The organism is Georgenia deserti (genome assembly GCF_042680605.1).
GTDB classification, from domain to species: Bacteria; Actinomycetota; Actinomycetes; order Actinomycetales; family Actinomycetaceae; genus Allobogoriella; species Allobogoriella deserti.
Genome location: NZ_JBHUEE010000002.1, coordinates 1 through 114467, shown reverse-complemented (window position 1 = coordinate 114467; position 114467 = coordinate 1). Strand labels below are relative to the sequence as shown.

The window sequence follows — 114467 nt, the reverse complement described above, 5'->3', positions numbered from 1 at the left end:
CAGCTGGGACGAGAGCGACATCGGCCGCGCCTACGCCGATCTGGCGACCCGCCGGCGCTCCGCCGAGGAGCTCGCGGTGTTCGTCCACCTCCCGTTCTCCGGCGGCACGTCCATGATCGTGTCCCTGAAGCAGACCGTCCCGCGGGCCGCGGTCGCCGAGGTCAACCGGCGCTACGGTCTGCACCAGCTCGAGCGGATCCTCGCGATGCCGGAGGAGGAGACGGCACGACTGCGGCTGGTGCACCTCCACCATCCCTTCGCGCTCCGGATTCGTGGACGCACGCTGCGCCACTTCACGGTGCTGCGAGACCCGGTCTCCCAGCTCTCGTCCGGCTATCACAAGCGGCTGTCCACCCAGGGCATCGTGCCCACCGGCGACACCGAGCAGTCGACGACGTTCGCCGAGCACGCGGAGTACACCGTGCGGCACGGACTGACGAACATGCTCGCCCGGCAGCTCGTGGTCACCCATCCGGAGATGGTCGAGCGGTACGCGCGCCGGTACGACAGACCCGCAGCCTTCCGCGGCATCGGCTCCGAGGAGGAGATGTTCTGGTTCGACGCCACGGCCGAGCTGTCGGACGAGCGACTGTTGCAGATGTGCCGCGAGACCCTCGAGGAGCAGTTCTCGGTCGTCGGGAGCATGGCGCATCTCGCCGCGAGCCACCTCGCGGGCGCCGCCACTGTGGGGATCCCGGTCGCCCGGCGCATCGTCCACCGCGGCAGGTCGGGACAACCGAGCAGCGCGCTGGACGAGGCACAGGAGCGACGGCTCAGGGAGGCCAACGGCGTGGACCAGACGCTGTACGAGGAGTGCACGGCCCGCTTCGAACGGGACTTCGCGCCGCTGATCGCCGCGGTGGAGGCACCGGAGAAGTCCGCCGACGGCTAGGACGACGATGACGCGCACCTTGGCAGAGCTCGCGGAGAAGAGCAGCTTGTCCACCGTGGCGGTGCAGCGTCACCATCTGCCGCTCATCGAAGCCGAGCTCGCCGGTCTCGAACCGACGCACCTCGTGTTGGTCTGTGACCGGCTTCCGGTGCCGAGCGGCCGCCTCTTCGCCGACCGGTGGCCCGACGCGAGTGTGACCGTGCTGACCACGGTGGCGCCGCTGCGGCGGCCGGCGCGGCTCGACCTCGCCGACGTCGACGATGACGACGACGTCGTGCGGGAACTCGCACTCCGGCCCCCGGCCGAGGTGATCATCGACCTGCGGCGGCTCGCCGGCACCAGGAAGTCGGCCACGTTCTCCCGTGCGTTCCTCTCCCTAACCGGCGGTGGGCGCTACCTCGTCGCCGGTACACCGTCCGAGCAGGGCGGGAAGCGCCGGGCGGCGAACGTGGCCGAGTTCGTGCTCTCGCTCGCCGCCCGGAAGGCGCGCTCGCCCCGGGGACGGTGGCCCGGGATGAGCGCCGTCGAGCGGGGCCTGGGCAAGGCACTGGCCGCAGTGCGCGTCGAGCAGGATTTCCTCGCCGCCACCAAGGGCGGGGATCACGTCCTCAAGGTCGACCCCGCGACCGCCGCCCGTGCCGTGCCGGCACGCGGTGGCGCCCGCGAGGTCCTGGCGCGGCGAGCAGCGGTGACCGTCCGCTCGGCCTCGACCATCCGATCCAACGACGCCGAACTCGAGCGTCAGCGGCTGCCGGGCACGGACGTGGCCGAGGAGTTGGTGTGCACGGCCTACGGCGACGCACTCTGCGCCCCCCGGCAGATCGCCTCCGTCAGCGGGATCCTGCTGCCGGCGTCGTACTTCCTGCCCTGGAACCCGCGACGGCGCACCTTCGGTGTCCACGACTTCGGGCCGGACTACTCGCGTGTACCGGCGTTCGAGGGCGAACCGGGAGAGCTTGCCGGTGCCTACTTCCATCTCGACAACCAGGTGCCCGGTCACTACGGCCACGTCATCACCCACGACCTGTCGCGGCTGTGGGCATGGGACGAGGCCGCCGCTCGCTTCCCCGACCTCAAGGTGCTCCTCAGCCCGGCGCTGCACCACGAGGACGAGGTGCCGCCGTACACCCGGCAACTGCTCGAGGCCTTCGGCATCGGCCCGGACCGGATCACCGTTCTGCGCGAGGCGGCGCGGGTGGAGACACTGGTGACCGCGACCCAGGCGTTCCAGCAACCGAAGTTCCTCCATCCTGCGGCGCGCGAGGTGTGGGAGCGTGTGGCCCGCGCGCTCCTGCCCCACGCCCGCCAGGAGCCGGTCGCAGACCGTGTGTTCATCTCCCGGCGCAGTGCCTCCAGGCGCCGATGCCTCAACGGCGCCGACCTCGAACGGCGGTTCGCCGAGGCGGGCTTCGCCGTGCTCCACCCCGAGGAGATGTCCCTCCCGGACCAGATCAAGGTGATGACCCACGCCTCGGTCGTCGCCGGGTACGCCGGATCAGGCATGATCAACACCGTCTTCTCCGGGCGACCCGCCACCCGGATCGTCATCGCCTCCACGAGCTACTGGGCCACCAACGAGTACCACCTCGCCGCGATGTACGGCGGGGAACTGCACTACTTCTGGTGCGACCCGGCGACCGAGGACGATGCCGGGAAGCGGAGCGGGTTCCACGCCGACTACCGGTTCGACTTCGACCGTGACGGCGCGGCACTGGGCACCCTGCTGCGCTCGGTCTCGCAGACCTCGGGCTGACCGCCTCGCACCCGGGGCTGCGGCACGCTGACGGCCTGCTCTGCGCCCGCGGCGGACGTATGGGACCATGCGGCGGTGAAGATCGCAGACCTCGCGTCCCCGGCGACCGCCGCGCAGGCCGCCGAGGTGCGCAACACCTACGTGCTGCCCAGGCAGAAGATCGTGTTCACCTCGATCGGGAAGAACGCCTGCACCTCCATCAAGTGGCTGCTCGCGGAGATCTCCGGTCAGGACGTCGAGAGCTTCCGGTCCCACCCGTCGGCCGAGCCGAGCCGGCGCATGCTCATCCACAACCGCAAGCTCTGGCAGAACACCCCGCGACTGAGCGACCTCGACGCCGGCACCCTCGGGACCATCTCGCCGTCGAACGGATGGTTCGTCTTCGGCGTCGTCCGAGATCCGCGGCTGAGACTCTTCTCCGCGTGGCAGTCGAAGTTCCTCGTCGGGGACCCGATCTACTTCCATCGCAAGTGGGCCGGCCGCGACTGGCTGCCGCGCACGCCGACCTCGCCGGAGGAGGTCCTGGCCGACTGGGCCCGGTTCGTGGACGTGCTGACCGCCGGCCGGGGTGGAGGCGGCCCCGCGGGCGACGGGCACTTCGCCCCCCAGACGGCACGGCTGCGCGAGGATCTCGTCCCTTACAGCCGTGTCTACGAGATCTCCGAGATCGGGCAGCTGACCGGCGATCTCACCGACCACCTGGTTACCGTGGGCCAGCACGTCGGCGAGCTGACGCTCGCCCGCGAGAACGACACGCCGCTCGCGGCCGGTCGTGAGGTCTTCCCCGACGAGATCCGGCAGAAGATCGAGCGCCACTACGCGGCGGACTTCGACCGCTTCGGGGCCTTGTGGTCCCTCGAGAAGGTGATGTCCCGGCCGATCTCCTGGACCGAGCAGTCCATGAACGACATCGCCGCGCGGCGCGCCGTCCATGAACGGATCGCCGATCTGCGCGAGATGGTCCGGGAGGCGAACCGGAACGCGATCGCGCTCGAGCGGGAACTGCTCGCCGCCCGGAGGCGAGGACGGGAGCCTGCCGCGGACGTCCGGCGTCCGCCGCAGGCCGTGCCCACGCCGCTCGCCCACTATCGCGGCAACGACCTGGCGCGTGAGCTCGGCCGGCGGGGCCGGCGGCGCCTCAGGCGGTCCTGGCGCCGCCTGCAGCGCCGTCTGCCCGGCATGGCGGGGACGTCCGCCCGCGAGCAACGAGCAGCACGTTAGACCGCAGCGGGCGGCCAGCTAGTGTGGCCTGCATGAGCACCCTGGTCGTCGGCGGAGCCGGCTACATCGGAGCGCACGTGGTCCGACTCCTCGCTGATCGCGGTGACGACGTGCTCGTCGTCGACGACCTCTCCACCGGGGTCGGTCACCGCGTCGGTGCCGCCGGGCTCGTCGAGCTCGACATTGCCGCCCCGGACGCGCAGGAACGGCTCGAGCTCGTGCTGCGCGAACGTGAGATCGACAGCGTCATCCACTTCGCGGCGAAGAAGCAGGTGGGGGAGTCGGTCGAGCGCCCGGTGTGGTACTACCGTCAGAACGTCGGCGGCCTGGTCAACCTGCTCGGCGCGATGGAGTCCACCGGGGTCACCCGGATGATCTTCTCCTCCTCCGCAGCCGTCTACGGGCAGCCCGACGTCGACATCGTCACCGAGGGGGTCACGCCGCAGCCGATCAACCCTTACGGCGAGACGAAGCTCGTCGGGGAGTGGCTCATGGCCGACTGTGCCCGATCGTGGGGGCTGCGCTGGAGCGCGCTGCGTTACTTCAACGTCGCCGGATCCGGCTGGCCCGAGCTCGGCGACCCCGCGGTGCTCAACCTCGTCCCGATGGTGTTCGACCGGCTCGCCGACGGCCGCCGACCGGCGATCTTCGGCGACGACTACCCCACCCCCGACGGCACCTGCATCCGCGACTACATCCACGTCCTGGACCTCGCCCATGCGCACCTGGCCGCGCTCGACGGGCTGGACGGCGAGCCGGGCGAGAACGTCTTCAACGTCGGCACCGGCACCGGCGCCTCCGTCCGCGAGGTCATCGACACGATCGGCGAGGTCAGCGGTCTCGACGTCACCGCCGACATCGAGCCCCGCCGCCCCGGTGACCCGCCACGGCTCGTGGCCTCGCCCGACCGCATCCGCGACCATCTCGGCTGGAAGGCGGGGCACGGGCTCAGCGACATCGTGCGCAGTGCGTGGGAGGCGTGGCAGGCCGGCCCGCGCCGCATCTGACGTACCGCCGGGTGTCCTAGCTCGTCTCGGTCTCCACGTCCGAGGGACGCAGCTCGCCCTCCTGAAGCCGCTGGAAGAAGTCCGGTGCGCGTTCCTCGTCGAGCAGCACGGTCGAACCGACCCCCGGGACGTCGTAGGCCGGGTCAGCGATCGGGGGCGTGCCGGCGATCCCGCCCTCGCCGGTGGCGGACCGGAAGGCCCACGCCATGATGCCGAGGTCGAGGATGCCTGAGTCCGGGTCGGTGACCACGGCGTCGGTCCCGGCGTTGACGAGCTGGACGTGGTCGACGGGGTTGAGCAGCGTGGCCGGCTTCGTGGCTTCGCTCATCACCGCACCGACCACCTGCCGCTGGCGTTCGGCACGGCCGATGTCCCCGCGCGGGTCGGAGTAGCGCATCCGCGAGAACGCCAGCGCCGTCTCGCCGTCGGCGTGGTGGCAGCCCGCCTGCCACTGCAGACGGCTGCGGCTGTCGTCGACGTCGTAGTCCAGACACAGCTCGACGCCCTCGACGGCGTCGACGACGTCCTGCACTCCGCCCATGCCGATCTCGGCGTAGTGGTCCACGGTCAGACCGCTGAGCTCCTCGACCGTCTCGGTCAGCAGCGGCGGTCCCCCGAGCGCGTAGGCCGCGTTGAGCTTGTTCGGGCCGACACCGGGGATCTCGGCGTACGTGTCCCGGGGGAGCGAGATCAGGGCCGCGAATCCGAACCGCACCTGCAGCAGCATGATCGTGTCCGACCGCTGCCCCTCGGTGCCGTCCTCTCCCACGGCCCCGTCCGATCGTGAGTCCGAGCCGGCGATGAGGTACGTCGTTCCCGTCGTGTCCGGCGCACCGCTGAGCGCGTCGGTGTGCTGGATACGTCCGTTGGCGTAGATCAGCAGGCCGACGGGCCAGGCGATGATCAGCACCAGCAGGAGGACGAGGCCGCGGACGATCGGTGGACGCCGGCGCCGTCGTCGCGGTGGACGCTCGGCCGGGGGAGGCCCGGCCGGCGCTTGCGGGGAGCGAGCGGGGCGGGCAGACGGCCCGCCTTCGGCAGCCGCGGCCCCCGGGGGCGTGTAGGACGGCGGCGGAACGTGCGAGGGCCGCTCGGCGGCGACGGCCGACCGCCGACGACGACGTTCGCCCCGCGTTCCCGCAGGTGCGATCGGGCCCTGCTCCGGTGGCGTCGTGGGCATCCGGCGGGTGTGCTCCGAGCCGCCGCCGACGGGCCGCGCGGTACGGGGGTCCGGCCGCTTGCCGGGTGAGGCCGGCCGGAAGCTCGGGGGACGTTCCCGGCTGTCGTCGGTGCTCATCCGGCCCTCCGTCTCCAGCTCGCCGGCCCGGCGGCGGACGTCTGGCCGCCGGGGCACCGGCAGCCTACCTCTGCGGTGATCCCGCGCCCGGGCAGCCCGGCGGGCGTGCCGCCTGCGGTCAGCGCGTGCACTCCGGCGTGGTCTCTTCCTCGGTGGCGGTCTGGTCGTCGGGCTCCTCGGACGTCTCCTCCTCGGTGGTCTCCTCCTCGGTGGCCGTCTCGGAGGCGTCCTCGCTCGACTCCTCGGTCGGCTCCTCCCCGGTCCCGGTCAGGTCGGCGTCGATCGGGCGGTCGTTGTGGAGGTTCTCCCACATCTGCTCGGCCTCGGGCGCGGGTGAGACGGTCGCGCCCTGCGGCACGAACGGCATGGTCGCGAAGCGGATCTCGGACGGTCGGATGCCGCGCAGGGACGCGGCGAGCCCGGCCATGGTCGGGATCTCACCGAGCCATTCTCCGGTGGTCAGGGTGCTGGTGCTGGCGTCCAGAAAGCGGTACAGCCGCGGGACGTTGGTGAGCAGCTGGACACTGAGCGCCTCGCGGGCGATCGCGGCGACGAGCTTCTGCTGGCGTTCGATGCGGGAGATGTCCGAGCCGTCACCGAGGGAGTACCGCGCCCGGGCGTACCCGAGAGCCTCCTCCCCGCCCAGGACCTGACACCCCTGCTCGAGCTGCAGGTGTGCCCGGGGGTCGTCGACCGCCTCCGGGATGTACATCGGCACGCCGTCGAGCGCGTCGACGACGTTCTCGAAGCCGGCGAAGTCCACGACGACGAAGTCGTCGATGAACACGCCGGTCATCTGCTCGACCGTCTTGATGGTGCAGGCGGCAGCCGTCGCCGGATCACCGGTGCTCCCGCCGGTGGCGAAGGCCGAGTTGAACCTGGCCTGGTACTGCGGTGCGGTCTCGGTCCCGTCCGGCAAGGTGCAGGAGGGGATCTCGACGATCGTGTCGCGCGGGATGGAGACCACCTCGACACGGGAGCGGTCCGCACTGACGTGCGCGATCATCGTCGTGTCCGAGCGCATGCCCTCGACACCCTCCTGGGCGGCCTCGTCCTCGGTGCGCTCGTCGCTGCCCATCACGAGGATGTTCAGCGGCTCACCGGCCTGCGGGTCCTCCGGCGGGTCGTCCGAGTTCTGCCCGGCGCGCGTGGGGCGGTCGGTGCCCACGAGGTCGTCGATGTCGTGGCGGCCGATGTTGCCCTGCAGCTCGGCGTAGGCGAAGCCGAGGGAGCTGACGAGGAAGATGGCCACCCCGAGCAGCCCGGTGAGCAGCCGTCGGCGCAGGTCGTGGCGACGTAACGAGCGGGCGTGCCGGGCGGCCGCCAGCCGGCGGCTCGCCGCGTGGGCGAGCTCAGGCAGCGACACGGCGTGTCTGGGCATGCGGCGATCCTACGATCGAAGCGGTCCGGGACGCGTCAGCGTGCGCCGGTGGCGCCGTGGAACGCCGTCGCCTGGTGCTGCCCCCCGGTCGTGCGGGACCTGCGCCCACGGCGGGAGATCACCGACTGGTAGATCGGCTTGCGGACGGACTCGGGCACGAGGCGGTACACCCCGCGCACGGCGAGGTTACGCGCCAGGTGCTTGGCCTGGATGAACCCTTCCTCGTAGAGGCAGGTTTGCAGGGCCCACTCGGAGCGGAGCAGGCGCATCCCGCCGCGCCGGGCGTACGCCCCGTCGCCGACGCGGTACAGCACGAGCGAGTGCGGGACGTTGGCCACTCGCGCGCCGGTCCGGATCATGCGCGCGAACAGCCAGTAGTCCTCCATGAGGTCCAGGTGCCGGTAGCCGCCGGCACGGTCCACCGCACTGCGGCGGTAGACCACCGACGGGTGGTTGAACGGGTCGCGGAACCGGGCGACGGCGGCGATCTCCTCCGGGTCCGTGGGTAGCAGGCGCGTCATGCCCAGCGGGGCGCCCTCCTCCTCGAACTCGGTGATGGCGGAGCCCACGAGGTCGAGCCCGTCCCGCACGAGCGGTACCTGGATCTCGAAGCGCTCGGGCAGGTTGATGTCGTCCGCGTCCGCCCGGGCCACGATGTCGTGGGAGCAGGCGGCCAGCCCCGCCTGCAGCGCACGGGCGAGTCCGCGGTTCTGCGGCAGGCGCACCACGCGGGTGGGCACCGCACCGGCCGGCGAGTATCCGCCCGCGAACGCCAGTTCGTCGACCGCCACGGCCAGGGCGGGCGGTAGCGGGCCGTCCTGGACGACGACCAGTTCGTCCGGCCGGAGCGTCTGCTCGACCGTCGCCGACCGGACGGCGCGGCGGAACTGCTCCGCGTCGTCGCCGCCGTAGACGGACATCAGGACGCTGAACGGCTCCGGCTCGCCGGCCGTACCCGTGGTGCCGGGTGCAAGAGCGGTGTCAGTCACGGCCGGCTCCCTTCTCGATCGCGCGTACCTCGTCGCTGACCGTGCCCAGCCCGGCGAGGACCGCGGAGGTGGGCTGCGGCTGACCGCGCAGGCCTTCGGCCAGGCCGCGGCGGCCGGCGGCCAGCACCGTGGCGCGGTCGCTCGCGCGGCGGAGGGTGCGCGCCCACCGCCGCAGCGTCGCGGCTCCGTACAGGAGGGTCTCCAGCGGGCCGAGCGCGCTCGAGGCGCGCAGCAGCCAGAGCTTGTTGCGCACCTCGAAGAAGAAGCGGCCGCCGGGGTCGGCGTCGCTGTCTCCGAAGGTGGCCGTGAGGTGTTCGACGACGGAGTCGGCGACCCACAGTCCGGTGCGACGGCGCAGGAGTCGGGCGGTGTACTCGAAGTCGTCGTTCCAGAGGAAGTAGTCAGCCTCGGGCAGGCCCTCGGTCCGCACGGCCGTGGCGTCGAGGAGGACGGAGACGAACGAGGCCGACCGTACCGGGACGGCGCCGACGGCGGCGGCGCGGGCGCGCAGGCCGGCGGTGAGGCCGAACCGTGGCCGCGGCGTGTTCATCGGGTGGTCACGCCCGTCGTGCCAGACCGCCCGAGAGGCGAGCACCGCCGGCCGGCCGGCGTAGCGCGCGCGGGCGTCCAGCAGGGCGCTCAGTGCGGTGGGGGTCGGCACGGTGTCGTCGTCCATCAGCCAGACGAGGTCCGCGCCGCGCGCGAGGACGGCGTGCGCCAGACCGGCCGCGAAGCCGCCGGCACCTCCCGTGTTGCGCTCGAGCGTCAGGACGTCGGGACGGAGGCGGTGCGCGGCGGCCCGCTCTCCGGAACCGTCGGTGGAGCCGTTGTCCACGACGACGACGGCGTCACAGGGGCGGGCCTGCTCGGCCAGCCCGTCCAGGGCCCTGGTCAACAGGTCGCGTCGGTTGTACGCGACGACGACCGCGACGACCACTGGGGTAGCGTCGTCCGCGCAGCGGCCTTGACCAGGCGCGGGCACCGGATCGGGCCGTTCCGCCCGAGCCGGAGCCACGTCAGATAACAAGGTCATAACGGTCAGCGTAAATGAACAATGGACAAACTGCAGTGGACGGGAATGTGACGCCTGACCTAGTCGTCGTCGGATCGGGGTTCTTCGGACTCACGATCGCTGAGCGGTGCGCGCGTGAACGAGGCCTGAAGGTCCTGGTCATCGACCAGCGGTCGCACATCGGTGGCAACGCCTACTCCGAGGCGGAACCCACCACGGGGATCGAGGTCCACCGGTACGGGGCGCACCTGTTCCACACCTCGGTCGACCGTGTGTGGGAGTACGTGACCCGTTTCACGACGTTCACGGACTACCGGCACCGGGTGTACAGCACGGTGCGCGGTGAGGTGTACCCGATGCCGATCAATCTCGGCACCATCAACCAGTTCTTCCGCGCCGCCTACACGCCGGGTCAGGCGCGCGAGCTCGTGCGCGAGCAGGCCGGTGAGCTCGCCGGCACCGACCCGGAGAACCTCAACGACAAGGGCATCCAGCTCATCGGGCGGCCGCTGTACGAGGCGTTCTTCAAGGGGTACACGGCCAAGCAGTGGCAGACCGATCCCAAGGATCTGCCGGCGTCGATCATCTCGCGGCTGCCGGTGCGCTACACCTACGACAACCGGTACTTCAACGACACCTACGAAGGGCTGCCCACCGACGGGTACACCGCGTGGCTGGAGCGGATGGCGGACCATCCGAACATCGAGGTCCGGCTCGGGACGGACTTCTTCGACGCGTCGCAGCCGATCAACAAGGCCGCCGTCGTCGGGCAGGTGCCGGTGGTCTACACCGGGCCCATCGACCGGTACTTCGACTACGCCGAGGGCGAGTTGAGCTGGCGCACGCTGGATTTCGAGCAGGAGGTGCTCGACGTCGGGGACTTCCAGGGCACACCGGTGATGAACTACGCCGACGAGGACGTGCCCTACACGCGGATCCACGAGTTCCGGCACTTTCACCCGGAGCGTCAGTACCCGGACGACGCCACGGTCATCATGCGGGAGTACTCCCGTTTCGCCCGCCGCGGCGACGAGCCGTACTACCCGGTCAACACCGCGGCGGACCGGGAGGCGCTGCTGCGGTACCGCGAGCTGACCAAGCAGGAGCGCGGGGTCGTCTTCGGCGGCCGGCTCGGCACGTACAAGTACCTGGACATGCACATGGCCATCGGCTCGGCACTGTCGACCTACGACAACGTGCTGCCGGACGTCCTGGGGTAAATGGTTCACCGCTGCCGGTGACGCCGTCGTCCCGCTCTGACGCGCCGGAGGCCACTCGTGAGCAGACGGCCGGTCGCCGGCCGGGGGAGCGCCGCGAGGCGCTCGAGCGGTCGCTGTGGAACGAGGGCGGCGCCGTCCCCCTCAGCGGCCCGGTTTCTCGCGCGAGCCACTTCGTCGTGGCGCAGCGCCTCGAGCGCCGTGATGCGGCGTGCCGCGCGGGAGACCAGCACGGCCGGATCGGACAGTGACGGGCCGAGCGTTTCCGTCACAGCCTGGCGGATCTCCGCGTCGGCGGTGCGGGCGAGGTCCTCGCCGACATCGGCGGACCGTGCCGCCACGGCCGGTGACAGTGCCTCGGCGACGGCGTCGTCCAGATTCTCGGGCGTGACGCCGTACGGCATGTCGGGGTCCCAGGTCTGGGCGTAGGCGTTGAGCTTGCGTTTGGCCAGACTGATGCGCGGGACGCCGTAGGCGGCGGCGACGATGCGGCCGTGCAGCGATAGGCCGATCCACAGTCGTGCCGCGGCGATCGCGTCGACACGGTCGTAGGGCCGGCGTTCGGGCGAGATCGCGATGTCGCGGTCCGGCCGGCGTGCGCGGACGAGGTCGGCCAGCCGTTCGTACGACCCGACGGAGTCGTGCCCGGGCGCGGAGCCGGCGAGGAACAAACGGATGCGGTACGGCGCCAGCCGCGTGCTGCGCGCCAGAGCCTCGGCGAAGGCCTCCACGCCGAGGGTGCGCAGGTGGGCGGCGGAGATCTGGACCAGGACGGTGTCCGCCTCGCGGGGGTGGCGCTGAACCGGCCGCGTCACGGCCAGGGTGTGGACGAGGTCCGGTGCGAGCCGGTGCGCGATACCGTGCGCGGCCAGCAGCTCGGACGAGAGCCTGTCCCGGACCGAGATCCGATCCGCCTCGCGGAGGACCTCCAGTCGCCGCGCCTGCTCGTCGGGCGGCAGGCCGGTCACCCCCGCCAGGCCGACGGAGTGCAGCACCGAGGCCGCTGTGGCGTTGGCTGGGTACGCCGTGGGGCGCGGCACGTACGGGGACTCCATCGGGGCCGTTCCGTGGACCCGCTCCAGCATGGCCTGCCGGTCCGCGGGTGCCGCGGCGTCGTAGGCGCGTACGAACCCCGGCGGCATCGACATGCGCAGCGCACCGAGAACGCTCGTCGAGCCGACCTCGCCGCCGACTGTCCAGATCGCGTCATACCGCTCGGACGCGAGCAGCGGGCCGTAGGCCGGGATCGCGCGGTCGAGCAGCCTCGTCATGTCGCCGGGGAACGGGGCGGCCGCGGTGACGGCTGCCTGCCGCAGGTACCGCTCGGTCTGCAGCAGGAAGAGCAGATCGCCGAAGTTGTCGCGTTCGTAGGCGCCGACCAGCATCACGCGGGGTCTGTCCCCGGCTGGGGCCTCGGTCCTGGCCATCGCGTCCTCCTCCGGTCTCTGTGCGGGGTCCCGCGGAAAGCCTGACGAGCATACCCGATCAGATTAGTAGGAAATGTGCGACATGGGCGTCCGGTGGTCCGCGGGCCGGCACCGATATCGCCGTCCGAGGGCTGTCACATCGATCGGTCCGGTGCGATCTGACGGTTCGGTGGCCCGGCGCCGGGCAAGGCGCGGAGCGTTCAGGACGTCGTGGCGCCGGTCTCCCCGTCAGACCGGGCGTTGCTCGCGCCGCCGGAGTCCGGACCGTCCGGCCGGGCGTTCCGTGAGCGCCCGTTACCGCGCGGGCGGGCGCCGCCCTTGCGCCGGTTCTTCTTGCCCTCCCGCTGCTTGCGCACGTGCTCGCGGTAGGCCTCGGTGACCTCTTCGGGGTCGCCGTCCTGGACGAGCAACCCGTGGTCCATCCAGAGTACCCGTGTGCACATCCGCTTGACGGTCTCCAGGGAGTGGCTCACCAGGAAGATCGTGCCCGCCTGCTCGCGGATCTCCTCGATCTTGGCGTTGCTGCGTTGCTTGAAGTCCGCGTCGCCGGTCGCGAGCGCTTCGTCGATCATGAGGATGTCCGGGGTGGCCACGGACGAGATCGCGAATCGCAGCCGTGCCGCCATGCCGGAGGAATACGTCTTCATCGGCAGGTAGACGAAGTCACCGAGATCCGCGAAGTCGACGATCTCGTCGAAGCGTTCGCGTACCTCCTTGGCGCTGAGCCCGAGCGCGAGACCACCGATCATGATGTTGCGCTCGCCGCTGAGCTGGCGCATGAGCACGGCGTTGACGCCGAGCAGCGACGGCTCGTTGTCGACGTAGACCGCTCCCTCCGCCGGGGGGATGAGCCCGGCGGCCGCGCGGAGCAGGCTCGACTTGCCGGAGCCGTTGGTGCCCACGATGCCGATGGATTCACCGTGGTGGGCGACGAAGGAGACGCCGCGCACCGCATGGACCTCGGAGGTCTGCCCGACGTTGCCCTGCAGGCGCCAGCGCAGCCGGTTGAGCAGGGAGGTGTGCCCGTTGCTCACCGCGCCGGCGCGCTTGGCGCCGAAAACCCGGTACTTGACGTGCACGTTGTCGACGATGAGTGACGGCGGTCCGATGTCGCCGACGTCGTGGCGCTCCGGGAGGTCTTCGGGGTCGAACTCGAAGTCGAGCTCACTCTCGGCCATAGGTCTCCTCCCCCTGCCAGAAGTAGAGGAAACCCACCACCAGGAACAGCACGGCCCAGCCGAGCATGAGCAACCACTTGTGCCAGTCCAGCGGAATGGTCGGCTCGTCGGTCAGCGCCTGCCGGCCCAGGTCGAGGGCGAGGGCCACCGGCTGGTACTCGAGGACTGGGGTGAGCCAGTGCATGGATTCGGGCACGTTCTCCGCGAAGCGCCGCTCGATCGGGAAGAGCACGCCGGAGCCGTACATGACGAACCGCAGCAGGAACTGCACGACGTTCAGGATGTCCGGTGCGTGGGCGATGATCCGCGCCATGATGAACGCGCAGCCCAGGTTGAACATGCCGAAGATGACCACCTGCACCGGCAGCAGCAGCCACTGCCAGGTGACATGCACCGGGGGATAGTCGGGCATGAAGCCGGAGAAATACGTGATGACGCACATCACGGCCGTGGCGGGTAGCAACGTCGTCAACTCGGTGACGACCGCTGCCACCGGCAGGACGGCGCGCGGGAAGTGCAACGACCGCACGATCTGGAGCTTCTCCGAGATCGACTTGCCGCCGGCGACGACGGAGCGGTCGAAGAAGCGGAAGAGGAAGACGCCGATCACGATGAACGCGATGACGTTGTCCACGCCGCGGCTCGCATCGAGCAGGATGCCGAAGATCACCACGAAGACCGTGGCGTTGAGGATCGGCGTGATGATGGCCCAGAGCTGACCGAGGTAGGAGTTCTGGTTCTGCGCGTAGGCGCGTGAGGTCGCCATGTACTGCGCGAACTGGCGGAAGCGCCACAGCTGCTTCAGATACGTGCCGATCGAGGGCCGCACGCCGATCTGGCGGAGTCCGTGCCGCTCGGCGAGCGCTCGCAGGTCACCGTGGTCCTCACCACCGGCCGTCTGTGCGCTGACTGCGCCCACTGAGCTCCCTCATTCGTCGTCTGCGGCGCCGCGCGCGGGCTCGACGCGCCGCTGAGGCGCGTCGAGTCTACAAGCGTGCCGGGTCCCGGTCGCGGCCCCTCGAACTGGGTATTTGGTCACACGGCGTGGTCGTCGGATCCGCGGCCGCAGGCGGCCGCCCACCGCCGCGGGCAGGTCAGCTCGGGCCACCGGCGACGGTATGCGGCCGACAGCTGCGGCCACCGGCGCGCCAGCGTCCACGTCAACCGCAGACTGTCCCACCACAGCCGGGCGAACCGGCGGCGGTCACGGCGGTACCAGAGCACGCCGGACCGGTCCGCGGACTCCACCAGTACCGAGTCGTAGGACGGCACGTGCCACCAGGTGGCCTCACCCTTGGGCAGGAGGCGTTGCGGCTGCCGGTGCCGGACCGGGACGCTCAGGTGGCGGGTCACCGCCTGCAGGGTGAACAACGCCAGGCGCAGTCCCTTCGGTCCCGGTCGCGGCTCGCGGGAGTGTTCCTGCGGTGGCGCCACGCCGTCCGGGAACGGACGGACACGGGTCTCGGGGAACCGTTGCGCCAGGGCGCGCGCCTCGCCGATCGCGGTGGCGAGGGTCTCCGGCAGGTGCTCGGGGCCACGCAGCACGTCCCGCAGCGCCCGGTGCCGCAACGTCACCGCGTAATACTGCAGGCAGAGCAGTTGCTTCAGGTGCAGGCGCCGGTACTCCCGCAGCAAGTGGCCACCACGGGGCTGCGTGGCGTGCAACAAGGCGGTGACGAGCCGGTTGCGCTCGTGGAAGTACGCCTGCCAGTCGATCGTGTCGTCCTTGTCCAGCCAACTGACGTGCCACAGGGCCACGCCGGGCAGCGACACGGTCCGGTAGCCGGCCTCGCCGGCGCGCAGGCCGAACTCGGCGTCGTCCCACTTGATGAAGTACGGGGCGGCCAGTCCCACCCGATCGAGGACCTCGACCGGGAGCAGGCACATCCACCAGCCGTTGTAGTCGGCGACGCCCACGCGATGCATCCACGGTGTCTGCCGGAGGCCCGTGGCGGCCAGATCGTGCCGTTCCGTGGACCGGTCGGCTGCCCCCCACATGAACGTCGCCTGGTCGACCACCTCGGACCAGGAGTGCAGCACCGTCGGATGCTGCAGGTCGAGCATGTGCCCGCCGACGACGGTCGGTGCCGGACAGGCGGCCGCGAAGCGCACCGCCCGCAGCACCGAGTCGGGCTCCACGGCCACGTCGTCGTCCATGATGAGCGCCGAGGCGGAACCGGCCTCGAGGGCCTCGAGCATCCCGCGGGAGAACCCGCCCGAGCCTCCGAGGTTCGCCTGGTCGATCAACCGCAGCCGCCCACCCAGCGACTGCGTGAGCTCGGCGGTCCCCGGCTCGGCCGCGACCTTCCGCTCGCCCTGGTCGATCACGCAGATCCGGTCGACCACGTCCAGCACCTCAGGCGCCTGCGCAAGGGCCTGCAACGTCCGGACACAGAAGTCGGGCTTGTTCACGGTGGTGATCCCGATGGTGGTCCCCGCCGAGCGGTCAGCGGCCGTCGGCCTGCCGTCCGCCTGCGCGTCGGGCACCTCCCAGCGGCCGGCCAGCAGCTCGACCTCGCCGTGCGCCTCGACGTCGAACCAGAGCCATCCGCCGGACTCGAACCCGGTCAGCGCGAGGGACACGGTCACCTCACCGCCGGTGAACGCCCGCGTCGTGACTGCCCAGGCGTCGCCGTCCCGGCCGGAGCGGCTGACCACCACGCGCCCCGACCCGGTCAGGTGCAGCCGCAGGGTGATCTCGCGCACCGCCGTGTACTGCACCCAGTACGTAGCCGGGAAGGCGTTGAAGTATGTGGCGAAGCTCGCGCGCCCGCCGGCTCCGATCGCGGCGCTCGTACGGGAGCGGACGGTCAGCCCCTCGGCGTCGACGTACAACGGCAGGCGCTCGTGGTCCGTCGGCAGGACCAGGTTCTGCACGGTGGTCACGGGGCTCCTCGGGAACGTCGGGTGGCTGGAGGGTGAACACGCCCTGTCCGGACAGTGAACCAGACGCGAGGTGCGGCCCGACGGACCGGGCCGGCGCCCGCAGACTATGCCGCCGCGCGTGCTCAGGATGTGCCCAGGGAGCCCTGGCTACACTCGCAGGATCCGTCCAGCCCCACCCCGAGTCGCAAGGAGGGTCGGTGCCCACACCTCTCGCCACGAGGCGGCTGCTCATGGTCCGCCTGCCGGGCACGGACGTTCCCTCCGGAACGCTCGACGTCAACTTCGACGGGCATCGAGTCTGGTCGACACCCGTCCGGTGGAATCTGGGCTCGGCGATCGCGGTGGCCTGGCCGCGTGCGCTGCGCCCCTACCTGCACGGTCGCACGTACCTGACCATCACCTCTTCCTCGACCGGGGAGGAGATCGCCGCAGGGCAGGTGCGATTCCCCGGCTCGGGCCGGGTGAGCGTGACGGACAAGCGCGGGCGGTGGCTCTCGATCAACAAGTGGGATCGCCTCGGCCCCACCTTGGACAGCGACACCTCGGGCGCCGTCCAGGACAGGTTGCTCGACAACGCGACCGCGTTGGTTGCCCGGCTGCAGGAGTGGGGCTACCCGGTCTACGCCGTCGGAGGCACTCTCCTCGGCGCGTTGCGCAACGGGCAGCTGATGCCGCACGACGACGACATCGACCTCGCCTGGCTCAGTGACCGCTCGTCCCTGACCGACGTCTCGCTCGCCAGCTACGAGATGCAACGCCGGCTCGAGGCGGACGGGCTGACCGTGGTGCGGCACTCGCTGGCCCACCTGCAGGTGACGTACTTCGACGAGGACGGGTTCACCGACCACTACATCGACGTCTTCACCGGGTTCCACACCGAGGACGGCCTCTACAACCAGCCCTTCGCACTGCGTGGCGAGCTGCCGCGCGAATCCTTGGTGCCGACCTCGACGCTCGAGGTGGGCGGGCGCGAACTGCCCGCGCCGGCCTCGCCGGAAGACTGGTGCGCCTTCGCCTACGGGCCGAACTGGCTCGTGCCCGACCCGTCGTTCAAGTTCGTCACCCCGCCGAGCACACTGCGGCTGTTCGAGACACGCTTCGGCGTCTACAACCGACAGCGGGTCTGGTGGGAGAAGTACTACGAACAGCTCCCGGCACGCGAGAGCTCGCAGCTGTCCGAGGACGAGGCCGACTCGGTGGCCGAGTTCCTGCGCCGGCTGCCGGAACGGGCCGAGGTGATCGAGCTCGGCTGCGGCGACGGCCGGCTGACGGAGCGCATCGCGGCGGCCGGCCACCGCCTGCGCGCGTTCGACTACAGCCACGAGGCGCTGCGGATCGCTCGGCAGACCCGGCCGGAGAATGTCGAGTACGGCTACCTCAACGCCAACGACCGCCACGACATGCTCGCTCTCGCCCTGGACCTGCTGGACGAGGGGCGGGACCACTACGTCTTCGCCGGATCGATGCTGCACGACGTGCCGCAGAACGGCCGCGAGTCCATCTACGTGTTCCTCCGGGCGATCCTGAACGAGCGCACCTTCGCCTTCTTCACGTTCTTCACCGACCCGCACCCGCAGTACGACTCGCAGGTGCCCGAGACCTGGCACCTGCGCCTGAAGACACTGCACAGCGAGACACGGCGCTTCGGCCTGTCGTTCCACTCCCTCGGGGCGGTCAGGGTCGACACGCCCTACGGCAGACGCACCAGGCAGACCGTTCTCGTGTGGCGCTGACACGACCGAACTCACGAAGGGGCAATCCATGAAGGACGCCATCGGCCGTCTCGCGCGGCGTATCGCTCCGCGCACGATGACCAACCTCGAGACCATCAGCCGGTGGGACTCGGAGTACGAGGACCACGGACCGCGGATCGTCGTCTACGAGCGCGAGCTGCGCGAGCTGCGCCGCGAGGTGGACGCGATGCGCCGCGAGCAGCGCCGCGTCGTCGAGCTCTACGACGCCGTGTTCGAGCACGCCCGCCGCACCGGTGCCTCGGCTGACGGATCGGACGCGGTGGCCGGTCACGGCCCGGACGAGTCCGGTCGCGGCGCCTGAGTCGAGGGTCTGCCGTGAAGAAGGTCTCCGTCGTCGTCCCTGCCTACTGTCCGGGCGAGGGCATCAACCGGGTGGTCCGGTCGATCGAGAAGCAGACCCTGCCCCAGGACGAGTTCGAGCTGATCATCGTCGACGACGGCTCACCCGATGACACCTGGGAGCGGCTGCAGGCGATCCGGGACAGCCACGACAACGTCCGCATCGAGCGGATCGAGAACTCCGGCTGGCCCTCGCGGCCGCGCAACGTCGGCATCGACATGGCCGAGGGCGAGTACGTGCTGTTCATGGACCACGACGACGCCCTCTTCGAGGACGGGCTGCGCGCCTCGTACGACTTCGCCAAGGCCAACGACGCCGACGTGCTCAGCCCCAAGGAGTCCAAGACCTCCGACGTCGGGTGGGGGATCGGGAACTACAGCGGCAACATCGACAACGCCCGGCCTACCCGCGGCGTGGGCGCGCTCTTCCCGATGATGCCGCACAAGTTCTACCGCACCGCGTTCCTCCGTGACCACCGCATCCGTTTCCCCGAGGGGCGGCGGATGCTCTGGGAGGACGTCTACTTCAACATCTCCGCCTACAAGCACGCGCAGGTCATCTCGATCCTGTCCGAGACCCCGGTGTACCTGTGGGTCGAGACGGAGCAGAACAACTCGGCCACTTACGGCCCGCGGGACGAGGAGTTCTGGCAGAAGCTCCGGCTGCTCTACGACTTCATCGACCGCGAGCTGCCCGCCGAGGAGTTCGCCGCGGCACGCGGGTCGATGATGCGCCACCAGTACAACACCCGGATCGTCGGACGGTTCTGGCGCGAGCTCGCTCAGCCGGGCGAGGACTGGATCGATATGGCGCTCGGACACCTGCACGCCCTCCAGGAGCGGTACCTCCCACCCGAGGTCGACGCGCAGATGCCGCCGCTGACGCGGCCGCGCGCACACCTGCTGCGCCACGGACGCATCGATCTCGCCCGGCGCCTCCGAGCCGAGGAGAACGGGCTCGCCGGCCGCAGCCGCACCAGCGAGGTCAGCTGGGACGGCGAGGCCCTGACGATCCACACCACCGCCCGCTGGTCCACCGCGGACGACAAGCCGCTGGTGCTGCTCCGGCGCGGCGACCGCCTGGTCCGGTCCGTGCCCGACGACGTCGCCGCCGTCGTTCCCGAGGCCTACCTCGACGTCACCGACGAGATCCGTAAGGCCCGGTCACTGCTCACCGTCCGTGACCGGAAGCAGAAGGTCACCTGGGAGCTGCCGACCGACAGCGAGATCGTCGTCGAGCCGCTCAACTCCGAGGACGCGGGCGGGAACGCGGCACGCGCCGACGCCGTCACCGTCACCGTCCGCGCCACCGCCACGGTCGACCTGCGCTCGGGCGCCGGAGGGCGGCCGCTGGCCGGTCCGCTGTGGGACTTCCACGCCAAGAACGTGCTGCTCGGCACGAGCCTGCACAAGTCGGTCCTCACCCGCACGCCACCGCAGGTGGCGCTGCTGCGGGGACGCAGCGCCGTCGCCTACACGAACAAGTCCGGTCACCTCAGCCTCGACCTCGCGCAGAAGGTCCGCAGCGTCGTCGCGGACGCGACCGCACAGGTCGACGGCGCCCGGTTCGTCCCGGCGGGCCGCGGCGGCCTGTACCGGTTCGACCTCCCGCTGGCCGGGGTGCGCACGGCAGGCCGGACCGCCCTGGTCGGAAGCATCTCGTTGAGCCCGGCCGGCTCGTTGCCCGCCCGCGTGGCGCTCAGCGGTCGGCTGCACACCGTTCCCAAGGTCGGGCCTGTCCTGCACCGCGCCCTGGGAGCCAAGCCCGCGCGCCTCGTCGGCGACGCCGACGGCGCCCGGATCGAGGGTCTCGTCCGCGCACTTCCCGGCACCTACCATGTCGCCTTCCGCTTCCAAGGCAGGACCGTGGTGAGCCCGCTGCTGCTGCGCGTCCCCCTGCGGGCGGCCGGCCGGACGCCGCGGTTCGAGCTCGCGGACAGCCCAGGCACCACCACGGACGGAGAACGATGACCAGCGCCCTGATCGGCCACACCGGCTTCGTCGGATCGAACTTCGCGCTCCAGCACGATTTCGACGACACCTACAACACGCGCAACATCGCGGACATCGCCGGCAAGCGCTACGACCTCGTGGTCAGCGCCGCCAACCGTGCCGACTCGCACCGGATCAACCACGGAGCCGGCGAGCAGGATCGTGCCGAGATCGAGGACTACGTCGAGCTGCTCTCCCGGGTGGAGATCGGCAAACTGGTGCTGGTCTCGACCGTCTCGCTGTATCCGCCGCTGACGAGCCCCGACGAGGACACCAAGGTCACCGAGCAGGGCCTGCAGCCCTACGGTGCCAACCGGGCCTGGCAGGAGCACGCGCTGGCCGAGCGGTTCGACACGCTCATCCTGCGCCTGCCCCAGCTCTACGGCGCCAACGTCAAGAAGGGCATCGTTTACGACCTGCTCAACGACTACCGCGTCGAGCACATCCGTCCCCACCTGGAGTTCCAGCACTACGACCTCGGCCGTGTCTGGGCGGACACCAGCCTCGCCCTCGAGGCAGGGCTGGACGCCCTCAACATCGCCACGCCGCCGCTGAAGTCAGGAACGGTCGCCGAGGAGGTGTTCGGTGTGGACATCTGGGCCCAGCACGCCGACGTGGTGGAGACCCCCGAGACGCTCGGATACACCCGGGACATGCGCACCAGGCACGCGTCGCTGTTCGACGGGCCGGAGGGTTATCTCATGACCGCCGAGGAGGAGTTGGCCGGTATCCGCGCGTTCGTGGAGAGCAGGCGCTGACCGCACCGCGTCGCGCCGCCGTGCGGTCGCGGCGGGCGGTGGTGCGGCACGATGGTCGGTCATCCTCCGGTGATGCGCCGGAGACGAGGAGGTAGAGATGTACGACGGCAAGCGGGTCTCGGCGATCGTCACGTGCGCCGGGAAGGGCACGCGATTCGGGAGCAACAAGCTGCTGGAGACGATCGGCGGCCGGACGATCCTGGAGAAGACGGTCCGGGAGTTCGTCCACCCGTCCATCGACGAGATCATCGTGACCATCAGCGCCGAGAACCGCGAGGTCTACAGCGACATCCTGGTGGCGCAGGCTGCGCTGCCGGTCACCCTCGTGGACGGCGGCGCCGAGCGCTTCATCTCCGCAAAGCTCGGCCTCGAGGCCACCACCGGCGACCTCGTCCTCGTGCACGACGGCGTCCGCCCGTTCGTCAACGCCGACCTCATCGACCGGGCGCTCGCCGCCGGCAACACCTACGGTGCGGCCATGCTCGGCACCCCGACCGTGGTCCAGCTCAAGCTCGTCGACGACGACGGTTACGTCACCGGGTCCCTGGACCGCAGTCACAGCTGGCTCGGCCAGACGCCGCAGGTCTTCCGCCGCGACCTGCTCGAGCAGGCCTACACCCGCGCCATCGAGGACCGGTACTCCCGGGTCAGCGACGACGCCGACCTGGTCGCCGAGTACACCGGCCACCGCGTGAAGATCGAGCCCGGCGAGGACTGGAACATCAAGATCACCACGCCCACCGACATGGTCGTGGCGGACCGGATCATGGCCCACCGGACGGAACGGTGAGGGACCGGTGAAGGTCAGCGTCGTCGTTCCGACCTACCGGCCGCAGCACCTCGACCGCGTCCTGGACTCGCTCGACGCACAGACCCTCCCGGCCGGCGACCACGAGCTGATCCTCGCTGACGACGGCTCCGGCGAGGACCACGTGGCGAGGCTGCGTGAGGTCGCGGCGCGCCGGGCGTACACGCGGCTCCTCGAGCTCGACCACACCGGCTGGCCCGGCCACCCGCGCAACGCCGGACTTGAGGCCGCGCAGGGCGAGTACGTGCTGTTCATGGACCACGACGACGAGCTCTACCCCGAGGCGCTGGCGGCTGGATACGCCTACGCGAGCGCGCACGACGCCGACGTCCTGGCCGGTAAGGAGACGCGCACCGACCAGGCCAAGTGGGCGCTCGAGGTGTACACGGCCAACCGCCCCGACGCCGCGGCCGACCGCGACCACGGGCGGCATCCGCTGCTGCCGACGAACCCGCACAAGCTGTACCGCCGTCGGTTCCTGCTCGAGCACGGCATCCGCTTCCCCGAGGGACGCCGCGTGCTGTGGGAGGACGTCTTCTTCAACATCGACGTCGGCGGCCACCGCCCCCGGGTCGCGATCCTTGCCGAGACGCCCTTCTACCACTGGGTGCGCGGCGGCCGGACCGCCTCCTCCAGCTACGGCGAGGATCTCGAGGAGTTCTGGTACTGGCTCGAGCAGATCTTCGCCCGCACCGACGAGATCCTCGGTGCCGACCCGGACGAGGAGGCCCTGGCTCGCCAGCACGAGCAGATGCGCTGGTACCAGTTCCGCCACCGCATGATGCCGAACCTGGGTGCCGGGTTCTTCGCCGCCCCGCCGCGCCGGCGCCGCAGCGCCGAGGAGATCGCGGGCCGGATCCTGGCCGAACGCATCCCGCCGCGACTCGACGCCGACCTACCCGTACGGCTGCGCGCCCGCGCCCACCTCGCCCGGGCCGGCGAGTGGGAGCTCCTCGGCGAGCTGTGCGCACTGGACGCCGAGCTGGCGGGCGTCTCGAGCGTCGAGGACACCTCGTGGAACGCGGACGGCACCCTCAGGATCGAGGCGACGGCACGCTGGACCGTGCGGGGCGGGGGACCGCCACCACTGGTGCGCACCGAGGACGGCGGCATCCGCCTGGCGCTACCGACCTACCTGCACGAGGCGCTGCCGGAGGAGCTGCAGGACGTCACCGCCGAGGTACACCAGGCCGCCTCGGCCCTTGCCGTCCGCTCCCGGGCCGACGGCGTCACCTGGCAGCTGCCCACCACGTGCGAGGTCGAGGTCGCCGGAGAGCCCGGGGACGCCGCCGAGGTCACGGTGCGCGCTGTCGCCGAGCTCGATCCGGCCACCGCGGCGCTCGGTCGCCCGCTGGGCGCCGGCGTGTGGGACGTCGGCGCCCGCAACGAGCTCTTCGGCGTGCTCAACCAACGTGGGCTGCGCACCTCCCGGCCGGCGCGCGTCGCCCTCGTCGACGGCGAGACTCGGGTGGCCTACCGGACCGGGTCCGGGATGCTCGCCGTCGACCTCGGCCAACACACCCGCAGCCTCATCGGGTCCGCCGGGACCCGGGCCGCGCAGGCCCGCGGCCGCCATCGACGGCTCGGCGCCGACGGCTACGAGATCCCCCTCGGTGATCTCACCGCCGTCGGCACGAGCGAGCTGGACGGCTCGGTGGTGCTGCAGCCGCTCGAGGAGCAGCCCGCCACCATCACGGCCGAGCCGGGCGGTCCGGCCGTCCTGAGCGGCCGGCTGCGCGCCCGGCCGGGGCGCTACCGGATGCTCGCACGCTTCTCCGGCCGTCCGGTCGACACCAAGGTCGTCGTCACCGTCGGCAAGGACGGCCGGTTGAGTTTCGAGCAGGGCTGAGCGAGGTCGAGCCGGGGAGCCGCGGCGACGGTGCTACTGGCCGGTCCTGGCGTACTTCGCCTCGACCTCGGCCTTGCGCGGACGCCACCAGTCCTCGTGGCGTCGGTACCACTCGATGGTGTCCGCCAGCCCGGAGCGGAAGTCCGAGAACGTCGGCTCCCAGCCGAGCTGCGTGCGTAGTCGGGTGTTGTCGATCGCGTAGCGCATGTCGTGACCGGGCCGGTCGGCGACGTGGTCGTAGTCGCCCGGGTCGTGGCCCATGAGCTCCAGGATGAGTTCGACGACCTCCTTGTTGTTCTTCTCGCCGTCGGCCCCGATGAGATACGTCTCGCCGATCGTGCCGCGCTCGATGATGCGCCAGACGGCGGTGTTGTGGTCCCGGACGTGGATCCAGTCCCGCACGTTCAGCCCCGCCCCGTACAACTTGGGGCGGATCCCGTCGATGAGGTTGGTGATCTGCCGCGGAATGAACTTCTCGATGTGCTGGTACGGCCCGTAGTTGTTCGAGCAGTTCGAGATGGTCGCCTCGACGCCGAACGAGCGCACCCACGCCCGCACCAGCAGATCGGAGCCCGCCTTGGTCGAGGAGTACGGCGAGGACGGGTTGTACGGCGTGGTCTCGGTGAACTTCGCCGGGTCGTCCAGCTCGAGGTCGCCGTAGACCTCGTCGGTGGAGATGTGGTGATAGCGCACCCCGTGCCGGCGCACCGCCTCGAGCAGGGTGAACGTCCCGACCAGGTTCGTCGTGACGAAGGGGGAGGGATCGTTCAGCGAGTTGTCGTTGTGCGACTCGGCGGCGAAGTGGACCACGACGTCGGACTCGGCGACGAGCGGGTCGACCACGTCCGCGTCGGCGATGTCGCCGCGCACCAGCCGGACGCGGTCGAGGCCGGAGAGGGAGTCGGTGTTGCCGGCGTAGGTGAGCTTGTCCAGGACGGTCACGTCCGCGTCCGGATACGACTCGTGGGTCTGATGGACGAAGTTGGCGCCGATGAATCCGGCGCCGCCGGTGACCAGGACCTTCACGGATGCTCCTTCGGGGCTTGGGGTCGACGATGGTCTCGGGGGAGGACGTCCGACAGCGGCCGCGAGCGGGCGCAGGCTGCGGCTCAGGCGGAGTGGGCGGCCCGCTTGTCCGCCAAGAACCGCTGGACCTCATCGTACGAGGGCAGCAGGCCCTGATCCCGGGCCTCGTTCAGGCCGGGAGCGGCGGCGTCCTTCTCCGAGAGTCGGACCTCCAGCGGCCGGCCGTCGCGGGTCGTCTCCGGCCAGGTGATCCCGACCGTTCGGCACGCCGGGTTGATCCCGTGCTCGCGCCCCGGCGCGTACGGGGCCGAGCAGAGGTAGACCACCGTCGAGTCGTCCTCGAGCGAGCAGAAGGCGTGTCCGAGTCCCTCGGAGACGTAGATCGCGCGTCGGTCGACGTCGTCCAGCAGCACGCTGTCCCACCGGCCGAATGTCGGCGAGCCGACGCGGATGTCGACCACGACGTCGAGCACCGCCCCGCGCGGGCACATGACGTACTTGGCCTGGGACGGCGGCAGGTCGGCGAAGTGGATGCCGCGGACGACGCCGGCGGCCGAGACCGAGGAGTTCGCCTGCTTCAGGTCCAGCGGATGACCGACCGCCTCGGCGAACGGCCCCTCCTTGAACGCTTCGAGGAAGACCCCGCGGGGGTCGCCGAACTGTCGGGGCGTGATCTCCCACGCGTCGGGCACTGTCAGCTCGCGGAACTCCACCGACCACTCCTTGCCGTCCTCGCCTACGCCTGCGACCGTGGGCCACACTAACGGGTGGCGCCCGGCCGCACGCCAGCGCTCAGGTCCTGTCGCCGGTTAGACTCCCCGGCGGCGGGCCGACGGATGCATGGCTGTCGTCCCACTCCCGAGAGAAAGCGAATCCACGACCTCATGCCGGTTTTCAGCAAGGGCGAGAAGGCCATCCTGTTCGTGCACGTGCCGAAGGCCGGCGGATCGGCGATCGAGAACCTGTTCGCCGCGGAAGGCTGGGAGACGACCTACCGCGAGGGCAGGACCGGCAAGTACTCGCACAACTGGTATCGGCACTGCTCGCCGCAGCACATGCACGCGGCGCCTCTACGGGAGACCCTGCGTCTGGACCGGTTCACCGCGATCTTCATGGTGGTCCGCGAGCCGCTGGCGCGGTTCCGGTCCGAGTTCGTCATGCGCAAGCCACGTGAGATGGCCACCGACGTGCAGTCCGTGGACGAATGGTCGAACCGCGCGCTGCGCCTGTACCGCGCCAACCCGTACGCGTTCGACAACCACTTGCGGCCCCAGTCCGAGTTCCTGCTTCCCGGCTCACACGTCTACCGGCTCGAGGACGGGCTGGACGCCGTGGTGCAGGACCTCAACAAGCTGTACGACCTGGGACTTCCGAACCGGGTGCCCCGGGTGCGCGAGTCGACCAAGACCAAGGGGGTGGCGAGCCGGGACATCGAGCTCTCGGGTGAACTCACCACCCGGCTGCGAGCGATGTACGCCCAGGACCTCGTCTCGTTCGGGTACGCCTGAGAGCTGCCGAGGAATCACAGCGGCACCGACCAGAAGGAGATCGTCATGCATTGGCTCGTGACCGGTGCCGGCGGCATGCTCGGGGCCGACCTGACGGCACGGCTCGCGGACTCCGGGCACGAGGTACGAGCAGCACGCCGCGGCGACCTGGACATCACCGACGCGGCCGCCGTGGGCCGCGCTGTGCGTGACGTCGACGTCGTGGCCAACTGCGCCGCCTGGACCGCCGTGGACGACGCCGAGTCGAACGAGGCGGCCGCGTTCACCCTCAACGCGGTCGGTCCGCACCTGCTCGCCCGGGCCGCACGCGAGGCCGGGGCGCGGATCGTCCACGTCTCGACCGACTACGTGTTCGACGGCACGGCGAACACGCCGTACCCGGAGAACCACCCGATGTCGCCTCGGTCGGCCTACGGCCGGACCAAGGCGGCGGGGGAGTGGGCCGTGCGGGCCGAGGCGCCCGACCACCTGGTCGTCCGGACGGCGTGGCTCTACGGCGCCCGCGGCGGCTGCTTCCCGAAGACCATGGCGCGTCTCGCCGGTGAGCGGGACAGCCTCTCGGTCGTCGCCGACCAGGTCGGGCAGCCCACCTGGACGGTGGATCTGGCCGACCTCCTCGTCCGTCTCGTCGATGCCGCGGCACCGGCCGGCACGTATCACGGCACCGCGTCCGGTCGCGTCTCCTGGCACGGTTTCACCCGGGAGATCGTGACCGGGCTGGGTAAGGATCCGGCCATGGTCCACGAGACGACGTCTGAGGCGTTCCCGCGCCCGGCGCCGCGGCCGACGTTCTCGGTCCTCGGGCACGAGGCGTTCTCCCGTACCGGGGTCGCACCCATCGGCGACTGGGCCGAGCGGTGGCGCGTCGCGGCACCGCTCGTTCTCGCCTGACCGGGCCCGCCGGCGGGACGCACCGACCGTCACGACGTCCAAATGCCGGACACGGCGCCGCTCGGGCGGTAGATTCTGCGCCGCGCGGGCGATGCCCGTTGCCTCTCTTTCGCGCGGAAGGACCGCCGTGAACCACCGGTCACACATCGCCTCGTGGAGCGTCGCTCTCGCGCTCGTCCTCACGGCTGTGCCGTCGTCGGCCGCCGGCGCCGAGATACGGCCGGGGACCGGCGAGGGCGAGATCAGCCAGGAGCAGGAGCGCGGCGGCATCACTGACGGTCAGGGCGAGGACCCGAACGGCGACGAGAACAGCGACGACGGCGAGCGCGTGACCGACGACAGCGCGACCGACGAGGGCGCGATCGGCCCGCAGCAGGACGAGACCACCCCGGATTCGGGCACCGGCGGCTCGCCCGACGTGGACGACGGTGCGACGCCGACGATCGTGCCGCTCACCGACCACGCCGGTGAGCCGACCGACCTGGCGGACGACGGAGCCGACGGGCAGCAGGACGGCCCACGGGCGCGGCGTGCACCCGGCGCCGCGGCCCCGTCCGTCCTCACCGATCCGATCGCCGCACCGCGGTTCGTCGTGGCCGCGTTCACCTGGCAGGAGGGGGCGCGCCTGCCGGAGGACGCGCATCTCTTCCTGCGGGTCCTCGAGGACTCCGGCTGGTCCGACTGGCTCGAGGTCGGGGCCGACGACGCCGAACACGGCCGCGCGGGCACCGACCCCTTCCTCACCGGCGGGGCCACAGCCGTTCAGGCCCAGGTCACCGGCACCGCGGCCGCCCTGCCGGCCGATCTCGACCTTCTCCTGGTCCCTGCGAACCCTTCGGGCGAGGCCGCGGCCCTGCGGGACCCCGCGGCGCCCCGCGTCCTGCCGGACGCCTCCGCTCAGGCGCAGCCGCGGGAGCAGAACCTGGGCGACGTGCCGCCGCCCCAGCCACCCGCCCCCGACGCAACCACCCTCGCCCCCGGCGTCGACATCGAGCGGCCGAGCGTCATCGGTCGGGCCGGCTGGGGAGCGGACGAGTCCCTCGAGGAGTGGGATCCCGAGAACGCCAGGTTGCGCGCCGCCGTCGTCCATCACACCGCTGGGACGAACAACTACACCCGGGCCGAGTCCGCCGGGATCGTGCGGGGCATCTACTACTACCACGCGGTCCAGCGCGAGTGGGGCGACATCGGATACAACTTCCTCGTCGACAAGTACGGGCAGATCTTCCAGGGGCGCAAGGGCACGATGGCCGCCCCACCCGGCCAGATGGTCGTCGCCGGGCACGCGCGCGGCTTCAACACCGGCAGCGTCGGCCTGTCCGCCATGGGCGACTACAGCACCGTCCGAGCCCCGCAACTCATCCTGGACCGGATGAACGACGTCATCGCGTGGCAGTTCGGCCGGTCCGGCATCGATCCGAGGTCGCCCAGCGGATTCGTCTCCCCCGGGACCGCCGCCCGGCCGGCCGGGCAGAACCTCCCGCGCATCTTCGCCCACCGCGACGTCGGCGACACCACGTGCCCCGGCGACAACATCTACCGCCGCATCAGCACGATGATCGGCGCCGTGGCCGAGCGGATGCCGGAGTCGAACTTCCTACTCGCCAACCACCCGCGCAATCCCTCGCGAGACATCCGGGCCACGGACGCGCGTCCGCACCTGGAGGTCTACATCGGCGACTGGGACGGAGACGGGCGTCAGACGCCGATGTACCGGGACGGCAACCGTTTCGACGTGTACAACCGCCTCGACACCACGGGCCCACCGGACCGGACGTTCCGGTTCGGCCGCGCCACGGACGCCGTCGTGGTCGGTGACTGGAACGGCAACGGCCGCGACGCCGTCGGGGCCCGTCGTGGCTGGCGGTGGCTGCTGAGCAACACCCTCAGCGCGGGCGCCGACCGCGCCTTCGGCTTCGGCCGGGCCTCGGACACCCCGGTCGTCGGTGACTGGAACGGCAACGGCCGGGACACGGTGGGCCTGCGGCGTGCGGCCACCTGGCTGCTGAGCAACCGACTGGACTCCGTCGTTCATCACACCTTCGTCTTCGGCCGCTCCTCCGACACCCCCCTCGTGGGAGACTGGAACGGCGACGGCCGGGACACCGCCGCCGTCCGCCGCGGCCGTCTCCAGCTCGTGACGAACTCGCACACACGCGCAGCGGACTGGTCGTACACCTACGGCCGGGCCTCGGACGTCGTGCTGAGCGGCGACTGGAACGGCAACGGCACCTCGACGATCGGAGTCCGGCGCGCCGTGTGAGCCGGGGGCGAAAGGAAAGAACAGTTCTGCGATCCCGCGAGATGCCTGCGCACGAGACCGCCGAGGCCCGGCAGCAGTTCGGCCACCGGTCCTACGTCACGGCCCTCGCCCTGCTCACCGTCGTCTTCACGCTGGTCCTGCTCACGTGGGCGTCACTGACCCCCGCCTACCGCTCCTACGACGAGACGAAACACGTCAACAGCGCCGTCCGTCTCGCCTACGGCGGCGGCTGGCCCGCCCCCGGGGACGCCCTCGTCGCACCGTTCATCCGGACGGCGACGTACGAAGGGGCACGGTGGACCAACCGGCCCGGCAGCGACACTCCGTTCGATCGCGACTTCGTCGACGTCACGCCGACCCGGGACGAGGCCCGCAGCCGGGTCGGCCCGCACAACGCCCTGCCGACCACGGATTCCGCGCTCGTCGACCAGATGACGCAGCACCCGCCGCTCTACTACGCCACCGAGGCCGGCCTGATGTCGCTGGTAGGCCAGGAGGACGGCAGGTGGGACGTCCAGCTCCTGGTGCTGCGCCTGGTCAGTGTCGGCATGGTCGCACCGCTGCCCCTCTTCGTCGCTGCGACCACCCGGCGTCTCGGTGGGTCGCGTGCGCTCGCGCTCCTCGCCGCAGCGCTGGCGCTGGCCATTCCGCAGTTGGCCTACATCGGCGGCTCGGTCAACAACGACAACCTCCTCGTGCTGACCGGTGCCGCCGCCACCTACCTCCTCGTCCGCATCGTGCAGGGCGACCTTCGGTACCGCACGCTCCTCCTGGCCGCCCTGGTCGTCGGTGCCGGGCTCATGACCAAGGCCTTCATGGCGTTCTTCGGTCCCGCCTTCGTCCTGGCCGTCCTGCTCGCCCGCGGCGACGTCCGGCTCGCCGGGCGCCTGGGCCGCGGCGCCGTCCTGGGGGCTGCCACGATGGCGACCGGCGGATGGTGGTGGGTGCGCAACTACCTCCTCTACGGCTCGTTCCAGCAGCCCAGCGTCTATCGCCAGCCGGCCGTCGGAGGTGACCGCGCCACGGTGCCCGAGTTCCTCGGGGTCGCGATCGACCGGCTCGCTCACTCCTTCTGGGGCGACCTCGTCGGCACCCCGGAGCTCTTCAGTGACGTGGCCGTCGTCCTGCTGACCGCCGCGCTCGTACTCCTCCTCCTGGCCGGGCTCCTGCCGCGCCGGGCCCGGCCGGCGAGCTGGTTGCTCGTCGGCACCACCGTGCTCGTCCTCGTCATGGTTCTCGTGCGCGGCTACGGCAACCACCTGAGGTACGACCTCTTCCCCGGGCTGCAGGGGCGGTATCTCTTCGTGACGGTGGCCGGACTCCTCGCCGTCGCGGCCGTGGGTGTGGGTGTCCTGCTCCGCACCGAGCGGGCACGCGCGCACGCCACCCTCCTCGCTGCCGGTGCCGGTCTCGGACTCGCCGCCTACGGCCTGGGGTACGCGCTGACGATGTACTACGTCGAAGGGACCGGCGTCGAAGCCCTCATCGAAGGGGTTCGCCGGTGGGTCGCCTGGAGCCCGCTGACCGGCTGGCAGGCCGGCCTGCTGCTGGTGGCGCTCGTCGGTGCCTCGCTCACCCTGCTGGTGGCCTTGGCGCGGGCCACGTGGCGAGCGCCCCGCGGCCCTGGAGACGGCCGAGCCGCCGTCATGACCGGCGAGAGCGCCGCGCCCGCCCGGCACGTCTCGCCCCGGCGAACCGCCCAGGCCGGTACTCTGACCGAGTCGCCCTCACCGCGGACCGGCCGTACTCGAAGGAACCCATGAAACTGTTCGTCCAGGTCCCGTGCCTCAACGAGGAGGACACGCTGCCTGCCGTCCTCGCCACGATTCCCCGGCAGATCCCGGGCATCGACTCCGTCGAGATCCTCGTCATCGACGACGGCTCGACCGACCGCACCGTGGAGGTCGCGCGCGCCCACGGAGTACGGCACATCCTGCGGCACACTCGGAACATGGGACTGGCACGGTCCTTCCGAGACGGCGTGGACTACGCACTCGAGCACGGCGCCGACATCGTGGTGAACACGGACGGGGACAACCAGTACCCCCAGGAACGGATCGGCGATCTCGTCCAGCCGATCGTGCGCGGCGAGGCCGACGTGGTGATCGCAGATCGGCAGACCGCGAAGATCCCGCACTTCTCCCCGTTCAAGAAGCTCATGCAGCGCATCGGGTCCTCGGTGGTCAACCGGGCCGCCGGTACGGACCTGCCGGACGCCGCCAGCGGATTCCGCGCATACTCGAAGGCCTCCCTCGTGCGGCTGAACGTCGTCACGCAGTTCAGCTACTGCATGGAAACGATCATCCAGGCCGGCAACAAGCGGCTGCGGATCGCGTCCGTGCCGGTCACGACGAACGGCAAGACCCGGGAGTCGCGGCTGTTCAAGAACATCTGGCACCACATGTACAAGTCGGGTGCCGCGATCACCCGTTCGTACCTGATGTTCAAGCCGCACGCCGTCCTGGGCACCCTCGGAACGGTCATGCTGATCGTTGCGCTGATCCCGTTCGTGCGGTTCATGATCTTCTGGCTCGCGGGCGACGCGAACGGCCATGTCCAGTCGCTCATCGTCGGCACCGCCATGCTCGTCGGCGCCCTGCTGTGCTTCGCCCTGCTGATCATCGCCGACCTGCTGCGCACCAACCGCGTCCTGCTCGAGGACACCTTGGAACGCCTCAAGGAGGTCCAGTACGGCGAGATCGGGCTCTCCGCCCGCACCCTGCCCGACCCGCCGGCGTCCCGGACACCGCTGCGGGCCGCGCCGCAGCAGCCGGGCGCGTCCGGAGGCCTGCCGGGCACCTCTCGCCCCGTCGACGACACCACCGGCGTCCCGGACCGCACCCGGGTCACCGAAACGGCCACCTCGTAGGAACCGGATGCTGCAGAAACTCAAGAAGACCGTCAAGGACGTCCTGGCGGTCCCCGCCGTCCGTAAGGCCTACGAGGCCGGCAACCGGGCCGTGCTCGGCGCCGTCGGCTCCAACCGGCTGGCCGCCACCTTGTACTCGTTCCCCGGCTTCGCCACCTTCAACCGGGAGCAGTACGCCGTCCTCGCCGGACGCCGCGCCTACTACGCCCACCTGAACCAGGCCCGGCCCACCCACGTCGAGCTGCGCCGCAACATCCACCGGCTGGAGAAGGGCATCCTCATGCAGCCCCGGCGGGACGTCTTCGCCCGCGACTACATCGAGGAAACCGTCGACTTCTACCTCGTGGCGGTCCGCGGTCGCACCGAAGGGGCCACCCAGAGCATCGACGAGGTCGAGCTGCGGTGGGCGCACGACGTGCTGCGCACCTACTTCACGCTCGTGCGTCCCGGGGACGCCGCCGTCGACCGCGCGCGCACGACGTTCGAGGCCGCCCCGGTGCCCGGGCCCGTGGCGCCGGAGGCGACGATCCGGCCCTACCCGCACGGGTCCATCGAACGCAGCGACGTCACCTACGACCAGCTCCTCGCCCTGGCCAGACAACGGCGTTCGGTCCGCTGGTTCCTGGACAAGCCGGTCCCGCGCGACCTCATCGACAAGGCTCTGGTCGTGGGCCGCGAGGCCCCGACGGCGTGCAACCGGCTGCCCTACGAGTACCTCGTCTACGACGATCCCGAGCTGGTCCGGAAGGTCGCCGCCATCCCCTTCGGCACCGGCGGCTACGCACACCAGATCCCGACCATCGTCGTGGTCAAGGGCCGCCTGGACAGCTACTTCTCCCCGCGCGACCGGCACGCCATCTACATCGACGCCGCCCTGGCCACCATGGGCTTCGTCCTGGCCCTGGAGACCCTCGGCCTCAGCTCCTCGATCATCAACTGGCCGGACTTCGAGCCTCTCGAGCTCAAGATGCAGAAGACGCTCGGACTCGAGGTTCACGACCGCGTCGTCTGCCTCATCGCCGTGGGCTACCCGCAGCCGGAGTCCCTCGTCGCCTCCTCACCGAAGAAGTCGCTCGAGGTCCTGCGTTCCTACAATGCCGTCCCAGAGTAGGGCCATCACGCGCAGCCGAGGCGTGCGGGCGCTCGTCACCGTCGTCGTCCTGGCGGTGGTCGGCTACTTCTTCGGCCGCTCGCTCGCGCAGAACTGGGATGCGGTGCGGCAGATCGACTTCACCGTCGACGGCTGGAGCGTCGTGGCGGTCGTCTTGTTCGCGCTCGCCGTCCCCGTCTCCGGATTGCTGTGGGGCCGGATGACCGCCGAGCTCTCCGGGACGGACGTCCAGCCGCTCGAGGCCGTGCGCGTGCACTGCCTGTCCTGGCTGCTCAAGTACGTGCCGGGTCAGGTCGGGTCGGCGGTGAACAAGGTCGCGTGGGCGGCGGGTCGGGGCCTGTCCAAGACTCTCGTGCTCATCACCTTCGTCTACGAGAACGCCTTCCTTCTCATCGGTTCGTTGGTCCCCACCACGCTCGTCCTGCTGCTCGCGGGCACCGTCGACCTCGGCACGGGCCGCGCCGGCTCGACGCCCCTGCTGCTCGCGTTCGCCTCCCTGATCCCGCTGCTGGCACTGACGAACGGTCCGGTCTTCCGATTCGGCTCCAACCTGCTGGCCCGGCGGGCGCTCCACCGGGAGATCCCCGCCGAGTACTTCCTCCGCTGGACGCAGGCGCTCCGGTACCAGCTGCTGTACCTGCTTCCCCGTGTGATCAACGGCGCCGGCTTCGTCGCCATCGCCGTGGCCATGGTCGACGTCGCCCCCTCCGCCTATCTGCCGCTGGCGTGCGCCTACATCATCGCCGGCGCTGTCGGCATCCTCGCCGTCTTCGTCCCGAGCGGGCTCGGCGTGCGCGAGTCGGTCCTCGTGCTGCTGGCCGCCGCCTACCTGCCCACCGAGCAGGCCATCGTCCTGGCCCTGGTGGCTCGTCTGTACGCGACCGTGGCGGACGCCGTCGTCGTCGCCGTCTACGGCATCCTGCGCCTGACCCCCCGAAAGGAGACGGCAACGTCATGAAGGTCGCCATCATCGGCTCCGCGTTCTCCGGCAACAAGGGTGCCGCCGCCATGCTGGAGAGTTCGGTCCAGCACCTCACCCGTCGCGATCCGAAGACCCGTTTCGTCCTGCTCAGCATGTACCCATGCTCCGACGCGGCGCAGAACCGCTACCCGAACCTGCGGGTACTCGACGCCTCGCCGTTGCGTCTCGGCGTGCTGCTCAACAGCGCGGCGCTGGCCCATCGCCTCCTGCCGCCGCTGCGCCGCGAGATCGAACGGGCCGTGCCCGAGATCGGAGCGCTGGCCGGCGCCGACGTGCTCCTCGATGAGGGTGGGATCACCTTCGTCGACGGTCGCGGCAAGTTCCTCATCTACAACGTCGCCTCGATCCTGCCCGCGCTGTTCGTGCGCACCCCGGTCGTCAAGGTCGCCCAGGCCATGGGGCCGTTCACCGAACCGCTCAACAAGCTCGCCGCCTCGCTCATGCTGCCGCGCGTAGCCGCGATCGTCTCCCGCGGGGCGACCACCCACCGGCACCTCGAGGACCTCGGCCTGGACAACGTTCACCGCGGCGCCGACCTGGCCTTCACCCTCGAGGTCGCCGAGGCCGACGTCGCCGAGGCGAGTGCCGCCGTCGAGACGAGCTTCTTCGACTCCGGCGACGTCGTCGGCTTCTCGCCGAGCGCCGTGCTGCGCGCCGCGGCCGACACCCGCGGCGAGGACTACGTGGGCCAGGTGCGGCGCCAGATCGACCACCTCACCGGCGACCTCGGCAAGAAAGTCTTCCTCGTCGCGCACAGCGCCCGCGCGGGCACCACCAAGACCCACAACAACGACCTGCCGCTGTGCCGGGAGATCTACGCCGGCCTGGCCTCACCCGAGCAGGTCCTCTTCGTCGACGACGAACTCGGCTCGCAGGCCCTGCGCCACCTCATCGGGCGCTGCCAGATCTTCGTCGCGTCCCGGTTCCACGCCATGGTCTCCTCCCTGGCGACCGGCGTGCCGACGTTCGTCATCGGCTGGAGCCACAAGTACCGCGAGGTGCTCGAGATGTTCGACCTGGAGGACTTCGCCGTCGGCCACGCCGACCTCACCGACGACCTCTTCCGCACAAAGATCGCCGAGCTGCTCCACCGGCAGGACCCGTTGCGCGAGCAGATCGCCACCGCGCTGGAGGACGTCCGGGTCCGGGCCATGGCACAGCTCGACGTCATCGACGGCGTCGCCCGGGCCTGAGCGCCGTGGCCGCTGCCACCAGGTGGACCGTCGCCGGGGTCCTCGGCGGCGTCCTGACGGTCGTCGGCGCGGCCATGTTCGCCGCGCTCACGCTCAACTGGCGCGGCACCATCGACGCGACCTACCACCTCGACTACATCTACCAACTCGCCGACGGCAACCTCCCCGCCCCCTACGGCGTGCGGTTCACCCCCGACGGCCCGCTGCCGCACGAACGCCAGTACGCCTCCGCGCACCCGCCGCTGTACTACGCCCCGGTGCTCGCCCTGGCCGGCGGGGCCGAGCCGGCCGACTGGGTGCGGGTGGTGCTCACGGGCAGACTGCTCAACGTGGCCCTCGGCGCGGTCACCGTCCTGCTGCTCGGCTGGGCGGGCTGGAGCCTCGGTGGCCGTTCCCGGCACCGGTTGGCGGTCGCGACGGCCGCCACCGGCGCCCTGTCGGTGTCCTTCGTCCGGTTCGCCGGCGAGATCTACGGTGATGTCCTGCTCACCACGCTTGCCACGGCGGGGCTCGTCCTCGCGATCCGCATGCTGCGCGCCGGGCCCAGCCGGCGGCGAGTCCTGGCGACGGCGGCGGTGTGCGGCCTCGGGATGCTCACCAAGGCGACGTTCGTCGTCGTCCTTCTTCTGTGCGCGGGGGCGGTGCTGATCGCCGTGACGATCCACCTGCCCGGGCCGGGACGGGTGCGTGCGGCGCTGCTGCGGGTCGCACCGGTGCTGGCGCTGCCTGCCGCGACGTCGGGATGGTTCTACCTGCGCAACCTCGCCTTGAGCGGCTCGTGGTTCCGGTCCACGCCGCGGGTCCCGGTGGGGGACCGGCCGTACCGCACGCTGGAGGAGAACCTCACCAGGCCGGACTTCTACCTCATCGTGCCGGACCGGCTTCTCGGGCAGGAGGAGGTCGATCTCGGAGCGCTGACGAACTACCAGCTCTCGCGGGCGCTGTTCGTGACGCTCGCGTTGCTCGCCGTGGTCGCTGCCGGCCGGTGGTGGTCGGCGCGCCGCGGCGCCGACGCTCCACCACTGTCCGTTCCCTCACGGGCCGCCACGACGTGGGCCGCCCTGGTCCCCCTCGGCGCCCTCATCGGCATGTACGCCGTGCAACTGGCCCACACGGTGGGCTACGGGAACGACAACATTCGCTACTTCCTGCCGGCGTCGATCGCCCTCGGGCTGCTCGCCGGGCTCGCGTGCCTGGCCGCCCGGGGCGCCGGCGGCCTGGTCGCCGCGAGCGTCATGGTCGTGCTCCTGGGGGGCACGGTGCGGTACTCGGCCCACCTGGCCGAGCGGTTCGGGGTGGACGGTGAGCGGGGATGGCTCGCGTGGGCCACCGCGGCGGCGGCCCAGAACGACCTACCGGCCTGGCCGGTGTGGTCCGCGCTGGCGGTGAGCGTGTTCGGCGTCCTCATCGTCGTCGTGGCGTGGCGCGGTCTCGCTGCGACGCAGCGCCGGCGGTTCGGGGAGGTCGCTGTGGTGCCAGCGCCTCGCCCGCGATGAGACTGCGGCCCACCCACGCGAGCGTGCCGAGGTACCCGAGCGCCAGCAGCCACAGCAGCCAGCCCGGGGCGGGCCCCCAGGCCTCGATGGCCCGCAGGCCGTCGATGACGGAGGAGTCGCGCTCGGCCCAGTGGAAGCCGAGAACCCGACGCATGCTCAGCCCGGTGAAGACGCCGCCGGCGACGACGACGGCCACGGCCGCGGCCGACCGCAGCCGGCGCGGCAGCATGGCCGGCCCCCCGAGGGCGAGCACCAGGGTCAGGCCGGCGAACCCCGGGAAGAGATAGCGGCCCTGCAGGCCCAGCGGCTCGCCGGTACGCAGGTACAGCGGCCAGGTCCCGGCGATCATCGCCGCGGCGCAGCCGACGAACGGGGCGAGCAGCAGGGCGGCGTCGGCCCGCCGCAGCCCGAACGACGCCCGCCGGGCCAGCACCACGACCGCGGCCACGACCATCACCGTGAACAACCCGGTGGTCAGGGTGTAGCTGAACGGCGGCGGCTGGTGGCCGATCTGGATGGACAAGGACGCGAAGAACCGGACGGGCACCCGGATCACCGCCTCGTGCCAGTAGTCGCCGAGGCCCTCGAGCGGGTCGAGCGGCCCGCCGGGCAGCGCCGGTCGGTGGCCGGCGGGCTGAACCGTGCCGTACCGCACGAGATTCGCGATCCACCACCATCCGCCCAGGGCGGCCACCGCGCCGGCAAGCACCAGCCGGACGGCGGCCGTGCGCAGCACCCCGCCACGGCGGCCCGCCAGGAGGTACGCGGCGACGACCACGGGGACCAGGACGAGCGCGAACGCCTTGGTCAGCAGCGCCACGGCGAGGGCGCCGCCGGTCAGGACCGCGGCGGTCCGGGTCAGGTCGCCGGTGGCGATCCGTACGGCCAGGACCGTCACCACGGCAGCGGCGGCGGTGAGCAGGTTGTCGTTCGTCACCGTGCCGCCAAGAGCGCCGAGCTGCGGGACCAGGAGCGGCCCGGCGGCCGCGGCGACGACGGCCGCCGGCGGGGCGCGCAACCGCCGCGCACCGTGTCCGAGTAGCAGCGGGAGGGGCGCGAGCAGCGCCACGCTCGTCAGGCGCAGGAACCACACGGTCACGTGCGCCGGAACGTCGTCGGGCAGCACGGCGAGGAACCCGGCGAGCAGCGCGTAGTAGCCGGGTGGGTGCTGTCCGATCGTGTTGACATCACCGTCCGACGAGCCGGCCGGCGCCGCGTCTCGCAGCTCGGCGAACGAGAGCGGCTCGGCCGAGGTGGTGGTGATCGGCTGGTAGCCGGGGTGCTCCTCGGGGATGGCGTCGAGCACCCAGGTGAGCAGGTGCAGCTCCTGGTATCCGGGCCACTCGCCCGTCTCCAGCAGCGCGTAGCCGCCGGAGATGTGCGCGGCCTCGTCGAAGGAGCGGAACGTCGGCAGGAGCAGCGACCAGCTGAGCAGGATGAGCGTCCAGGCGACCGTCAGTGCCGGCACGGCGGGCGGCAGGCGGCTCACTGTGCCGGGCTGGTCGGTCATGGGCTGGCCGGCGCCGGTGTCAGTGCTCGAGAAGACCGAGGAGGTACTCGCCGTAGCCCGACTTGCGCAGCGGTTCGGCGCGCTCGCGCAGATCGTCGTCGCTGAGGAAGCCACGCCGCCAGGCGACCTCCTCGGGGCAGCCGATCTTCAAGCCCTGCCGTGCCTCGACCGTGCGCACGAACGCCGTGGCGTCGGCGAGGGAGTCGAACGTGCCGGTGTCCAGCCAGGCGGTGCCGCGCGGCAGCACCTCGACCGCGAGCCGGCCCTGATCGAGGTAGTGCCGGTTGACGTCGGTGATCTCGTACTCGCCCCGGTCCGAGGGCTCCAGACCCTTGGCGATCTCGACGACCTCGTTGTCGTAGAAGTACAGGCCGGGCACCGCGTAGGAACTCTTCGGCCGCTTCGGCTTCTCCTCCAGCGACAGGGCGCGCTGGTTGTCGTCGAACTCGACCACGCCGTAGGCCGTCGGGTCCGAGACGTGGTACGCGAACACCGCGCCGCCGTCGATCGAGCCGAACCGGTTCAGGGTCTGGCCCATGCCCGGGCCGTAGAAGATGTTATCCCCCAGGACCAGGGCCGCCGGGTCGTTGCCCAGGAACTCCTCGCCGAGCACGAACGCCTGGGCCAGGCCGTTGGGTACCTCCTGGACGGTGTAGGAGATCGAGATACCGAACTGGGAACCGTCCCCGAGCAGCCGGTGGAAGGACTCGGCGTCGTGCGGCGTGGTGATGACCAGGACGTCCCGGATGCCCGCCAGCATCAACGTGGTCAACGGGTAGTAGACCATCGGCTTGTCGTAGACCGGCACGAGCTGCTTGCTCACGCCCTGGGTGATCGGGTGCAACCGGGTGCCGGATCCACCGGCCAGGATGATGCCTCGCATGGTGCCTAGTCTGGCGCATCCAGGCGAACCGTCACCCCTTCGGCCTCGACGACCCGGTCGAGACCCGGCGCACCCGGCGCGGCGAGCACCACCGACCCTCCGGCCAGCCAGACGCCGAACGCCTGACGCATCAGGTCCTCGAGGCTGCCGGGGGAGAGGAGGACCCGGCTTCCCGCCGCAGCGGCCGGGGCCGCCCAGGTCTCGAGGTCGGCGTAGCGCACGCCGCTCAGCGCCTCGTCGTCCGGATCCGGGGCCTGGACGAAGCCGAGCGTGTCCCCGTAGCCGCCGAGGTCCGCGGCGGCGTCCATCGCGCCGGCGGGCAGGTCCGCCCCGTCCCAGGCCATCGCCAGCGCCGGCAGGGCGACCGCGAGGGTCAAGTCCGCGGCAGGCGCCGCGGCGGGGTCGGAGGTGACGACGACGTCGGCCGCTTCCGGCTGCTCGTCCAGGCCGGCGGTCGCACCGGTGAGCCACGTGGCGAGCGTCCACACGGCCGCGCGCCAGTGCACTGGGAGATGAATCACGACGACGGAGCCCGGGGCGGCGTCCGCCTCCTCGGCCAGCAGGTTGGCCGCCTTGGTGATCCAATTGGCCAGGACTCGGCCGGACAGTTCGACGCGTTCGCCGCCGGTCGATCCGTACCAGGTCAGGCGTGGTGCCGTGCCGTCGGCACCCAGCGCGGTCAGGAGTCGGCTCGGGGCCGTACCGGAGACGCTCATGGTGACGAGGGTAGGGTGCCGCGCCTACGGTGGTGGGGAGCGGGCGAGCCGCGGAATGGCGCAGCTCGGCACCAAGGACGTGACCGGCCTCGCCGTCAAGTCCGTATCCCACTCGTATAGCACTCCTGGGGTTGACTCGGGCGGATGACACGCGTGTAATTCACGTGGGAGCTGCCGAAGGGACGAGGGGGAGAACGATCGTGTGGAACATTCTCGGTGATGGTCCGCTGACCTTCGGGATGGCGGCCGAGGAGGACGAGCAGCAGCACGCCGTCGGGGCTGACGTCCTGCATCTGCTCGACGCCGGCGACGACGAGGGAGCGCTCGCCTGGCAGGACCGCGCGCTCTGCGCGCAGACCGACCCGGAGGCCTTCTTCCCGGAGAAGGGGGGCTCCACGCGCGAGGCGAAGCGGGTGTGCACCTCCTGCGAGGTCCGGTCCGAGTGCCTGGAGTACGCCCTGGCGAACGACGAGCGGTTCGGCATCTGGGGCGGTCTGTCGGAGCGTGAGCGTCGCAAGCTCAAGCGCCGCGCCGTCTGAGACGGCCGCGCCGCTGACGACGCCGGTTCCCTCTGCCGTGCCCACGCGCCCCACCACGCTCGCGGTGGTCGTCAGCACGGGCGTGACCGCCTACCTCCCGCGCACGCTCGCGGCGATCGCCGCCCAGACGCACTCCCCTGAGGTCGTCCTCGTCGTCGACGTCGGCGCGCCCGGTCGTGACGTGGGCACCGGGGTCCCGGTGCACGAGGCCGTCGCCGAGGCCGGCCTGGAGGACCTTGCCCGCGTCCGGGTCGTGCGTGCCCCCGAGGCGTCGACGTTCGGGCAGGCCGTCACCCTCGGACTCGCGGGCTACGCCGAACTCGTCGAGCGGGCGGCCCGCCGGGCCCGCAAGCGGGAGGCCACCGGGTGGTCCGGCGTCACCGGCGAGCTCAACCCGGTCACGACCGGCGAGATGCGCGCTGTCGGCGCCGGCGGCGGTGCCCCGGACGCCGGGGCGGCCGCCGAGTGGCTGTGGCTGCTGCACGACGACTCCGCTCCCGCACCCGAGGCCCTCGACCGGCTGCTGCACGCGGCCGAATCCGGCCGCTCGATCGCCCTGCTCGGGGCCAAGCAGTGTGACTGGGACGAGCCCGACCGCCTCCTCGAGGTCGGCGTCCGCGCCACCCGCTCCGCGCGCCGTGTTCCGGAGATCGAGCCCGGCGAGATCGACCAGGGCCAGCACGATCACCGCGAGGACGTCCTCGCTGTGGGCCTGGCCGGGGCCCTGGTGCGCCGCACCGTGTGGGACGAGCTCGACGGTCCGGACCCCGCGCTCGGCCCGTTCGGCGACGGTCTCGAACTCAGCCGGCGCGCCCGCCTGGCCGGCCACCGCGTCGTGGTCGTCCCGACCGCCGTCGTCCACCACGCCCGCGCCGCCTTCCACGGACTTCGGGGCGGGGGGCTGATCACCGGGGATGCCAGCGAACCCGACCCGCGGCGCTCGTTCCTCCCGCGCCGGCGTGCCCAGCTGTTCAACGCCCTGCTCACCGTCCCCGGGCTCGCGGTGCCGTTCGTCGCGGTGTGGTTCCTGCTGCTCGGTGCCCTGCGCGCGCTGTGGCGGGTGACCACCAAGGAGATCGGGCTGGCCGGCGCGGAGCTCGGAGCTCCCCTGGCCGTGCTGGGGCGGACGGACGAGCTCTGGCGTGCGCGACGCCGCCACCGCGGCTCGCGCCGCCTGTCCCGCCGGGCCGCACTCGTCCCGCTCGAGGCGAAGCCGGCCGAGATCCGCCGCGCCCGCCGCGACGTCCGGCGCACCCAGGCTGCCGCCCGCCGTGCGGTGGCCGCGCCGAGCGAGCTCGAGATCGCCGAACGCGCCGCACTGGCCCGCCGGCGCCGCGTGACCGGCACCCTCACGGCGGTCGTCCTCACCGCCGTCGCCCTGATCGCCTTCATCGACCTGCTGCTCGCCGGCCCGTTGACCGGGGCCGCCCTGCGCCCGCTCGATGTCACGGCCGGACAGCTGTGGACCATGGCGCGTTCCGGGTGGGTCGTCGGCGGCGACGGCCATCCCGGGCCGGCCGACCCGTTGCTGCAGGTCCTCGCGGTCCCGGCCGCGCTCGTGGCTCCGTTCGGAGCGAGCGCCAACGCCGTGATCACCGCGATCCTGCTCGGCTCGATCCCGCTTGCCGGTCTCGGCGCGTGGTTCGCGGCCGGAGCGGCCACCCGCTCCGTCGGGCTGCGCGCCGTCGCGACGGTCACCTGGGCGCTGTCCCCGGCGTTGCTGCTCGCCACCGGGCAGGGCCGGCTCGGTCCGGTGCTCGCGCACCTCCTGCTGCCCTGGGCCGGGCTCGGCCTCGCCCGAGCCGTGGCCGTCGACCGGCGGGACGTCGTGCTCTCGGGCCTGGTCGGTGCCCGCCGGACCGAGCGGGCGCGCGCCGCCGAGGAACGTGCCGTCGCCGACGGCCGGACCGTCTCGCCGCAGGGTGTCGAGACCACGCGCCGTACTCGCGCGGGATCCATCGCCGCCGGCGCCGGCGCGGCGCTGGCGCTTGCCGCGGCCTGCGCCGGGGTTCCGGCCCTGCTGCCCGCCGCCGTGGTGGTCGCGGTGGTGCTGGCGGTCCTGGCACCCCGGCGCCGCCTCGTGCTGCTGCTCGTGCCGGTGCCCGCGCTCGTCCTGCTCGGCCCGTCGGTCCTCGCCGCGGTGGCGAACCTGCCCGGCGGCAGTTGGCGGATCCTCTTCGGGGGCGGTGTGCCGTACCCGGCCGGCGGCGCGGGGGCCTCTCCGTCGTGGCTGCCGCTGCTCGGCTGGCCGGTCGAGCCGGTGACGTTCCCCGGTCTCGACCCCGAGGCGTCGGGCGTCGTCGGCGCCGCCGCCGAGTACGGCATGCTCGCCGGCGGCGCGACTCTCCTCCTCGGCGCGGTGCTGGCCCTGGCACGCGGCACCGGTCGGGCACGCGCGGTCCGGGCCGGATGGCTGGTCGCACTGGTAGGTCTCGTGCTCGCCCTGCTCGCTGTGCGGACCGACGTCGGCGTCGGCACCGGAGCGGACGGCACCAGCCAGGTGGTGCGCGCCTGGGCCGGCCCAGGCGTCTCCCTGGTCGTTCTGGGGCTGCTCGTCGCCGTGGTCTCCGCCGGTGACGGCCTCCGGGCCGCGCTGGCGGGCCGGAGTTTCGGCTGGCGACAGGTGACGACGACCGTGCTCGCCCTGCTCGTCGTCGCGGGACCGCTGGCGACCGGCGCCGGCTGGCTCGTCGGCGTCACGGCAACGCCGTCGGACCGCCCGGGAGAGCTGCTGGCGGTGCACGGCCGCGAGGCACCGCCGGTGCCCGCCGTCGCCGAGGAGATGCAGACCTCGTCCTCGCGCTCGCGCGTCCTGGCGCTGGTGCCCTCCGGCGGCACGATCCAGGCGCAGATCTGGCGTGGCGCTGGGCCGCAACTGACGGACTCCGCCGCCGTCGCAGACCTCGCCGAGCTGGAGCGGGAAGGGTTCGACGACGCCGACCGTGAGCTCGCCGGCCTCGTGGCCGCCATCTCGGTCGGTGCGGCCGACGACGTCGGTCAGGTCCTCGGCGCTCATGCTGTCGGCGTGGTCGTCGTGCCCCACGAGCCGACGTTCGTCCCGGCCGGGACCGAGCCGACGACCACCGAGCGGGCGGCTCTGCTCGAGCGGCTCGACGCCACGGCCGGGCTGGAACGGGTCACCGAGAACGAGTCCGGCGCCATCTGGCGGGTGAGCACGACCGGCGGGGCGGGTTCGGCACCGTCCGTCGCCCGCGCCCGGATCCACGACGCCGACGGCGAGTGGACCGGCGACCTGCCGGCGGGGACCGTCGGCATGCGCACCGAGGTGGCTGCAGGGGAGCAGGGCCGCACCCTCGTCCTCGCCGAGCGCGCGGACAACGGCTGGCGCGCGTGGTACGACGGCGAGCCGCTGCGGGCGACGACCGAGGGGTGGCGCCAGGCGTTCGAGCTTCCGCCCGACGCCGGGACGTTGCAGGTCTCGTACCAGGCCGCGCCGACCATCTGGACGTGGGTGCAAGCCGTCGTGCTCGGGCTGACGCTGCTCCTGGCGCTGCCGGTACGCCGCCGACGAACGGAGGTGGACTCGTGAGCGATGAACGAACACCGCACGAGCCCGGACCGGACGAGGCTCCCGAGGACCAGCACCAGGCTTCGGAGGACCACGACCAGGCTCCGGAGCACCAGTCCCAAGGTCCCGAGGACCAGCACGAGGTGTCCGAGGACCAGCAGGAAGCCACGGCGGACGAGACCCCCGAGGGACAAGGCTCCGACCAGGACGATGCAGCCGAGGACGCTGACCGCGACGGGACCGCCGCGACGGCGAACGCCACGGCCACCGATGATGCGGGCCAGCCGGCCCCGGCCCCGGGCCGCCGGATCGGTCCGCGTCGCATTCTGCGCGGCGTCGGGCTCGGACTGAGCGCAGCCGCGTTGCTCGCGGCCACCGGGGCCGTCGTCGTCGCCGCGGACGCCGAACCTCCGTCGGCGCCCGCAGCGGTGTCCCCACCGGCGGTCGACGTGCCGGCCGGCACCGTCGACCACGTCTGCGCCGGGCCGGCGGAGCTCACGACCGGCGAGGGCATGTCCGTGGATCCGGAGGTCGACCCCTCGGACGTCGAACCCTCGGCGCTGACCCGGACGATCACCGTGCCCCGCGGCGATGCGGACGCGCCGGAGGCGGAGTACACACCCACCGGGAGCACCGGCGAGGACCTGACGGTGACCGGTGACGTGCGCACCCTCGCGGTCACCGACCCCGAGGCCCCGGGCGTCCTGACGGCGGCACCGGTCGACGACCTCGCCGCCCTGGCGGCCGGCGCCACCCTCACTCGCACCAATGCCGGAGATCTGCGGGGCCTGTCCGCCGCCGCCTGCCAGCAGCCCGCCTCGACCAGCTGGCTGGTCGGCGGCGGCACCGACCTCGGGCAGAGCTCGCGCCTGGTCCTGACCAACAGCGGAGACACCCCGGCCACCGTCTCGGCGCGGATGCTCACCTCGATCGGAGCCGTCGACGCCGCCCGGCTCTCCGAGATCGTCGTCGCCCCCCACTCCAGCGAGGAGGTCCTCCTCGAAGGCGTGAGCGAGGGAAATCCCGAGATCGCCCTGCGCGTCGACGCCGACGGCGGGGAGGTGACGGCCACCGTCCAGGACCTCCAGCTCGACGGCCTCGTCAGCGCGGGCATCGACCAGGTCACCGGCTCGGCGCCGCCCGCGCTGCACCTGACGATCCCCGGCGTCGCGCTGACCGAGTCCGACATCGACGACGAGGTCGCGTCCGAGTTGCGACTGGTGAACCCCGGCGAGGAGGAAGCCACCGCCTCGGTGCGGTTGCTTGGTCCGGACGGCCCGGTCGAGGTGCCCGGCGCGCAGGACGTGGTCCTCGACCCGGGCGCCGTCCTCGACCTGACCCTGGCGGGGATCGAGCCGGGAACCTACGCCGTCGACGTCACCTCGGACCAGCCGATCACCGGGGGCGTGGCGCTGGCACGGATCGGTGAGGCCGGACCGCTCGACCCCGACGTGCCCCCGGTGGACCGGGCCTGGAGCCCGGCGGCACGCCCGAGCGGCGGCGGCCTCGTGCAGACCCCGTCGCTCGGCGACCTCGTCGACGGTGCCCGGGTCGTGCTGTCCAATCCGGGCGAGCAGGACGTCGAGGTCGAGCTGACCCCCGTCGCCGACGGCGGCGAGGTCGAGGACCCGGTGACGGTGACCGTGCCGGCACGGAGCACGATCGACCGCGACGTCACCGAGCTCGTGGGCACCGGCCCGGCCATGCGGATCGCGGCGGCCGACGGCGAGATCCTCGCCTCCACCGTCCTCACCGCGCGGGCGGATGACGGCCAGCTCATCAGCGTCCTGCCGATGTCTCCCGATCCGCACGAGCAACGGTCGGTGCGGGTCGACGTCGGCTGACCCGGGACCGACGGGCGACGGCGAGTGAGCCGCCCGGGGGGCCGTCCGTGTCGTCACCGCGTCACGGCAACGGGCTGTCCGGGTCGATGTCCTCCGGGGCGCGTCCCAGCATGCCGGCGATCTGCTCGACGAGGACCGCCCGCACCAGCAGCTCGGTCTCATCTGCATCCACCGCCCGGGCGACCACCGGGCGGCGGTAGACGACGATCCGGTGACTCAGACCTGCGGCCGCATCCCCGGGAAAGTACCGGCCCAGCGCCACGGCGCGGTGCTCCCACGGGGCCGGGTCCGAAGGCGGTACCTCCTCCACGGCGAACTCCACGCCGGCCAGCTCCCGCGGGAACCGGCGCTCCAGCCGTCGCACACAACGCAGCACCAGATCGTCGAACCGGTCCGTCCGGGTACGCCAGGCCGGCAGCGTCGGCGGGAGCAGCGGCCCGCGCAGGCCCCGTCCGTGCCGATCGCGGCGCCGGCCACCGCGTCGCGCGGGGACAGCCGGCACCGGCGGCTGGGCAGAGGTCATCGCACGAGGGTAACCAGGCCGGCGCGGTGCCCAGGAGCAGGCGTGCCGACGGTGGCCGGCCCGCACGGTCTCGTCGATGACCACCCGCCCCGGCGTGGTCGTCTGTGCCGTGTCGGCTCGGCGCGGTAGCGTCTGGGAACGTGAGAGCCGTCCGCCAGTGCACCCGCTCCGCGTGCGACCGTGCCGCCGTCGCGACGTTGACGTACGTGTATGCGGACTCGACGGCTGTGCTGGGGCCATTGTCCTCGAGCGCGGAACCGCACGCCTACGACCTGTGCGAGGTGCACGCGGAACGCCTCACCGTCCCGCGCGGCTGGGACGTGGTGCGCCTCGCCACCGAGTTCGTGCCCGCGCCGCCGTCCGACGACGACCTCGTCGCCCTGGCCAACGCCGTCCGCGAGGCCTCCCGCTCCACGCCGCAGGCCTCCGTCCCGGCCCAGCGGCCGGGTGGCGCCGAGCCGGCACCGGTGACCCACCGCACCCCGGACCCGGCCGCCGACGGCGAGATTGGCCGGCGCGGCCACCTGCGGGTCCTGCAGGGCGAGAACGACTGAGGCCGCCGTGTCCGCGATGCCCCGCTCCGCCACCCCCGGGATCGACCCCTGGGTCCGCCATGTGCTGCGCTGCCCGGTGACCGGCGCCGAGCTGATCGACGGTACCGGCCCGGACGGGCAGCCCGAGCTCGTCTCCGCCAGCGAGGTCAACCGCCTGGCCTACCCGGTGCGTGACGGCGTACCGATCCTGCTGGCCGCCGAGGCCCGCCGGGTGGACACAGCGCCGCCGGAGGACTGAGGCTCCCGGTCGTCCTCGGCCCAGGCGGGCCCTACGCTTGCTCCGGCACGCACGAGAGGGGAGCGGACATGGCGTCAGGTGGCGGGACCAAGGCGGTGGTGGCCGCGCTCGCGGCGAACCTCGGGATCGCACTGGCGAAGTTCGTCGGCTGGTTGCTCACCGCCTCCAGCGCGATGCTCGCCGAGGCCATCCACTCCGTGGCCGACTCCTCGAACCAGGCACTGCTCCTGCTCGGCGGCAAGCGCGCGCAACGCCGGGCCTCCGAGGTCCATCAGTTCGGCTACGGCCGCTCGCGGTACGTCGCCGGGTTCATCGTCTCCATCGTCCTGTTCACCCTCGGCGGCCTCTTCGCGCTCTACGAGGCGTGGCACAAGTACACCGAACCGCACCCGATCGAGGCGTGGCACTGGGTCCCGGTGGTCGTCCTGCTCGTCGCCATGGTCATGGAGGCCCTGGCGTTGCGCACCGCACTGGCAGAGGCCAAACAGGTGCGGGGCAAGAGCTCCCTGCTGCAGTTCATCAAGCGATCCCGCTCGCCGGAGATCCCCACCATCGTCATGGAGGACACTGGAGCACTCGTCGGCCTGGTCTTCGCCCTTTTCGGCGTCGGCATGACCCTTGCCACGCACGACGGCCGGTGGGACGCCGTCGGCTCGGCCGCCATCGGCGTCCTCCTCGTTGTCATCGCCGGCTTCCTGGCACGTGAGATGACCTCGATGCTGCTCGGTGAGTCCGCTCTCCCGGAGCACCACCGGGCCATCGAGGAGGCACTGCGCGGCGCCGGCGAGGCCGAGCCGGGCATCACCGAGCTCGTCGAGCTGCGCACGCTCCACCTCGGACCGGACGAGGTGCTCGTCGCCGCCAAGGTCAAGCTCGCGCCGGAGGCGACGGCCGAGGAGGTCTCCCGCGCGATCGACGCCGCCGAGGCCCGGGTCCGCGACGCGGTACCGCTGAGGATCGTCAGCTATGTCGAGCCCGACCTGCACGACGCCCCGGAGACCGGCCGCCAGGAGAAGGACGTCGCGGGCCGGGCCTGAGCCGGCCTCGGCCCGGAGAGCCCCGGGCCCTCGGGGGACGTCCTGCCGGTCCTTCCGGAGAGTGAGCGTCGCGGATCCCCCTCGAGGAGGAGGCGGGCAGTACGCACGCTCATTACCCTGATCGGTCATGTCCTCCGACGCGCTGACCGGCCGGCTCACCGCATGGCTCAACGACCCGGACGATCCGCTCTGGGAGCGCCCCGGGCCGACCGCCACGCAGGTCCGGCGCGACATCGCCGGTGCGGCGATCCTCGTCCTGCTCGGCGTCGGGATGACGGCCCTGACCAAGAGCGTGGGCATGGTCGTCGAGGACGAGGAGACGTGGCGGGCGTACGTCGCGGTCCCGGCCATGGCGTTGCCGTTGGCCACCCGCCGTCGCTTCCCCGTGACCACCCTCCTCGTCGCCAGCGCGATGTTCGTCGTCCTCTCTCTGTTCAGCCTCGAGGGCAGCGTGCAGTTCCTTTTCCAGGTGACGTACTTCGCGACGCTCTACTCCGCCGTCGCCTGGGCGCCCGACCGCCGGTTGCTGTGGCTGGCCCTCGGCCTCGTGCTGCTCGCGATGGGGCTATGGGTGGTGATCTCCTACACCGGTGCCGCGAGCGTGAGCTACTACACCGACGGCAGCGGTCAGCCGAACGGGCCGATCGACGAACTCACCGCGAACGTGCTCTACGGCACCGCGATGAACGTCGCCTTCTTCGGCGGTGCCATCGTCATCGGCCGGAACTCCTGGCGAGCAGCCCTCCAGCGCTCCCGCCTCGTCGACCAGACCGAACGCGTGCGTGAACAGGCCGGTGAGCTCGCCCGGCGCGCCGTCGTCGACGAGCGGCTGCGGATCGCCCGCGAGCTGCACGACGTCGTCGCCCACCACATCTCCGTCATCGGGGTCCAGGCCGGAGCGGCCCGCCGGGTGCTCGGCAAGGACGTCGACGCCGCCACGCAGGCCCTGCGCACCGTGGAGACCTCCAGCCGCGACGCCGTCGGCGAGATGCGTTCGCTGCTCGGCGTCCTGCGCAGCGAGACCGAGGTCGAACGCGACCGGTCACCTGAGCCCGACCTCGCCGGGCTCGAGGCGCTCGCCGAGGAGTACCGGGACTCCGGACTCGACGTGCAGCTGCACCGCGCGGAGGAGACGCGCGGCGACCTCGACCTGGTCCCCGCCCCGCTCGCACTGTCGATCTACCGGACCGTGCAGGAGTCGCTGACCAACGTCGTGCGGCACTCCACCGCGACCCAGGCCCTGGTGACCCTGCGGACCTGGTCCGACGGCGAGGCGGACGGGGCCTGGGTCGAGGCGGAGATCGTCGACGACGGCCGGCCCAGGACCGGCACGGCCGGCTCCGGCTTCGGGCTGCGCGGGATCCGCGAACGGATCGCGCTGCACGGAGGAGAGGTCGAGATCGGTCCGCGCCGGACCGGGGACGGCTGGCGGGTCCGTGCACGCTTCCGCGTGCGGATCCTTCAGACTGCTCCTACCGCTTGAGTCGTCAGCCGAGGAGTCACCATGCCGTCGCCCGTCCGTGTCCTCATCGCCGACGACCAGTCCTTGGTCCGTTCCGGATTCGCCATGGTGCTGTCCGTCGAGGACGACATCGAGGTCGTCGCCCAGGCCTCCGACGGCGCCGAGGCGGTGCGGACGCTGGAGTCGACGCCGGCCGACGTGGTGCTCATGGACGTCCAGATGCCGGTGATGGACGGGATCACCGCCACCCAGCAGATCGTCGCCCGGGACCTGGCGAAGGTCATCATCCTGACGACCTTCGACCGCGAGGACTACCTCTTCGACGCCCTCGACGCCGGCGCCTCCGGCTTCCTGCTGAAGAACGCCGACCCGGAGGACCTCGTCGAGGCGATCCACGCCGTCGCCGGAGGGCACGCACTGCTCGCCCCGGAGGTGACCGTGCGGGTCATCGCCCGCCTCGCCGCCTCGGGCCGAGCGGCGGGTTCGGCCGGTGAGATGAGCCGGCCCCCAGCCGGTACCGACTGGCCGGTGAGTCCGGAGCCGGCCGGGAGCTCGGCCGCCTCGACCCGGCAGGGACCGCCGCCGGACGCCGGGATGGCCGAGACGGCAGCGGCGGCCACCGGCGCCGACCTCGCGCCCGAGGTGCGGGCCGCCGTCGGCACGCTCACCGCGCGCGAGCGGGAGGTCCTCGCGCTCATGGCCGAGGGGCTGTCGAACACCGAGATCGCGGGCCGGCTGTACCTCGGTGAGTCGACCGTCAAGACGCACGTCTCGCACATCCTCACCAAGACCGACTCGCGCGACCGGGTCCAGGCCGTCGTCCTCGCCCACAAGGCGGGCCTCGCCGCCTCCTGGTGAGCGTGCCTCCGCCCACGGGGGGAGAAGGGCCGCCGCGTCACCTCGCCGCGATCTCACCCTGCCGGCCGATGTGCCCGCCGCGGCGCGCTTCCTAGTCTCGACATCAGTCGAGAAAGGAAGGACGCCATGCCAGCTGCGTCATCAGCACCCGCTCTCGAGGTCCTCGGCCTCACCCGGCGCTTCGGCGACGTCACCGCCGTCGACGACGTCTCCTTCGTCGTCGAACCCGGCCGGCTGACCGGATTCATCGGCGGCAACGGCGCCGGGAAGACCACGACGATGCGGATGATCATGGGCATCCTCGCCATCCACGGCGGCGAGGTCCGCTGGGGCGGCCGGCCGATCACCCGCGCCGACCGCGCGACCTTCGGGTACATGCCCGAGGAGCGCGGCCTCTATCCCAAGCAGCAGGTCCTGGACCAGCTCGCCTACCTCGGCCAGCTGCGCGGCATGACCCGGCGGGACGCCACCGCCGAGGCCACCCGCATGCTCGAACAGTTCGGACTCGGTGACCGCCTCAAGGACAAGCTCGAGGCCCTCTCGCTGGGCAACCAGCAGCGGGTCCAGGTCGTCGCCTCGCTGCTGCACTCGCCGTCGGCGCTCATCCTCGACGAACCCTTCTCGGGGCTCGACCCGGTGGCCGTCGATTCGATGGTCGACCTGCTGCGCGAGCGCACCCGCGAGGGTGTGCCGGTGCTCTTCTCCTCTCACCAGCTCGACCTCATCGACCGCATCTGCGACTCGATGATCATCCTGGCCGGCGGCAAGGTTCGCGCCGCCGGGACGGCGGAGGACCTGCGCGCCGCCGGCCCGCGCCACTACCGGATCACCGCCGGCCACGACGCCGGCTGGGTCCGTGAAGAACCGGGGGTCGACGTCGTCGACGTGGCCGGTGCCACCGCCGTCGTCGGCTTCGACGACGAGCCCACCCGGGAACGGGTGGTCGCCCGGGCCGCCGAGCGCGGGCTCGCCGAATTCACCCCGATCGTGCCGTCGTTGTCCGAGATCTACCGGGAGGCTGTCCGATGAACGTCACCACGTCCGAGCGTCAGGACACACCGCGGGGCTCCGGGCCGGGGGCCGTCCAGCAGCCGTGGCTCGTGGTCACCGTCCGCGAGATCATGGTCAAGCTGCGCGATCGCAACTTCCTCATCTCCACGGCGGTCACCCTTGCCATGATGGTCGGAGCCGTCGCGGTCTCCACCTGGTTCTCCTCCCGGACCACGGACTACACCGTCGCGGTCACCGACGCCGACGCCGCCGAGATCGTCCGCGCCGCCGACGAGCTGGCCGGCGGCGACTCCGTCACCGCGCTCGAACGCCCCGACCCGGGTGCTGCACGTGCTGCGGTCGAGGCCGAGGACGCCGACGCCGCCCTGCTGGCGGCCGAGAGCGGTTGGACGCTCGTGGGCCTGAGCGAGGTCAGCAACACCCTCGACGGCCTCCTGCGCGACGCCGTCACCGAGCACGTCATGGCCCGGAACGCCGAGGCCGCCGGCACCACGATGGCCGAGCTGCGCGCCGGGTCCGAGGTCACCGTCGAGGTGCTCGACGGCGACGCGGACAGTGCCCTCCTGCACCGCATCGTCGGCATTGCCTTCGCGTTCCTGTTCTACATGGCCGCGATCATCTTCGGCATGACGATCGCCACGTCCGTGCTGGAGGAGAAGCAGAACAGGGTGGTGGAGATCCTCGCCACCGCGATCCCGATCAGGCAGATCCTCTACGGCAAGGTGGTCGGCAACTCGGCCCTCGCGCTCGCCCAGATCGCGCTCTACGTCGTCGTCGGGCTCGTGGCCCTGAACTTCACCGACCTCGTCGCCGACATCGGGTTCCTCCTCGGCGCGGCCGGGTGGTTCATCGTCTTCTTCGTGGTCGGCTTCTTCGCCCTCGCGGCCGTCTGGGCGGTGCTGGGGTCACTGGCCAGCCGGACGGAGGACCTCAACTCCAACACCGGGCCGGTCATGATGCTGATCATGGTCGCGACCTTCGGCGGGATCTTCGCCACCGGCACCTGGCTGACCGTCGCGTCCTTCATCCCCATCGTCTCCACGGTGGGCATGCCGATCCGGATGCTCGACGGCGGTGTCCCGCTCTGGCAGACGTTGGTGTCCCTCGCGGGCAACCTGCTCGCCGCCTACGTGCTCGTCCGGATCGGTGAGCGGATCTACCAGCGTGCCGTCCTGCAGGGTGGCACTGCCCTGAGCTGGCGCCAGGCCTTCCGGCTGGAGGCCTGACCGGTTCGCGGCCCGGCGGCGGGCGCCCCGCACGCACCGGCGGGGCGCCCGTCGACCTGTGTCACCACGAGGGCGCCAGGGCGATGCGTTCCCGGCGCAACTCGGCGAGGAAGGTCGGGTCGCGCAGCAGGCGCAGCTCCCACACCCGCTTGCGGCCCTCGGCCGGGGCCAGGGTCCGGGCGGTCGACGGCGCCGCCGGGTGCATGATGAGCTCCGAGACCCCCTCCGGCACAGCACGCACCTGCGCGAGCACGTGCGCGCGGAGCTGGTCGTAGCTCAGCAGCAGCCGCCCCGGCAGCCAGGGCGTGAGCACCGTCTCCGGCAACCGCACGCCGAGGTCGCGGGCCCGGGCGACGGCCTCGTCGTAGCGACGGCGCAGCCGGCCGCGCCAGGTGGTGCGGACCACCGGCTGCAGGCGCGCGGGTAGCCGGAAGGCGAGGGAGTGCTCGGCGCAGAACCGCAACGCGGCACCGAGGCCGGTGTGCTGGTAGAGGACCCCGGAGTGGGAGTCGAGACCCGACGGCGGCAACCCACCGGTGCGCATCCACCGCCACTGCGCGGCGAGCTCGCGGGCGACGTCGGCGGCCTCGCCGAGGGCGGCGACACGGCGGGGCGTGACCGGGAACACGCCGTCCGCCTCCGTCAGGGACCCGACGTCGGCGGCCACCGGCCGCCAGGGTGGCAGCTCGCGGGCACTGGTCAACGTCACGTGCAGTCGCGGCGGCGCCAGCCCGGCCGCGGTCACCCGGCGCACCGCGTCCCGGGCGCCGGGCGCGACCGGCATGAGGGTCGTGGCCGTCACCCGCTCGCGGCGTGCCAGGTCCGTGATCTCCGCGTTCGTGGCAGGGTCCAGACCGAGATCGTCCGCTGTCACGACGAGCTTGCGCATGCATCCTCCCCGGCCGCGACCGGGCGCCGCGGCAGCCGCGATACCGTATCCCGTCCTCCCTGGACGCAGCCTGGGAGGCGGGCAGGGGGTCTCAGCCCCCGGCGATGACGCGCCCGATCGCCTGCTGGAAGCCCTGCACGTGGTCCGCGCTGATCGCCGCGGCGCGATCGCCGTCGCCGGCGCGGACGGCGGCCAGCAGGTCGCGGTGCTCGCGCACGGCGCCAGCCAGGTGCCCGACGCGCTCCAGCCCGAGGAACCACAGCCGCAGGCTGAGGATGAGGTACTCCTCGAGGGTGCCCGCCAGATAGGGGTTCGCCGCCGCGCGGTGGACGAATCGGTGCACGCGCTGGTCCACCCTGATCAGCGCGCGGGGGGCGTCCGGGACACCCTCGAGGTCGGTGAACAACCCAGCCACCGCCGCCTCGTCATCGGCCCCCGCTCCGCCGGCGCGCGGCGATGCCTGGCCACCGAGGCGCTGTGCGGCCAGGCGCGCGGCGAGCGGCTCGAGTTGCAACCGCACCTGCGTGATGGCGGTCAGGTCGCGGACGTCGACGCCGGCCACGACCATGCCGCGCCGCGGCCAGATCGTCACCAGCCCCTCGCGTGCCAGGCGGTGGAGCGCTTCGCGCACCGGGGTGCGCCCCAGACCGAGGCGCGCCATCAGCTCCGGCTCGTGGATCGGCGCGCCGGGCGCCAGCTCGAGGGTCGCCACCAGGTCACGGATGCGGTAGTACGCCGCATCCGAGCGACTCACCACCTCTGTGCCGGCCGGCACCTCGACCGTGAGATCGGCCAACTCGGTGGCGAGCTCGATCGATGTCGGCGTGGCCATGGTCACCTGCCCTCAACTGATATATCGTCAGCGTATCAGTGCCTCGTGGACGGAGGACGGGCCATGGGTGAGCTTCCCGGGCGCGCGGACGTGGTGGTCATCGGAGCCGGGATCGTCGGCAACGCCCTCGTGCGGCATCTGGCCGATCTGGGCTGGCGGAACCTGCTCCTGCTCGACAAGGGCCCGTTGCCGGATCCGGGCGGTTCGACCGGCCACGCGTCGAACTTCGTCTTCCCGGTGGACCACTCCAAGGAGATCACCGAGCTCACCCTGGACTCGATGCGGCAGTACGCCGAGCTGGACGTGCTCATCACCTGCGGGGGCATCGAGGTCGCCCGGAGCGAGGAACGCCACCAGGAGCTGACGCGCCGGATCACCTCCTCGCTCGCGTGGGGCGTCGAGGCCGAGCTCATTTCGCCCGCGCGGATCAAAGAGCTCGTGCCGTGGCTGGACGAGACCCTGCTCCGCATCGGGTTCCACACGCCCACCGGCGCCGTCGTCGATCCGGTCCGAGCGGGCGAGCTCATGCGCACCCGGGCCGTCGAGGCCGGTGCGCTCACCGTCGCGGAGAACACCGAGGTCACCGGGATCGAGACGGTGCCCGGTCGGGACCGGCCGCGCGTGACCGGCGTGCGGACCTCACGAGGGCTCGTCGAGACCGAGATCGTCGTGGTGGCGTGCGGCGTCTGGAGCCCGGCCGTCGCCGCGCTGGCCGGAGCCCGCATCCCGCTGACCCCGGCGGTCCACCAGATGATGGACCTCGGTCCGATCCCCGAGCTGGCCGAGACCGGCGAGGTCATCAGCTTTCCGCTGGTGCGGGACATGGACCACAAGATGTACGAGCGCCAGCGTGGGGCGAATCTCGAGGTCGGCTCCTACGACCACCGCCCGATCCTGCACCACCCGAGCGAGATCCCGGCGCTGGGCGAGGGGACGCAGACCTCTCCCACCCGGATGCCGTTCACCGAGGAGGACTTCACGCCGCAACTCGCCGCCGCCCGCGAGCTATTCGGGCCGCTGCTGGACCGGCCCGAGCTCGGCCGCGCCGACGCCATCAACGGCCTGCTGTCGCTGACCCCGGACGGTGCACCGGTACTCGGTGAGACGCCCGAGGTCCGCGGGCTGTGGTCCGCCGCCGCGGTGTGGATCAAGGAGGCGCCCGGCGCTGCCCGCGCGGTGGCCGAGCTCCTGACCGAAGGCGCCAGCGAGATCGACGTGCACGGCGCCGACATCGCGCGGTTCCGGCCGCACCAGCGCACCACACGACACGTGCGCGCCCGGGCCGCGGAGGGCTTTCCCAAGATCTACGGCATCAGCCATCCGCGGGAGCAGTGGGCGAGCGAACGGCCGCTGCGCACCAGCCCCTTCTACCCGCGCGAGGTCGAGCTCGGTGCCGAGTTCTACGAGGCGGCCGGCTGGGAGCGCCCCCAGTGGTACGCCGCGAACGATGCCCTGCTCGACCGCTACGGAGACCGGGTGACCTCACGCACCAGCGAGTGGGACGCTCGCTGGTGGTCGCCGATCATCGAGGCGGAGCACCTCGCGATGCGCGAGCGGGCGGGACTGTTCGACCTCACTGCTTTCGCGGTCTTCGACGTCACCGGTCCCGGGGCGCTCGACCTGGTCCAAAGTCTGTGCGTCGCCCAGGCGGACCGACCCGCCGGCCGGGTGGTCTACACCCCGATGCTCGACCCGCACGGCGGCTTCCGTGCCGACCTGCCCGTCATCCGGCTCGCCGAACAGCACGTCCGGGTGATCACCGGAGCCGCCGACGCCGGCCGCGACCTCGCGTGGTTCCGTCAGCACCTGCCCGATGACGGCAGCGTGACTCTGACGGACTTGACCTCGGCAACGTGCGCCGTCGGCCTGTGGGGTCCGCGGGCCCGCGACGTGCTCACCGAGCTCACCGAGGACGGCGGGCAGTGCCTGTCCGCCGAACGGTTCGGCTTCGCGACGGCCCGGGAGATCACCCTCGCCGGCATCCCGGCCCTCATGGTGCGGATCTCCTACGTGGGCGACCTCGGCTGGGAGATCCACGTTCCCACCGAGCACGGGCTGCCGCTGTGGGACGCACTGTGGCAGGCCGGGCAGGCCCACGGCCTCGTCGCGGCCGGCGCCGGGGTGTACGGCACCACGGGACGGCTGGAGAAGGCCCACCGGCTCATGGGATCCGAGCTCAGCCCCGACTACGGCCCCGTCGAGGCCGGCCTCGCCCTGCCCCGGGTCAAGGACGCCGACTTCGTCGGCAAGGCCGCCTACCTACAAGCCCGTGACCAGGAGCCCGCGGCCGTGCTGAGCACCTTGGCGCTGGCCGACGGCGTCACGCGCTATCCGACGGGCCATGAGCCGGTGCTCACGGCCGACGGTGACCCGCTGATCGACGGCCGCGGCCGCCGCTCGTACGTGACCAGTGCGGGCCCGGCCCCGGCGTTGGGGCGATACCTGCTGCTCGCCTACCTTCCGGCCGACCGGGCACATGCGGGCGAGCGCTTCGTCGTCGACTACCTGGGGGAGCGGTTGCCCGTCGAGGTGCTCACGGTCGGCCGCACCGCGCCGTTCGACCCGGAGCACACCCGGATGAAGGGCTGAGCGCCCTGCCGCCCGTCAGCTCGCGCGCCCGCCGAGGCGCCGGCTGACCTCGGCCGCGCCCCACATGACCGCGTCGCGGATGTGCGGGAACTCCTCCTCGGTGACCCGGTAGCCGGGCCCGGCGGCGCTGAGCGCGGCCACCACGGTTCCGGTGTGATCGCGGATCGGTGCGGCCACCGCGAACAGGCCCTCCTCGTACTCCTCCTCCGCGTAGGCGTAGCCGTCCGTGCGGATGCGGGCCAGGGCGGCCTCGAGGTCGGCAGGGTCGGTCAGCGTCCGGTCGGTGAACCGCTCGAGCGGTCCGGACACGGCCTCGTGCCGCTGCTCCTCGGGGAGATGGGCGAGCAGCACCTTGCCGTTGGACGTCGCGTGGGGCGGCGTGCGCTGGCCGATCCAGTTCCGGGTGCCGATCGTGGTCGAGCCCTCGGCCTGACACACGTTGACGGCCATGCCCGAGGAGAGGATCGCCACGTTGCACGTCTCGTCCAACTCGGCCGCGAGCCGGTCGCACACGGGCTGGGCCTCGGTGGTCACGCTCAGGCGTCCCGCGGTGGCCCCGGCCAGGCGGAGACAGCCCACGCCCAGGCGGTAGCGGCCCTGGTCCTGTTCGACGAGGTCGTGCCCGGAGAGGACGTCGACGAGCCGGGAGACGGTGGACTTATGCACCCCGAGTTCGTCCGCGAGCTGCCCCAACGAGGACTCGGTCTCGCGAGCGAGGATCTCCAGGACGTACAGCGCCCGGTCGACCGACTGGACCGGCCGCGCCGGTCGGGTCGTCTCGGTGCTCACGCGCAGAACCCTAGTCGCGGCGTGCGCGGTGCCGGGACATCGCACACGACACGCACGTTGCGTATGGCGCAATGCATTGCGTCCCGCGCAACGGCGTGGGCAGAATGGTGAGGGACATCACGGTCGCGGTTCTCGACAAGCAGGAGGCCCCCGATGCCCATCAACGCCGAACCCCGTGTTCTCCTCTACCCGCGCATCCGCAAGACCCCGTTCTTCCCCGCCTCACGCCGGCACGGCGTGGCCATGTACAGCGTCTACAACCGCACCTACCACGCCCGGCACTACGGCGACCCGGTTGCCGAATACTGGTCGTTGCTGACCGGTGTGACGCTGTGGGACGTCGGCGTCGAGCGCCAGGTCGAGATCACCGGACCGGACGCCTTCGACTTCACCAACTACCTCGTCACTCGTGATCTCAGCCGGTGCGACGTGGGGCAGTGCAAGTACGTCTTCCTCACCGACACCGACGGTGGCATCCTCAACGACCCGGTCCTCCTCCGGCTCGGGGAGAACCACTTCTGGCTCTCCCTGGCCGACAGCGACATCCTGCTGTGGGCTCGCGGGGTCGCCCTCGGCTCCGGCTGGGACGTGCAGATCCGGGAGGCCGACGTCGCACCCGTGCAGGTCCAGGGGCCGAAGTCGGTGCACGTCATGCGGGACCTGTTCGGTCCCGAGGTGCTCGAGATCGACTACTACCGGCTCGCCGAGTACGAGCTGGACGGCATGCGCGTGGTGGTCTCGCGCACCGGTTACAGCGGCGAGGCCGGATTCGAGATCTACGTGCGCAACGCCTCCCGCGACGGCGTCCGGCTCTGGGAGCGGGTCTGGGACGCCGGCCAGCCCTACGGCATGGTCCCGATCGGCCCGTGCCACATCCGCCGGATCGAGGCGGGCATGCTCGCCTTCGGCGCCGACATCACGTTCGACACGAACCCGTTCGAGGTCGGCATGGGCTACGACTGGATGGTCAACCTCGACCAGGAGGCCGACTTCATCGGCAAGGACGCCCTGCGCCGCATCAAGGACCAGGGGGTGAGCCGCAAGCTCGTCGGCCTGGAGATCGGCGGAAACCCCCTGGGAAGCTACAACGACGGCAGCATGATCGAGCCGTTCGACGTCTCTTCCTCGGGCGTCGTCGTCGGCGAGGTCACCTCCGCCTGCTGGTCGCCGCGGCTGGAGCAGAACATCGGTCTGGCGATGGTGCCCGTCGAGCTCGGCGAGATCGGCACCGAGCTGGAGGTCGACACCCCGGCCGGGCGGGTGGCCGCCGTCGTCGTCCCGAAGCCGTTCGTCGACCCGACCAAGGAGCTGCCCAAGCGGCGCCTGACCGGCGAGACGACGGGCGAGGAGAAGGCGCCGGCGATGGCTTAGCCCGCGATCTGGTGCGGCAGCCGGGTCACCTGCGCCGCCTCGGCGTCCTCGCGTTCGCGGGCACGCAGCCCGACGGCGTATTCCCGGTCCCGACGCGCGACCAGCACGGCGGCCAGGAACCGTTCGGGATGCGTCCCCCACGGCGGCGGTGGCGAGACGAGGGGCTCGATCCGGGCGGCGAGCTGGCGGCCCATGTCCTCCCGTGCCCGTCTGTCCATCGATCCGGTCCGGGACAGGAACTGCCGGGCCGCCAGGCCGACGCCGTCGGGCAGTCGGCGGATGTCTGCTCCGGCGGCCCAGGCGGCCAGCTCGGGCGGCATGATCAGCGGCGGCAGCGCGCGGTCGTCGCCGCGGATCCGCACCGCGTAGGTGCCGGCGAGGATGTCGCCGACCCGTTTCCCGCGCCGGGTGAGGATGGCGGAGATGACTGCCATGGCGCCGAGCGTGAGCCAGAGGTCGCCGATGCCGACGAGTGCGCGGACCAGGGCGTGCCGCATCCGGATGGGGCCGCCGTCGTTGCGCACCACCCGGATGCCGGTGGCGAGCTTGCCGAGCGATCGTCCGCGGGTGAGCGTCTCGACCGTGACGGGCACGAAGACGAAGATCGTGGCGACCGTGACCACCTGGACCACCCCGAGCTGGGCCGCGTTGAGCTGGTTGAGCAGCGGCGTGGCCGCGATGAGCAGCAGGTAGGCGGCCGCGGCGACGGCGATCGCGTCGAGCATGCTGCCGAGCGCGCGCATCCCCACCGAGGCGGGCCGCGACTCGAGGGCGACCGCCTCTCCGGTGACGATGAGATCGTCCTGCAGGCGCGCCTGGGCCAGCGCAGCCTCCGGTCCGGACACGCGGGTGGTCACCTGTGGCAGGGTACCGGCGTGGACCCCGATGCGTTTGCCGCCGTGCACGAGGGCGAATGGCGCCGCCTCGAGGAGCTGAGCCGGCGGCGGGAGCTGACCGGTCCGGAGGCCGACGAGCTGGTCCGCCTGTACCAGGCCACCGCCGGCCACCTGTCCGCGTTGCGCAGTTCGGCACCGGACCCGCATCTGGTCAGCCGGCTCTCCGTCCTGCTCGGCCACGCTCGCGGGCGGGTCGCCGGGACGCACGAGCTCCGGCTCGACGATGTCGTCCGGTTCTTCGCCCGGTCGCTGCCGGCCGCGTTCTACCGCGTGCGGTGGTGGACGGTGGCGGTCGCCGCGGCGTTCCTCGTCCTCGCCGTCGTCGCCGGTGTCCATGCGGCACGCACCCCGGAGGTGATGGCGCAGCTCGGCTCGCCCTCCCAGCTGCAGAACTACGCCGAGGAGGCATTCGCCGCCTACTACAACAACTACCCGGCCCCGGACTTCGCCGCCCAGGTGTGGACCAACAATGCGTGGATAGCCGCCCAGTGCATCGGGCTGGGCATCACCGGGGTCTACCCGGTCTTCGTGCTGTACCAGAACGCCGTCGGGATCGGGCAGGCCGGGGCGATCATGGAGGTCTACGGCGACGTCGGCGTGTACTTCTCTCTCATCCTGCCGCACGGGATGATGGAGCTGACCGCGATCTTCATTGCCGGCGGCGCCGGGCTGAAGCTGTTCTGGACGGCCGTCTCCCCGGGCGGGCGCACCCGCGGACGTGCGCTCGCGGACGAGGGACGCTCGCTCGTCACGGTGGCGGTCGGGCTCGTCGTCGTCCTCGGTGTCTCCGGCCTCGTCGAGGGGTTCGTCACCGCCTCGTTCCTGCCGACGTGGGCCGAGCTGACCATCGGTGCCCTGGTTCTCGCCGCCTACTGGACGTACACGCTGGTCGTCGGCCGGCGCGCCGTGGCCGAGGGGGAGACCGGCGATCTCGAGGCGGACCTGGCCGGTCACACCCTCGCCCAGGCCGGCTGATCAGGTCGACGGCCTCGGGGAGGCGCAGCGGCGGATCAGCCGAAGTCCGCCTTGCGGATCAGCGCATGGATCCCGGTCGTGCGGTCGACGACCTGGGAGACCTGGAAGTCAGTGGCCGTGCTGAGATAGGCGTAGGCGACCGGAGCGGACATGCCGACATCCTCGGTGAGGAACGCCAGGGCGTGGCGCACCGCGGTCTGCATCGCGACGTCCAGACTGGTCTCGTTGCCGCCGTTCTCGGGGCCGTCGGGGTCGCTCAGGCCGACGGGGATCCAGTGGTCGGGTGTCTCGGCGAACGGGTACTCGAAAGCGGCCGCCGGAGCGCCCTCGCCGCCTCGAGGGACGACCGTGAGCCGGAACGTGCCCCGCAGCGAGCCCTCCATCGCGGTGAGGGCGACCTCGCCGTCGCCCTGCGCCATGTGCGGGTCACCGGTGAAGAAGAGCCCGCCCGCGACCTGGATCGGTAGGTACAACGTCGAACCGACGCCCAGATCGGTGATGTCGAGATTGCCGCCGGCATCCGTCGGTGGCACCGAGTCCACCATCGCGCCGGTGTCCCGGGCGACGCCCATGATCCCCATGAACGGAGCGAGGTCGAAGGAGACCGGCACGTCCCCCGGCATCGATCCGCGGTACCGCCCGCCGGACTTGACGACCTCGGTGAACACGCTGACGTTCCCGCCGGCGTTCAGGTACGGCGCGTACTCCTCCACGCCGCGGAAGGCCTCGGGATAGACGCCTGGAAGCGCCCCTTTGCCCTCCCGGTTGGAGACGACGCCGTACGGGACACGCAGCTGCAGGTCCAGCACCTCGATCCGCAGCACATCACCGGGCTCGGCGCCGCGCACCGCGATCGGGCCGGTGACCACGTGCGGTCCCGGGCCGTCGTGCTCGGCGTGCGCCGCGACGCCGACGGCGTCGTCGAGGATCCGGTCAGTGGGGACGTCGAACGAGGTGAAGTACTCCGTCGGGTCCTTGCCCTGGTCCTCCAGCACGCCTTCGTGGGAGATCGTGTCGACCGTGACGACGGCGCCCGAGTCGACGACGGCGACCGGTTCGGCCGTCCGCGTGGGCAGATGCCCCCAGGTGATCTCATCGGGCCGCGCCGGCACGTAGACGCCACGGGTGGGGCCCGCTGCGGGCTGGAGGATCGGGAAACCCGCTCCGACCGCGGGTCCGCGGGCGCGGCGGGCGTGCGCACTCCCCGCGACGGTGGCCAGGGAGGTGCCAGCGAGCGTGGCCGCCCCGGCCGCCCGGAGGACATTGCGCCGGGCGAGCCCCCGGCGCAGCAGGCCGGTGGCGCGGGTCCGGTCCGTGGTGGTGACGGCGTCGGTCGATCTGTTGCTCTCCATGCGAGGCACCGTGGCAGGGCGATGTTGCCGGGCGATGCGCACGGTGTTACGTCTCGATGACGCCCGCCTGCACGCCGGCAGCGAAAAGTCGTCGAGCCGCACCAGGTCGGTGGCCTATCCTGGAGGGTCGGCATGCGCAGCTGCGCACACCGCTCGCCACGACCGTGGCACCCCGAACGAGAGAGGAACCGACCATGGCCCGCGCGAACGCACCCGGGGCGAAGAAGCCCACCGCGGCGCAGCGGGCCAAGGCGGACGCCGACGCCCGCAAGGTGGTCGCCCGCAACAGGCGCGCCCGGTACGACTACCACATCGACGACACGTTCGAGGCAGGCCTCGCGCTCACCGGCACCGAGGTCAAGGCGCTGCGCATGGGCCGGGCCTCCCTCGTCGAGGGATGGGTCGAGGTCGCCGGCGGTGAGGCCTGGCTGCACAACGTGCACATCCCCGAGTACACGCAGGGTTCGTGGACGAATCACGGCCCGCGCCGCAAGCGCAAGCTCTTGCTGCACAAGGACGAGATCGTCAAGCTCGGCAGCAAGTCCCGGGAGAAGGGCCGCACGATCGTGCCGCTCGAGCTGTACTTCCTCAAGGGGAGGGCCAAGGTCGAGATCGCGCTGGTGCGAGGCAAGCAGGAGTTCGACAAGCGGCAGACCCTGCGCGAGAAGCAGGACCAGCGCGAGGCGCAGCGGGCGATGAGCCTGCGTCAGCACCGCTGACGGCAGATCCCGGTCGGTCCACCGGCGGGTGATCGACGAGGCTCCACCCGCGGTCGGAGCCGTTCCCTGCCGCCGGGCCGTGATCTCCGTCCGCGGACGGACGTGCGCGCCCACCTCGCCGTCTACCGTGATCGGGATCGACGAGAGGGGGGCACCCGATGGTGACGGACATGCGGCGCGCGGGAGTCACCGCGATGCTGGCCCTGGCGGGGGCAGTGACGGTGCTGGGCGCGCTCATCCTGCCGGTGACGCCGGCCCACGCCGACGACGAGGCGGTGGGCACCATCAGCCGGATGGATATCACGGCGGACCTGGCCGCCGAGGGTGGGCGGGCCGACGTCACGGTCGACCTGCGGCTCGATCTGGGTTCCGAGGAGGCGCACGGTCCCTACCTCGTGCTCGCCGAGCTCCAGGAGATCGTCGGCGACCCGGACCATTACCGCCGATTCGAGATCGACGACGTCACCGCGCACTCACAGACAGCCCCGGACGACCTGCGCGTGGAGCATGAGGACGGAGTGGTCGGCGTCTACGTCGGCGACGAGGACACCGAGATCACCGGCGCACACGACTACCGGATCACCTACACCGTCACGGGGCTGGTGAACCCGGCCGAGGCAGGCGGTGAGGACGAGCTGTACTGGAACGTCGTCGCCCCGGGCGGCTTCGAGATCCCGATCGACGAGCTGAGCGTCGCGATCTCCGGCCCGGTCGCCCCGGAGCGCAGCGCCTGCTACGTCGGACCGACGGGTTCGACGGACCCGTGCGCGGACGTCACCACCGACGGCCGGACCGTCCATGCGAGCACTACCGGCCTCGGCGACGGTGAGGGCGTCAGCGTGGTCGTCGGCTGGCCCGGCGGCACGTTCACCGGCGCCGAACCCGAACTCGTCCACCGATACACGCCCGCCAACGTCGTCCAGCTCACGCCTGTGACTGGTGGCATCACGGCCGCTGCCGTCCTCGCTGCCCTCGCCGGTATCGGCGTGCTCGCCCGGACGCGGGGCCGCGACCGTGCGTACCTGGGGCTCACCCCGGGCCTGACTCCGGTTGGTGACGCGCCCGGCACAGTCGGTCCGGCGCCCCAGCAGTCCGTGGCCGTCCGGTTCACACCGCCCGACGGAGTCCGGCCCGGCGAGGTGGGCACCCTCGCCGACGAGATCGCGCACCGCCACGACGTGACGGCGACGATCGTCGACCTGGCCGTCCGGGGATACCTGCGCATCGAGGAGGTCGCCGGATCAGAGCCCGACGACGGCCCCGAGGACGCCGACTCCGAGGTGGACGAGGCCAGTGAGCTTCACGGCCGGGCGACCCCGGAACCGGGGGACTGGCGGCTCGTGCAGTTGCGGACGGACACCGATCATCTCGAGGCCTATGAAGCGGCGCTGCTGGACCGGCTCTTCGCCGATGACGAGGCACCACTTCTCTCGGACCTCGGCGGCAACCTGCACGAGACGGTCAGCGCCACCTCGGCGGACCTCTACACGACCGTCGTCGAGCGTGGCTGGTTCACCGCCTCGCCGCAGAAGGTCCGCCACCGGTGGATCGCGCGAGGTGCGGTGGTGCTGGGGCTCGGCGCGATCTCGGTGCCGGTCCTCTGGCTGACCCAGCTGCCGCTGGTGTTCGCGTTCGCGCCGCTGGCCGTCGGCGTGGCGCTGATGGTCGCCTCCGCGTCGATGCCGGCCCGCACCGCTGCCGGCACTGCGGTGCTCGCCCAGGCGCTCGGCTTCCGTGAGTACCTGGCCACGGCGGAGGCGGAGCAGCTCCGCTTCGAGGAGGGCGAGGATGTCTTCTCTCGGTACCTGCCGTGGGCCATCGTCTTCGGGCTGGCCGACCGGTGGGCACAGATCGTCGCCGACGCGGCCGCACGGGGCATGGCCGTTCCCGAGCCGGCCTGGTACGTCGGGCTTCCCGGGGTGCACGTGTGGGCGGGGTCCGACCGGTTCGCCGCATCGGTAGGAGCGTTCACGACGACAGCGGTGACCGCGGCCTCGGTCGGCGCCGGCGGAGGGTCCGGGTTCACCGGCGGAACCGTGGGTGCGGGCGTGGGCGGCACCGGCGGCGGGAGCTGGTGAGTGTCAGGAGTGCGCAGGTCTCATCCTGCGCAGAGCGACGCGACGCTCCACGTGGCTTCGCGGCGCTCCGGGTGTGCCGATCTCGCCCGACCGGTTAGGTTGAGGGCGTTCACATAGCCGTCCGGTCTTGGAGGTCGCTCCCATGGGTCTGCCGCTCAAGCTCAGCCATGTCCCCGCCCGCGTCGCCGCCGGCGCTTTCATCCTCAACTCGGGCCTGGGCAAGCGGGGCCTGTCCGCCGAGGACGCGGCGCAGTACCAGGACATGGCTGCCAACGCGTTCCCGCAGCTGAAGGATCTCTCGCCGCAGGACTTCGGCAAGCTCCTGGCCAACGCCGAGATCGGCCTCGGCGCGGCCTTGATCGCCCCGCTCGTGCCGAGCTGGCTCGCCGGCCTCGGGCTCGCCGGGTTCTCGGGGTCGTTGCTGTACATGTACACCAACACCCCGGGCATGACCGAGGACGGCTCACGCATCAAGCCGAGCCAGCAGGGGATCGGGATCGCCAAAGACGTCTTCCTGCTCGGCATCGCGGGCACACTCATCCTCGACTCGCTGCTCTCCGGCAAGAAGCGCACGAACTAGCGCCACCCGCCCACCCACCCGCGACTCGTCACTCTTGTGCCGACTCGTCATTCTTGTGCCGCTCGTCCAGACATGTGCCGTCGATCCGTCACGACGCACCCGCGGCTGCGATGTGCGCCACACCGGCCGGCGCGGGAATGTCCGTGCGCGGATCCGTGTTGTGCCCATAGCATGGTGAGACCGGACCGGCGTGAGCCGGCTGGTACACAGCACAACTCCACAGGGGATGATCGGTTTCGACGACGGTCGTCGATCCAGGTGAAGCGGGCCGAGGACGCAGAGTTATCTCGTTAACGCCCTCTGCAAACCAATAGGTGCCGATTCCAAGCGCACCGAGTTCGCCCTCGCCGCCTGAGCGAGCCTCGAACTCCGTCAGCCCGGGTTAGCTCTCGACCCGGTTCCTGGCGTCAGCTAGAGAGCCACTGCTCGCAGTCCTCGTCACCGGGGCTGCGGGAACATCCAGGTGACTGAGCCCGTCAGCGACTTGTCTGCGTGATCGCTGGGGCCGAGAAAATCAGCAGCAGACTGCGCCCGGAGAAGCCCTGGTTCCACGCCGTCGGACGGGGGTTCGATTCCCCCCATCTCCACATTCCGCGACGCCCTCCGGGCGTCGACCGAAGCCCGGACCTCTCGGGGTCCGGGCTTCGTGCTGTCCGCCGGACGGCCACGTCACAGACCCCCTCGAGCGCGTCAGGGGAACGCGTGTGAGGACAGGCGCACACCCGGTAGGGGCTGCCGCGACACAGGCCTCCGCAGTCGTGCGTTCCGGGTCACGTTGCCATGGGTGCAGCGCTCAAGCCACCTCTCCGAAGTCGGTGTCGGTCAGCTGCCGGATGCTGCTCGTTCCCTCGACGAGCATGCGGTAGACCCGTTCGTAGCCGGCCGCCATCACGTCGACGTCGAACATCTCCTCGGCACGCATCCGCGCGTCAGCCGGGTCGAGCTCGTCGACGGCCTCCAGGGCGTCGACGAAGTCAGCGAAGCTGTCGACCACGAGGCCGCTGCGGCCGTGCTCGACCACCTCCGGAACACTGCCGCGATCCATCGCGACCACGGGGGTGCCGCACGCCATCGCCTCGATCATCACCATGCCGAACGGCTCCTCCCACTGGATGGGGAAGGCCAGGGCCCGTGCGTAGGCGAGCAGGTCACGCTTGGTACGGGCGTCCGCTTCACCGACGTACTCGACGTCGTCACCCAGGCGGGGGCGGACGAACGTCTCGAAGTACTCGCGTTCCCCCGCCTCGTTGAGTTTGCCGGCCAGCACGATCGGGCGCCCAGCCGCGCGTGCCGCGTCGATCGCGAGGTGTGCGCCCTTGTCGGGGTTGAACCGGCCGAGCCACAGCACGTAGTCGTCCTTCTCCGCGCGATAGGGGAAGGACGCCACGTCGATGGCGTTGTGCACCGTGCCCACCCAGTTCAGGCGTGGGTTCGCGCGGCGCTGGGCGTCCGAGATCGCCACCACGTCCACGCTGCGGCCGAGCCGTTCGACGTAGTCGCCGTTCGCCCCGGTCACCGGCCCGTGCATCGTCGTCACGGTCGGGATCTGCCGGCCACGGGCGAGCAACGGCCCGGCGAGAGTGTGGTCGTGGACCACGTCGACCTCGAACGTCTCGAGCACTCGCGCGGCCTCGGCCGCGACGACGACTTCAGGCATCGGTGTCCCGAGGAGCGAGGTCGGCGGCACGTCGTAGACCGCATGGAACCTCGTGGCTCGCGTGCGGTGCTCGCCCGCGGCCACCAGGGTGACGTCGTGGCCGCGCCGGACCAGGCCGTCGACCAATGAGGCCACCACGGCCTCCGTCCCGCCGTATCCCTTCGGCGGCAGCTCGAACCACGGTGGTGCGATCATCGCGATCCTCAACGGCCTCCCGCTGTCGCTCGGCTCGTCGGCCCGCGCCGCGGTCTGCGTCGAAACGATGGACACACGCCCCTCCTTACACATGCCGGTTGACGGCTGATCGAGAAAGGCCCCACATCCTCGGAGGTACCAAACCTACGACTGCGATATGAAGATTATCATGAGTCTAGGAGCAAGCTAGTTGGAGGCGTGATCTGATGTCGGAGGCGATGCAGAGCAGTCCGAGCGGCACGGTGACCCTAGTCGAGGGGTCGTCGTTCTGCGTCAGCGGCACGAGTGGCGACATCCACCCCGAGTACGCCCACGGTCTCTTCGTCCGTGACACCCGGCTGCTGTCCCGGTGGGAGCTGACGATCGACGGGACGGTGCCGGAGCCGCTCGCCGTCACTCCGGGCGAACCGTACGAGGCGACGTTCGTCGGCCGTGCAGCGCCGCGGCCCGGTCAGAGCGAGCCGACTCTCGTCGTCGAACGAAAGCGTTACGTTGCCCAGGGCATGCGTGAGGACATCACCCTGCGCAACTTCGGTCCCGAGGCGGCGGGCGTGGACCTGCGCCTGGAGGTGGACGCGGACTTCGCAGACCTGTTCGAGGTCAAGGAGAACCGCGTCCGGCACCCGCGCCGCGTGGGGCGGCGGGCAGCCGGGTCCGAGCTGTCGCTGTGGATGGATCGTGCTCAGGACAGTCGTGGGGTGCGTGTCACCGCCGGTGGAGCCACGGCCGGCGAGCAGTCACTGCGAACGTCCCTGGTCGTCCCGGCCGGTGGCAGCACCACGGTGACCGTGGAGGCCGTGGCCGTGGTCGGCGGCGAGGACCTCGGGATGGCGTTCTCCGTCGAGCAGCCGGTGGACCAGGCCGAGCCGGCCCGCCGCATGCGTGGCTGGCGCGAGTCGGTGCCCGCCATTCGCGTCGACGACCCTGCGCTGGCCGAGGCGCTCGAGCGCAGCGAGGAGGATCTCGGCGCCCTGCGCATCGTCGACCCTCGGCACCCCGAGGACGACGTCGTCGCGGCAGGCGCGCCATGGTTCATGGCCCTCTTCGGGCGCGACTCCCTCCTCACGAGCTGGATGACGCTGCCGTTCTCGCCCGAGCTGGCCCTCGGCACCATGCGCACGCTGGCCCGCATGCAGGGCACCGAGGTCGACGTGATGACCGAGGAACAGCCCGGCAAGATCCTGCACGAGGTCAGACTCGGTGCCGACACGTCCATGGCTCTGGGCGGTGACAGCGTCTATTACGGCTCGGTCGACGCCACGCCGCTCTTCGTCGTCCTGGCGGGCCAAGCCGCCCGGTGGGGGGTGCCGCTGGAGCGGATCGAGCCGTTGCTGCCGGCCGTGGACGCCGCCCTGTCCTGGATCGAGACCTACGGGGACCGTGACGGCGACGGTTTCGTCGAGTACGAGCGCAGTACCGATCGCGGCCTGGCCAATCAGGGCTGGAAGGACAGTCACGACGGGATCTCCTTCCGGGACGGGACCACGGTGCGCACACCCATCGCCCTCGCCGAGGTCCAGGGCTACTGCTACGCCGCCTACCTCGCCAAGGCCGACCTGGACGAACGCATGGGCCGTCACGTCGACGCCGAACGGTGGCGCCGCCGTGCCGCCGAACTGAAGCGCCGGTTCCACGCCGCGTTCTGGATGCCGGGTGCCGGGTATTACGCCCTGGCGCTGGACGGCGAGAAGCGGCAGGTCGACGCGATCACCTCGAACGTCGGCCACTGCCTGTGGACCGGGATCGCCGAGGAGGAGGTCGCCGACCAGGTGGTCGAACGGCTGGTCTCACCCGAGATGTTCACCGGTTTCGGGATCCGTACGCTCGGCGTCGGCAACGCCCGGTACAACCCGGTGAGTTACCACAACGGCTCGGTCTGGCCCCACGACACCGTGCTGTGTGCGGCGGGCGTCGCCGCCTACGGTTTTGCCGGCCAGGCGCGTCGCATCATCGACGGCCTCATCGATGCTGCCAGGGCGTTCGACGGCCGTCTGCCCGAGTTGTTCTGCGGCTTCGACCGGGCGGACAAACCGGTGCCGGTGCCGTACCCGACGTCGTGCTCACCCCAGGCCTGGGCGGCCGCGGTGCCGTTCGAGATCCTGCGGATCGCGACCGGGCTGACCCCGGCGCGTCCCGGCGGCGACGCCCAGGCCGCGCCCGAGCGCCTCGGTGAGGTCTCGATCGAGAACCTGCCCTTCGAGGAGGACGTGCGGGTACGTGCGAACGGCGGGCGCGGCTCCGCCTCCGCCGAACCCGGGGAGCCCGCACCGCGCGCCGGCAACTACGATGCGGGCTGATCCTGGTGAGGGGTGAGTGGTGATGCGACGCGACGGTCAGGACGACGGCGCGCCGGGCCCGGCGGCGACCGGCCGGAACGTGCCGTTCTACACGATCGGTCAGGTGGCCTCGTTACTCGAGGTGCCGACCGCACAGCTGCGCCGGCTCGACGAGCAGGAGATCGTGCAGCCGGAGCGCTCCGACGGCAACCAGCGTCGGTATAGCCAGGAGGAGATCGACCGGCTGCGGGAGGTCCTGCAACTGACCGACGAGGGCGTGACTCTCCCCGGGGTCCGCAAGGTGCTCGAGCTGCGTCGCCGTGTCGACGAGCTCGAGCACGAACTCGAGCGCGAGCGCGGCGAGGCCTAGCCGGCGCTCGGTCCTGCTATGGGTTCACTCACGGACCCTGGCCCGCGAGTACCCCGGCGCGTAATCTCACCACGAACGCCCCGACCTGCGTCCTGGGAGATCCCGTGCTCCGTCTGCTCACCTCGCCCCTGCTCGCGGTGGCGTCGGCGATCGTGGCGCTCGGGTCGCTCGTCTTCACGTACGTGACCAACCCGTTCAGCCGGTACACCATCGTCGATCGCACCTACCGTGCGCGGTTCACCGGAGAGGCACTGCGTACCATCGACCGCAACGACCGGCTCGTGGTGCGGCAGGGCCCGGCCTGGAAGTCCCTCGCGGTCTACGCGACCGGGCTGAACATCCTCTCCACCCGGTACGTCTCCTCCCCGCGGTCGCAGGCCACCACGGTCGACGGGATCATCGAGGACATCCACGACCTGCGCTTCGACCCCCAGCGGCTGCTGCTCATCTCCGGGGATCACTTCAGTGCCCTGTTCGTGCGCAACCTCGGCGTCTTCTACTACCCGATGCTCGACCGTGCCATCCCCGGCAGCGAGCAGGACTGGCGCGACCGTCAGACGGTGTATCTGCAGACGCTCGGGTACGCGCTCGGCGTCTTCGACCGCACGGACGATCTCAGCACGACGATCGTCGCCACCGGGCGGCGGGCCGCGACGTGCGTGAACTTCTACCACTACCCGTCGGACACCCTGTACGGGATGCTCTATTCACTCGCCTCGCTCCGCGGGCTGGAGCCGGGGCGGCCGGCCGAGTACGGCGCGGACGTCCACGAGCTCGGCACCACGGAGGCGGCGGCGGCGCTGGTCGAGCGGTACGGCTACTCGCTGGCGCGCCACTACCGCACCTACCGCAGGCGGCTGCTGGACGAGCACGCCATGCGGGTGCGCACCGACCTGCGCGTCTCCGGCGCCAAGGACATCACCGAACGCCGGTCCGCCTTCTTCGACAACGTCGTGCTGTGGAAGACCTCCGAGCTCGCCATGAAGCTCGGCATCGTCGACGACGACCCGGCCTTCCTGCGCAGTCTGAAGGACTCGGTCCTGGAGATCTTCTGGCTGGACGAGGCGGGACACTTCCTCGAGGACCTCTCGCCCGAGGCGGTCGCCGGCCGGTACTACTCCTCAGACTGGCTCATCGCCCTGGCCAGCGGGTTCCTCGACCCGGCCGATCCGGGTGAGCGGCACTACTTCACCCGCTCGGTGGAGTACATCCGGCGCCACGGCATCGCCGACCCGCTGCCGGTGAAGTATCAGGTCGAGCAGCGTGCGCACCGTCAGGTCCCGGTGGTCCGGCTCGCCGTCGCCTCCTACGGCGGTGACGCCATCTGGAGCTTCTGGGGCATGGAGTACATCAAGACGCTCGTGCTGCTGCACCGAGCGACGGGGGAGGGCCACTACCTCGACGAGGCCGGCCGCCACCTGGCCGCCTACGAGGACGCCATGCTGGCCAACGGCGGGTTCCCCGAGGTCTACGACGCCGACGGCGAGATGCTCACCACGCCCTTCTACCGAAGCATCCGCCAGACCGGGTGGGTCATCGGGTTCGAGCAGGCCCGCGAGATGTACCGCGCGGAGGTTCATAGCTCGAGTTCGTAGTGGAACTCCGGTTCGTAGCTGTTCGGCAGGTAGATCGACCCGGACGACTCCGGGACGTGCAGCGTCATCGAATAGCTGCCGGTGCCGTTCAGCGGCAGCTGGTCCGGGTCCCTCTCGCCGAGCGCCAGGTCCTCGTCGTCGCAGCGGCGATCCGCCTCGAGCCCGAACGTCTCGCGACCGTCCTCGTCGATGAACCCCCATTCGTTCGGCAGCATGACCGACGCGATGGCGCGCGGTACCTCGTCCTGGGTCCGGGTGGCCGAGTAGCGCACGTGCACCAGATGGCCCTCCGCCGGCGGCTCGGCGTCCGGGCACGTCGGGTCGACCGTGACTTCCTCGATGGTGACGTCGCCGAACGTGACGTCCCCGGGTGCGTCAGGCCGCATCGACAGCTCGAACGGTTGCCCGACCTCGATCGGAACGGCGCCGTGGACGGTTCGCCCGTCGGGGGGCTGGGCGCCGTCGGGTAGTTCGGGCAGCTCGGGATCGCCGTCGGGCTCCGCTCGGTCTGCGACGGCGGGGTCGGTGACGTCCCAGCCGTAGTACCAGCTGTGCGGACTGAGTTCGAACGCGCTGCTGATCCGAAGCACCAGCCGGCCCGGTTCATCGGGCACCCAGAGGGCGATCCGGCCCGCGGCGGACCGTCCCGGCCTGAGTTCGGCGGCGGCCCGCTCGTCCGGCTCGAGGCAGCCCATCTCGAGCTGGTCGAGCTCGTTGCCCGCCAGGTCCTCGATCTCGAGAAGGTCCTGCTCGTAGGCCGGTGCGTCGGCCGGGACGTAGAAGAGTTGTCGCAGCCACACCGGCACGCCGTTCCACGCGGTGGCGCCGAAGTCGACCGCGTGCGCCGTGTAGTCGAGGGCGAGGAGCCGATGCCCGTCGGGTGAGAGATCCGTTTCGCAGCCGGTGACCTCGTCCCAGCCCAGCAGGGTCATCGAGCCGGCACGCGTCGGCGTCTGCGCGGACGGATCGGGATTGTCGACGGTGCTGTACAGCTCGAACCATTCCCCGAGCGCGAGGTGCTGCAACGCCCCCGGGTCGGTCGGCTCATCCGGTGCCGGGCCGGTGCTGGGTTCCTCGCTCGGTGCAGTCGTGGGCGCGAGGCCGGTGGGTTCCGGTCCAGACCCTGGCTCGGAGGTGCACGCCGCCAGACCCGCGGCCGTCACGACACACGCCAGCACGGCCGCGGGACGTCGGATCGTCCGCGACGCGGTGATCGCCATGATCCCCCCAGGTATCGCGGCTGCGCTGTCTCGTTCTGCGCCGATCCAACCATGCCGGCCCCCGCGATGTGGCGGCTTCGGCGCGCGCGAGGTGATCGGCGGACAATGGGGTGATGACTCGTGGCTTCCTCTCCGACAACGCTTCCGGCGTCCATCCCCGCGTGCTGGCCGCACTGAGTGCTGCCAACGAGGGGCACACCTCCGCTTACGGCGACGACCCTTGGACGGCCGAACTCGGCGAACGGGTGCGGGACCTCTTCGGCGACGACGCCGCCGTGTTCCCGGTCTTCAACGGCACCGGCGCGAACGTCGTCGCCCTGCAGTCCCTGATCCGCCGGTGGGAGGCCGTGGTGACGACGACTGTCTCCCACGTGGCGAACGACGAGTCGACCGCCCCCGAGATGGTCGGCGGCATGCGGCTGACCACGGTGCCGCACACGCAGGGAAAGCTGACGCCCGGGGCGCTCGCCGGGCCCTTCGACGCCGACGACGGCACCGTGCATCACGCGCGGCCGGCCGCGGTCTCCCTCGCCCAGGTCACCGAGACGGGAACCGTGTATCGGCCCGAGGAACTGGCCGCGGTCATCGCCGCCGCCCGCGGTCGCGGCGCTCGCGTTCACCTCGACGGCGCCCGGCTTGCCAACGCCGCGGTCGCGCTCGGCACCGACCTGGCCGGTTCCGCCGGCGGCGCCGATGTCGTCTCCTTCGGTGGGACGAAGAACGGCCTGCTCCTCGGCGAGGCGGTGATCACCCGCGGTCCGGATCTGGCCGAACCCGTCGACCGGTTGCGGAAGGCCTCGACCCAGCTGGCCTCCAAGATGCGCTTCCTGTCCGCGCAGCTGCTCGCCCTGCTCAGCGACGATCTGTGGCGAGAGAACGCGGCCCGCGCGAACGATGCGGCGCGGGTGCTGGCGGAGCGGCTGGCGGCGCTCGGCGTGACGCCCCGCTATCCGGTCGAGGCGAACCTCGTCTTCATCCCGGTCCGGCCTGAGCGGCGTGCGGAGGTCGTCGCCGCCGCTCCGGTCCTTCCGTGGGACACCTCGACCGTGCGGGCCGTCGCCTCGTTCGACACGACCGAGGAGGACGTCGACGCCCTCGTCACGGCGCTGGTTCCGTACCTCGAGCTCGGCGCCTGAAGGATCAGCCCGCCGCCGAGGCGCCCGCCCGCCGGCGCGCTTGGGGCGCGTCCGACATGTCCTCCAGCTCCATGTCCTTGGTCTCCGGGACCCGGAAGTAGACGAAGAAGAAGGAGATGAGCGCGAACGTGGCGTAGAAGCCGTACGCGAACGGCAGACCGATCTCGGAGAAGGTCGGGAACGTCGTCGAGATGAAGAAGTTGGACAGCCACTGCGCGGCGGCCGCGACGCCGAGGGCGCCGGCCCGGATCCGGTTCGGGAACATCTCACCGAGCAGGACCCACACCAGTGGCCCCCAGCTCGCACCGAAGGAGACGACGAAGATGTTGGCGCAGATCAGCGCGATCATCGACCACGGTTCACCGAGCTGAGCCTCCTGGGTCCCGTCCGGCAGCCGCTCCAGGGTCGCGAAGCTGAACGAGAACGCCATCACGCCCAGGGAGAGGGTCATGCCGACCGATCCGACGAGCAGCATGAGGCGTCGGCCGACCTTGTCCACGAGGAGGATGGCCACGATCGTGACGACGATGTTCGTCACGGACGTGATCACCGAGATGGTCAGTGCGTCGGACTCCTCGAACCCGACCGAACGCCACAGCGTCGTCGAGTAGTAGAAGATGACGTTGATCCCGACGAACTGCTGGAACACTGACAGCAGGATCCCCACCCACACGATGGGCTTGAGCCCCAGCCGAGACCCGCGCAGGTCGCCGAGCGACTCGCGCTTCTCGACGTCGAGGGTCTTGCGGATCTCCTCGATCTTGAGGTTGACGTTGACGACCCCGGTGAAGTCGTGCAGGACCTGCGAGGCCTTGTCGAGGCGGTCCCGGGCGACGAGGAACCGCGGCGACTCCGGCAGACGCAGCGCGAACAGGCCGTAGACCGCGGCGGGGACCGCCTCGGCCATGAACATCCAGCGCCAGGCCTCGCGGCCGAACCACAGCTGCTCCGCGGCGCCACCGGCGGCGTTCGCGAGCACGGTGTCGGACAGCAGCGCAGTGAAGATGCCGGTGACGATCGCGAGCTGCTGCAGCGAGCCGAGCCGGCCGCGGACCCGGGCGGGGGAGACCTCGGCGATGTACGCCGGGGCGATGACCGATGCGGCGCCGACGCCGAGCCCGCCGAGCACCCGCCAGCCGATCAGGTCGACCACGCCGATCGCCAGCCCCGATCCGATCGCGGAGATCAGGAAGAGCCCAGCGGCGACGAGCATCGTCGGGACGCGGCCGAGCTTGTTGGCCACCGGGCCGGCGAACCAGGCGCCCGCGGCGCAGCCGAGCAACGCTGAGGAGACGGCGAAGCCCTGGAGCTGGGTCCCGAGCTCGAAGTCGGCCGACAGGGCGTCGACGGCCCCGTTGATCACGGCGGTGTCGAAGCCGAACAGAAAGCCGCCGAGCGCAGCGGCGACGCAGATGCCGACGACGCGGGCGTTCAGCCGGCTCGGTGGTGCCTCAGTCATGTTCCCTGCCTTTCCGGACGGCGCGGCCCCGGAAACCTACCAGCGGTCGTGCACCTGCGCGCGGAGCCGGTTCTCGTACAACTCCTCCACGGCCGCCAGCAGCTCCGGGGAGAGCGGCTCGAGGGCCGCGGCAGCGGCATTCGCCCGCGCCTGCTCCACGTTCCGGGCGCCGGGAATGACGCTGGTCACGCCAGCCTGCTGGATCACCCAGCGCAGCGCGACCTGGGCCGGACTCGCCTCCGCCGGTCCCAGGTCGGCGACGAGGGCGGAGAACTCCTGGGCCGCCTCGACGCCGGTGGAGAAGTCGACGCCCGCGAAGGTCTCACCCACGTCGAACGCCTCGCCGTTCCGGTTGAACGTCCGGTGGTCCGTCGGCGCGAAGGTCGTGTCTTTCGTGTACCTCCCGGACAGCAGCCCGGAGGCCAGCGGCACACGCGCGATGATTCCGACGTCGGCATCGGCGGCACGTGGCAGCACCTGCTCGAGCGGCTTGCGACGGAAGGCGTTGAGGATGATCTGAATGCTCGCCGGCGCCAGTGCGTCGATCGAGGCGAGCGCCTGGTCGCAGGTCTCGACGCTGACGCCGTACGCGGCGATGCGGTCCTCGGCCACGAGCGTCTCGAGAGCGTCGCGGATCTCGGTCGAGGTGAGGACCTCGGTGGGCGGGCAGTGCAGCTGGACGAGGTCGAGCCGCTCGACGCCGAGATTGCGGCGGGAGCGGTCGGTCCAGTCCCGGAACGCCTGCAGGTGGTAGTTCCCCGGAACCTGGTCCGCCCGGCGACCCATCTTCGTGCCCACGTAGACCTCGGTGCCCGGGTTCTCGGCGAGGAAGCGCCCGATGAGCTGCTCGCTCCGGCCGTCGCCGTAGACGTCCGCGGTGTCGAGGAAGGTCACGCCGGCATCCACGGAGGCGGCCAGGACGTCGAGAGCCTGGGTCTCGCCGACGTCGCCCCAGTCCGTCCCGAGCTGCCACGTCCCCAGTCCCACCACCGAGACGTCGCGTCCGGTGCTACCCAGCGTCCGCTGTTCCATGCCGTGTGTCCTTCCTCTGCCGGCTCCCGGCGGCGTGATCGCCGCGGGTTCCGCCTGTCTCCAGGGTCGGCCCGGCCCACCGGACCGGTCGCGGCCCATCCTGCCGCTCCGGTGCCGTCGGTCGCGAACCGGAGGGATGACAGGCGAGAGGCAGGTGTGACAGGGGAGACAGGGGAGGTCCGCGAGTTGTGCCTGAGCCGAGCTCGACGGACCAAAATCGCGCGGACACGCGGAAAAACTCGGCGCGTGATGCGACATCCGGGCCGTGGTGTGCGTAATGTCGGCGCATGCGGCACCAGGAAAGGTGTCCGCCGACCCGAACGATGAGAGGGATTTCATGTCCGTCAACCGCACCGAGCTCGTCGCAGCCGTCGCCGAGCGCTCCTCGCTCACCAAGACCCAGGCCGACGCCGCACTCTCCGCCCTGCAGGACGTCCTCGTGGACTCCCTGGGCAAGGGGGAGGCCGTCAAGGTCACCGGTCTGCTGAGCGTGGAGCGGGTGGAGCGCGCCGCCCGCACCGGCCGCAACCCCCGTACGGGCGAGGAGATCCAGATCCCCGCCGGCTACGGCGTCAAGATCTCCGCCGGCTCGGCCCTGAAGAAGGCCGTCTCCTCGTGACGACGCCCTGACGCGCGTCGAGCGCACCGCAGCGGGCAGGACCACGGAGGTCCTGCCCGCTTCGTGTGTGACGGGTGCCGCACGCCGCCGGCCGCCGGGTAGGTTGGTCCGGACCCGATCACCGACGGCGCACCGGCGCCGGCGGTGGCGACCGGCAGCGACGGAGGAAGGTGAGCGGTGGAGGTCGTCATCCAGGCACGCGGTGAGCAGATTGCCGCCCTGGTCGCCGACGCGATCGAACGGCTCCTGGCCGACAAGCCCGACGCGGTGCTCGGGCTGGCCACCGGCTCCAGCCCGCTGCAGGTCTATGACGAGCTCGTGCGCCGGCACGAGGACGGCCGCATCTCGTTCGCGCGCGCCCGCGCCTTCCTCCTCGACGAGTACGTCGGCCTACCGTCCGACCATCCAGAGCGCTACGGCACCGTCATCGCCCGTGCCTTCACCTCACGCGTCGACTTCCCCGAGGGCGCCGTCCACGGACCCGACGGCACGGCGGAGGACATCCCCGCCGCCTGCGCCGCCTACGAGGACGCCATCGCCGCCGCGGGCGGGATCGACCTGCAGCTCCTCGGCATCGGCAGCGACGGGCACATCGCTTTCAACGAACCCGGGTCCTCGCTCGCCTCCCGCACCAGGATCAAGACGCTCACCCGGCAGACCCGCGCGGACAACGCCCGCTTCTTCGGCGGCGACGTCGACGCCGTCCCCCGGCACTGCCTGACCCAGGGGCTGGGCACCATCATGTCGGCGCGACACCTCGTCCTGCTCGCCACCGGCAATGCCAAGGCGGAGGCGATCCACCAGCTCGTCGAGGGCCCGGTGAGCGCGATGTGGCCCGCGACGGTGATGCAGCACCATCCGCACGCGACCGTCCTGCTGGACGAGGCCGCCGCGTCCCGGCTGCAGCTGTCCGGCTACTACCAGGAGGTCTTCGCGGGCAAGCCGGACTGGCAGGGACTGTGACACGCGTACCGGCCACGCGCGTGCATGGTGTGCCCCTCCAGGTGTCTACGGCGGCGTTTAGACTGGCACCCATGAGCTCGACGACCCCGCCCAGTTCCGAGCCGGCCGGCCCCTCGACCGCCGGCAGCACCGGCGTCCTCGAGCGCGAGGAGCAGCGCGAGCAGGCCTCGCCGGGCGACGACGAGCGCTATGCGCACTACGTCCGCAAGGACAAGATCACCGCGTCCGCGGTCTCCGGCCAGCCCGTCGTCGCCCTGTGCGGCAAGGTCTGGACCCCCGGGCGCGACCCGAAGAAGTACCCGGTCTGCCCAACCTGCAAGGCGATCTACGAGGAGATGCAGGGCGGTGGCGACGAGGCCGGCTCCGGCAAGGGGCGCGGCTGGCCGTTCGGCCGCCGGGGCGGCTCGGGAAGCGGGGAGTGACCGGGGCGGGTCAGCGCCGTCCCACCCCGAGCGTTCCCGCGGGCGTGTCCACGACCGCCGCGGAGCAGCTGCCGCCCGCCTACCCGGCGCGCGCGGCCTGGGGGACGGCGTCGCGGCTGCGCGCCTGGCAGGCCGAGGCGCTCCAGCGCTACCTCGACGAGCAACCGCGCGACTTCCTCGCCGTCGCAACCCCTGGGGCGGGTAAGACGACCTTCGCCCTGCGCATCGCCACCGAGCTGCTCGCGGCCGGCACCGTCCGCCGCGTCACCGTCGTGTGCCCGACCGAGCACCTCAAGAGCCAGTGGGCCGACGCCGCCGGACGGGTGGGTCTGCACCTCGACCCGCACTTCCGCAACGCGCAGGGCCGGCACGGCCGGGACTTCGACGGCGTCGCCGTGACGTACGCGCAGGTGGCCGCGAACGCGGCGCTGCACCGCGCCCGCACGTCGGCCGAGCCGACGTTGGTGATCCTCGACGAGGTCCACCACGCCGGTGATGCCCTGAGCTGGGGCGACGCGGTCCATGAGGCGTTCGAGCCGGCCCGCCGGCGGCTCTCGCTGACCGGCACGCCGTTCCGGTCGGACACGGCGGCGATCCCCTTCGTCGACTACGTCCCGGACGCGTACGGCATTCGCCGCTCCCGTGCGGACTACTCCTACAACTACGGCGACGCGCTGCGCGACGGCGTCGTTCGGCCGGTCATCTTTCTCAGCTACTCCGGTCAGATGCGCTGGCGGACCAAGGCCGGTGACGAGGTGGCCGCCGACCTGGGCGAGGAGATGACCAAGGACATGGCCGCCCAGGCCTGGCGCACGGCGCTGGAGCCGACCGGGGAGTGGATTCCGGCCGTCCTGCAGGCGGCCGACTCGCGGCTGAGCGAGGTGCGGCGCAGCGTGCCCGACGCCGGCGGCCTGGTCATCGCCACCGACCAGGCCGCGGCACGCGCCTACGCCGCCATCCTCAAGCAGATCACCGGCGAGGACGCCGTCGTCGTCCTGTCCGACGACTCCGGCGCCTCGGCTCGGATCGAGGAGTTCGCCGACGGCGAGCAGCGCTGGCTCGTCGCGGTGCGGATGGTCTCCGAGGGAGTCGACGTCCCGCGGCTGTCCGTGGGCGTCTACGCGACCGCCACGTCCACGCCGCTGTTCTTCGCCCAGGCCGTCGGACGTTTCGTCCGTGCCCGCAAACGCGGCGAGACCGCCTCGATCTTCCTCCCGTCCGTGGCGCACCTGCTGGGGCTGGCCGGTGAGCTGGAGAACGAGCGTGATCACGCGCTGGACCGCGTGCTCACGGACGAGGAGAAGGGGACCGAGTACAACCCCGAGGACGCCCTCGTCGCCGCCGCGAACCGTACCGAGCAGGCATCCGACGGTCTGCTGCCCGGCTTCGAGGCGCTGGAGGCGCAGGCCTCCTTCGACCGCGTCCTCTTCGACGGCGGCGAGTTCGGCACCGGCGCGGCGGTCGGGTCCGTCGAGGAACAGGAGTACCTCGGCCTGCCGGGACTGCTCGAACCGGACCAGGTCGCACAGCTGCTGCGCGCCCGCCAGGCCGAGCAGATCAAGACCCAGAAGCGCCAGGCCAAGGCCGAGAAGACGCGGCGGGAGAACGCCGGCGTCGATGACCACCGGCGCCGCCAGGCCGCCCGCAAGGAGCTCTCCAGCCTCGTCTCGGCGTGGGCTCGCCGGTCCGGTCAGCCGCACGGTGTGGTGCACAACGAGCTCCGGCGCCGCTGCGGCGGGCCCGAGGTCGCCATGGCGGCCACGGAGGAGATCGAGGCGCGCATCGAACTGGTACGCAAGTGGTTCGTCGGCCGCGGCTGACCGGCTGGTGCGCCCCATCGGTTCAAGATGCGGCAACCGCCACGGGGCGCCAGACTCGGCAGAACCGCGAACGTCGCCCGACCCGGGCGGCGCCGCACCCGCCGACCAGGTAGGAGCTGACCGTGAACCTCTGGCTCATCCTCATCATCGTGGCCGTCGTCATGCTCGTGCTCGGGGTCGCCATCGAGGCGGCTCAGGTGCTGCTGTGGATCGGTATCGCGCTGCTCGTGCTCTCGCTGATCATGACCTTCGTCTCGCGAGGGCGCAGTAAGGTCTGAGCGCAGGCAGGGAGGTCTCGGCGCGTCAGATCGTCACGGCGGGATCGTCGTCGTCCGGAAAGACGTCCACGTGCCGCGTCGGGATCGCCGGATCGCCCTCACTGAGCCGCCACGCCGGGTAGGGCAGCTCAGCCCGCGAGGCCAGGTGCCGTTCTTGCGCCCGCTCGAGAGCGCCGTCACCCACGTGCTCGTCGACGATCTGTCCACCGTCGCGGACCAGCTCGACCTGCAGCGGCCGGGCGCCGGCACGGTCCAGCTCCGCCCGGCCCGCAGCCTCGGTCTCGCAGGAGACGACGAGCTCGGTGGCCGCGTGCCCGTCCAGGACCCGCCCGGCCATCTTCAGCCCGCCGACGGACTCCTTCGACGTCGAGGCCTTGGCCACCTCGCGCATCACCCCCCGGGAGTCCTCACGCGCGACGAGCTTGTACACCAGCTCGGCCGTCGGATGGCCCGAGCCGGTCACGAGCTTGGTCCCGACGCCGTAGGAATCGACCGGGGCGGCGTTCAGCGCGGCGATCGCGTACTCGTCCAGGTCCGAGGTCACGGTGATCTTCGTCGACGTGGCGCCGAGAGCGTCGAGCTGCTCGCGCACCGTGAACGCCTGCGCCACGAGGTCGCCGGAGTCCAACCGGACCGCACCGAGCTCGCCACCGGCCTCACGGGCAGCCGCCACCGCCCGCTCGACGCCGCGCTCGACGTCGTAGGTGTCGACCAGCAGTGTGGTCCCCGGCCCCAGCGAGGCGACCTGGGCCGCGAAGGCCGCCTCCTCGTCGTCGTGCACGAGCGTGAAGGAGTGCGCGGCGGTGCCGATGGTGCGGATGCCGTAGGACCGGCCGGCCTCCAGCACGGACGTCCCGGCGAAACCCCCGACGACGGCGGCCCGGGCAGCCGCGACGGCCGAGGCCTCGTGCGTGCGGCGCGCCCCCATCTCCAGGCACGGGCGGCCGTGCGCCGCCGTCGTCATCCGGGAAGCTGCGGCGGCCACGGCACTGTCGTGGTTGAGGATCGACAGCACGAGGGTCTCGAGCACCACGGCCTCGGCGAACGTGCCCTGCACGGTGACGATCGGCGAGCCGGGGAAGAAGCACTCGCCCTCGGCGTAGCCCAGGACGGAGCCCCGGAAGCGGTACTCGCGCAGGAAGTCCAGCGTCTCGTCACCGACCACCTTCGCCTGGGCGAGATAGTCGATCTCCGCCGGCGTGAACCGGAAGCTCTCCAACGCCCGCAGGAGCCGCGCGGTCCCGGCCACCACGCCGTAGCGCCGGCGCGCCGGCATCCGCCGGGTGAAGACCTCGAAGACGCTGCGCCGCGTTGCTGCCCCGGAGCGCAGCGCCGCCTCGATCATCGTCAACTCGTACATGTCCGTCAGCAAGGCGGTGCTGGCAGTGCCGGCCGAGGTGCGCATGGGTTTCACCGTAGCCGCGGCGCACGCGAGCGACGAACGACGGCACGTAACCTGGTCCGCGTGATGCTCACAGCTTCGCTGCCGGTAGAGGCCGAACGTCCGGCGGGCGACCCTGCCGTGGCGGCGGACCGGCCCTGGCGGACGGTGGTCTGGGACGACCCGGTGAACCTCATGAGCTACGTGACCTACGTGTTCCAGGCCTACTTCGGGTACGACGAGCCGACGGCGCACCGCCTGATGATGACGGTCCACACCGAGGGACGCGCCGTGGTCTCCACCGGCCCACGGGAGAAGATGGAGACCGACGTCCAGGCCATGCACTCCTACGGCCTGTGGGCCACCCTCGAGCAGGAGGGGAACGAGTAGTGCACGCCTTCGTCCCCGTCCGCAACGGACTGGCCTCGAAGCTCGAGGAGGTCGAGCGCCGCATCATCGCCCGGCTCGTGGCCGACACCGCCGAGCTGCTCGGCACCCGGATCGACGAGGAGCCCGGCGCGGCACCGGCCGATGAGGACGAGCTGCTCGCCGCGCTCGACTTCGACCCGGCCGACGACGTCGTCACCGCGGCACCGACCGACGCCGCCCTGGCCCGGCTGCTGCCACCGATGAGCCAGGACGAGGATCTCGCCGCCGAACTCCGCACGCTGACCGAGGACTCGGTGCGTGCCGGAAAGGTGGAGCGGCTCGCCACGGTCTGGCGCGAGCTCTCGGCGGCCGGCGAGAGCGTCACTGTCCGGGAGGGCACGGAAGGCCAGTGGCTCTCGGCGCTGACCGACGTCCGCCTGGTCCTCGCCGCCCGGCTCGGCATCGACGACGAGGCCGATGCCGAACGCGTCTATCAGCGTGCCCAGTCCCGGACCGGTGGCCAGCAGTCCGAGGACGACGTCGACGATGCGATGGCCACGATGTACGCCGCGCTGACCTGGTGGCAGGAATCACTCCTCCAGGCGATGACTCGTCGCGGCCGTGGCCGCGGCCGGTGACCGGCTGAGACCGCCCCTGATACCGCCTGAGTCCTCCGCAGCCGCTCGCGGAGGGTGGCAGGAGTCACGCCCGGCAACCATGTCCTGGCGCGCCGGCGCTCAGTACGCTCAAAAATCGTGGACGACGCACCTATCGGCATCTTCGACTCGGGCGTCGGCGGGCTCACTGTCGCACGTGCCGTGATCGACCAGCTGCCCGGGGAGTCGGTCCTCTACCTGGGGGACACGGCGCACACCCCCTACGGCCCCAAGCCCATCGCCCAGGTGCGCGAGCTCGCGATGGAGGTCATGGACCGCCTCGTCCTCTCCGGGGTGAAGATGCTCGTCATCGCCTGCAACTCCGCCTCCTCCGCGGTGCTTCGCGATGCGCGCGAACGGTACGCGATCGACGCCGGGGTCCCGGTGGTCGAGGTCGTCCTGCCGGCCGTGCGACGCGCGGTCGCCGCCACCCGGACCGGCAAGGTCGGCGTCATCGGCACCCGCGCCACCATCGAGTCCGGTGCCTACCCGGACGCCTTCGCCGCGGCCCCGCACCTGGAGCTGACCACCGTGGCCGCGCCCCGTTTCGTCGAGTTCGTCGAACGCGGCATCACCTCCGGGCCGGAGGTCCTCGCCGCGGCCGAGGAATACCTCGCCCCCGTCCGCGAGGCCGGCGTGGACACGCTGGTCCTCGGCTGCACGCACTACCCCCTGCTCACCGGCGTCATCTCCTACGTCATGGGTGAGGACGTCACGCTCGTCTCCTCGGCGGAGGAGACCGCCAAGGACGTCTTCCGCACGCTCGTCCGGCACGATCTGCTGCGCAGCGCGGAGGCCGAACCCCGACCCAACCGGTTCCTGGCGACCGGCGACCCGGAATCCTTCGCCAGACTGGCGCAACGCTTCCTCGGCCCCGAGGTCACCGCCGTCGACCATGTGGACGTCGACTCGTTGGCGAGGCAGCCATGAGGCTGACCGTCATCGGGTGCTCGGGTTCGATGTCCGGCCCGACCTCGCCCGCCTCCTGCTACCTCGTCCAGGCCGACACCGTCGACGCCGCCGGACAAGCACGCACCACGAGCGTCGTCCTCGACCTCGGTCCCGGCGCCATGGGGAAGCTGCTGGGCCACGTCCGTCCGGCCGAGATCGACCTGCTCGCTGTCTCCCACCTGCACGCCGACCATGTCGCCGACCTCGTCGGTATGCAGGTCTACCGCAAGTGGCACCCCGACGGGCCGCTCCCACCACTGTCCGTGCTCGGCCCCACGGGGACGCTCGAGCGGCTGCGGGCCATCGACGGCGGGGACGACGGCGAGTGCTACGAGCGGGAGTTCCGGTTCGCCGAGCACGCGCCCGGCCGTCCCGTCCGCGTCGGCCCGTTGACTGTCGAATCCTTCCCGGTCAACCATCCGGTCGAGGCCTACGGCGTGCGGATCACCGGGCCGAGTTCGCTCCCGGGCGGCCCCGCGGAGGTCACGCTGGCCTACACCGGCGACACCGACTGGTGCGACGGGCTCGTCCCGCTCGCCCATGACGCGGACCTGCTGCTCAGCGAGGCCGCCTTCCAGGAGGGCCGGGAGTCCGTCCGCGGCGTGCATCTGACCGGCAGGCGCGCCGGCGAACTCGCCACGGCGAGCGAGACCCGCCGACTCGTGCTCACCCACATCCAGCCGTGGACCGCCCCGGAGGTCATCCGCGCCGAGGCCGCCGGCGCGTACGGTGGCCCGATCGACGTCGCCGCACCGGACGCCACCTGGACTCTGTAGCCGAGGGCCCCACTGGGCACCATCTGGACGACGGTCCGAGAGCCCCCGGGGCCTCGATAGCCTGGCGCGTATGACCCAGGAGTCCCTCAACAATCCATCGGTCACCCCGTCCGGCGTGCACACCCGCGACGCCGCCACGCACGAGATCCCCGACGCGATGCGGCTCGACGTCCGCCTGCTCGGCGGACTGCTCGGCCAGGTGCTCACCGAATACGGCAGTCCCGGCCTGCTCGAGGACGTCGAGGCCTTGCGCGAACTCGCGATCTCCGCGCTCGAGGACCCGTCCGGCGAGACCTTGGCGCGGGCGGAGGAGCTCGTCGAGCGCTTCTCGCCCGAGCGCGCCGAAGAGGTCGCTCGCGCGTTCACGTGTTACTTCCACCTGACGAACCTCGCCGAGGAACAGCATCGCGTCCGCACCCTTCGGGCGCGTGACGGCGAGGTTCCGCTGACCGAGCAAAAGCCCTCCGACTCCGTCGCGGCAGCGTTCACCCATCTCGCGGCCGAGGTCGGTACGGACGAGGCGGAACGACGCCTCGCCTCCCTCGAGTTCCACCCGGTGCTCACCGCCCACCCCACGGAGGCGCGCCGTAACGCGATCGCCGCGTCGGTGCGCCGTCTGGGCGCGCTGCTCGATGCACGGGACGACCCGCGGCTCGGGCCCGGCGCACTCGAGGAGAACCGCCGGGAGATGCTCGAAGAGGTCGACAACATGTGGCGAACGGCCCAGCTCCGGGTCTCCAACCCTTCGCCCCTGGACGAGGTGCGCACCGCGCTCGCCGTCTTCGACAGCTCCTTCTCGTCCGTCTTCGCCGGCTCCTACCGCCGGCTGGACGACTGGATCCAGGGAGAGCAGCGCGGCGCCCGCCCGCCCAAGGCGCCGGCCTTCATCCGGCTCGGCTCATGGATCGGCGGCGACCGCGACGGCAACCCGAACGTCACCGCCTCGGTCACGCGCCAGGCCGCCGCGCAGGCCTCGGACCGCATCCTGACCACCCTGGAGGAGCAGGCGCGCGCCGTCGGCCTCGCCCTGACCCTCGATGACCGCTACACCGCGCCGAGTGAGGCCCTCACGGCGCTGTGGACCCGTCAGGGACAGCTCTCCGAGGACCTCACCGCGCAGGCTGCGGCTCATTCACCGGGCGAGACGCACCGCATGGTGCTGCTCGCGATCGCCGGACGGATCGGTGCGACCCGGGCCCGTAACGCCGACCTCGCCTACCGCGGCCCCGAAGAACTGCTGGCGGAGCTGCGCGTCGTCCAGGACTCGCTCGCCGCTGCCGGCGCCACCCGGGCGGCCTACGGCGACCTGCAGGACCTCATCTGGCAGGTCGAGACCTTCGGTTTCCACCTCGCCGAGCTCGAGGTCCGTCAGCACTCCAAGGTGCACACCCAGACGCTCGAGTGGCTGGAGAACCCGGACTCGGCGGAGGGGCCGTCGGTGACCGGGGAGGAGGTCATCGAGACATTCCGGGCGATCGCCGCGGTCCAGCACCGGCACGGCGTCGACGCCTGTCGCCGGTACATCGTCTCGTTCACGCAGTCGGCCCAGAACCTCGCGGACGTGTACACCCTCGCCGAGCGGGCGCTCGGCTCGGCCGAGGCCGCACCCGTCCTCGACGTCATCCCGTTGTTCGAGACCTTCGAGGACCTGCAGAACGCCCCCCGCATCCTCGAGGAGATGCTCGAGATCCCGGCCGTCCAGCGCCGGCTCGAGCAGTCGGGTCGCCGCGTCGAGGTGATGCTCGGGTACTCCGACTCGGCCAAGGACGTCGGACCGGTCGCCGCCACGCTGGCCCTGTACGAGGCCCAAGCCCGGATCGCCGAGTGGGCGCAGCGCCACGACATCGTCCTCACCCAGTTCCACGGACGCGGCGGCGCGCTGGGCCGCGGAGGAGGCCCGGCCAACCGGGCGATCCTTGCCCAGCCGCCGCACTCGGTCGACCTGCGGTTCAAGGTCACCGAGCAGGGTGAGGTCATCTCCGCGCGCTACGGCAACCCGGACATCGCGGTGCGGCACATCGAGCAGGTCGCCGCGGCGACGCTCATGGCCTCCGCGCCGTCCACGGAGCGACGCAACGCCGAAGCGGCAGAACGCTACGCCGACCTGGCGAGCCGGATGGATGCCGTCTCCCGAGAACGTTTCTTCGAACTCGTCGGCGCCGACGGCTTCGCCCCGTGGTTCGCCCAGGTCACACCCCAGGAGGAGATCGGCCTGCTCGCCATCGGCTCGCGTCCGGCGCGGCGCGGGCTGTCGGTGGAGTCCCTGGAGGATCTGCGGGCCATCCCGTGGAACTTCGCGTGGAGCCAGGCGCGCATCAACCTCACCGGGTGGTTCGGTCTCGGATCCGCCCTGGAGGCCGTCGGCGACCTCGACCGGCTGCGGGCCGCGTACGCCGAGTGGCCGCTGTTCGCCGCCCTCATCGACAACGTCGAGATGTCCCTGGCGAAGACCGACCGCCGCATCGCGGAGCGCTACCTCGCCCTCGGTGACCGGGAAGACCTCGCCCAGCTCGTGCTCGACGAACTCGACCTCACCACCCGGTGGGTGCTGGCCATCACCGGCCATGAGATCCTCCTCGAGGGCCACCGGGTGCTCGGCCGCGCCGTCCAGCTGCGCAACCCGTACGTCGACGCGCTGTCCTTGCTTCAGCTCCGGGCCCTGCGTGCCCTCCGTGCCGGCGACGACGGCACCGATCCGGATCCGGGTCAGCGCAGCCTGCTCCTGCTGACGCTCAAGGGTGTCGCCGCGGGCCTGCAGAACACCGGGTGACGACCGGAGACGGCCCGGGCTTGCACGGTCAGAGGGAGCTTGTGGTGGCTCCAGACAACATGAAGCTCCCTCTCGGCCAGACCGTCCGGCGGGTGGCCGGGCGGCGACGGGCCAGGGACTCCTGCTCGTTCGGGCGAGGTGACGGCACATCCACAGGCGCCGCATCCCGACGTCGGTCCTGTTGACAGCCGCAGCGGGCGGAGGCCGGTGTGCGCCACCCTGCCCACGTGGATCGCAGGGACCGAGGGCGTGCGCACGAGCAGCTGCGTCGGGTGGCGATCGGCGGGGTGTTCACGCTCGCGATGGCCCGTGCAGCCGGGCTGACCCGCGCTGCTGTGCGCCATCGCATCGCGCGTGGGCGCTGGCGGCACGTGGTCGGACAGGCCTACGTCGACCTGAGCGTCGCTCCGCCGACCCGGCAGACCGATCTCCAGCGGCGCGCCATCGGCGCGTCGCTGTCGTGGCCGGGGTCGATCGTGTGCCTGCGGACCGCGGCGCTGCTCTACGGGATGCCAGTGGCCGACGACGGCGAGACCCACGTCGTCGTATCCGACCGGCGCCGTCCCACTGCGGGCCTGACGCCGCACCGGATGCGGCTCGCACCCGGTGAGGTCAGCGCCAGGCCGAGTTTCCGACTGACCTCTCGTCCGCGGACCGTCGTCGACTGTCTCATGCAACTGCCTCGGCGAGAGGCGGAGAGCCTCATGGCCTGGGTGCTCACCCGTGATGTCGTCGGCCACGACGAGCTCGCCAGGGCCACCGAATCGCGCGCGGGGCACCGCGGTGTCGCCCAGCTCCGCGCGCTGGTCGCGGACACCGCGGACGGGGCCATCGGTGCGCTGGAACGGCGGCTGCACGAACTCCTGGACGAGGCCCGAATCACCGGGTGGTCGGCCAACGAGCCGATCGTCGTCGACGGCGTGATCGTGGCCCGCGCCGATGTGCTGTTCCGTGCCGAGCGCGTCATCGTCGAGGTCGACGGGCGCGCTTACCACACCGACTTCGAGGCTGATCGCGCACGCCTGAACACTCTCGCGCTCGCGGGCTATACGGTTCTGCGCTTCACCTGGACCCAGCTGACGACGCGACCGCAGGAGGTCGTCCGCCAGATCCGTGAGGCGTTGGCCGCCGCGCGCTGACGTCCGTGAGAGGGAGGAGTCGGTGGCTGCCAACAGCCGCTCGCACCCTTTCACCTTCCGCTGGCGCGTGAAAGGGAGAAATCGGTCGCTGCCAACAGCCACTCGTTCCCTCTCGAGTCCACCGTTGACACGTGACCAGAAGGTCACATATTTTCTATGTGTGCCCGACGAGGACCTGGTGTTCAAGGCGCTGGCGGATCCCACCCGCCGGCGGCTCCTCGACGCACTCTTCGAGCGGGACGGCCGCCCGCTCGGCGAGCTGGAGGCGATCGTCAACCAGAGCACCGAGATGTCGCGCTTCGGGGTGGCCAAACACCTCCGGCTCCTGGAGAGCGCCGATCTCGTCATCACCGTCAAGTCCGGCCGGGAACGACTGCATTACCTCAACCCGGTCCCGATCCGTCAGATCCACGACCGGTGGATCGACAAGTACACCGAGCGCCGCGTGCGCGCTCTGACCGACCTGAAAGAGATTGCGGAGGACGACCATGACTGAGACGACGGCCCCGGCCACCACCACGACCCAAGTGCACGGGATCTATATCGACGCCCCGGCGGAGAAGGTGTGGGAGGCGCTGACCAGCTCCGAGTACACCAACCGCTACGGCTACGGCGGCGACCTCGAGTTCGAGCCGCGGGTGGGCGGTATCTACCGGCACCTGACCACGGAGGCGATGAGGCAGATGGGGATGGGCGACGTCGCCGTCGAGGCGACTGTCGTCGAGATCGAACCGCCGCACCGCCTGGTGCTGGACTGGCGCGCGGTGTGGCACGACGAGCCCGCCTCGCGGCTCACCTACGAGATCGCTCAGGGGCCCTCCGGCCTGACCCGGGTGACCCTGACGCACGAGCTGCCGGAATCGCCGGGCACCGCCAAGGACGTCGCCGGCAACGGGGACGTCGAGAACGGTGGCGGGGGCTGGCCGTGGGAGCTCGCCAGCCTCAAGACGCTGCTGGAAACCGGCAGGACCATGACCACCGCCGGAGCCTGAGACCCGGACAACTCACGGTCCTGAGGGTGCTGCATCGGGGCGGTCGCCACGGCGGCCGCCCCGCTGCAGGCGCCGGCCGGGGGCCATGCGTCCCGGCGTGTCCCCACTGCCAGGTAGCCTCGAAACCATGACCTCACCTTCCTCCGTGACCCAGCTGCGTGCCGACGGCCGTCGTCCCGACGAACTGCGCGAGGTGCGCATCAGCCGGGGCTGGCTGGACGCGGCCGAAGGCAGCGTGCTCGTCGAGTTCGGCCGGACTCGCGTGCTGTGTGCGGCCTCGTTCACCGAGGGTGTCCCACGCTGGCGGCAGGGCTCCGGCGAAGGCTGGGTGACGGCCGAGTACGCGATGCTGCCGCGCTCGACGTCGACCCGCAGCCAGCGCGAGTCCGTCAAAGGCAAGATCGGCGGGCGCACCCATGAGATCTCCCGTCTCATCGGCCGATCGCTGCGCGCGGTCATCGACGTGGCCGCCCTCGGTGAGAACACGATCGTCCTGGACTGCGACGTCCTCCAGGCCGACGGCGGAACCCGCACCGCCGCCATCACGGGCGCCTATGTCGCCCTCGCCGACGCGGTGACCTGGGGGGTCGAGCAGGGCCACGTCCGTCCCTCCCGCAACAAGCCCGTGCTGACCGACTCGGTGGCCGCCGTCTCGGTCGGCATCGTCGACGGGCGCCCGGTCCTCGACCTGCCCTACGTCGAGGACGTCGCGGCCGAGACCGACATGAACGTCGTGACCACCGGTGCGGGGAACTTCGTCGAGGTGCAAGGCACTGCCGAGGGAGCCCCGTTCGACCGGGGCGAGCTGGACACGCTGCTCGACCTCGCCGTCGCCGGCACCGCACAGTTGCGGGACCTGCAAGCCGAGGCACTGGCCCGCCCTCTGGAGTCTCGCCGGTGATCGCTGACGATCGAAGTGGCACGCCGGCCCGGCTGGTGCTTGCGACGCACAACCGTCACAAGATCGAGGAACTGCGTGCGATTCTCGCGCCGTTGCTGCCTGATCTGCCCGGCGAGGCGGTCGTCGGGGCCGCGGACGTGGGCGCCCCGGAGCCGGTCGAGGACGGCGTGACCTTCGCCGAGAACGCCCTCATCAAGGCGCGCTCGCTCGTCGACGCCACCGGCCTGCCCGCCGTCGCGGACGACTCGGGCCTCTGCGTCGACGTCCTCGGCGGCGCGCCAGGGGTCTTCTCGGCCCGATGGTGCGGCCGGCACGGTGACGACCAGGCGAACCTCGACCTGCTGCTCGCTCAGCTCGCCGATGTCCCCGAGCCTCACCGGGGCGCGCACTTCGCCTGCGCTGCGGCGCTCGTGACGCCGACCGGTGCCGAGATCGTCGAGCACGGCTCCATGCCCGGCACGCTGCTCACCGAGCCGCGCGGTGACGGCGGGTTCGGGTACGACCCGATCCTGCGGCCGGAGGGGGAGTCCCGTTCCTCGGCCGAGCTGTCCGCGGAGGAGAAGCACGCCATCAGCCACCGGGGGAAAGCCTTTCGCGCCCTCGCGCCACACGTCGCGGAGGCGCTCACCGCCGGCGGCGGTTGAGCCGTGGCACGGCGCGCCACCCGATGAGCAGAACGGCGAGCACCACGGCGGTCACCACAGGGAACGCTCCCGAGACTCCGCCGCCGGTCAGGCCACGCAGCACGAGTCCGGCGATCGTCGTCGAGATCCACACGACCACGCCGGTCGGCCAAATCAGCAGCGGCATCGAGCGCACGGCCGGGACCGCCCACGCGAGCGCGAGACCGACCGCGAAGGGCCAGAGCACCGCGAGGAACTGTGTCGGCGCCGTGCCGTGCATGACCATGCCGAGCACGGTGAAGACGACGACGGCAGCGAGGTCGACAAGGAACCACCGCACCGGTCGCGGCGCGGTCGGCGGAACCTCCGGGGTGGCCGTCTCGCCCGCCATCAGAACACCTTGCCCAGGTGCGCGAGCGCCTGCTTGAGCAGGATGGCGTGGCCGTCGCCGAGGTCGCCGAGAATCTCCGGTGTCACCGCCTCCGCGGGGGTGAGCCAGGTGAGTTCGAGGGTGTCGTTGCTCGGCTGGCAGTCGCCGGCCACCGGCACCACGTAGGCGAGGGACACGGCGTGCTGGCGCGGGTCGTGGAACGGGCTGCCCGGCGTCGGGAAGTATTCGCCGACCGAGTACGGCACGAGGGAACTGGGCAGCTGGGGCAGCGCCATCGGACCCAGATCCTTCTCCAGGTGCCGCTCGAGCGCCTCGCGGATCGTCTCGTGGTAGAGGACCCGGCCCGAGACCATGGCCCGGGAGATCCGGCCCTCGGCCGTGGCCCGAAGCAGCAGCCCGACGGCTTCGACCTCGCCGCGCTCGCCGATCCTGGCCGGGAGTGCGTCGATGTACAGCATGGGCACCTTGCGGCGCACCAGGTCGAGGTCCTCCGGGGAGAGCCACGGCCCCATGTCGCCGCTCGCGATGTCACTCACTCCACGTTTCTATCGCGCACGAGACCATGATGCGAGAAGGCTGGCCGAAGCGCGGTGAAGAGCTTCCGCGCGATTGAAACTTTGCTGCAACCATTTTTCGGGCAACCGCCGAGGACCGCGCGATAGGTTGCGGTCACACGCGGGCCACTGGGGGCACCGCCACATGCTTTCAGGAGTGAGATGTCCACCAATAGGGAGCCGCACACTCACGGTCGACCACGCGCCGCCGAGGTCGGCGAGTCCGACACGCGAGTATTCGCCGAATCAACCGAAACAGGAGTAGCAGGTCGTCGGCGACGGCGACTATTGACAGTGTTTGCCGTCATCTTGGCGTTCTTCGTTGGCATCGTCATCGGCGTAGCACCAGGCGATGACCCGACCGTGAGCGAACCGTACTTGGCACTCGAGTCGGAACTTGAAGAGGTAAGCACGTCGGTGGATCGACTCACTGAGGAGCGTGATGCTGCCAAGGACGAGGCGGCGGCCGCGGAGGCTGAACTCCGTCAGGCCGAGTCCGCCCGAGCTGAGCTCGCGGAGCAACGGAGCGCCATCGAAGAACGCGAGGATGCTGTCGCCGCACAGGAAACCGAGCTCGACGAGCGGCAACAGCGACTGGACGACCGGGCGGACGACATCGAGGCGCGTCAAGCTGCGGTGGAGGCCAGGGAAGCGGAGGCCGACCGGGCTGAGGAGGAAGCGTCGTCGCCGCAGCAGTCATCGCCGCCACCTAGCCGTGGGCCGTACGCAAATTGCACCGAGGCGCGAGCTGCGGGCGCCGCTCCCGTCTACCGCGGGGAAGCTGGCTACGGCAGCCACCTGGACCGCGACAACGACGGCGTCGGCTGTGAGTAAGCGAAGTAGTGCGCGAGGTGGGACTCGAACCCACACGCCCGAAGGCACCAGGACCTAAACCTGGCGCGGCTGCCAATTACGCCACTCGCGCTCGCGGACCAGGGTAACGAGGACCGCGAGAGGGTGCGGAATCGTCAGTCCACCTCGAGCTGCTTGCGCAGCCGGGCCACATGACCCGTGGCCTTGACGTTGTACTGCGCCAGCGCGACCGTGCCGTCCGGGTCGACCACGACCGTCGAGCGGATGACGCCGACCGAGGTCTTGCCGTAGTTCGTCTTCTCACCCCAGGCGCCGTAGGCCTCGAGAACCTCGTGCTGCGGATCGGAGGCGAGCGGGAAGGTCAGAGACTCCTCCGCCGCGAAGCGCTCCAGCTTCTCGACCCGATCGGGCGAGACACCCACGACGGCGTAGCCCGCGGAGGTCAAAGACGCCAGCGAGTCGCGGAAGTCACAGGCCTCGGTGGTGCAACCCGGGGTGCTCGCCGCCGGGTAGAAGTAGACGATGACACCCTTGCTCGCCCGCGCACGCAGGTCGCTCAGAGAGACCTGGCCGCCGTCGGCGGTCGGGAGGGTGAAGTCGGGCGCGGTGTCGGCGGTCTCGAGTCGAGGCATGCTGCCATCCTCGCAGACCGGGACGTGGCGTTCAGCCGGCGGAGGACGAGACGGCTCGAGTCACCATCCCCGGCAGCGCCAGGCCGCGTAGACGCTCTCAGCGTCGCGGAAGGCCTCTGGAGCGAGCAGGCCCAGAGCGTGCGCCGGAGCGACCAGAGGCCGCCCGTCGACGTCCCGGCCGACGACGGCGCCGGCGAGCACCTCCGCCTGCGCGTTGCCGGTGACGAGGTAGGAGCGCGTGACGAGCTGGCGCGCCACCCACGTGGCGGTGGTGTCCATCCACCACGCCTCCGGCACCAGGGTGTGGCACGGGGTGCCCGGAAGCCGATATCCGCTCTCGGGATCGCGCGGGCTCGTCGGCATGTCCGCGCCGATTCTCAGGAAGAGGTCTCCCGTGGTCTGGATGAGGCGGACGACCTGCGTGACCGTGGTGAGGACGGGAAGGTCCGAGCGGTCCGCGCGGCACTCCGCGGGAAAAGGGACGACATGGCCGTCGGGCACGTGTGTGGCTCCAGAGCGTCCGGCGTACGTGGTGTGCGTACGCAACCGACGCCGCCGAGTGTCTGGAGCGGCAAGGGAATCCGTCGGGTCCGGGACGGGTGCGCCACGTTAACCGCCCCGGGCCCGTGGAGACAAGTGCCGGGCGGTTCGTGTCGCGGCGAGCGTTACAGGCGCATTCCCATGTGCACGATGGCCTCGGACAGGTCGCGGATCTTGACGTTGTGCCGGCGGGCGTGGCTGCGGATGAGTTCGAACGCCTGCGTGACGCTCAGGTGCCGGGCCTCGGCGATGATGCCCTTGGCCTGCTCGATGACCACCCGCGACTCGAGGGCGTGGCTGAGCTGGGCGTTCAGCTCCGCCTGCTGCTGATGCGTCGAGGCGTTGACGAGGTAGGCCGTCGCCATGTCGGCGAGCAGACGTGCGGCGGCGACGTCGTCCTCCGTCCAGTCACGCCGTTCCGCATAGATCGACAGCGTGCCGAAGGCCTCCTCCTCCATCGACATCGGCAGTGCCGCCAACGACGGCGTGCCACTGCTGCGGGCCACCTCGGCGTAGTCGGGCCACCGCTCGCGGTGCTGCTCGATGTCCGGGACGAGGACGATCTCGCCGGTGTGCAGCGCCTCCACGGAGGGGCCGGTCTGATGCTCCTCCTGGTACTTCTCCAGCTCGACGAGATGCGGCGGGATCGCGGTGATCATGCGCAGGCGGCCGTCCTCGGCCAGCGAGACACCCGAGCCGGTCAGGTGCAGCACGTCGGTGACCCGCAGTGCGAGATCGTTGAGCACCGTGTCGACGTCGTAGGGGCGCACCAGGGTGCGGACGAACTCCGACAACGTCTGGACGAACAGCTGATGGTCGTACACGCCGGCTCTGCCTCTCGCTCGATCACCCGACCTTATGACTGCGGACCCTCGTCCCGTGGCTCACCGAGCGCGACGTTCGTCACGAGGGGCTGCGGTCACCGCCTGGACGGATCGATGTCACGGGAAGGCAACGGTCTCGTTACGGATGTGTGCGAGAGCACGCCAGGTCCTTGACGACGGCGCAACCTGAGAATACGTTTCGGGAACTTCACTAGTTCTCTGAGAGGCATTTTCAATGGTGAGCTCGACGAGCGTCGCGGACGGCACCCTGCGGGTGGCCGAACGCATTCACGCGACGCTGCCGAGCATGCCGGCGGCGATGGCCAAGATCGCCGAGCTCCTGCTGGACGATCCGACCGCCCCGCTCGAGTTATCCATCACCGAGCTGGCCGAGCGTGCCGGCACGTCCCCGGCCACGGTGACGCGGTTCTGCCGCCAGATCGGGTTTCCCGGCTACGTGCAGTTCCGTGTCGGGGTGGCCACCGACGCGGCGCTCGGCTCGGCCGACGATGACTCCTGGCGTACCGACATCCACCGCACCCTCGAGCCGGACGACACGCCTGAGGACGTTCTGCGTACGCTCCTCGACGCGCACATCCGCTCGCTGCGTGCCACCGCCAGCGTGCTCGACCTGACGCAGTGCGCGCGGGTGGCGGAGCGCATCGCGGCAGCGCCGCACGTGGACATCTACGGCATCGGCGGCTCCGCGGCGATGGCCAGCGAGATGCAGACCCGGCTCTACCGCATCGGAGTCAACGCGCACGCCTGGCCGGAGGTGCACGCAGGCCTGGCCAGCGCCTCGATCCAGGACGAGCGCACCACCGCCATCGGCATCTCTCACAGCGGGCGCACCAAGGAGACCGTGGAGGTGCTCGCCCGTGCCAAGGACTCCGGCGCCCATACGGTGGCCATCACCAGCCGCAGCACCTCGCCACTCGCTCAGCTCGCCGACTCGTGCCTACTGGCGCCCGTTCCCGAGCAGTACCTCCATCCGGCCGACCTCTCGGCCAAGCATTCCCAGCTGTTCGTCCTCGACGTGCTCTATCTGCTCGTCGCCCAGCACGACTACTCCGCGACGGTGGCGCGCATCGCTGCCTCCGCCGAAGCGGTGGCCGGGCACCGACGGGCCGACTGAATCCCCGATCCCTCCGAACCCACAGAAAGGGTAGTGACCGTCATGAACACCTCTCTTCCGAGCCCCAACCGCCGAGTGTTCCTGACCAGCGCCCTGGTCACCTCAGCGGGCCTCGGCCTGGCCTCGTGCGCCACCGGTGGTGGTGGCGGCGACGACGGCGGCGACGATGCCGGCGGCGGCGCCGAGACCTCCGAGGACAACCCGTTCGGTCTCGAGGCCGAATCCACGGTGGACGCGGTCATCTTCGACGGCGGGTACGGCGTCGACTACGTCGAGTTCGCCGCCGAGAAGCTCAACGAGCAGTTCCCGGACGTGACTGTCGAGGTCTCGCCGTCGACGGAGATCTCCCAGGAGCTGCAGCCACGGTTCGTCGGCGGCAACCCGCCGGACCTGGTGGACAACTCCGGCCGTGGTCAGATCGGTTTCAACACGATCCTCGACCAGCTCGAGGACCTCACCGACGTCATCGACGCGCCGAACTACGACGGCACCACGATCCGCGACACCCTCTACGACGGCGTCCTCGCACCGGGCACGTTCGGCGACAAGTTCGCGGCGATCAACTACGTGCTGACGGTCTACGGCGTCTGGTACTCGCAGAGCCTGTTCGACGAGCACGGCTGGACCCCGCCGACTACATGGGAGGAGGTCATCGACCTCGGGGCGGCTGCGCAGGAGGAGGGGCTGTACCTGTTCCTGTGGGGCACCGAGGCCGCCACGTACTACCAGACGCTCGCCATCGAGTCCGCCATCAAGGAGGGGGGCGACGAGGTGCGACTCGCCCTGGAGAACCTCGAGGAGGGCTGCTGGTCGCACGAGGCGGTCCAGGCGACCTTCGAGGCGATGAAGACGTGCATCGACAACGGCTACTTCAAGCCCGGCGGCTCGGGCACCCAGTTCACCGCCGCCCAGGCGCAGTGGTCGAACAACCAGGAGGCGCTGCTGTACCCGTCCGGCTCCTGGATCGAGAACGAGATGGCGGACCAGACGGCCGAGAACTTCCAGATGATGGGCGTGCCGAGCTTCAGCGTGACCTCGAACCCGGCGATGCCCCCGGAGGCGCTGCACTCCACCGCCGGTGAGCCCTACATCGTGCCCTCGGACGGGCCCAACGTCGCCGGCGGCAAGGAGCTGTTGCGCGCCATGCTCTCACCGGAGGCAGCGACCAACTTCGCCGAGACGAAGCTCGCACCGACCGTCGTCCGGGACACCGTTCCCGACGACGGGTTCGGGTCGACGGCGCTGGTCTCGCAGATCGACATGCTCGAGCAGGCGGGGGAGAACATCTTCACGTTCAACTTCGTCTCCACCTACGGCATGAACGAGGAGCAACTGCCGATCTGGAACTCCTTCCTCGACGGCAACAAGTCCGTGGAGGAGTTGACCTCCGATCTGCAGGCGATCACAGACCGCATCCGTGAGGATGACTCCATCGACAAGATCGAGGTCGAGTGACAGTGACTTCACCTCCGGTCGGAGCCGATTCCGGGGACACCCTGGCGGCCTCCGCGGCGGCTTCTGCGAGTGGGAAGCCGCCGCCGGCGGGCCGGCGGCGCCACAAGCTGACGTTCGACTACGTCAGCTTCATGGTGGTTTTCCTCGGCCTGCCGTTGGCCATCTTCCTCGTCTTCGTGATCTGGCCGTTCCTGCAGGCCGGGTTCTACTCGATGACGGACTGGTCCGGCTTCACCGCGGAGTTCACCTTCGTCGGACTGGACAACTTCGCCTGGCTCCTCTCGGACCCCCGGTGGGTCAACGCCGTCGGGAACTCCGTGGCGATCGCGCTCGTCGTGCCGACGATCACGATCGTCATCGCGCTGATCTTCGCCAGCCTCATCACGGTCGGCGGCTCGCAGCGCGGACAGGTGCGCGGCCTGAAGGGATCATCGTTCTACCGGGTGGTGTCCTTCTTCCCCTACGTCATCCCGGCGATCGCGGTCGCGATCATGTGGCGCCTGATCTTCGATCCCAGCGGCGGCCTGGCGAACGGGTTGCTCACCACCCTCGGGCTCGACCAGTTCGACTCGTTCGCCTGGCTCGGCAACGTCGGCACCGCGATGCCGATCACGATGTTCGTGATCATCTGGGGGATGGTCGGCTTCTACATGCTGCTGTTCGTCGCAGCCATCAAGGGCGTCCCGGCCGAGATCTTCGAGGCCGCCCGCATCGACGGCGCCGGGCGGCTGCGCATCGCGTGGTCGATCACCATCCCGCTCATTCGGGACAACATCCAGACGGCGTGGATCTACCTCGGCATCATGGCGCTCGACGCATTCGTCTTCGTCCAGGGCCTCAACCCGCAGGGCGGACCGGAGAGCAGCACCCTCGTCATGGCCCAGCAGCTCTTCCGCACCGCGTTCATCGACGGTCAGTTCGGCCGTTCGAGCGCCATGGGCGTGGCGATGGCCGTGGTGACGCTGGTCTTCGCGGCGCTGGTCTTCACGGTCAACCGGGTGACCGGTGGCCGTGACGAGAAGGGTGGCTCGGCATGAGCACCTTCGAGCTTCCAGGAGTACTGCCCACGATGAAACCCGACGAGAACCCCTCGCCGCGCGCGCGAGAAGACACGGTCAGGACCCCGCCGCCGACCAGTGGCCGCATCGTTCCCAAGGTTGCGCACACCGTCCTGGTGATCTGGTGCATCCTCGTCATCGCGCCGATGTTGTGGACGGTCCTGAGCTCCTTCAAGACCAACACCGAGATCTTCAGCGAACCGTTCGGGCTGCCGGCGTCCTGGAGCTTCGAGAACTACGCCAACGCCTGGACCCAGGCGCAGATCGGTCAGGCGTTCTTCAACACCGTGGTCGTGGTCGGTTCGGCGCTGGTGCTCGTGATGCTCCTCGGGGCGATGTGTGCCTACGTGCTCGGCCGCTTCGAGTTCCCCGGACGCCGCGCGATCTACTACCTCATGCTGGCCGGGCTCACGTTCCCGGTCTTCCTGGCGATCGTGCCGTTGTTCTTCGTGCTGGAGAACATCGGCCTGCGCGGCACGTTGCCCGGGCTGATCCTCACCTACGTCGCCTTCGCGCTGCCGTTCACGGTGTTCTTCCTCTACTCGTTCTTCCGGTCATTGCCGAACGAGATGGCCGAGGCCGCGAAGATCGACGGCGCGGGGGAGTGGCGCACGTTCTTCCAGGTGATGCTCCCGATGGCCCGGCCGGGCATGGCCTCGGTGGCGATCTTCAACTTTCTCGGGCTGTGGAACCAGTTCATCTTGCCCGTGGCGCTGAACACCAACCAGGACAATTGGGTGCTTTCGCAGCGATTGGCCTCGTTCGTGTCCTCCGCCGGGTATCGCTCGAACTTCGACCAGATGTTCGCCGCCGTCGTCATCACGATCGTCCCGGTGCTGGTGGTCTACGTGATCTTCCAGCGCCAGCTGCAGGGATCGGTGAGCCAGGGGACGATGAAGTAGCTCCGTCGGGGTCGCGACGGCGGGTGGGCCGGAAGCCGGCCCGCCCGCCGTGCTCGTCTCAGGACCTGAACGTGCTCAGAAGCGCGAACGTGCCTCAGTACGCGAACAGGTCGAGCAGCACCCGTGCCGGGTCCGGCCTCAGGACGGCGATCGAGTCGCCGCCGTTGTTCAGCACGTTCGCCCCGTGATCGTTGTAGTAGGCGTCGTCCGAGTTCGTCCCCGGCCCGGTGTAGACCCGCAACTCCTCGCCGGGCTCGAGCACATAGCCGTCGCCGACGACGAGCCGATTGAGTGCGGCGTCCTGCAGCAGGTAGCCGCTGACGTCGATCGCGCGGTCGGCGGTGTTGGTGAGCACGACGTGCTCGCCGGTCTCCGGCTGCAGGTCCGCTCCCGGCACGTCGGCGACGACCTCGGCGACCTCGATCCCGTCGGCCGCCGGGATCGGGTCCTTTCCGCCCTGCATGCGCGAGAGCACGCGCGGGAAGTCGGTGATGATCCAGTCGACGCCCTGGTCGGTGAGCTGCTGCATCGCCTCCGGGCTGTTGACCGTGTACGTGCCCAGCTCCAGTCCGAGGTCGTGGACACGGGAGACGTCACCCGGCTCCAGGTTGCGGTAGTTGGTCACGACGCCGACCGAGTACTCCGCCCACTCGGCCAGCACCTCGTCGCCGGGCAGCTCGCCGGCGATCGGCAGCACCGGGACCTCCGGTGCGAGCTCGTGGAAGGTCTCCAGAGACTCGACGTCGAAGGAACTCACGATCAGCTTGTCCTGCGCCAGTAGGCGCTGCCAGTCCCGGTTCTCGGCGATCGTGTCCGCCAGCGCCTGTTCGACGCCCGGCGAGGCGGAGGGCTCCTTGATCTCGACGTTGACCCCGGTCCAACCGCGGGCCTGCCGGGCGGCGGCGTCCAGATGCGGGATATCGGTCCCGTGGAACGGCGTGCCGAAGAATGACCCGGCATCCAGCTGGGACAGCTCGTCCCACGTGAAGCTCGTGATGTGATCGTCGGCGCGCTCCGGGAACACATCAGCGACGTTCGTGGTGCGGGCAGCGGTCGTGTCGTGGAAGAGGAAGGGCACGCCGTCGCTGCTCATCTGCAGGTCGATCTCGAAGAGATCCGCGCCCGCTGTGCGTGCGTCCCGCATCGAGGGGACGGTGTTTTCCGGGGCAGTCCCGGCGCTCCCGCGATGGCCGATGATGCCGGGCTGGTTCTCGGGCTGGCCCCCGCGCTGGTCCTCGGCAGCGAGGGACGGTGCCGACAGCCCGGCCATCGCCACAGCCGAAGCCGCCACGGCCGCATACGCGGCGAGTCGTCTGCTCCGTGTCGTCAAGGCGTCCACTTCCCCATCGATGGTCGTCCGATATGGCGCACGTGACCGTAGTGACGCAGAGTGAACGCCGGATGAAGGGGTGACCGCGCCCGGAAGCGGCCCGGGCACCCCGCGGTGGGCACGCAGTCCCAGGCGGCGACGAGGACCGGTGTGATGCGGGGCTTCCGGCGAGAGTGGTACACCGCCTGGGACTCGAACCCAGAACCCACTGATTAAGAGTCAGTTGCTCTGCCGATTGAGCTAGCGGTGCGCGTCGACCCGTTGACTTTACTGCACCGGCGTCGGCGGCTCCAAGCGCGATCCGGCGTCCGAGCCGGTGATGTCTCGCACAACGCGGGTCCGGGCCCGGTCCGGTCCGCAGCCGGCTCGCTCACTTGCGCCGGCGTGAGGACCGTTTGCGTGATCCACCACGCGAGGACCGCTTGCGCGAACCTCCCCGCGAGGAACCGAACCGGCCCCCGCCTCCGGAGCGGCGCGAGGACCCGAACGAGCCGCCGCCGCCGGAGAATCCGCTCGACCGGCTGCGACCCGTGCGGCTGCGAGTGCTGCCCCACGAGGACCGACGTCGGTAGCTGCGCCGATAGCCTCGGCGGTAGCCGCCGCCATACCCGTCGTCGTACCCGTCGTGGTAGCCGGAGCCGCGGCGCCGGACCCAGTTCACGATGCTGATGATCACCAGCGCAATCAGCAGGAGGATCCAGAGACCGGCGTCCATGGTCCGCTCCATTCTGTGTCGTCTCGCCAGGCAGTGGCCTACATCTTCCGGGAATCGCCGGCGTATGACCATGGGGACAGCTCCCCCGCACGGAGCGATGACGCGAGAAGGTGAGCCGTGCGTCGCGGGGGCCGCACCGGGGCGCGGCGGGCGCGGCGACTCAGGTTTCGCGCCCGGTCGGGAGCGGCTCGGGATGAGTCAGGAGGCGCCGTCAGGACGTGCCGAGCGTGGACTCCCGGACCACGAGCCGCGGTGCCAGCATCTCCGTGCCGTGCAACGGCTCGCCGTCCAGCGCGGCGAGCAGCAGCTCCGCGGCGCGCTGGCCGAGGGTCTCCAGCCGCATGTCCACCGTCGTCAGGGGGGGTCTGCTGGCGAGCGACATGACCTGCCAGTCGTCGTACCCGGTGACCGCCACGTCCTCCGGGATGCGCAGGCCCCGTTCCCGGAGCCGGTCGGTACCACCGCGAGCCAGCTGGTCGGAGGCGAAGACGACGGCGTCGACCGGTTCCGCGGACTCCGGGCCGAGGAGGCCGTCCGCGACGAGCATGTCGACGGCGTGGCGGCCCCAGCGTTCGCTCCACTCGCCGAACCGCGGAGGTCCGACGAGTTCCATGCCCTGCTCGGCGGCCGCGGTCTGCGTCGCCTCGTGGCGGACCTTCGAGCTGCGTTGATCCTCGCGGCCGCCGACGTAGGCCAGACGTCGGTGCCCCAGTGTCCTCAGGTGGTCGACGATCTGGCGCATGCCGGTGGCGTCGTCCGGCACGACCGAGGCGTCCTCCGGATCGGTCGACGGCGCGAACGCGTAGACGACGGGCGCCAGGGCCTCGATCGGCGCACGCGGTTCGGTGGTGCGACCGGTGACGATGATGCCGTCGACCCGGCGGCTCACCAGCGTGCGGATGTGATGCTGCTCGCGCACCGGATCGTGCCGGGCCGTGGCGAGCAGTGCCGAGACCTGGCCCGCGAGCAGTGCGTTCTCGGCGCCGAGCACCACAGGCAGAGAGAAACGGCCGGCGTTGTCGGTGCTCAGCAGCCCGACGGTGAAGGTCCGCCGGCTGTGGAGCGAGCGCGCCCCGGCGTGCGGGACGAATCCCAGCTTGTCGGCCGCCTCGCGCACCCGGTCCCGGGTGCTGTCCTTGAGCAGCCCGTTGTTGTTCAGCGCCTTGGAGACGGTCCCGGGGGAGACTCCAGCGAGCGCGGCGACGTCCACGATGCGCACGGGTCTGTGCTGCTCGCTCACGCCTACCTCCGTCATTTCCAGGCGTTCTGTCCGCCCGGCGCAGTGGGGCGAGTGTACGGCACGTGAGCACCGGATGTCCGTGCATCTACGCCAGTATCGCGCCGTTGACAGGTGTGTCAGGCCACGTCTACCGTGCCGGAAAACGTGTGCCGTACGTTTCCGAAGCTCGACGAGGAGACTCATGACTGCGACCGCTCGCACCGGCGTTCTCGCCGGACCCGCCGCGCCCACCGACTCGGCCTCGGTACGGCTGCGCCCCGTACCACCGGGTGACGCCCGGATCACCGGTGGCCTGTGGCACCAGCGGGCGGAGGCCAACCGCGGCGCGTCGATCCCGTCCGGGCTGACCCACCTGCGTGCGGCCGGCAACGTCCGCAATCTCGAGATCGCGGCCGGCACGGCCGCCGGTGAGCCGGAGGGACCGGTGTTCGCCGACTCTGACGTGCACAAGTGGCTCGAGGCTGCCGCCTGGGAGTACGGGCGCAGCGGCGAGGCGGAGCTGCTGACCTCCCAACTCGAGCTGACCGAGCTCCTCGCCCGCGCCCAGGCAGAGGACGGCTACCTCAATTCGGTCGTCCCGCACCGGGAGGGACAGCGCTACCGGGACCTGCCGTGGAGCCACGAGCATTACTGCGCCGGGCATCTGATCCAGGCCGCCGTGGCCCAAGCCCGGGCGACCGGGCGCCGCGAGCTGCTCGACGTCGCCATCAAGGTGGCCGACCATCTCGTCGCGACCTTCGGGCCGGGCCGGGCCGAGGACGTCGACGGTCACCCGGTGATTGAGATGGCGCTCGTCGAGCTGTACCGCGAGACCGGCACCGACGCCTACCTCGAGCTCGCCCGCTGGTTCGTCGACGCCCGCGGCCGGGGCATCATCGCCGGCCACGGGCACGCGCCGACGTACTTCTCCGATCGAGTCCCGGTCCGGGATGCGACCACGGTGGAAGGCCACGCCGTCCGCGCCGTCTACCTCGCCGCCGGCGCCACGGACGTCGCCGTCGAGACCGGCGACCGTGAACTGCTTGCGGCCCTCGAGCACCAGTACGACGCGATGGAGCGCGCCAAGCAGTACCTCACCGGAGGGCTCGGGGCCCGGTGGGAGGGCGAGTCCTTCGGAGACCCGTTCGAACTGCCGACCGACCGCGCCTACGCCGAGACCTGCGCCGCCATCGGCGGGGTCCAGTGGGCGTGGCGGATGCTCCTGGCCACCGGTGAGGCGCGCTACGCCGACCAGATCGAGCGCATGCTCTACAACGGCTTCCTCGCCGGTGTCTCCTTGAGCGGTACCGAGTACTTCTACGTCAACCCGCTGCAGTTGCGCAGCGACGCCCACCCGGAGGGGGACCGCAGCCCGGCGCACGGACGGCGCGGGTGGTTCGACTGTGCGTGCTGCCCGCCGAACATCATGCGGACCCTGTCCAGCCTCTCCGGTTACGTCGCGACCACCGGCACCGACAGCTCGCCCGACGGCGCATCCTCCGTGCAGCTTCACCAGTACGTCCCCGGCACCGTCGCCGCCGGCGGCCTCGAACTCGACGTCGCGACGAACTACCCGTGGCAGGGGCGCATCGAGGTCACCGTGCGCCGCGCCCCGGACACGCCCGTCGCGCTCTCACTGCGCGTGCCCGCCTGGGCCGAGGGGGCCACGCTCGACGGCGAGACCGTCCGACCCGGTTACGCCACGCTCACCCGCACCTGGCAGGCGGGGGAGACCATGCGGCTCGACCTACCGATGCGGCCCCGCCTGACGACGGCGGACCACCGCGTCGACGCGGTGCGCGGCTGCGTCGCGATCGAACGCGGGCCGCTCGTGTACGCCTTCGAGGGCGCCGACCAGCCCGACGGCGTCGTCGTCGACGACATGCTGCTCGACGTCACCGGGGAGATCACCGAGGAGCACCGGCCGGACCTGCTCGGCGGAGTGACCGTGCTCCGCGCCCGTGGCTACCGCGGGACGCCGCCACCGCAGGCCGCCACCCCGTACGCCGAGGCCGGTACGCGGCCGTCGGGGCACGGGGAGCCGGTGGCGCTGACCGCGGTGCCGTACCACGTGTGGGCCAACCGAGGGCCCAACCCCATGCGGGTCTGGGTGCCCGCCGTCGGCGACTGACCGCGACGCGAGGAGGAGCAATGACGCTCTCACGCCGGGACTTCCTGGCACTGGCCGGCATCGGTGGCGCCGCCGCGGCGCTGGCCGGCTGCGGTGGGCAGCTCGAGCCCGCCGACGTCACCGTGGCCGGTTTCGGCGAGGGGGCGAGTGGCACCCTCAACCTCTGGTGCCGCTCGGACACCCTGACCGGCAACGAGGCGATGGTCGAGGCGTTCCACGCCGCCCAGGACCGGATCCGGGTGGAGCTCACCCCGATTCCGAACAGCCAGTACGTCACCAAGTTGGCCACCGCCATCCGGGGCCGGCGTCCGCCCGACCTGGTCGACATCGACGACATTTACTCCGCGCTGTTCATCTACCGCGACGCCTTCACCGACCTCACCCCGCTCATCGAGGAGTTGCCTTACCGGGACCGGCTCAGTCCCGGGCACCTCGGTCTGGCCACCAAGGACGAGCGCTTCTACGCCGTGCCGTTCCTCGCGGACAACTCAGTGCTGTTCTGCAACCTCGACCTCTTCGAGCGGGCCGGGGTCGACGTCGACGAGGCGACCGGTTCCTTCGCCGGGTACCTCGAGGCGGCGCGCGCCATCAGCGCCCTCGAGGAGGACGTCTACGGCTGGTCGTACCCGGGCAACGCCTCCGGCGCTCTGGGCTTCACGGTTCAGCCACACATCTGGGCGACCGACACCGACCTCATCGCCGGGCAGATCGGCGGCCAGACCGGCAATGTGGCGGGCAACGAGTCCGTGCGGCGCACCCTCGAACTGCTCCGGACCTTCTGGGAGGAGGACCTCGTGCCGCCGGTGGCGTACGCCGACGACGCCTCCCGCTGGAACGCCGACTACCTCTCCGGCCGGATCGGCATGAAGCCAGCCTCCTACGGCGTGATCGTTCCCGACGCCGACCCCGCGTTGCTGGAGCGCACCGAGGTGCGGCTGCTCGCCGGTCCCGACGGCGGGGTCAGCTTCTTCGACGGCGGTGACAACTTCGCCATCCCGAACGGGGCCGCCAACCCCTCGGCCGCGTGGGAGTACGTCCGCTTCTGCCTCGAGATCGAGCAGCAGTCGAACCTGCCCGCCGGCGGCTACACACCCGTAAGGGCCGACGCCGCGACGGACGCGTTCCGCGAGCAGTTCCCGCTCGCCGTCGCCCCGCTGGAACAGCTCGACGCCGGGTACGCACCGTTGTCGTTGTCCTACAACCGGATCTACAACCAGCCCGACGGGCCGTGGTTGGAGATGTTCCGCCGAGCGGTCTTCGCCGGCGAGATCGAGGCCGCCATGGACGAGGCCCAGGACCGCTACGACCTGATCCTTCGACAGGGGGACGCATGAGTGCCGTCACCTCACGTGCTACCGCCCCGGCCGGCGTGCCGCGGCGGCGCCGCAGCGATTCGCTCACCCATCCGCGCCGGACCGGGCTCCTGCTCGTGCTGCCCGCGGTGGCGTTCGTCGTGGTCTTCGTCTTCGCGCCGCTGCTGGCAGCGGTCTACATCTCGCTGACGAACTTCCCGCTCATCGGCAGCTTCGAGTTCGTCGGCCTGGAGAACTTCGCGCTCGCGCTGTCCGATCCGGTCTTCGGCAGGTCGATCCTCTACACACTGGTCTACACGGCGATCGTCACTGGTCCGATCCTCGTCCTCGGGTACACCCTTGCCGTCATCGTGCGCGCCAACCGGCGCGGCTCCACACTGCTGCGGACGGTGTTCTTCCTGCCGTTCGTCGTGGGCCTGACGACCATCAGCTTCATCATGCTGCTCGAGGCTCAGCCGGACAGCGGTGCCGTCAACATCGTCCTGCGCTGGCTCGGCATCACCGACGGCTCGACGGCATGGCTGGTCGACGGGCCGCTCGCCACCGCGCTCATCTGCGTCCTGGTCATCTGGGGCGTCTCCGGCCTGACGATGATCCTGCTCATGTCGGCGATGCAGGGGGTGCCGAGGGAGGTCTACGAGTCGGCCGAACTCGACGGCGCCACCTGGTGGCAGACGGAACGGCGCGTGACCATTCCGATGATCCGGCGGGCGATCGCGATGAGCGTCATCATCTCGGTGATCGGCTCGTTCCTGGGCTTCACCCAGTTCTTCATCCTCACCCAGGGTGGGCCGGGATCGGAGACCACCACCGTCGTCATGTCCATCTACCGCCGGGCCTTCGTCGACCTCCAGCTCGGGGCCGCGACGGCGATGTCGTTGCTGCTCGTGCTGCTGACCGCGTTGGTCACCGCTCTGCAGTTCTGGATGCTCCGGGAACGAGACTGAGGAAGCCATGGTCGCCACCGCCACCCCCCGCAAGCCCGCCGCTCCGGGGCGCGCCGCCGCATCGGCGCGGGCCTCGGCCGACCGATCCACGCGAGAGACGCGGACCAAGTACCTGCTCTACGTCACCGGTGGCACGCTGGCGGCCCTGGTCTTCGTGGTGCCACTCGCGTTCGCGCTGGTCCGTTCGGTCCAGCCGGGTGAGGTCATCGTCAGCGCACCGGAGGCGTCGACCTTCTTCGACTGGACGAGCGAGAACTTCCGGATGCTCGCCGCCCAGAGCGAACTCGGACGATCGGTGATCAACAGCATCATCGTCTCGGTGTGCACGGCCGTGCTCACCGCCGTGGTGGCCACGCTCGCCGGATACGGGTTCGCGAAGTTCCGCTTCCGGCTGCTGCCGTGGCTCTTCGGGCTCGTGCTGCTGACCATGATGGTGCCCTTCCAGGCGATCCTCACGCCGCTGTACCTGGAGATGAACGCGCTGCGGCTGACCGACTCGCTCCTCGGCCTGGTGCTCTTCTACACGACGGTGAACCTGCCGTTCTGCGTCTTCGTCATGCGGAACGCGTTCGAGGCGGTCCCGGACGAGCTCGAGGCCGCGGCCCTGGTGGACGGCGCCGGCATCGTCCGCCTGCTCACCTCCGTGCTGCGCCCGCTCATCACGCCGGGCTTCGCCACCGCGGCGCTGTACGCGTTCCTCGCGTCATGGACCGAGTTCCTCGGCGCGCTGACGTTCCTGACCGATCAGGATCTCTACACGCTGCCGGTGTCCATGGTGAATCTGCAGCAGGGCGCGTACGGGGACATCAATTTCGGCCTCATCGCCGCGGGGGCCGTCGTCGCGATGATCCCGTGCGTGATCCTGTACGTGGCGCTGCAGCGCTTCTACGTGGCCGGCCTGGCCAGTGGGTCGATCAAGGGGTAGGCGCTACCGCCGGTAGGCGTCCGAGACGACGTGCGCGGCGGCCGCGTGGGCCGCCGTCACCGTCAGCACCGCGGGCCAGGCGCCGATGGCCTTCGCCAGCGGGTGCGAGAGGCCGAAGGCGGCGATGTACCCGGCGGTCAGCGCCGCAGCTGGCCCGGCGCCGTCGCGGGCGATCCACGTGCGGGCGGCAAGGCCACCGGCGGCGGCGAGGACGAGCCCGCCGAGCGGACGCTTGCCGGTCACCCGGGCGGCGGTGTAGCCGCCGATGAGGCCGACGGCGGAGACGGCCGCGGTGCGGACGTCGAACGGGTCGGGAAGGGTCATGACCACACCTTACGGTCCGTCCGGCCGGGCCGCTCAGCGCCGCCGCCCGCCGAGAGCGGAAACCCGAGTCATGAGCGGATGTTCAAACATGCGCTCATGACTCGATCGTCCGCTCTCGGCAGTGGGGCGGGGCGGCTCAGCGGCCCAACACCTTGCGCGCGAGGAAGTTGCCCAAGAACTGGATCGCCTGCACGAGCAGCACGATGACCAGCACCGTGATGTACGTGGTGCCCCAGTCGAAGCGCTGGTAACCCTGGGTGAGTGCGAAGTCGCCGAGCCCGCCGCCGCCGACGAAGCCGGCCAGGGCCGACATGTCGACGACGGCGATGAACAGGAACGTGTAACCGAGGATCAGCGGCGCGAGCGCCTCCGGGATCACCACGGTGAGGATGATCCGCAGGGGGGAGGCGCCCATGGACCGGGCCGCCTCGATCAGGCCCGGATCCAGCGCGACCAGGTTCTGCTCCACGATCCGCGAGGTCGCGAAGGACGCCATGATCGTCGCCGGGACGATGAACGCCTCGGTCCCGATCCGCGAGCCGGTCAGCGCGATCGTCAGCGGCCCGACGGCGGTGAGGAAGATGATGAACGGGATCGGCCGGACGAAGTTCACCAGCACGTTCAGTCCGGTGAAGACCCACCGGTTGGCCAGCAGGCCGCCGCGCCGGGTCACATACAGCACCACGCCCAGCACCAGCCCGACCGCGCCGCCGATGCCGATCGCGATCCCGACGATGTACAGCGTGGTCCAGAACTCGCCGACGAAGACCGGCCAGTTCTGCGCCCAGTCGAACTTCATCGCTCCACCTCGCTCGACAGGTGCGGGTACTCCTCGACGGCCGTGAATGCCCGGAGCTCTGCCAGCGCCGCGCGCTTCGCGGTCTCCTCGCCGGTCAGCGCCAGCGTCAGCGAACCGAACGGGCGCTCACCGATCTCGGTGATCCCGCCGTAGACGATCGCGCCGGCCACGTCGTGCCGGGCGAAGGTTCGCATGATCCGGTCGGAGGATCCGGCCTCCTCCTGGACCGTGACGGTCACCAGGGTGCCCGGATGGCCGGCGGCGAGCCGGGCGAGCACCTCGGGGCCGGGCCGGTCGCGCAGCGACGTGCCGACGAACCGGCGGGTGACCTCCTCCTGTGGACGGGCGAAGATGTCGTAGACCTCGCCGGCCTCGACCACGCGCCCGTGCTCCATGACCGCGACCCGGTCACAGAGGTACTTGACCACGTCCATCTCGTGGGTGATGACCACGATGGTGACGCCGAGCTCGTCGTTGACCCGCCGCAGCAGGCCGAGGACGTCGCGCGTGGTCTCCGGGTCGAGCGCCGAGGTGCACTCGTCGGCCAGCAGGATCGTCGGCCGCGAGGCCAGGGCTCTGGCGATCCCCACGCGCTGCTTCTGGCCGCCGGACAGTTCGGCCGGACGCGCCCGTGACTTGTCGGCGAGCCCGACGAACCTCAGCAGTTCGGCGACCCGCTCCTCGCGCTCGGCCTTGTCCCAGCCCGCCACCCGCAGCGGATAGGCGACGTTCTCGGCGACGGACTTGGAGCCGAACAGGTTGAACTGCTGGAAGATCATGCCCAGGTGCGGACGGAGCGAGCGCAGCTGCCGCTCCGACATCGCCGAGACCGTGCGCCCGTCGACCTCGAGCGTGCCCGAGGTGACCGGCTCGAGGCCGTTGATCAGCCGGACCAGCGTCGACTTGCCGGCACCGGAGTAGCCGATGACGCCGAAGATCTCCCCGCGCCGGATGTCCAGGCTCACGTCGTTCACGGCGCGCACGGCGCCGGGGCCCTCGCCGAAGACCTTGTGCACTCCGTCGAGGCGGATGATCGCCTCGGAGGAGGCCGCCGCCGCACCCACGTCCGTCACTCCTGCAGGCTCGACTCGATCTCGGCGAGGATGTCCTGCAGCTCGCCGGCGTCCTGGTTCGCCAGTGAGGCCGTGCCGCCCGAATTCTCGACCAGGGCGTCCGAGACCTCCTCGGAGTTGAAGAGCTCCACGAGCCGGTGGAACGTCTCGTTGTCCGCGTCCTCCGCCCGGCTGGCCCAGACGTTGATGTACGGCTCGGCCACCTCGGACTCGGCGTCGTCCTCGAAGAGCGCATCGGCCGGGTCCAGGCCGCCGTCGGCGACGAAGTCGTTGTTGACGATCGAGGCGTCGACCGAGTCGAGCGCGACGACGGTCTGGTTCGCTTCCACAGGTGTGACCGTCACCGAGGACTCCTCGGCCACGATGTCGGTGGTGGTGGGGACGACGCCGGCATCGTCGGTCAGCGTGACGAGACCGGCCTCCTGCAGCACGTTGAGAGCGCGACCCTGGTTGGTGACGTCGTTGGGAATGGCGATCTCCCCGCCGTCGGGGATGTCCTCGACGGACTCGTGCTCGAAGGAGTACAGCGCCAGCGGGTAGACCGCGGTCGCGCCGATGGGCGTGAGGTCCTGCCCGTCGGCCACGTTGTACTGCGCGAGGTAGAGCAGGTGTTGGAACTGGTTGAGGTCCAGATCCCCGTCGGTCAGCGCCGGGTTCGGCTGGGTGTAATCGGTGAAGTCGACGATCTCGACCTCGATGCCCTCCTCGGCGGCGAGCTCTTCGAAGATGCCCCATTGCGGGTCGGACGCCCCGACGACACCGATGCGGACCGGGTTGCCGGCCTCGCCGGGCTCGGCGTCGGAGTCGCCGCCGGCGCACGCAGCGAGGGTGAGGGTGAGGCCGGCGGAGGCGGCGAGCAGGGCGCCGCGGCGCAGGAATGTCATGGTCGATCCTTCGAGAGTTCGAGTGGGCGCAGCAGGTCCCGACGAGATCGGGACGGATGTTCCCAGCGAACCGCTCGGTGACCGGCCAGGCGAGCCACAGGCGCTCCCGTCTCACCATCCGGTCGGTGCATGGTCCGGTCGAGACGAAGCTCACGCGCCCGGCCCCGGCTGGCGGCGGACGTAGGCGTGCACGATACGTTGACCCCGTGTCCAAGCCGATCGTGACCCTCGCCACCTGCTCCGACCTGCCGAACCTCGACGAGGACGACGCGCCGCTGCCGGACGCGTTGGCCGAACGCGGTATCGAGCCGCGCGTCGCTGTCTGGGACGATCCGGACGTCGACTGGTCCGCCGCCGGCATGGTGGTGGTGCGGTCGGTGCACGACTACGCGGCCCGGCGCGAGGAGTTCCTCGCCTGGGCCGAGTCGGTCCCGCGGATCGTCAACCATGCTGACGTGCTGCGCTGGAACACGGACAAGCACTACCTCATCGAACTCGAGCGCCGTGGGATGCCGATCGTGCCGACGATCTGGCTGGAACCGGACCAGAACTACTCCAAGCGCCAGGTCCACACCCGTTTTCCCGCGAACGGCGACTTCGTGGTCAAGCCGGCCATCTCGTCCCTCAGCCACGACTCGGGCCGCTACACCGCGGTCGACCCGGTCTCGCGCCAGCAGGCGATCAGCCACGCCATGGAGCTGCTCAGCGAGGGGCGGGCGGTCATGGTCCAGCGCTATCTGGAGTCGGTCGACGAACGCGGTGAGACCGCGCTGGTCTTCATGAATGGGCTCGTCTCCCACGCCGTCGAGAAGGAGGCGATGCTGCGCGGGCCGTACCAACCCAGTGAGGAGCCGCAGGAGGTGGTGCATGCGCGGAACGCCACCGACGCCGAGTGGCGGCTCGGCGAGCGGGCGCGGCACGCCATACACTCCTACATCAAGGACCGGATGGGCCGGGACGAGCAGCTCATCTTCTGCCGCATCGACGTCGTCGAGGGTGACGACGAGCTGCACGTCATGGAAGTCGCCCTCACGGACGCCTCGCTGTACCTGTCGACCACGTCCGACGGCGTGGACAGCTTCGCCGACGCCATCGCCGTGCGCGCGTTCTGGTGAGAGCTCAGACGGCCACGAAGTAGAAGGCCAGGTGCAGGGCCAGCATCAGGTGCAGGGTGCCGAGCCGCTCGCGCAGGAGGGCGAAGGCTGCGCCGAGTACGATCATCGCCGCGCTGGGTACCGGATGAGCCGGGCCGAACCGGTCCGGCAGGAAGACCGCGTGGCCGAGCCAGAACATGCCAGCGACGACGGCGACCGTCGCCCACGCGGGCAGGCGCTCGCGGATGTAGGACTGCAGCAGCCCGAACGTGAGGTAGTCCTGCCAGAAGACCGAGATCGTCATCCACGCCACGTACACCGGTAGCGGCACGCTCGGGCTGGCGTGGAAGGGCAGCGCCACGGCCAGGAGGGCCGGCAGCGCGTAGAGCCAACGCTGCCGCGAGGGTGCGAACAGCACGCGGTTGACCCGGTCGTGCGTGACAAGCAGGGCCGCGACGACGACGACGGCGACGCCGCTCTCGATGAGCAGCACGGCCGCGGAGTCGGCGCTGAACCAGCTGCCCACGCCGTCGCTGCGCAGGCCGGGGGTCAACGACCACAGCGCCAGCCACGCCGCGCACGCCGCCAGGGCCACCCAGGCCGGTCTGGGCGCCGACCTCGCGCGCCCGGCCGGAGACCGTGGCGAGGGCGGCGAAGGACGCACGGTGGCCAGTCTGGCAGAGGCCGGCCCCGTCGTCGGTGGGATGAAGCCCGGCCCGGCCCAACGAACGGATGCCCCGGCTCAGACGGTCTCGACCTCGATGGTGAGGTTGTCGCAGTCCGCGGCGAGGTCGTTCATCGCCGCCTGCTCGGCCGTGTCCACCGAGAGGTCCCAGCGGATCTTCACGGCGACGTACTCGCGCAGGTAGCGGCACTGCTGCTGGTCCGGCAACCATTCGGCAACGTCCTGGTCGCTCTTGGACTGGTTGACCGAATCGGTGACGCCGACCAGGGTGCGGTAGTCGTCGAGGTCGTTGGCATAGGCCTCGCGGCGGCCGGCGTCCCAGGCGTACGCGCCGGAGTCCCACGCCTCCGCGAGCGGAACCATGTGGTCGATGTCGATGTCCGAGGTGTCGTACTGGGAGACGCCGTCGTAGTACGAGTACCAGCGGCCGCCGGACAGGTCGCATCCGGCGCCCACGGTGGGCGCGTCATCGGCCTCGGCGATGAGGACCTCGTCGCGAGCGTCGCAGCCGTCGCCGTCGGCGTCGACCCAGTGCTCGAACAGGTCACGGTCGTAGCCGTCGCGCTGCTCTGCCGCGACCGGAAGGTCCGCGATCGCCGTCTGCAGCGGTGCCGAGTACGTCGCCGCGGCGGCGTCGGTGGGCAGTCCGGCCACCGCGGCCAGCGCCAGCGCGCCGGCGGCGAGCCCGCAGCGCAGGGTGGCGGCACGGGCTGAGCGGGTGGCGTCCGTCGTCGTCGTCATCGGTCTCTCCCCGTCGAGTTGCGGTGGGCATGAACGAGACAATCTGAGACAGGTTGCGTCCGGAATGACTGTCCGTGACCGGGGAGCGACGGGGTCGTGAAGTTTCGGTACGTCCCCTCGTATCCGCCTGTCGTCGCATGATCGGCTGTTTCTCCCGACCCGCTGATGGGCTGCCTCGTGCGCTATGGGGGGGTGTCCCTATCTCTGCCGTCAAGCGGCGGCGGGGGTGGGTGGGTCGTAGAAGGCGCCGTTGCGGAGCATGGCGTGTAGGACGTCGATGCGAC

103 protein-coding genes, 2 tRNA genes and 1 other RNA gene (1 of these 106 running past the window's edge) are annotated in these 114467 nt (G+C 71.1%); 66 read left to right on the top strand and 40 right to left on the bottom strand.

What is annotated here, in order from left to right; translation table 11 throughout:
- From ACFSE6_RS04210 to galE, 4 genes are all read left to right on the top strand, one after another.
- Positions 1–892: the 3' portion of a hypothetical protein gene (locus ACFSE6_RS04210; protein WP_388002485.1), read on the top strand. The gene continues 506 nt to the left of window position 1, outside the view; the window shows 892 of its 1398 coding nt (coding positions 507–1398); the start codon falls outside the window, past its left edge; its stop codon occupies positions 890–892.
- A 7-nt stretch (positions 893–899) separates the two neighbouring features.
- Positions 900–2645 (top strand): glycosyltransferase family 61 protein, encoded by a 1746-nt coding sequence (locus ACFSE6_RS04205; protein WP_388002483.1) that lies wholly within the window; start codon positions 900–902, stop codon positions 2643–2645.
- A 75-nt stretch (positions 2646–2720) separates the two neighbouring features.
- On the top strand, positions 2721–3866 hold the full coding sequence (locus tag ACFSE6_RS04200; RefSeq protein ID WP_388002481.1) for a sulfotransferase family 2 domain-containing protein: 1146 nt from the start codon (positions 2721–2723) through the stop codon (positions 3864–3866).
- Between the two features lie 32 nt (positions 3867–3898).
- Positions 3899–4873: a UDP-glucose 4-epimerase GalE gene (gene galE, locus ACFSE6_RS04195; RefSeq protein ID WP_388002479.1), complete on the top strand. Its 975-nt coding sequence runs from the start codon at positions 3899–3901 to the stop codon at positions 4871–4873.
- Positions 4874–4889: 16 nt separating this feature from the next.
- Here galE and ACFSE6_RS04190 read toward each other — a convergent pair whose 3' ends face one another.
- From ACFSE6_RS04190 to ACFSE6_RS04175, 4 genes are all read right to left on the bottom strand, one after another.
- On the bottom strand, positions 4890–6170 hold the full coding sequence (locus ACFSE6_RS04190) for an LCP family protein (protein ID WP_388002477.1): 1281 nt from the start codon (positions 6168–6170) through the stop codon (positions 4890–4892).
- 118 nt (positions 6171–6288) lie between these two features.
- A complete protein-coding gene (locus tag ACFSE6_RS04185; RefSeq protein ID WP_388002475.1) occupies positions 6289–7551 on the bottom strand; it encodes an LCP family protein in 1263 nt (420 codons plus the stop codon).
- Positions 7552–7586: 35 nt separating this feature from the next.
- Positions 7587–8540 carry a glycosyltransferase gene (locus ACFSE6_RS04180; protein WP_388002473.1) on the bottom strand — a complete coding sequence of 318 codons (954 nt, stop codon included), beginning with the start codon at positions 8538–8540 and terminating at the stop codon, positions 7587–7589.
- Entirely contained in the window at positions 8533–9477 is a 945-nt protein-coding gene (locus tag ACFSE6_RS04175) for a glycosyltransferase (RefSeq protein ID WP_388002471.1), read from the bottom strand. Before ACFSE6_RS04175 ends, ACFSE6_RS04180 begins: the two co-directional genes overlap by 8 nt.
- 143 nt (positions 9478–9620) lie before the next feature.
- On the opposite strand from ACFSE6_RS04175, the gene glf reads away from it, so the two are divergent.
- Complete coding sequence (gene glf / locus ACFSE6_RS04170) at positions 9621–10772, top strand: UDP-galactopyranose mutase (protein ID WP_388002469.1); 1152 nt, start codon at positions 9621–9623, stop codon at positions 10770–10772.
- 5 nt (positions 10773–10777) lie between these two features.
- On the opposite strand, the gene ACFSE6_RS04165 is transcribed toward glf, so the two are convergent.
- From ACFSE6_RS04165 to ACFSE6_RS04150, 4 genes are all read right to left on the bottom strand, one after another.
- Positions 10778–12196, bottom strand: a complete 1419-nt coding sequence (locus ACFSE6_RS04165) for a polysaccharide pyruvyl transferase family protein (protein WP_388002467.1) — start codon at positions 12194–12196, stop codon at positions 10778–10780.
- A gap of 200 nt (positions 12197–12396) precedes the next feature.
- A complete protein-coding gene (locus tag ACFSE6_RS04160) occupies positions 12397–13374 on the bottom strand; it encodes an ABC transporter ATP-binding protein (RefSeq protein ID WP_388002465.1) in 978 nt (325 codons plus the stop codon).
- Positions 13361–14293, bottom strand: coding sequence for an ABC transporter permease (locus ACFSE6_RS04155; protein WP_388002463.1), 933 nt, complete (start codon positions 14291–14293; stop codon positions 13361–13363). The genes ACFSE6_RS04160 and ACFSE6_RS04155 overlap by 14 nt, the downstream gene beginning before the upstream one ends.
- A gap of 116 nt (positions 14294–14409) precedes the next feature.
- Positions 14410–16260 carry a glycosyltransferase gene (locus ACFSE6_RS04150; protein WP_388002461.1) on the bottom strand — a complete coding sequence of 617 codons (1851 nt, stop codon included), beginning with the start codon at positions 16258–16260 and terminating at the stop codon, positions 14410–14412.
- Between the two features lie 197 nt (positions 16261–16457).
- Here ACFSE6_RS04150 and ACFSE6_RS04145 point away from each other — a divergent pair, with 197 nt between their 5' ends.
- The 6 genes from ACFSE6_RS04145 to ACFSE6_RS04120 all read left to right on the top strand — a co-directional run bounded on the left by ACFSE6_RS04145 (position 16458) and on the right by ACFSE6_RS04120 (position 23760).
- Positions 16458–17993, top strand: coding sequence for a methyltransferase domain-containing protein (locus ACFSE6_RS04145; protein WP_388002459.1), 1536 nt, complete (start codon positions 16458–16460; stop codon positions 17991–17993).
- 28 nt (positions 17994–18021) lie between these two features.
- A complete protein-coding gene (locus tag ACFSE6_RS04140) occupies positions 18022–18315 on the top strand; it encodes a hypothetical protein (protein ID WP_388002458.1) in 294 nt (97 codons plus the stop codon).
- Positions 18316–18329: 14 nt separating this feature from the next.
- Positions 18330–20324, top strand: a complete 1995-nt coding sequence (locus tag ACFSE6_RS04135) for a glycosyltransferase family 2 protein (RefSeq protein WP_388002456.1) — start codon at positions 18330–18332, stop codon at positions 20322–20324.
- Positions 20321–21103, top strand: coding sequence for an NAD-dependent epimerase/dehydratase family protein (locus ACFSE6_RS04130; protein ID WP_388002454.1), 783 nt, complete (start codon positions 20321–20323; stop codon positions 21101–21103). The genes ACFSE6_RS04135 and ACFSE6_RS04130 overlap by 4 nt, the downstream gene beginning before the upstream one ends.
- Positions 21104–21200: 97 nt before the next feature.
- On the top strand, positions 21201–21893 hold the full coding sequence (locus tag ACFSE6_RS04125) for an IspD/TarI family cytidylyltransferase (protein ID WP_388002452.1): 693 nt from the start codon (positions 21201–21203) through the stop codon (positions 21891–21893).
- Between the two features lie 7 nt (positions 21894–21900).
- Positions 21901–23760, top strand: a complete 1860-nt coding sequence (locus ACFSE6_RS04120; protein ID WP_388002450.1) for a glycosyltransferase — start codon at positions 21901–21903, stop codon at positions 23758–23760.
- A 33-nt stretch (positions 23761–23793) separates the two neighbouring features.
- Here the strand turns inward: ACFSE6_RS04120 and rfbB are convergent, their stop codons facing one another.
- Together rfbB and ACFSE6_RS04110 are read right to left on the bottom strand one after the other, a co-directional pair.
- Positions 23794–24786 carry a dTDP-glucose 4,6-dehydratase gene (gene rfbB / locus ACFSE6_RS04115; protein WP_388002448.1) on the bottom strand — a complete coding sequence of 331 codons (993 nt, stop codon included), beginning with the start codon at positions 24784–24786 and terminating at the stop codon, positions 23794–23796.
- 83 nt (positions 24787–24869) lie between these two features.
- Positions 24870–25499 carry a dTDP-4-dehydrorhamnose 3,5-epimerase family protein gene (locus tag ACFSE6_RS04110; RefSeq protein ID WP_388002447.1) on the bottom strand — a complete coding sequence of 210 codons (630 nt, stop codon included), beginning with the start codon at positions 25497–25499 and terminating at the stop codon, positions 24870–24872.
- A gap of 171 nt (positions 25500–25670) precedes the next feature.
- On the opposite strand from ACFSE6_RS04110, the gene ACFSE6_RS04105 reads away from it, so the two are divergent.
- The 9 genes from ACFSE6_RS04105 (at position 25671) to ACFSE6_RS04065 (ending at position 37099) form a co-directional block, all read left to right on the top strand.
- A complete protein-coding gene (locus ACFSE6_RS04105) occupies positions 25671–26294 on the top strand; it encodes a sulfotransferase family 2 domain-containing protein (RefSeq protein WP_388002446.1) in 624 nt (207 codons plus the stop codon).
- A gap of 45 nt (positions 26295–26339) precedes the next feature.
- Complete coding sequence (gene rfbD, locus ACFSE6_RS04100) at positions 26340–27185, top strand: dTDP-4-dehydrorhamnose reductase (RefSeq protein ID WP_388002445.1); 846 nt, start codon at positions 26340–26342, stop codon at positions 27183–27185.
- 127 nt (positions 27186–27312) lie between these two features.
- A complete protein-coding gene (locus ACFSE6_RS04095; RefSeq protein WP_388002444.1) occupies positions 27313–29448 on the top strand; it encodes an N-acetylmuramoyl-L-alanine amidase in 2136 nt (711 codons plus the stop codon).
- A 41-nt stretch (positions 29449–29489) separates the two neighbouring features.
- The gene (locus tag ACFSE6_RS04090) at positions 29490–31211 is read left to right on the top strand and encodes a glycosyltransferase family 39 protein (RefSeq protein WP_388002443.1); all 1722 of its coding nucleotides are present in this window, start codon (positions 29490–29492) and stop codon (positions 31209–31211) included.
- Positions 31208–32317 (top strand): glycosyltransferase, encoded by a 1110-nt coding sequence (locus ACFSE6_RS04085; RefSeq protein ID WP_388002442.1) that lies wholly within the window; start codon positions 31208–31210, stop codon positions 32315–32317. The genes ACFSE6_RS04090 and ACFSE6_RS04085 overlap by 4 nt, the downstream gene beginning before the upstream one ends.
- Positions 32318–32324: 7 nt before the next feature.
- Positions 32325–33428 (top strand): nitroreductase family protein, encoded by a 1104-nt coding sequence (locus ACFSE6_RS04080; protein ID WP_388002441.1) that lies wholly within the window; start codon positions 32325–32327, stop codon positions 33426–33428.
- A gap of 22 nt (positions 33429–33450) precedes the next feature.
- Positions 33451–34386: a lysylphosphatidylglycerol synthase domain-containing protein gene (locus ACFSE6_RS04075; protein WP_388002440.1), complete on the top strand. Its 936-nt coding sequence runs from the start codon at positions 33451–33453 to the stop codon at positions 34384–34386.
- Positions 34383–35603: a polysaccharide pyruvyl transferase family protein gene (locus ACFSE6_RS04070; RefSeq protein WP_388002439.1), complete on the top strand. Its 1221-nt coding sequence runs from the start codon at positions 34383–34385 to the stop codon at positions 35601–35603. The genes ACFSE6_RS04075 and ACFSE6_RS04070 overlap by 4 nt, the downstream gene beginning before the upstream one ends.
- 5 nt (positions 35604–35608) lie before the next feature.
- Positions 35609–37099 carry an ArnT family glycosyltransferase gene (locus ACFSE6_RS04065; protein WP_388002438.1) on the top strand — a complete coding sequence of 497 codons (1491 nt, stop codon included), beginning with the start codon at positions 35609–35611 and terminating at the stop codon, positions 37097–37099.
- Here ACFSE6_RS04065 and ACFSE6_RS04060 read toward each other — a convergent pair.
- From ACFSE6_RS04060 to ACFSE6_RS04050, 3 genes are read right to left on the bottom strand one after another with little or no spacing between them, the layout of a single operon-like run.
- Complete coding sequence (locus ACFSE6_RS04060) at positions 37008–38588, bottom strand: glycosyltransferase family 39 protein (RefSeq protein ID WP_388002437.1); 1581 nt, start codon at positions 38586–38588, stop codon at positions 37008–37010. The two genes, ACFSE6_RS04065 and ACFSE6_RS04060, sit on opposite strands and share 92 nt — an antisense overlap.
- Before the next feature lie 40 nt (positions 38589–38628).
- Positions 38629–39492, bottom strand: a complete 864-nt coding sequence (rfbA, locus tag ACFSE6_RS04055) for a glucose-1-phosphate thymidylyltransferase RfbA (RefSeq protein ID WP_388002436.1) — start codon at positions 39490–39492, stop codon at positions 38629–38631.
- A 5-nt stretch (positions 39493–39497) separates the two neighbouring features.
- A complete protein-coding gene (locus ACFSE6_RS04050) occupies positions 39498–40208 on the bottom strand; it encodes a TIGR03089 family protein (RefSeq protein ID WP_388002435.1) in 711 nt (236 codons plus the stop codon).
- A 200-nt stretch (positions 40209–40408) separates the two neighbouring features.
- Here ACFSE6_RS04050 and ACFSE6_RS04045 point away from each other — a divergent pair, with 200 nt between their 5' ends.
- The 3 genes from ACFSE6_RS04045 to ACFSE6_RS04035 are packed head-to-tail and all read left to right on the top strand — an operon-like array spanning position 40409 to position 46120.
- A complete protein-coding gene (locus ACFSE6_RS04045) occupies positions 40409–40747 on the top strand; it encodes a WhiB family transcriptional regulator (RefSeq protein ID WP_388002434.1) in 339 nt (112 codons plus the stop codon).
- Between the two features lie 37 nt (positions 40748–40784).
- Positions 40785–44297 carry a glycosyltransferase family 2 protein gene (locus ACFSE6_RS04040; protein WP_388002433.1) on the top strand — a complete coding sequence of 1171 codons (3513 nt, stop codon included), beginning with the start codon at positions 40785–40787 and terminating at the stop codon, positions 44295–44297.
- Complete coding sequence (locus ACFSE6_RS04035) at positions 44294–46120, top strand: DUF5719 family protein (RefSeq protein ID WP_388002432.1); 1827 nt, start codon at positions 44294–44296, stop codon at positions 46118–46120. Before ACFSE6_RS04040 ends, ACFSE6_RS04035 begins: the two co-directional genes overlap by 4 nt.
- Before the next feature lie 61 nt (positions 46121–46181).
- Here ACFSE6_RS04035 and ACFSE6_RS04030 read toward each other — a convergent pair whose 3' ends face one another.
- Positions 46182–46643 carry a metallopeptidase family protein gene (locus tag ACFSE6_RS04030; RefSeq protein ID WP_388002431.1) on the bottom strand — a complete coding sequence of 154 codons (462 nt, stop codon included), beginning with the start codon at positions 46641–46643 and terminating at the stop codon, positions 46182–46184.
- Between the two features lie 140 nt (positions 46644–46783).
- Between ACFSE6_RS04030 and ACFSE6_RS04025 the strand changes: the two genes are divergently transcribed.
- From ACFSE6_RS04025 to ACFSE6_RS03995, 7 genes are all read left to right on the top strand, one after another.
- Positions 46784–47197 carry a DUF3499 domain-containing protein gene (locus ACFSE6_RS04025; RefSeq protein WP_388002430.1) on the top strand — a complete coding sequence of 138 codons (414 nt, stop codon included), beginning with the start codon at positions 46784–46786 and terminating at the stop codon, positions 47195–47197.
- 16 nt (positions 47198–47213) lie between these two features.
- Positions 47214–47435, top strand: a complete 222-nt coding sequence (locus tag ACFSE6_RS04020; protein WP_388003997.1) for a Trm112 family protein — start codon at positions 47214–47216, stop codon at positions 47433–47435.
- A 68-nt stretch (positions 47436–47503) separates the two neighbouring features.
- Positions 47504–48472 carry a cation diffusion facilitator family transporter gene (locus tag ACFSE6_RS04015; protein WP_388002429.1) on the top strand — a complete coding sequence of 323 codons (969 nt, stop codon included), beginning with the start codon at positions 47504–47506 and terminating at the stop codon, positions 48470–48472.
- A gap of 127 nt (positions 48473–48599) precedes the next feature.
- The gene (locus tag ACFSE6_RS04010; RefSeq protein ID WP_388002428.1) at positions 48600–49955 is read left to right on the top strand and encodes a sensor histidine kinase; all 1356 of its coding nucleotides are present in this window, start codon (positions 48600–48602) and stop codon (positions 49953–49955) included.
- Positions 49956–49976: 21 nt separating this feature from the next.
- Positions 49977–50792: a response regulator gene (locus ACFSE6_RS04005; protein ID WP_388002427.1), complete on the top strand. Its 816-nt coding sequence runs from the start codon at positions 49977–49979 to the stop codon at positions 50790–50792.
- 126 nt (positions 50793–50918) lie between these two features.
- Complete coding sequence (locus ACFSE6_RS04000; protein WP_388002426.1) at positions 50919–51821, top strand: ABC transporter ATP-binding protein; 903 nt, start codon at positions 50919–50921, stop codon at positions 51819–51821.
- Positions 51818–53029, top strand: coding sequence for an ABC transporter permease (locus ACFSE6_RS03995; protein ID WP_388002425.1), 1212 nt, complete (start codon positions 51818–51820; stop codon positions 53027–53029). Before ACFSE6_RS04000 ends, ACFSE6_RS03995 begins: the two co-directional genes overlap by 4 nt.
- A gap of 61 nt (positions 53030–53090) precedes the next feature.
- Here the strand turns inward: ACFSE6_RS03995 and ACFSE6_RS03990 are convergent, their stop codons facing one another.
- Positions 53091–53918: a carbohydrate deacetylase gene (locus ACFSE6_RS03990; RefSeq protein ID WP_388002424.1), complete on the bottom strand. Its 828-nt coding sequence runs from the start codon at positions 53916–53918 to the stop codon at positions 53091–53093.
- Between the two features lie 91 nt (positions 53919–54009).
- The gene (locus ACFSE6_RS03985) at positions 54010–54750 is read right to left on the bottom strand and encodes a GntR family transcriptional regulator (protein WP_388002423.1); all 741 of its coding nucleotides are present in this window, start codon (positions 54748–54750) and stop codon (positions 54010–54012) included.
- Between the two features lie 63 nt (positions 54751–54813).
- Between ACFSE6_RS03985 and ACFSE6_RS03980 the strand changes: the two genes are divergently transcribed.
- Complete coding sequence (locus ACFSE6_RS03980; RefSeq protein ID WP_388002422.1) at positions 54814–57339, top strand: GcvT family protein; 2526 nt, start codon at positions 54814–54816, stop codon at positions 57337–57339.
- Positions 57340–57354: 15 nt separating this feature from the next.
- Here the strand turns inward: ACFSE6_RS03980 and ACFSE6_RS03975 are convergent, their stop codons facing one another.
- The gene (locus ACFSE6_RS03975; RefSeq protein ID WP_388002421.1) at positions 57355–58128 is read right to left on the bottom strand and encodes an IclR family transcriptional regulator; all 774 of its coding nucleotides are present in this window, start codon (positions 58126–58128) and stop codon (positions 57355–57357) included.
- Positions 58129–58281: 153 nt separating this feature from the next.
- On the opposite strand from ACFSE6_RS03975, the gene ACFSE6_RS03970 reads away from it, so the two are divergent.
- A complete protein-coding gene (locus tag ACFSE6_RS03970) occupies positions 58282–59499 on the top strand; it encodes a glycine cleavage T C-terminal barrel domain-containing protein (RefSeq protein ID WP_388002420.1) in 1218 nt (405 codons plus the stop codon).
- Here ACFSE6_RS03970 and ACFSE6_RS03965 read toward each other — a convergent pair.
- Complete coding sequence (locus ACFSE6_RS03965; protein WP_388002419.1) at positions 59496–60356, bottom strand: RDD family protein; 861 nt, start codon at positions 60354–60356, stop codon at positions 59496–59498. The genes ACFSE6_RS03970 and ACFSE6_RS03965 overlap by 4 nt on opposite strands.
- A gap of 18 nt (positions 60357–60374) precedes the next feature.
- Here ACFSE6_RS03965 and ACFSE6_RS03960 point away from each other — a divergent pair, with 18 nt between their 5' ends.
- Positions 60375–61370 (top strand): stage II sporulation protein M, encoded by a 996-nt coding sequence (locus ACFSE6_RS03960; protein ID WP_388002418.1) that lies wholly within the window; start codon positions 60375–60377, stop codon positions 61368–61370.
- Between the two features lie 35 nt (positions 61371–61405).
- On the opposite strand, the gene ACFSE6_RS03955 is transcribed toward ACFSE6_RS03960, so the two are convergent.
- On the bottom strand, positions 61406–62722 hold the full coding sequence (locus ACFSE6_RS03955) for an acetamidase/formamidase family protein (RefSeq protein ID WP_388002417.1): 1317 nt from the start codon (positions 62720–62722) through the stop codon (positions 61406–61408).
- 194 nt (positions 62723–62916) lie between these two features.
- On the opposite strand from ACFSE6_RS03955, the gene smpB reads away from it, so the two are divergent.
- From smpB to ssrA, 4 genes are all read left to right on the top strand, one after another.
- On the top strand, positions 62917–63441 hold the full coding sequence (gene smpB / locus ACFSE6_RS03950; protein WP_388002416.1) for an SsrA-binding protein SmpB: 525 nt from the start codon (positions 62917–62919) through the stop codon (positions 63439–63441).
- A gap of 170 nt (positions 63442–63611) precedes the next feature.
- Entirely contained in the window at positions 63612–65519 is a 1908-nt protein-coding gene (locus ACFSE6_RS03945; RefSeq protein WP_388002415.1) for a DUF2207 domain-containing protein, read from the top strand.
- A 142-nt stretch (positions 65520–65661) separates the two neighbouring features.
- A complete protein-coding gene (locus ACFSE6_RS03940) occupies positions 65662–66099 on the top strand; it encodes a hypothetical protein (RefSeq protein ID WP_388002414.1) in 438 nt (145 codons plus the stop codon).
- 222 nt (positions 66100–66321) lie between these two features.
- Positions 66322–66689, top strand: a transfer-messenger RNA (tmRNA) gene (ssrA, locus tag ACFSE6_RS03935).
- A gap of 203 nt (positions 66690–66892) precedes the next feature.
- Here ssrA and ACFSE6_RS03930 read toward each other — a convergent pair.
- On the bottom strand, positions 66893–68026 hold the full coding sequence (locus tag ACFSE6_RS03930; protein ID WP_388002413.1) for a glycosyltransferase family 4 protein: 1134 nt from the start codon (positions 68024–68026) through the stop codon (positions 66893–66895).
- Positions 68027–68193: 167 nt separating this feature from the next.
- Here ACFSE6_RS03930 and ACFSE6_RS03925 point away from each other — a divergent pair, with 167 nt between their 5' ends.
- From ACFSE6_RS03925 to ACFSE6_RS03915, 3 genes are all read left to right on the top strand, one after another.
- Positions 68194–70248: an amylo-alpha-1,6-glucosidase gene (locus tag ACFSE6_RS03925; protein ID WP_388002412.1), complete on the top strand. Its 2055-nt coding sequence runs from the start codon at positions 68194–68196 to the stop codon at positions 70246–70248.
- Positions 70249–70270: 22 nt separating this feature from the next.
- Complete coding sequence (locus ACFSE6_RS03920; protein ID WP_388002411.1) at positions 70271–70597, top strand: MerR family transcriptional regulator; 327 nt, start codon at positions 70271–70273, stop codon at positions 70595–70597.
- 104 nt (positions 70598–70701) lie between these two features.
- On the top strand, positions 70702–72192 hold the full coding sequence (locus ACFSE6_RS03915; RefSeq protein WP_388002410.1) for a hypothetical protein: 1491 nt from the start codon (positions 70702–70704) through the stop codon (positions 72190–72192).
- Here the strand turns inward: ACFSE6_RS03915 and ACFSE6_RS03910 are convergent.
- Complete coding sequence (locus ACFSE6_RS03910; protein ID WP_388002409.1) at positions 72174–73412, bottom strand: hypothetical protein; 1239 nt, start codon at positions 73410–73412, stop codon at positions 72174–72176. The two genes, ACFSE6_RS03915 and ACFSE6_RS03910, sit on opposite strands and share 19 nt — an antisense overlap.
- A gap of 113 nt (positions 73413–73525) precedes the next feature.
- Between ACFSE6_RS03910 and ACFSE6_RS03905 the strand changes: the two genes are divergently transcribed.
- On the top strand, positions 73526–74548 hold the full coding sequence (locus ACFSE6_RS03905; RefSeq protein ID WP_388002408.1) for a threonine aldolase family protein: 1023 nt from the start codon (positions 73526–73528) through the stop codon (positions 74546–74548).
- A 4-nt stretch (positions 74549–74552) separates the two neighbouring features.
- On the opposite strand, the gene ACFSE6_RS03900 is transcribed toward ACFSE6_RS03905, so the two are convergent.
- The gene (locus ACFSE6_RS03900) at positions 74553–76007 is read right to left on the bottom strand and encodes a sugar porter family MFS transporter (RefSeq protein WP_388002407.1); all 1455 of its coding nucleotides are present in this window, start codon (positions 76005–76007) and stop codon (positions 74553–74555) included.
- Between the two features lie 36 nt (positions 76008–76043).
- Entirely contained in the window at positions 76044–77039 is a 996-nt protein-coding gene (locus ACFSE6_RS03895; RefSeq protein WP_388002406.1) for an aldo/keto reductase, read from the bottom strand.
- A gap of 337 nt (positions 77040–77376) precedes the next feature.
- Between ACFSE6_RS03895 and ACFSE6_RS03890 the strand changes: the two genes are divergently transcribed.
- From ACFSE6_RS03890 to ACFSE6_RS03870, 5 genes are all read left to right on the top strand, one after another.
- A complete protein-coding gene (locus ACFSE6_RS03890; protein WP_388002405.1) occupies positions 77377–77658 on the top strand; it encodes an HU family DNA-binding protein in 282 nt (93 codons plus the stop codon).
- Between the two features lie 177 nt (positions 77659–77835).
- Positions 77836–78621, top strand: a complete 786-nt coding sequence (gene nagB / locus ACFSE6_RS03885) for a glucosamine-6-phosphate deaminase (protein WP_388002404.1) — start codon at positions 77836–77838, stop codon at positions 78619–78621.
- Positions 78622–78692: 71 nt separating this feature from the next.
- Positions 78693–79043: a DUF3039 domain-containing protein gene (locus ACFSE6_RS03880; protein WP_388002403.1), complete on the top strand. Its 351-nt coding sequence runs from the start codon at positions 78693–78695 to the stop codon at positions 79041–79043.
- A complete protein-coding gene (locus tag ACFSE6_RS03875) occupies positions 79040–80863 on the top strand; it encodes a DEAD/DEAH box helicase (protein WP_465254116.1) in 1824 nt (607 codons plus the stop codon). The genes ACFSE6_RS03880 and ACFSE6_RS03875 overlap by 4 nt, the downstream gene beginning before the upstream one ends.
- 122 nt (positions 80864–80985) lie before the next feature.
- Positions 80986–81141 (top strand): hypothetical protein, encoded by a 156-nt coding sequence (locus tag ACFSE6_RS03870; RefSeq protein ID WP_388002401.1) that lies wholly within the window; start codon positions 80986–80988, stop codon positions 81139–81141.
- A gap of 25 nt (positions 81142–81166) precedes the next feature.
- On the opposite strand, the gene ACFSE6_RS03865 is transcribed toward ACFSE6_RS03870, so the two are convergent.
- Complete coding sequence (locus ACFSE6_RS03865) at positions 81167–82546, bottom strand: nicotinate phosphoribosyltransferase (protein WP_388002400.1); 1380 nt, start codon at positions 82544–82546, stop codon at positions 81167–81169.
- A gap of 63 nt (positions 82547–82609) precedes the next feature.
- Here ACFSE6_RS03865 and clpS point away from each other — a divergent pair, with 63 nt between their 5' ends.
- The 10 genes from clpS to rdgB all read left to right on the top strand — a co-directional run bounded on the left by clpS (position 82610) and on the right by rdgB (position 91720).
- Positions 82610–82912 carry an ATP-dependent Clp protease adapter ClpS gene (clpS, locus tag ACFSE6_RS03860; RefSeq protein WP_388003994.1) on the top strand — a complete coding sequence of 101 codons (303 nt, stop codon included), beginning with the start codon at positions 82610–82612 and terminating at the stop codon, positions 82910–82912.
- On the top strand, positions 82912–83529 hold the full coding sequence (locus ACFSE6_RS03855) for a DUF2017 family protein (RefSeq protein WP_388002399.1): 618 nt from the start codon (positions 82912–82914) through the stop codon (positions 83527–83529). Before clpS ends, ACFSE6_RS03855 begins: the two co-directional genes overlap by 1 nt.
- Positions 83530–83646: 117 nt before the next feature.
- On the top strand, positions 83647–84477 hold the full coding sequence (murI, locus tag ACFSE6_RS03850) for a glutamate racemase (RefSeq protein WP_388002398.1): 831 nt from the start codon (positions 83647–83649) through the stop codon (positions 84475–84477).
- A complete protein-coding gene (locus ACFSE6_RS03845) occupies positions 84474–85274 on the top strand; it encodes an MBL fold metallo-hydrolase (protein WP_388002397.1) in 801 nt (266 codons plus the stop codon). Before murI ends, ACFSE6_RS03845 begins: the two co-directional genes overlap by 4 nt.
- A gap of 70 nt (positions 85275–85344) precedes the next feature.
- Complete coding sequence (locus ACFSE6_RS03840) at positions 85345–88044, top strand: phosphoenolpyruvate carboxylase (protein ID WP_388002396.1); 2700 nt, start codon at positions 85345–85347, stop codon at positions 88042–88044.
- Positions 88045–88271: 227 nt separating this feature from the next.
- The gene (locus tag ACFSE6_RS03835) at positions 88272–89183 is read left to right on the top strand and encodes a DUF559 domain-containing protein (RefSeq protein ID WP_388002395.1); all 912 of its coding nucleotides are present in this window, start codon (positions 88272–88274) and stop codon (positions 89181–89183) included.
- Between the two features lie 160 nt (positions 89184–89343).
- Positions 89344–89679: an ArsR/SmtB family transcription factor gene (locus ACFSE6_RS03830; protein ID WP_388002394.1), complete on the top strand. Its 336-nt coding sequence runs from the start codon at positions 89344–89346 to the stop codon at positions 89677–89679.
- Entirely contained in the window at positions 89672–90175 is a 504-nt protein-coding gene (locus ACFSE6_RS03825) for an SRPBCC domain-containing protein (RefSeq protein ID WP_388002393.1), read from the top strand. The genes ACFSE6_RS03830 and ACFSE6_RS03825 overlap by 8 nt, the downstream gene beginning before the upstream one ends.
- 127 nt (positions 90176–90302) lie before the next feature.
- Entirely contained in the window at positions 90303–91076 is a 774-nt protein-coding gene (gene rph, locus ACFSE6_RS03820; RefSeq protein WP_388002392.1) for a ribonuclease PH, read from the top strand.
- Positions 91073–91720, top strand: coding sequence for an RdgB/HAM1 family non-canonical purine NTP pyrophosphatase (rdgB, locus tag ACFSE6_RS03815; RefSeq protein WP_388002391.1), 648 nt, complete (start codon positions 91073–91075; stop codon positions 91718–91720). The genes rph and rdgB overlap by 4 nt, the downstream gene beginning before the upstream one ends.
- On the opposite strand, the gene ACFSE6_RS03810 is transcribed toward rdgB, so the two are convergent.
- Together ACFSE6_RS03810 and ACFSE6_RS03805 are read right to left on the bottom strand one after the other, a co-directional pair.
- Positions 91701–92090, bottom strand: a complete 390-nt coding sequence (locus tag ACFSE6_RS03810; protein WP_388002390.1) for a DUF3054 domain-containing protein — start codon at positions 92088–92090, stop codon at positions 91701–91703. The genes rdgB and ACFSE6_RS03810 overlap by 20 nt on opposite strands.
- Positions 92090–92626 (bottom strand): NUDIX hydrolase family protein, encoded by a 537-nt coding sequence (locus tag ACFSE6_RS03805; RefSeq protein WP_465254115.1) that lies wholly within the window; start codon positions 92624–92626, stop codon positions 92090–92092. Before ACFSE6_RS03805 ends, ACFSE6_RS03810 begins: the two co-directional genes overlap by 1 nt.
- Before the next feature lie 312 nt (positions 92627–92938).
- On the opposite strand from ACFSE6_RS03805, the gene ACFSE6_RS03800 reads away from it, so the two are divergent.
- Positions 92939–93478, top strand: coding sequence for an excalibur calcium-binding domain-containing protein (locus ACFSE6_RS03800; protein WP_388002389.1), 540 nt, complete (start codon positions 92939–92941; stop codon positions 93476–93478).
- Between the two features lie 9 nt (positions 93479–93487).
- On the opposite strand, the gene ACFSE6_RS03795 is transcribed toward ACFSE6_RS03800, so the two are convergent.
- From ACFSE6_RS03795 to ACFSE6_RS03780, 4 genes are all read right to left on the bottom strand, one after another.
- Positions 93488–93569 (bottom strand) — tRNA-Leu (locus ACFSE6_RS03795).
- Between the two features lie 43 nt (positions 93570–93612).
- A complete protein-coding gene (gene bcp, locus ACFSE6_RS03790; protein ID WP_388002388.1) occupies positions 93613–94089 on the bottom strand; it encodes a thioredoxin-dependent thiol peroxidase in 477 nt (158 codons plus the stop codon).
- A 60-nt stretch (positions 94090–94149) separates the two neighbouring features.
- Positions 94150–94590 (bottom strand): DUF6098 family protein, encoded by a 441-nt coding sequence (locus tag ACFSE6_RS03785; protein WP_388002387.1) that lies wholly within the window; start codon positions 94588–94590, stop codon positions 94150–94152.
- Between the two features lie 164 nt (positions 94591–94754).
- Positions 94755–95453 (bottom strand): GAF and ANTAR domain-containing protein, encoded by a 699-nt coding sequence (locus ACFSE6_RS03780; RefSeq protein ID WP_388002386.1) that lies wholly within the window; start codon positions 95451–95453, stop codon positions 94755–94757.
- 235 nt (positions 95454–95688) lie between these two features.
- Between ACFSE6_RS03780 and ACFSE6_RS03775 the strand changes: the two genes are divergently transcribed.
- From ACFSE6_RS03775 to ACFSE6_RS03760, 4 genes are read left to right on the top strand one after another with little or no spacing between them, the layout of a single operon-like run.
- On the top strand, positions 95689–96588 hold the full coding sequence (locus tag ACFSE6_RS03775) for a MurR/RpiR family transcriptional regulator (RefSeq protein WP_388002385.1): 900 nt from the start codon (positions 95689–95691) through the stop codon (positions 96586–96588).
- Positions 96589–96630: 42 nt separating this feature from the next.
- Entirely contained in the window at positions 96631–98043 is a 1413-nt protein-coding gene (gene ngcE, locus ACFSE6_RS03770) for an N-acetylglucosamine/diacetylchitobiose ABC transporter substrate-binding protein (protein WP_388002384.1), read from the top strand.
- A 2-nt stretch (positions 98044–98045) separates the two neighbouring features.
- A complete protein-coding gene (locus ACFSE6_RS03765) occupies positions 98046–99080 on the top strand; it encodes a carbohydrate ABC transporter permease (protein WP_388002383.1) in 1035 nt (344 codons plus the stop codon).
- A 32-nt stretch (positions 99081–99112) separates the two neighbouring features.
- Positions 99113–100003, top strand: coding sequence for a carbohydrate ABC transporter permease (locus ACFSE6_RS03760; protein ID WP_388003989.1), 891 nt, complete (start codon positions 99113–99115; stop codon positions 100001–100003).
- 94 nt (positions 100004–100097) lie between these two features.
- Here the strand turns inward: ACFSE6_RS03760 and ACFSE6_RS03755 are convergent, their stop codons facing one another.
- The 4 genes from ACFSE6_RS03755 to ACFSE6_RS03740 all read right to left on the bottom strand — a co-directional run bounded on the left by ACFSE6_RS03755 (position 100098) and on the right by ACFSE6_RS03740 (position 103288).
- Positions 100098–101273 (bottom strand): glycerophosphodiester phosphodiesterase family protein, encoded by a 1176-nt coding sequence (locus tag ACFSE6_RS03755; protein ID WP_388002382.1) that lies wholly within the window; start codon positions 101271–101273, stop codon positions 100098–100100.
- 234 nt (positions 101274–101507) lie between these two features.
- Positions 101508–101583, bottom strand: a tRNA-Lys gene (locus ACFSE6_RS03750).
- Positions 101584–101703: 120 nt separating this feature from the next.
- Entirely contained in the window at positions 101704–102048 is a 345-nt protein-coding gene (locus ACFSE6_RS03745) for a hypothetical protein (RefSeq protein ID WP_388002381.1), read from the bottom strand.
- A 211-nt stretch (positions 102049–102259) separates the two neighbouring features.
- The gene (locus tag ACFSE6_RS03740; protein WP_388002380.1) at positions 102260–103288 is read right to left on the bottom strand and encodes a LacI family DNA-binding transcriptional regulator; all 1029 of its coding nucleotides are present in this window, start codon (positions 103286–103288) and stop codon (positions 102260–102262) included.
- 181 nt (positions 103289–103469) lie between these two features.
- Between ACFSE6_RS03740 and ACFSE6_RS03735 the strand changes: the two genes are divergently transcribed.
- From ACFSE6_RS03735 to ACFSE6_RS03720, 4 genes are read left to right on the top strand one after another with little or no spacing between them, the layout of a single operon-like run.
- Entirely contained in the window at positions 103470–105398 is a 1929-nt protein-coding gene (locus tag ACFSE6_RS03735) for a glycoside hydrolase family 127 protein (RefSeq protein WP_388002379.1), read from the top strand.
- A 20-nt stretch (positions 105399–105418) separates the two neighbouring features.
- Positions 105419–106732 carry an ABC transporter substrate-binding protein gene (locus tag ACFSE6_RS03730; RefSeq protein ID WP_388002378.1) on the top strand — a complete coding sequence of 438 codons (1314 nt, stop codon included), beginning with the start codon at positions 105419–105421 and terminating at the stop codon, positions 106730–106732.
- Positions 106729–107658, top strand: coding sequence for a carbohydrate ABC transporter permease (locus ACFSE6_RS03725; protein ID WP_388002377.1), 930 nt, complete (start codon positions 106729–106731; stop codon positions 107656–107658). Before ACFSE6_RS03730 ends, ACFSE6_RS03725 begins: the two co-directional genes overlap by 4 nt.
- A gap of 7 nt (positions 107659–107665) precedes the next feature.
- Complete coding sequence (locus tag ACFSE6_RS03720; protein ID WP_388002376.1) at positions 107666–108583, top strand: carbohydrate ABC transporter permease; 918 nt, start codon at positions 107666–107668, stop codon at positions 108581–108583.
- Between the two features lie 3 nt (positions 108584–108586).
- Here ACFSE6_RS03720 and ACFSE6_RS03715 read toward each other — a convergent pair whose 3' ends face one another.
- The 4 genes from ACFSE6_RS03715 to ACFSE6_RS03700 form a co-directional block, all read right to left on the bottom strand.
- On the bottom strand, positions 108587–108907 hold the full coding sequence (locus ACFSE6_RS03715; protein ID WP_388002375.1) for a hypothetical protein: 321 nt from the start codon (positions 108905–108907) through the stop codon (positions 108587–108589).
- 136 nt (positions 108908–109043) lie between these two features.
- Positions 109044–109706, bottom strand: a complete 663-nt coding sequence (locus ACFSE6_RS03710; RefSeq protein ID WP_388002374.1) for a methionine ABC transporter permease — start codon at positions 109704–109706, stop codon at positions 109044–109046.
- Positions 109703–110779 (bottom strand): methionine ABC transporter ATP-binding protein, encoded by a 1077-nt coding sequence (locus ACFSE6_RS03705; RefSeq protein WP_388002373.1) that lies wholly within the window; start codon positions 110777–110779, stop codon positions 109703–109705. Before ACFSE6_RS03705 ends, ACFSE6_RS03710 begins: the two co-directional genes overlap by 4 nt.
- Positions 110776–111663 carry a MetQ/NlpA family ABC transporter substrate-binding protein gene (locus ACFSE6_RS03700; protein WP_388002372.1) on the bottom strand — a complete coding sequence of 296 codons (888 nt, stop codon included), beginning with the start codon at positions 111661–111663 and terminating at the stop codon, positions 110776–110778. The genes ACFSE6_RS03705 and ACFSE6_RS03700 overlap by 4 nt, the downstream gene beginning before the upstream one ends.
- Positions 111664–111869: 206 nt before the next feature.
- Here ACFSE6_RS03700 and ACFSE6_RS03695 point away from each other — a divergent pair, with 206 nt between their 5' ends.
- The gene (locus ACFSE6_RS03695) at positions 111870–112778 is read left to right on the top strand and encodes an ATP-grasp domain-containing protein (protein ID WP_388002371.1); all 909 of its coding nucleotides are present in this window, start codon (positions 111870–111872) and stop codon (positions 112776–112778) included.
- 4 nt (positions 112779–112782) lie between these two features.
- On the opposite strand, the gene ACFSE6_RS03690 is transcribed toward ACFSE6_RS03695, so the two are convergent.
- Positions 112783–113352 carry a hypothetical protein gene (locus ACFSE6_RS03690; RefSeq protein ID WP_388002370.1) on the bottom strand — a complete coding sequence of 190 codons (570 nt, stop codon included), beginning with the start codon at positions 113350–113352 and terminating at the stop codon, positions 112783–112785.
- A gap of 147 nt (positions 113353–113499) precedes the next feature.
- Positions 113500–114183 carry an HNH endonuclease family protein gene (locus tag ACFSE6_RS03685; RefSeq protein WP_388002369.1) on the bottom strand — a complete coding sequence of 228 codons (684 nt, stop codon included), beginning with the start codon at positions 114181–114183 and terminating at the stop codon, positions 113500–113502.
- Positions 114184–114467 lie beyond the last annotated feature (284 nt).

What these genes read in the sequence shown, in the direction of transcription:
- ACFSE6_RS04050 (WP_388002435.1), bottom strand. Translation starts at nt 40,208, where the DNA reads ATGAGCGTCTCCGGTACGGCCCCGAGCCGACTCCTGACCGCGCTGGGT.
- ACFSE6_RS03905 (WP_388002408.1), top strand. Translation starts at nt 73,526, where the DNA reads ATGACTCGTGGCTTCCTCTCCGACAACGCTTCCGGCGTCCATCCCCGC.
- ACFSE6_RS03900 (WP_388002407.1), bottom strand. Translation starts at nt 76,007, where the DNA reads ATGACTGAGGCACCACCGAGCCGGCTGAACGCCCGCGTCGTCGGCATC.
- ACFSE6_RS03920 (WP_388002411.1), top strand. Translation starts at nt 70,271, where the DNA reads ATGCGACGCGACGGTCAGGACGACGGCGCGCCGGGCCCGGCGGCGACC.
- smpB (WP_388002416.1), top strand. Translation starts at nt 62,917, where the DNA reads ATGGCCCGCGCGAACGCACCCGGGGCGAAGAAGCCCACCGCGGCGCAG.
- ACFSE6_RS04205 (WP_388002483.1), top strand. Translation starts at nt 900, where the DNA reads ATGACGCGCACCTTGGCAGAGCTCGCGGAGAAGAGCAGCTTGTCCACC.
- galE (WP_388002479.1), top strand. Translation starts at nt 3,899, where the DNA reads ATGAGCACCCTGGTCGTCGGCGGAGCCGGCTACATCGGAGCGCACGTG.
- ACFSE6_RS03710 (WP_388002374.1), bottom strand. Translation starts at nt 109,706, where the DNA reads ATGAAGTTCGACTGGGCGCAGAACTGGCCGGTCTTCGTCGGCGAGTTC.
- ACFSE6_RS03760 (WP_388003989.1), top strand. Translation starts at nt 99,113, where the DNA reads ATGAAACCCGACGAGAACCCCTCGCCGCGCGCGCGAGAAGACACGGTC.
- ACFSE6_RS03845 (WP_388002397.1), top strand. Translation starts at nt 84,474, where the DNA reads ATGAGGCTGACCGTCATCGGGTGCTCGGGTTCGATGTCCGGCCCGACC.
- ACFSE6_RS03715 (WP_388002375.1), bottom strand. Translation starts at nt 108,907, where the DNA reads ATGACCCTTCCCGACCCGTTCGACGTCCGCACCGCGGCCGTCTCCGCC.
- rfbD (WP_388002445.1), top strand. Translation starts at nt 26,340, where the DNA reads ATGCATTGGCTCGTGACCGGTGCCGGCGGCATGCTCGGGGCCGACCTG.
- ACFSE6_RS03685 (WP_388002369.1), bottom strand. Translation starts at nt 114,183, where the DNA reads ATGACGACGACGACGGACGCCACCCGCTCAGCCCGTGCCGCCACCCTG.
- ACFSE6_RS03955 (WP_388002417.1), bottom strand. Translation starts at nt 62,722, where the DNA reads ATGGAGAGCAACAGATCGACCGACGCCGTCACCACCACGGACCGGACC.
- ACFSE6_RS04090 (WP_388002443.1), top strand. Translation starts at nt 29,490, where the DNA reads ATGCCTGCGCACGAGACCGCCGAGGCCCGGCAGCAGTTCGGCCACCGG.
- ACFSE6_RS03810 (WP_388002390.1), bottom strand. Translation starts at nt 92,090, where the DNA reads ATGGCGGGCGAGACGGCCACCCCGGAGGTTCCGCCGACCGCGCCGCGA.
- ACFSE6_RS04165 (WP_388002467.1), bottom strand. Translation starts at nt 12,196, where the DNA reads ATGGCCAGGACCGAGGCCCCAGCCGGGGACAGACCCCGCGTGATGCTG.
- ACFSE6_RS04190 (WP_388002477.1), bottom strand. Translation starts at nt 6,170, where the DNA reads ATGAGCACCGACGACAGCCGGGAACGTCCCCCGAGCTTCCGGCCGGCC.
- ACFSE6_RS03985 (WP_388002423.1), bottom strand. Translation starts at nt 54,750, where the DNA reads ATGGCCACGCCGACATCGATCGAGCTCGCCACCGAGTTGGCCGATCTC.
- ACFSE6_RS04125 (WP_388002452.1), top strand. Translation starts at nt 21,201, where the DNA reads ATGTACGACGGCAAGCGGGTCTCGGCGATCGTCACGTGCGCCGGGAAG.
- ACFSE6_RS03755 (WP_388002382.1), bottom strand. Translation starts at nt 101,273, where the DNA reads ATGGCCGGGCTGTCGGCACCGTCCCTCGCTGCCGAGGACCAGCGCGGG.
- ACFSE6_RS04070 (WP_388002439.1), top strand. Translation starts at nt 34,383, where the DNA reads ATGAAGGTCGCCATCATCGGCTCCGCGTTCTCCGGCAACAAGGGTGCC.
- bcp (WP_388002388.1), bottom strand. Translation starts at nt 94,089, where the DNA reads ATGCCTCGACTCGAGACCGCCGACACCGCGCCCGACTTCACCCTCCCG.
- ACFSE6_RS04005 (WP_388002427.1), top strand. Translation starts at nt 49,977, where the DNA reads ATGCCGTCGCCCGTCCGTGTCCTCATCGCCGACGACCAGTCCTTGGTC.
- ACFSE6_RS03890 (WP_388002405.1), top strand. Translation starts at nt 77,377, where the DNA reads ATGTCCGTCAACCGCACCGAGCTCGTCGCAGCCGTCGCCGAGCGCTCC.
- ACFSE6_RS04105 (WP_388002446.1), top strand. Translation starts at nt 25,671, where the DNA reads ATGCCGGTTTTCAGCAAGGGCGAGAAGGCCATCCTGTTCGTGCACGTG.
- ACFSE6_RS03725 (WP_388002377.1), top strand. Translation starts at nt 106,729, where the DNA reads ATGAGTGCCGTCACCTCACGTGCTACCGCCCCGGCCGGCGTGCCGCGG.
- ACFSE6_RS03730 (WP_388002378.1), top strand. Translation starts at nt 105,419, where the DNA reads ATGACGCTCTCACGCCGGGACTTCCTGGCACTGGCCGGCATCGGTGGC.
- ACFSE6_RS04130 (WP_388002454.1), top strand. Translation starts at nt 20,321, where the DNA reads ATGACCAGCGCCCTGATCGGCCACACCGGCTTCGTCGGATCGAACTTC.
- rph (WP_388002392.1), top strand. Translation starts at nt 90,303, where the DNA reads ATGACCTCACCTTCCTCCGTGACCCAGCTGCGTGCCGACGGCCGTCGT.
- ACFSE6_RS03880 (WP_388002403.1), top strand. Translation starts at nt 78,693, where the DNA reads ATGAGCTCGACGACCCCGCCCAGTTCCGAGCCGGCCGGCCCCTCGACC.
- ACFSE6_RS04185 (WP_388002475.1), bottom strand. Translation starts at nt 7,551, where the DNA reads ATGCCCAGACACGCCGTGTCGCTGCCTGAGCTCGCCCACGCGGCGAGC.
- ACFSE6_RS04080 (WP_388002441.1), top strand. Translation starts at nt 32,325, where the DNA reads ATGCTGCAGAAACTCAAGAAGACCGTCAAGGACGTCCTGGCGGTCCCC.
- ACFSE6_RS03825 (WP_388002393.1), top strand. Translation starts at nt 89,672, where the DNA reads ATGACTGAGACGACGGCCCCGGCCACCACCACGACCCAAGTGCACGGG.
- ACFSE6_RS03720 (WP_388002376.1), top strand. Translation starts at nt 107,666, where the DNA reads ATGGTCGCCACCGCCACCCCCCGCAAGCCCGCCGCTCCGGGGCGCGCC.
- ACFSE6_RS03940 (WP_388002414.1), top strand. Translation starts at nt 65,662, where the DNA reads ATGGGTCTGCCGCTCAAGCTCAGCCATGTCCCCGCCCGCGTCGCCGCC.
- ACFSE6_RS03895 (WP_388002406.1), bottom strand. Translation starts at nt 77,039, where the DNA reads ATGGAACAGCGGACGCTGGGTAGCACCGGACGCGACGTCTCGGTGGTG.
- ACFSE6_RS04140 (WP_388002458.1), top strand. Translation starts at nt 18,022, where the DNA reads ATGAAGGACGCCATCGGCCGTCTCGCGCGGCGTATCGCTCCGCGCACG.
- ACFSE6_RS03910 (WP_388002409.1), bottom strand. Translation starts at nt 73,412, where the DNA reads ATGGCGATCACCGCGTCGCGGACGATCCGACGTCCCGCGGCCGTGCTG.
- ACFSE6_RS04030 (WP_388002431.1), bottom strand. Translation starts at nt 46,643, where the DNA reads ATGACCTCTGCCCAGCCGCCGGTGCCGGCTGTCCCCGCGCGACGCGGT.
- ACFSE6_RS04020 (WP_388003997.1), top strand. Translation starts at nt 47,214, where the DNA reads ATGCCCCGCTCCGCCACCCCCGGGATCGACCCCTGGGTCCGCCATGTG.
- ACFSE6_RS03980 (WP_388002422.1), top strand. Translation starts at nt 54,814, where the DNA reads ATGGGTGAGCTTCCCGGGCGCGCGGACGTGGTGGTCATCGGAGCCGGG.
- ACFSE6_RS03990 (WP_388002424.1), bottom strand. Translation starts at nt 53,918, where the DNA reads ATGCGCAAGCTCGTCGTGACAGCGGACGATCTCGGTCTGGACCCTGCC.
- ACFSE6_RS03700 (WP_388002372.1), bottom strand. Translation starts at nt 111,663, where the DNA reads ATGACATTCCTGCGCCGCGGCGCCCTGCTCGCCGCCTCCGCCGGCCTC.
- ACFSE6_RS03840 (WP_388002396.1), top strand. Translation starts at nt 85,345, where the DNA reads ATGACCCAGGAGTCCCTCAACAATCCATCGGTCACCCCGTCCGGCGTG.
- ACFSE6_RS04085 (WP_388002442.1), top strand. Translation starts at nt 31,208, where the DNA reads ATGAAACTGTTCGTCCAGGTCCCGTGCCTCAACGAGGAGGACACGCTG.
- ACFSE6_RS03995 (WP_388002425.1), top strand. Translation starts at nt 51,818, where the DNA reads ATGAACGTCACCACGTCCGAGCGTCAGGACACACCGCGGGGCTCCGGG.
- ACFSE6_RS03775 (WP_388002385.1), top strand. Translation starts at nt 95,689, where the DNA reads ATGGTGAGCTCGACGAGCGTCGCGGACGGCACCCTGCGGGTGGCCGAA.
- ACFSE6_RS04000 (WP_388002426.1), top strand. Translation starts at nt 50,919, where the DNA reads ATGCCAGCTGCGTCATCAGCACCCGCTCTCGAGGTCCTCGGCCTCACC.
- ACFSE6_RS03735 (WP_388002379.1), top strand. Translation starts at nt 103,470, where the DNA reads ATGACTGCGACCGCTCGCACCGGCGTTCTCGCCGGACCCGCCGCGCCC.
- ACFSE6_RS03745 (WP_388002381.1), bottom strand. Translation starts at nt 102,048, where the DNA reads ATGGACGCCGGTCTCTGGATCCTCCTGCTGATTGCGCTGGTGATCATC.
- ngcE (WP_388002384.1), top strand. Translation starts at nt 96,631, where the DNA reads ATGAACACCTCTCTTCCGAGCCCCAACCGCCGAGTGTTCCTGACCAGC.
- ACFSE6_RS03970 (WP_388002420.1), top strand. Translation starts at nt 58,282, where the DNA reads ATGCCCATCAACGCCGAACCCCGTGTTCTCCTCTACCCGCGCATCCGC.
- ACFSE6_RS04015 (WP_388002429.1), top strand. Translation starts at nt 47,504, where the DNA reads ATGGCGTCAGGTGGCGGGACCAAGGCGGTGGTGGCCGCGCTCGCGGCG.
- ACFSE6_RS04010 (WP_388002428.1), top strand. Translation starts at nt 48,600, where the DNA reads ATGTCCTCCGACGCGCTGACCGGCCGGCTCACCGCATGGCTCAACGAC.
- ACFSE6_RS03945 (WP_388002415.1), top strand. Translation starts at nt 63,612, where the DNA reads ATGCGGCGCGCGGGAGTCACCGCGATGCTGGCCCTGGCGGGGGCAGTG.
- clpS (WP_388003994.1), top strand. Translation starts at nt 82,610, where the DNA reads ATGCTCACAGCTTCGCTGCCGGTAGAGGCCGAACGTCCGGCGGGCGAC.
- rfbA (WP_388002436.1), bottom strand. Translation starts at nt 39,492, where the DNA reads ATGCGAGGCATCATCCTGGCCGGTGGATCCGGCACCCGGTTGCACCCG.
- ACFSE6_RS04160 (WP_388002465.1), bottom strand. Translation starts at nt 13,374, where the DNA reads ATGGCCGAGAGTGAGCTCGACTTCGAGTTCGACCCCGAAGACCTCCCG.
- ACFSE6_RS03865 (WP_388002400.1), bottom strand. Translation starts at nt 82,546, where the DNA reads ATGCGCACCTCGGCCGGCACTGCCAGCACCGCCTTGCTGACGGACATG.